Below are 110,281 nucleotides of genomic sequence, written 5' to 3'. Positions count from 1 at the left end.
AATCGTCAAGGTCTACCTGGCAATCCGTCGTCGCATCCAGCCGGGCGACAAGATGGCCGGTCGTCACGGTAACAAAGGTGTGGTCTCCGTGATCATGCCGGTTGAAGACATGCCGCACGATGCCAATGGCACCCCGGTCGACGTCGTCCTCAACCCGTTGGGCGTACCTTCGCGTATGAACGTTGGTCAGATCCTTGAAACCCACCTGGGCCTCGCGGCCAAAGGTCTGGGCGAGAAGATCAACCGTATGATCGAAGAGCAACGCAAGGTCGCTGACCTGCGTAAGTTCCTGCACGAGATCTACAACGAGATCGGCGGTCGCAACGAAGAGCTGGACACCTTCTCCGACCAGGAAATCCTGGACCTGGCGAAGAACCTGCGCGGCGGCGTTCCAATGGCTACCCCGGTGTTCGACGGTGCCAAGGAAAGCGAAATCAAGGCCATGCTGAAACTGGCAGACCTGCCAGAAAGCGGCCAGATGCAGCTGTTCGACGGCCGTACCGGCAACAAGTTCGAGCGCCCGGTTACTGTTGGCTACATGTACATGCTGAAGCTGAACCACTTGGTAGACGACAAGATGCACGCTCGTTCTACCGGTTCGTACAGCCTGGTTACCCAGCAGCCGCTGGGTGGTAAGGCTCAGTTCGGTGGTCAGCGTTTCGGGGAGATGGAGGTCTGGGCACTGGAAGCATACGGTGCTGCTTACACTCTGCAAGAAATGCTCACAGTGAAGTCGGACGATGTGAACGGTCGGACCAAGATGTACAAAAACATCGTGGACGGCGATCACCGTATGGAGCCGGGCATGCCCGAGTCCTTCAACGTGTTGATCAAAGAAATTCGTTCCCTCGGCATCGATATCGATCTGGAAACCGAATAACACGTGACGCGAATCGAGAGCGGGGCCGTTTGGCCCGCTCTCTGCTCCGCCAGGAGGAAAGGCCTTGAAAGACCTACTGAATTTGCTGAAAAACCAGGGTCAAGTCGAAGAGTTCGACGCCATCCGTATTGGATTGGCATCGCCTGAGATGATCCGTTCGTGGTCGTTCGGTGAAGTTAAAAAGCCGGAAACCATCAACTACCGTACGTTCAAACCCGAGCGTGACGGCCTGTTCTGCGCCAAGATCTTTGGCCCGGTAAAGGATTACGAGTGCCTGTGCGGTAAGTACAAGCGCTTGAAGCACCGTGGTGTGATCTGCGAGAAGTGCGGCGTTGAAGTTGCACTGGCCAAGGTTCGTCGTGAGCGCATGGCGCACATCGAACTGGCTTCGCCGGTTGCCCACATCTGGTTCCTGAAATCGCTGCCGTCCCGTATCGGCTTGCTGATGGACATGACCCTGCGTGATATCGAACGCGTTCTCTACTTCGAGAGCTATGTCGTTATCGATCCAGGCATGACCACCCTTGAAAAAGGTCAGCTGCTGAACGACGAGCAGTACTTCGAAGCGCTGGAAGAGTTCGGCGATGATTTCGATGCCCGCATGGGTGCCGAAGCCGTCCGCGAATTGCTGCACGCTATCGACCTGGAGCACGAGATTGGCCGTCTGCGCGAAGAAATTCCGCAAACCAACTCGGAAACCAAGATCAAGAAACTGTCCAAGCGTCTGAAGCTGATGGAAGCCTTCCAGGGTTCCGGCAACTTGCCAGAGTGGATGGTGCTGACCGTTCTGCCGGTTCTGCCGCCAGACCTGCGTCCGCTGGTACCGTTGGACGGTGGTCGTTTCGCGACGTCCGACCTCAACGACCTGTACCGCCGCGTGATCAACCGTAACAACCGCTTGAAGCGCCTGCTCGATCTGTCCGCTCCGGACATCATCGTGCGCAACGAAAAGCGTATGTTGCAAGAAGCGGTCGATGCCTTGCTCGACAACGGTCGTCGTGGCCGCGCTATCACCGGTTCCAACAAGCGTCCTCTGAAATCCCTGGCTGACATGATCAAGGGTAAGCAAGGTCGTTTCCGTCAGAACTTGCTCGGTAAGCGTGTTGACTACTCCGGTCGTTCGGTAATTACCGTAGGCCCGACCCTGCGCCTGCACCAGTGCGGTCTTCCCAAGAAGATGGCACTTGAGCTGTTCAAGCCGTTCATCTTCGGCAAGCTGGAAATGCGCGGTCTCGCGACCACCATCAAAGCGGCCAAGAAAATGGTCGAGCGCGAACTGCCAGAGGTTTGGGACGTTCTCGCTGAAGTGATCCGCGAACACCCGGTTCTCCTCAACCGTGCACCGACCCTTCACCGTCTGGGTATCCAGGCGTTTGAACCGGTACTGATCGAAGGTAAGGCTATCCAGCTGCACCCTCTGGTCTGTGCTGCGTACAACGCCGACTTCGACGGCGACCAAATGGCCGTGCACGTACCGCTGACACTGGAAGCCCAGTTGGAAGCGCGTGCGTTGATGATGTCGACCAACAACATTCTGTCGCCAGCCAACGGTGAGCCAATCATCGTTCCGTCGCAGGACGTTGTATTGGGTCTGTACTACATGACCCGTGAAGCGATCAACGCCAAGGGCGAAGGTCGTGTGTTCGCTGACCTGCAAGAAGTTGACCGTGTGTTCCGTGCCGGCGAAGCCGCACTGCACGCCAAGGTCAAAGTGCGGATCAACGAAACCGTCAACGACCGTGATGGCGGCAGCGTGACCAACACCCGTATCGTCGACACCACTGTCGGCCGTGCGCTGTTGTATCAAGTTGTGCCAAAAGGTCTGTCGTACGACGTCGTCAACCTGCCGATGAAGAAAAAGGCGATCTCCAAGCTGATCAACCAGTGCTACCGCGTGGTTGGTTTGAAAGAGACCGTGATCTTCGCTGACCAGTTGATGTACACCGGTTTTGCCTACTCGACCATTTCCGGCGTTTCCATCGGTGTTAACGACTTCGTTATCCCGGACGAGAAAGCCCGCATCATCGGTGCTGCCACCGACGAAGTGAAAGAGATCGAGAGCCAGTACGCTTCGGGCCTGGTTACCCAGGGCGAGAAGTACAACAAGGTAATCGACCTTTGGTCGAAGGCGAACGACGAAGTTTCCAAGGCGATGATGGCCAACCTCTCGAAAGAGAAAGTCATCGACCGTCACGGCGACGAAGTTGACCAGGAGTCCTTCAACTCGATGTACATGATGGCCGACTCGGGCGCACGGGGTTCTGCTGCGCAGATCCGTCAGCTCGCCGGTATGCGTGGCCTGATGGCCAAGCCGGACGGTTCCATCATCGAAACGCCGATTACTGCGAACTTCCGTGAAGGTTTGAGCGTACTTCAGTACTTCATCTCCACTCACGGTGCGCGTAAAGGTCTGGCGGATACCGCGTTGAAAACCGCTAACTCCGGTTACCTGACGCGTCGTCTGGTAGACGTTGCCCAAGACTTGGTGGTTACCGAGATCGACTGCGGCACCGAGCACGGCCTGCTGATGACTCCGCACATTGAAGGCGGTGACGTTGTAGAGCCGCTGGGTGAGCGCGTGTTGGGTCGTGTTATTGCCCGTGACGTATTCAAGCCAGGTACCGAGGAAGTTATTGTTCCTGCCGGCACTCTGGTAGACGAGAAGTGGGTCGAGTTCATCGAGCTCAACAGCATCGACGAAGTGATCGTTCGCTCGCCGATCAGCTGCGAAACCCGCTACGGCATTTGTGCCAAGTGCTACGGCCGTGACTTGGCTCGTGGTCACCAGGTGAACATCGGTGAAGCGGTCGGCGTTATCGCTGCCCAGTCCATCGGTGAGCCGGGTACCCAGCTGACCATGCGTACGTTCCACATCGGTGGTGCGGCAAGCCGGACCTCCGCAGCTGACAGCGTTCAGGTGAAGAATGGCGGTACTGTCCGTCTGCACAACCTCAAGCACGTTGAGCGAGTGGATGGCCACCTGGTTGCTGTGTCCCGTTCCGGTGAGCTGGCCATCGCTGATGACTTCGGTCGTGAGCGTGAGCGTTACAAGCTGCCATACGGTGCTGTGATCTCGGTTAAAGAAGGTGACAAGGTTGACGCTGGCGCTATCGTGGCCAAGTGGGATCCGCACACTCACCCAATCGTTACCGAAATGAAAGGTACCGTGACCTACGTGGGCATGGAAGAAGGCATCACGATCAAGCGTCAGACTGACGAATTGACCGGTATGACCAACATTGAAGTACTCGACGCGAAAGATCGTCCAGCTGCCGGTAAAGACATCCGTCCTGCCGTGAAGATGGTCGATGACAACGGCAAGGATCTGTTGCTGCCAGGCACTGACGTAATCGCTCAGTACTTCCTGCCAGCCAACGCCCTGGTCGGTGTGGCGGATGGTGCGAAGATCGCGATCGGTGATGTTATCGCGCGTATCCCGCAAGAAACGTCGAAAACTCGAGACATCACCGGTGGTCTGCCGCGTGTTGCCGACTTGTTCGAAGCACGTCGTCCGAAAGAAGCGTCGATTCTGGCTGAAGTCAGCGGCACCATCGCGTTCGGTAAAGAGACCAAGGGCAAGCGCCGTCTGGTCATTACCCCGAACGACGGTAGCGATCCGTACGAAGAGCTGATTCCGAAGTGGCGTCACCTGAACGTGTTCGAAGGCGAACAGGTAAACCGCGGCGAAGTTATCTCCGACGGTCCTAGCGATCCACACGACATCCTGCGTCTGCTGGGTGTGAGTGCGCTGGCCAAGTACATCGTTAACGAGATCCAGGACGTTTACCGTCTGCAAGGCGTGAAGATCAACGATAAGCACATCGAGACCATCCTGCGTCAGATGCTGCGTAAAGTTGAAATCGCTGAATCCGGCGATTCGAGTTTCATCAAGGGCGACCAGATGGAACTGACTCACGTACTGGTAGAGAACGAGCGTCTGGGCGCGGAAGACAAATTTGTTTCCAAGTTCACTCGCGTGCTGCTGGGTATCACCAAGGCATCGTTGTCCACTGAGTCGTTCATCTCGGCGGCCTCCTTCCAGGAGACCACTCGCGTATTGACCGAAGCAGCGGTAACCGGCAAGCGCGATTACCTGCGCGGCCTGAAAGAAAACGTGGTTGTGGGTCGTTTGATCCCGGCTGGTACCGGTTTGGCCTACCACAGCGAGCGCAAGCGCCGCCGTGATGCAGACAAGCCGTTGCGCGTAAGCGCCAGTGAAGTGGAAGCTGCACTGACCGAAGCGCTGAACTCAAGCGGTAACTGAGTTCTGCGATAAGTAAGTCTGGGCCCTGGCAGCCCCATTCGTCGGATCGAGGCAATTTTGCCCCGCTTCGACGAGAGGGGAGGTCGGGGCCTTGCCTTGACTGGGGACAAGATCCTCTTTAGACTCTTGTACCCCTAAATTTGGCGGGAATTCGTTCCTGCCATTTTGCTTTTCTTGCAAGACAATAGCGTCGCAAGACAACAGTGGAGCTAGTAGATGGCAACTATCAACCAGCTGGTACGTCAGCCGCGTAAGCGTATCGTCGAGAAATCCGACGTACCTGCGCTGCAGAACTGCCCGCAACGTCGTGGCGTATGCACCCGTGTGTATACCACCACGCCGAAAAAACCTAACTCGGCACTGCGTAAAGTATGCCGTGTGCGCCTGACCAACGGTTTCGAGGTTTCCTCGTACATCGGCGGTGAAGGCCACAACCTGCAAGAGCACAGCGTGGTACTGATCCGCGGCGGTCGTGTAAAAGACTTGCCAGGTGTTCGTTACCACACCGTACGCGGCTCCTTGGATACTTCCGGCGTTAAAGGTCGTAACCAGGGTCGTTCGAAGTACGGTACCAAGAAGCCTAAGTAGTAGCGGCTTTTTGTAAAACTGAATCATCTTATTTTCTGAGTCGATAAGAGTAAGGTCGGAGGCGTCCCGAAAGGGCACCGATTCCGAGCGAACCTGAAGACCGTTTGAGGGCTTATCCATGCCAAGAAGACGCGTAGCAGCCAAGCGCGAAGTGCTTGACGATCCAAAATACGGAAGCCAAATCCTGGCCAAGTTCATGAACCACGTGATGGAAAGCGGCAAGAAAGCCGTTGCCGAGCGTATCGTTTATGGCGCGCTGGAAAAGGTTAAAGAACGCAAGAACAGCGACCCCCTGGAAATCTTCGAGAAAGCTCTCGACGCCATCGCTCCGCTGGTCGAAGTGAAGTCGCGCCGTGTAGGCGGTGCTACTTACCAGGTTCCGGTTGAAGTTCGTCCGTCCCGTCGTAACGCTCTGGCAATGCGCTGGTTGGTAGACTTCGCCCGTAAGCGCGGCGAGAAGTCTATGGCTCTGCGTTTGGCCGGCGAACTGTTGGACGCTGCCGAAGGTAAAGGTGCTGCTGTTAAGAAGCGTGAAGACGTGCACCGTATGGCTGAAGCCAACAAAGCTTTCTCGCACTACCGCTTCTAATCTTAGCTTCACTAATTTTGCGAGGGCTTTATGGCTCGTACTACTCCGATTAGCCGCTACCGTAACATCGGTATCGTTGCTCACGTGGATGCTGGTAAAACCACCACCACCGAGCGCGTACTGTTTTACACCGGCAAAAGTCACAAAATGGGCGAGGTGCATGATGGCGCCGCGACCACAGACTGGATGGTTCAGGAGCAGGAGCGTGGTATTACCATTACTTCTGCTGCTATTACCGCCTTCTGGAAAGGTTCCGAGAAGCAGTACAAAGACGAGCACCGCTTCAACGTTATCGATACCCCGGGCCACGTAGACTTCACCATTGAAGTTGAACGTTCCCTGCGCGTACTCGACGGCGCTGTCGTTGTGTTCTGCGGTACCTCGGGTGTTGAGCCTCAGTCGGAAACCGTATGGCGTCAAGCCAACAAATACGGCGTTCCACGTCTTGTTTACGTAAACAAGATGGACCGTGCTGGCGCCAACTTCCTGCGCGTGATCGGTCAGATCAAGCAGCGTCTGGGTCACACCCCGGTGCCAATCCAGTTGGCTATCGGTTCCGAAGACAACTTCCAGGGTCAGATCGATCTGATCAACATGGAAGCCGTCTACTGGAACGATTCCGACAAAGGTATGGTTCCTGTTCGCAAGCCTATCCCTGAAGAGCTTCAGGAACTGGCTGACGAGTGGCGCAACAACATGGTTGAGGCTGCTGCCGAAGCCAGCGAAGAGCTGATGAACAAGTACCTCGAAGGTGAAGAACTCACCAACGTGGAAATCAAGGCCGCTCTGCGTCAGCGTACTATCGCTGGCGAAATCGTCCTGGCTGTTTGCGGTTCTTCCTTCAAGAACAAGGGTGTTCCCCTGGTTCTCGACGCCGTTATCGACTACCTGCCTGCCCCAACCGACATTCCTGCTATCAAGGGTTCCAACCCTGATAACGAGGAAGAAGAGATGGAGCGTCATGCAGACGACAACGAGCCGTTCTCGGCTCTGGCGTTCAAGATCGCTACCGACCCATTCGTGGGTACGTTGACCTTCGTCCGCGTTTACTCGGGCGTGTTGGCATCCGGCGACGGCGTGATCAACTCGGTCAAAGGCAAGAAAGAGCGCGTGGGTCGTATGGTGCAAATGCACGCAAACGCCCGTGAAGAGATCAAGGAAGTACGCGCTGGTGACATCGCGGCCCTGATCGGCATGAAGGACGTCACCACCGGTGAAACCTTGTGCGACGCTGCCAAGCCAATCATCCTGGTTCGCATGGACTTCCCGGAGCCGGTTATTTCGGTTGCCGTTGAGCCTAAGACCAAGGATGACCAGGAAAAAATGGGTATCGCTCTGGGCAAGCTTGCTCAGGAAGATCCATCTTTCCGCGTTAAAACTGATGAAGAGACTGGTCAAACGATCATCTCCGGCATGGGCGAGCTGCACCTGGACATCCTGGTTGACCGGATGCGCCGTGAGTTCAACGTCGAAGCCAACATCGGTAAGCCTCAGGTTTCCTATCGTGAGCGCATCACGAAGAACTGTGAAATCGAAGGCAAGTTCGTTCGTCAGTCCGGCGGTCGTGGTCAGTTCGGTCACTGCTGGATCCGTTTTGCTCCTGCTGACGAAGGTCAGGAAGGTCTGCAATTCGTGAACGAAGTAGTAGGTGGTGTGGTTCCTAAGGAATACATCCCTGCTATCCAGAAGGGCATCGAAGAGCAGATGAAGAACGGTGTTGTTGCCGGCTATCCGCTGATCGGCCTGAAAGCAACCGTTTTTGACGGTTCTTACCACGACGTCGACTCCAACGAGATGGCGTTTAAGGTGGCTGCCTCCATGGCAACCAAGCAACTGGCCCAGAAGGGCGGTGGTGAGTTGCTTGAGCCGATCATGGCGGTAGAGGTTGTTACACCTGAAGACTATATGGGTGATGTCATGGGCGACCTTAACCGTCGTCGCGGCATGATCTTGGGTATGGAAGACACGGTCTCCGGCAAAGTGATTCGCGCCGAAGTTCCGCTGGGTGAGATGTTCGGTTATGCGACCGACGTTCGTTCCATGTCCCAGGGTCGCGCAAGCTACTCTATGGAATTCAAAAAATACAACACAGCTCCGGCGCACATCGCTGAAACTGTATCCAAAAAACAAGGCTGATTCAGTCCTTTAGGCAAGGAGTTAATTGTCGTGGCTAAAGAAAAATTTGATCGTTCCCTACCTCACGTAAACGTTGGCACTATCGGCCACGTTGACCACGGTAAAACCACTCTGACCGCAGCTCTGACTCGCGTTTGCTCCGAAGTTTTCGGTTCTGCAATCGTTGATTTCGATAAGATCGACAGCGCTCCAGAAGAAAAAGCTCGTGGTATCACCATCAACACCGCGCACGTTGAGTACAACTCGACTATTCGCCACTACGCTCACGTTGACTGCCCAGGTCACGCTGACTACGTGAAGAACATGATCACCGGTGCTGCCCAGATGGACGGCGCGATCCTGGTTTGCTCGGCCGCTGATGGTCCGATGCCACAAACCCGTGAGCACATCCTGCTGTCCCGTCAGGTAGGCGTTCCGTACATCGTGGTTTTCCTGAACAAGGCTGACCTGGTAGACGACGCTGAGCTGCTGGAACTGGTTGAGATGGAAGTGCGCGATCTGCTGAGCACTTACGACTTCCCAGGCGACGACACTCCGATCATCATCGGTTCTGCTCGTATGGCTCTGGAAGGCAAAGACGACAACGAAATGGGCACCACTGCCGTTCGTAAACTGGTTGAAACTCTGGATACCTACATCCCAGAACCAGTTCGTCTGACCGACAAGCCGTTCCTGATGCCAATCGAAGACGTATTCTCCATCTCCGGTCGTGGTACTGTTGTTACCGGTCGTATCGAGCGCGGTATCGTTCGCGTTCAAGATCCGCTGGAAATCGTTGGTCTGCGTGACACCACCACCACCACCTGCACCGGTGTTGAAATGTTCCGCAAACTGCTCGACGAAGGTCGTGCTGGCGAGAACTGCGGCGTTCTGCTGCGTGGTACCAAGCGTGACGACGTTGAGCGTGGCCAGGTTCTGGTTAAGCCAGGTTCGGTTAAGCCGCACACCAAGTTCACCGCAGAAGTTTACGTTCTGAGCAAAGAAGAAGGCGGTCGTCACACTCCGTTCTTCAAAGGCTACCGTCCTCAGTTCTACTTCCGTACTACTGACGTGACTGGTAACTGCCAGCTGCCAGAAGGCGTTGAAATGGTAATGCCAGGTGATAACATCCAAATGGAAGTTACCCTGATCAAAACCATCGCAATGGAAGACGGTCTGCGCTTCGCTATTCGTGAAGGCGGCCGTACCGTTGGTGCTGGTGTTGTAGCTAAAATCATCGAGTAATCTCTACCCAGAGTTAGCTTGATGCTTTGAGAAAGGCCCCCGCTCAGCGGGGGCCTTTTTTATTGGGTTGACACCTATCTGGGGCGTCTATAGAATTGCGCCTCCTTTTAACGGGCGTATTGCGCTCGCTGGGAATAGCAGCCGGAGTCTGAAATCCAATGCAAAATCAGCAAATCCGTATCAGGTTGAAGGCTTTTGACCATCGCCTGATCGACCAATCCACCCAGGAAATCGTGGAAACCGCGAAACGTACTGGTGCTCAAGTGCGTGGTCCAATTCCACTGCCTACCCGTAAAGAGCGGTTCACCGTTCTGGTCTCCCCGCACGTCAACAAAGACGCGCGTGACCAGTACGAGATCCGTACTCATAAGCGCGTACTGGACATCGTCCAGCCAACGGATAAAACCGTTGATGCACTTATGAAGCTTGATCTGGCGGCCGGTGTGGAAGTACAGATCAGCCTCGGCTAAGACTTGGGTCTTAGTCGTGTAACGCTCTGAAATGGGCGGCCATAGCGGGTGAAAGCCCCGTACACTCATGAGGTTTACAACATGACTATTGGTGTAGTCGGTCGTAAATGCGGTATGACCCGTATTTTCACCGAAGAAGGTGTCTCCATTCCGGTCACGGTCATTGAGATCGAGCCGAATCGCGTCACCCAGTTCAAAACTGAAGAAACCGATGGCTATCGTGCAGTGCAAGTCACTGTCGGCGAGCGTCGTGCTTCGCGTGTGACTGCTGCTCAAGCAGGCCACTTCGCTAAAGCAAACGTTGCAGCTGGTCGCACCGTCATGGAGTTCCGTCTTGAAGACGGCGACTACCAGGCTGGCGATCTGATCAACGCTGAAATCTTCGCCGCTGGTCAACTGGTTGATGTAACCGGTCAGTCCAAGGGTAAAGGCTTCCAGGGTACGATCAAGCGTTGGAATTTCCGTGGTCAAGACAACACTCACGGTAACTCCGTTTCCCACCGCGTCCCGGGCTCTATTGGCCAGTGCCAGACTCCTGGTCGTGTATTCAAGGGCAAAAAAATGTCCGGTCATATGGGCGCTGAGCGCGTGACCGTGCAGTCCCTCGAAGTAGTGCGCGTCGACGCTGAACGCAATCTGTTGTTGGTCAAGGGTGCTGTTCCTGGCGCTACTGGCGGCAACCTGGTTGTACGTCCAGCGGCCAAGGCTCGCGGTTAAGGGGAAGCTGACATGCAATTAAATGTAAATGACGCTCAAGCGATCGAAGTTTCCGAACTGACATTTGGCGGCGAATTCAACGAGACGCTGGTTCACCAAGCAGTCGTGGCCTACATGGCCGGCGGCCGTCAAGGTAGCAAGCAGCAAAAGACCCGTTCCGACGTTCGTGGTGGCGGTAAGCGCCCTTGGCGTCAGAAAGGTACTGGCCGTGCTCGTGCCGGTACTATCCGTAGCCCAATCTGGCGTGGCGGCGGTACCACTTTCGCAGCTCGTCCGCAGGATCACTCGCAGAAGCTCAACAAGAAGATGTACCGCGCAGCTCTGCGCTCCATCCTTGCTGAACTCGTGCGTACTGACCGTCTGGTCGTGGTTCAGGACTTCGCTGTTGAAAGCCCGAAAACCAAAGATCTGCTGGGCAAACTGAACAACATGAGCCTGACCGACGTTTTGATCGTGTCGGAAGCTGTTGATCAGAACCTGTACCTGGCTGCTCGTAACCTGCCACACGTTGATGTACGTGACGTGCAAGGTTCCGATCCAGTTAGTCTGATCGCATACGACAAGGTGTTGATCACCGTGTCGGCCGTGAAGAAATTCGAGGAGCTGCTGGGATGAACCAGGAACGCGTATTTAAAGTTCTGCTTGGCCCGCACGTTTCCGAAAAGGCTACGGTTCTGGCTGACAAGAAAGGCCAGTTCGTTTTCAAGGTTGCAACTGACGCAACCAAGCTGGAAATCAAGAAGGCCGTCGAAAGCCTGTTCAGCGTGAAAGTAGAGCGTGTTACTACCCTGAATGTTCTGGGTAAGAGCAAGCGCACTGCTCGCGGTCTGGGCAAGCGTAATGACTGGAAGAAGGCAGTTATCTCCCTTCAGCCAGGCCAAGATCTCGATTTCAGCAGCAGTGCTGAGTAAGGAAGGGGTGCATCATGGCAATCGTTAAATGCAAACCGACTTCCCCTGGCCGCCGTTTTGTGGTCAAGGTGGTCAACCAGGAGCTGCATAAAGGCGCTCCTCACGCACCGCTGCTCGAGAAAAAATCGAAGTCTGGTGGTCGTAACAACAATGGTCGTATTACCACTCGTCACATCGGTGGTGGCCATAAGCAGCATTATCGTCTGGTCGATTTCCGTCGCAACGACAAAGATGGCATCTCTGCCACTGTCGAGCGTATCGAATACGATCCAAACCGTACTGCTCACATCGCTCTGCTGCTGTACGCAGATGGCGAGCGTCGCTACATCATCGCCCCTAAAGGCGTGAGCGCTGGCGACCAGCTGATCGCAGGTGCCTTGGCACCGATCAAGCCGGGCAACGCTCTGCAACTGCGTAACATTCCAGTTGGTAGCACCGTACACGGCATCGAATTGAAGCCAGGTAAAGGCGCGCAAATCGCTCGTTCCGCTGGTGCTTCGGCTCAGCTGATCGCTCGTGAAGGTGTCTACGTGACCCTGCGTCTGCGTTCTGGTGAGATGCGTAAAGTGCTGGCTGAATGCCGCGCGACCCTGGGCGAAGTCTCGAACTCCGAGCACAGCCTGCGTTCGCTGGGTAAAGCTGGTGCCAAACGCTGGCGTGGCGTTCGCCCAACCGTTCGTGGTGTTGCCATGAACCCGGTTGACCACCCACACGGTGGTGGTGAAGGTCGTACCTCTGGTGGTCGTCATCCGGTATCGCCATGGGGCTTCCCGACTAAGGGCGCGAAGACTCGTGGTAATAAGCGTACCGACAAAATGATCGTCCGTCGTCGCAAGTAAATAGAGGGATACGACAGTGCCACGTTCTCTGAAAAAAGGTCCTTTTATTGATCTTCACCTACTGAAGAAGATCGAAGTGGCGGCGGAAAAGAACGATCGCAAACCAGTTAAGACCTGGTCGCGTCGTTCGATGATCCTGCCACAAATGGTCGGTCTGACCATCGCAGTACACAACGGTCGTCAACACGTCCCAGTTCTCGTTAACGAAGACATGGTCGGCCACAAACTGGGCGAGTTCGCCGGTACCCGCACTTATCGTGGGCACGTGGCTGACAAGAAAGCCAAGCGTTAAGGGGTTAGGAAATGGAAGTAGCCGCTAAGTTGTCGGGCGCTCGAATCTCCGCCCAGAAAGCCCGCTTGGTCGCCGACCAGATCCGCGGGAAGAAGGTGGGCGAAGCGCTCAACCTGTTGGCTTTCAGCAGTAAGAAAGCCGCCGAGATCATGAAGAAAGTGCTGGAGTCGGCCGTAGCCAACGCCGAGCATAACGAAGGCGCAGACGTTGATGACCTGAAGGTCAGCACCGTTTTCGTCAACGAAGGGCGTTCGCTGAAGCGCATCATGCCACGTGCCAAAGGCCGTGCTGATCGCATCGTCAAGCGGTCTTGCCATATCACTGTCAAGGTTGCTGACAAGTAACGGAGTCGAAGAGATGGGTCAGAAAGTACATCCCATTGGCATTCGCCTGGGAATCGTCAAGGAGCACACCTCCGTCTGGTACGCAGACGGTCGGACTTATGCGGACTACTTGTTCGCTGATCTGAAGGTGCGTGAGTATCTCCAAGACAAACTAAAAAGCGCGTCCGTAAGCCGTATCGATATCCATCGTCCGGCCCAAACTGCACGTATCACCATCCACACCGCTCGTCCAGGTATCGTTATCGGGAAGAAAGGTGAAGATGTTGAGAAACTGCGTCAGGACCTGACCAAGCAAATGGGTGTGCCTGTGCACATCAATATCGAAGAGATCCGCAAGCCGGAGCTCGACGGTATGCTGGTTGCGCAGAGCGTAGCTCAGCAGCTGGAGCGTCGTGTAATGTTCCGTCGCGCTATGAAGCGCGCCGTACAGAACGCCATGCGCATTGGTGCCAAAGGCATCAAAATCCAAGTGAGCGGTCGTCTCGGCGGTGCTGAAATCGCACGTACTGAATGGTATCGCGAAGGTCGTGTGCCACTGCACACCCTGCGTGCCGACATCGACTATGCCAACTACGAAGCTCACACCACTTACGGTGTGATCGGTGTAAAGGTTTGGATCTTCAAAGGCGAAGTAATTGGTGGTCGCCAAGAAGAACTGAAACCACAAGCACCAGCGCCTCGTAAAAAAGCTGCTAAGTAAGGGGTACGCCAAATGTTGCAACCTAAGCGTACGAAGTTCCGCAAGCAGATGACAGGCCACAACCGTGGTCTGGCTCAGCGCGGTAGCAAAGTCAGCTTCGGCGAGTTCGCGCTGAAGTCTGTAGCTCGTGGTCGTCTCACCGCTCGTCAGATCGAGTCAGCGCGTCGTGCTCTGACCCGTCACGTAAAACGTGGCGGCAAGATCTGGATCCGTGTATTCCCGGACAAGCCGATCTCCAAGAAGCCTCTCGAGGTGCGGATGGGTAAAGGTAAGGGTAACGTGGAATACTGGGTAGCCCAGATTCAGCCAGGCAAAGTCCTGTATGAAATCGAGGGTGTTTCTGAAGAGCTGGCGCGTGAGGCTTTCGCCCTGGCTGCTGCAAAGCTGCCGCTCGCCACCTCCTTTGTTAAACGGACGGTGATGTGATGAAAGCGAATGAACTTCGTGAAAAATCCGCACAGCAGCTGAACGAGCAACTGCTCGGCTTGCTGCGCGACCAGTTCAATCTGCGCATGCAGAAAGCAACTGGCCAGTTGGGGCAGTCGCATCTGCTCTCGCAAGTTAAGCGTGACATCGCTCGCGTGAAGACTGTGCTCAACCAGCAGGCAGGTAAGTGATCATGGCTGAAGCCGAAAAGACTGTCCGTACGCTGACTGGCCGTGTTGTCAGCGACAAGATGGACAAAACCATCACCGTACTGATCGAGCGTCGCGTTAAGCACCCGATCTACGGTAAATATGTTAAGCGTTCGACTAAGCTGCACGCGCACGACGAAACCAATCAGTGCCACATCGGCGACAAGGTCACTATTCGTGAAACTCGTCCGCTGGCCAAGACCAAGTCTTGGGCACTGGTTGATGTTCTCGAACGCGCTGTGGAAGTCTAAGGACTAGGGGTCGGAGAAATTATATGATTCAGACTCAATCCATGCTCGATGTGGCCGATAACAGCGGCGCTCGCCGTGTTATGTGCATCAAGGTGCTGGGTGGCTCCCATCGTCGTTACGCTGGTATCGGTGACATCATCAAAGTTACCGTCAAGGAAGCAATTCCCCGCGGTAAAGTGAAAAAAGGCCAAGTGATGACTGCTGTTGTAGTCCGCACTCGTCACGGCGTACGTCGTGCTGATGGCTCCATTATCCGCTTTGATGGCAACGCTGCTGTTCTTCTGAACAACAAGCAAGAGCCGATCGGCACCCGTATCTTTGGGCCAGTGACCCGTGAACTTCGTACTGAGAAGTTCATGAAGATCGTCTCGCTCGCCCCAGAAGTGCTGTAAGGAGATCCGACATGCAAAAGATTCGTCGTGACGACGAGATCATCGTGATCGCCGGCAAAGACAAAGGTAAGCGCGGTAAGGTGCTGAAGGTTCTCGCTGATGACCGTCTGGTCGTTGGTGGTCTGAACCTGGTCAAGCGTCATACCAAGCCTAACCCGATGTCGGGCGTACAGGGCGGTATCGTCGAGAAAGAAGCGCCACTGCACGCTTCTAACGTCGCCATCTTCAACGGCGAAACCAACAAGGCTGACCGCGTTGGTTTCAAAGTAGAAGACGGTAAGAAAATTCGTGTCTTCAAGTCGACCCAAAAAGCGGTTGATGCTTGAACACTGCTAGGTAGATAAGACCATGGCACGACTACAAGAGATTTACCGGAAGGAAATCGCCCCCAAGCTTAAGGAAGAACTTAAGCTCGGGAACGTGATGGAAGTTCCGCGCGTCACCAAAATCACCCTGAACATGGGTCTGGGCGAAGCGATCGGCGACAAAAAAGTCATCGAGCACGCTGTTGCTGACCTGGAAAAGATCACCGGCCAGAAAGTCGTTGTGACCTACGCTCGCAAATCCATCGCTGGCTTTAAAGTCCGTGAAGGTTGGCCGATCGGCGTCAAAGTGACCCTGCGCCGTGAGCGTATGTATGAATTCCTGGATCGTCTGCTGTCGATCTCCCTGCCTCGGGTTCGCGACTTCCGCGGCCTGAATGCCAAGTCCTTCGATGGTCGTGGTAACTACAGCATGGGCGTGAAAGAGCAGATCATCTTCCCGGAAATCGACTACGACAAGATCGATGCTCTCCGCGGTCTGGACATCACCCTGACCACCACTGCCAAGAACGATGATGAAGGTCGCGCCCTGTTGCGTGCTTTCAAATTCCCGTTCCGCAACTGATTGGAGTAGGACCATGGCCAAGATGAGCATGAAAAACCGCGAGCTGAAGCGTCAGCTCACGGTTGCCAAGTACGCCAAGAAGCGTGCAGCACTGAAAGCAATCATCGTTGATCTGAACGCAAGTCCAGAAGCGCGTTGGGAAGCTACAGTAGCTCTGCAGAAGCAGCCACGTGACGCAAGCGCTTCGCGCATGCGTAACCGCTGCCGCCTGACCGGTCGTCCACACGGCGTTTACCGCAAGTTCGGCCTCGGCCGTAACAAACTGCGTGAAGCGGCAATGCGTGGTGACGTACCAGGTCTGGTTAAAGCCAGCTGGTAAGTACTTTCAGCGTCCAGGTGGTTGTCATCGCAAGATAACGACCACCGGTGACCTTGAATCTGGAACAAGCCCCTTTTGGGGCTTGTTTCATTTCCGGAGTGTGTCTAAAATACGCGGCTCGCCTGAGCCCGTGTTTTTTACCCGGAGATTCTCGGCGACATGTGTAGCCGAAAGGCTAATTTTTTTGTATTAGGAGCGTCTAGCCCATGAGTATGCAGGACCCGTTAGCGGACATGCTAACTCGTATCCGTAATGCCCAGATGGCTGAAAAGTCCGTCGTAAGCATGCCATCTTCCAAGTTGAAGGTAGCTGTTGCCAAAGTCCTGAAAGACGAAGGCTACATTGCGGGTTATCAGATCAGCAGCGATGTTAAAGCACTGCTGTCCATCGAGCTGAAGTACTTCGAAGGCCGTTCGGTCATCGAGGAAGTGAAGCGCGTTAGCCGTCCAGGCCTGCGTCAGTACAAGTCCGCTGAAGATCTGCCGAAAGTTCGTGGCGGTCTGGGCGTGTCTATCGTCTCCACCAACAAAGGTGTGATGACGGATCGTGCTGCGCGCGCTGCCGGTGTCGGCGGCGAAGTTCTTTGCACTGTGTTCTAAGGGGGGATAAGCATGTCTCGCGTCGCTAAGAACCCCGTTAAGCTGCCAGCCGGTGTCGAAGTCAAATTCGCAGGCCAACAGCTTTCGGTGAAGGGTGCCAAGGGTACTCTTGAACTGAACATCCATTCGTCCGTTGAGATCGTTGAAGAAGCTGGTGAGCTGCGTTTCGCTGCTCGCAATGGCGATCAACAAACTCGCGCAATGGCCGGTACCACGCGTGCGTTGGTAAACAACATGGTCCAAGGCGTAAGCCAAGGCTTCGAGCGTAAGCTCCAGCTGGTCGGTGTTGGTTACAAAGCGCAAGCAAAAGGCACGGTTTTGAACCTGGCCCTTGGCTTCTCGCACCCTGTGGATTACGAACTGCCAGCGGGCATCACTGCTGAGACCCCTAGCCAGACCGATATCCTGATCAAGGGCATCGACAAGCAGCTGGTAGGTCAAGTGGCCGCTGAGATCCGCGACTTCCGTCCACCAGAGCCGTACAAAGGCAAAGGTGTGCGCTACGCGGACGAAGTCGTCCGTCGTAAAGAAGCCAAGAAGAAGTAGGGCATAGCAAATGACCGACAAAAAAGTTACTCGACTGCGTCGCGCTCGCAAAGCACGCCTGAAAATGCACGAACTCGAAGTCGTGCGTCTCTGCGTGTTCCGCTCGTCGCAGCACATCTACGCCCAGGTCATCTCGGCCGACGGCAACAAAGTCCTGGCAAGCGCCTCGACTTTGGATAAAGAACTGCGTGATGGTGCCACTGGCAACATCGACGCGGCCACAAAGGTTGGCCAGCTGGTCGCTACGCGTGCTAAGGCCGCTGGCGTCTCGCAAGTGGCTTTCGACCGCTCTGGCTTCAAGTACCACGGTCGCGTGAAAGCGCTGGCTGATGCTGCTCGTGAAGCTGGGCTGGAGTTCTAAGTTATGTCAAATAACGACCAAAAGCGCGACGAAGGCTACATTGAGAAGCTGGTTCAAGTTAACCGCGTAGCCAAAACCGTTAAAGGCGGCCGTATCTTCACTTTCACCGCGTTGACCGTGGTAGGTGATGGTAAAGGGCGTGTTGGCTTCGGCCGTGGCAAGTCGCGTGAAGTGCCTGCTGCGATCCAGAAGGCAATGGAAGCTGCTCGTCGCAACATGATCCAAGTTGATCTGAACGGCACCACTCTGCAGTACGCAATGAAGTCCGCCCATGGCGCTTCGAAGGTGTACATGCAGCCTGCTTCTGAAGGTACCGGTATCATCGCTGGCGGCGCTATGCGTGCTGTCCTCGAAGTTGCTGGCGTTCAGAACGTTCTGGCCAAGTGCTACGGCTCGACTAACCCGGTAAACGTGGTTCACGCCACTTTCAAAGGTTTGAAAGCTATGCAATCTCCTGAGTCCATCGCTGCGAAGCGTGGTCTGACTGTCAAGGAGATCTTCTGATCATGGCTACCGTTAAAGTAACGCTGATCAAAAGCATGACCGGCCGCATCCCTAACCACAAACTGTGTGTTAAAGGTTTGGGTCTGCGTCGCATCGGTCACACTGTAGAAGTCCAGGATACTCCCGAGAATCGCGGGATGATCAACAAGGCTTACTACATGCTGCGTGTAGAGGGTTAATCGATGAAACTCAATGATCTGAGTCCAGCGCCGGGTTCCCGTCGCGAAAAGCATCGTCCGGGCCGTGGTATCGGTAGCGGTTTGGGTAAGACTGGTGGCCGTGGCCACAAAGGTCAAACCTCCCGTTCCGGTGGCACCATTGCTCCAGGCTTTGAAGGCGGTCAACAGCCGCTGCATCGTCGCCTGCCTAAGTTCGGTTTCGTATCCCTGAAAGCCATGGACCGCGCAGAAGTGCGTCTGTCCGAGCTGGCCAAAGTGGAAGGCGACATCGTTACTGTGCAGACCCTGAAAGATGCCAACGTGATCAACGTCAACGTACAGCGTGTGAAAATCATGCTGTCCGGTGAAGTGACTCGCGCTGTCACTATCGGCAAGGGAATCGGCGCCACCAAAGGTGCGCGTTCGGCTATCGAAGCAGCTGGCGGCAAGTTCGAGGAATAAATGGCTAAGCAAGGTGCTCTCTCAGCGCTCGGCAAAGGCGGTATGTCTGAACTTTGGGCTCGTCTGCGTTTTCTGTTCCTGGCGATTATCGTCTACCGAATAGGCGCACACATCCCGGTTCCAGGTATCAACCCGGACCGACTCGCAGACCTGTTTCGACAGAATGAGGGGACCATTCTTAGCTTGTTCAACATGTTTTCCGGCGGCGCGCTGGAACGGATGAGCATTTTTGCACTGGGGATCATGCCGTACATCTCGGCATCGATCATCATGCAACTGATGACCGCCGTCAGCCCGCAGCTGGAGCAGTTGAAGAAGGAAGGTGAAGCTGGCCGTCGCAAGATTAGCCAGTACACCCGCTACGGCACTGTCGTCCTCGCCCTGGTTCAAGCTATCGGCATGTCCGTTGGCCTGGCAGGGCAGGGCGTTGCGTTCACTGGTGACTTTGGCTTCCATTTCGTCGCGGTATCCACTTTTGTGGCTGGTGCGATGTTCATGATGTGGCTGGGTGAGCAGATTACTGAGCGTGGTGTTGGCAACGGTATCTCGATGTTGATTTTCGCGGGTATCGTTGCCGGTCTTCCGAGAGCAATCGGGCAGTCTTTCGAGTCTGCGCGTCAGGGTGATATCAATATCTTCGCCCTGGTTGCTATCGGTTTGCTGGCAGTAGCGATTATCGGTTTTGTGGTGTTCATTGAGCGTGGCCAGCGTCGTATTGCTGTTCACTACGCCAAGCGTCAGCAGGGCCGCAAGGTTTTTGCTGCGCAGACCAGCCACTTGCCGCTGAAAGTGAATATGGCCGGTGTTATTCCGGCAATTTTCGCGAGCAGCATTTTGCTGTTCCCGGCTTCGTTGGGTACCTGGTTTGGTCAGTCTGAAAATATGGGCTGGCTGCAGGACCTCTCTCAGTCGATCGCTCCTGGTCAGCCGTTGAATATTCTGCTGTTTAGTGCAGGGATTATTTTCTTCTGCTTCTTCTATACGGCGTTGATGTTCAATCCGAAAGACGTAGCGGAAAACCTGAAGAAGTCCGGTGCCTTTATTCCGGGCATCCGTCCAGGTGAGCAGTCTGCGCGCTACATTGATGGCGTTCTGACTCGTTTGACCCTGTTCGGTGCTCTATATATGACGGCCGTGTGCTTGCTGCCCCAGTTCCTGGTGGTTGCAGCAAACGTTCCGTTCTACCTTGGCGGGACCTCGTTGCTGATCGTCGTCGTGGTTGTGATGGACTTCATGTCCCAAGTACAATCGCACCTCGTTTCGCACCAGTACGAATCCCTGATGAAGAAAGCCAACCTGAAGGGCTACGGCAGCGGCATGTTGCGCTGAGTACCCCATAAGGTTCGAGGAGTTGGTGATGAAAGTTCGTGCATCGGTGAAAAAGCTGTGCCGTAACTGCAAGATTATTCGCCGCGAAGGTGTTGTTCGAGTAATTTGCAGCGCGGAACCGCGTCACAAACAGCGCCAAGGCTGAGTGTGATCCGCTTGAAGCCCGGCAGCTAGTGCGCTGCCGGGTTGATTATTTGTTATTACAGCGATATTATCTCGCGCCCTATTTCTTGGCTTCCGGGGCGTAGGTAGCTGTCAATTGGAGTCCCACTGAATGGCCCGTATTGCAGGCGTTAACATTCCAGATAACAAGCACACTGTTATCTCGCTGACCTACATCTATGGTGTTGGTCGCACTACTGCGCAGAAAATTTGCGCAGTTGCTGGGGTAAACCCAGCTGCTAAGATCAAGGATCTGAGCGACGAGCAGATTGAACAGCTGCGTGGCGAAGTGGCGAAGTTCACCACTGAAGGTGACCTGCGTCGCGAAATCAACATGAAAATCAAGCGTTTGATGGACCTCGGTTGCTATCGCGGTCTGCGTCATCGTCGTGGTCTTCCAGTACGCGGTCAGCGTACCAAGACTAACGCGCGTACCCGTAAAGGTCCGCGTAAGCCGATCCGCAAGTAATCGCCCCAGCGAATCGACAGGAAAATTATCATGGCAAAACCTGCTGCTCGTCCTCGTAAAAAAGTTAAAAAGACAGTGGTTGATGGCATCGCCCACATCCATGCTTCTTTTAACAACACCATCGTGACCATCACCGACCGTCAAGGTAACGCGCTGTCTTGGGCTACCTCTGGTGGTTCGGGTTTCCGCGGTTCCCGCAAGTCCACCCCGTTTGCTGCTCAAGTAGCTGCTGAACGTGCTGGTCAAGCTGCGCTGGAATATGGCCTGAAAAACCTCGACGTTAACGTCAAAGGTCCAGGTCCAGGTCGTGAGTCTGCTGTCCGTGCTTTGAACGGCTGTGGCTATAAGATCGCCAGCATCACCGACGTGACGCCAATCCCGCACAACGGGTGCCGTCCGCCGAAGAAGCGCCGCGTGTAATCCAGGAGATTGTAAAGAATGGCTCGTTACATTGGTCCAAAATGCAAACTCGCTCGTCGCGAAGGCACCGATCTCTTCCTGAAGAGCGGCGTGCGCGCGATCGAATCGAAGTGCAACATTGAAGCAGCACCTGGTATCCACGGCCAACGCCGCGGTCGCCAGTCCGATTACGGCACCCAACTGCGTGAAAAGCAGAAGGTCCGTCGTATCTACGGCGTTCTCGAGCGTCAGTTCAGCGGCTACTACAAAGAAGCTGCTGGCAAGAAAGGTGCAACCGGTGAAAACCTGCTGCAACTGCTCGAATGCCGTCTGGACAACGTTGTATACCGTATGGGCTTTGGTTCGACTCGTGCCGAATCCCGTCAGCTGGTATCGCACAAGTCGATCAGCGTTAACGGTCAGACCGTAAACGTTCCGTCCTACCAGGTTCGTGCTGGTGACGTGGTCGCAGTTCGCGAGAAAGCTAAAAACCAACTTCGCATTGTCCAAGCTCTCGATCTGTGTGCCCAACGTGGCCGCGTAGAATGGGTAGAAGTAGACACTGAGAAGAAGTCGGGCGTTTTCAAGAACGTTCCAGCTCGCAGTGATCTGTCCGCCGACATCAACGAAAGCCTGATTGTCGAGCTCTACTCCAAGTAAGGGCTAGAAAATAGGTGCATCCATGCAGATTTCGGTAAATGAGTTCCTGACACCCCGCCACATTGATGTGCAGGTTGTCAGTCCAACCCGCGCCAAGATCACTCTCGAGCCTCTCGAGCGTGGTTTTGGCCACACCCTGGGCAACGCGCTGCGCCGCATCCTGTTGTCCTCAATGCCCGGCTGTGCAGTAGTCGAGGCCGAGATTGACGGTGTGCTCCACGAGTACAGCGCCATCGAAGGTGTACAGGAAGACGTAATTGAAATCCTGTTGAACCTTAAAGGTCTGGCTATCAAGCTGCACGGCCGTGACGAAGTTACGCTGACCTTGTCGAAGAAGGGTTCGGGGGTGGTTACCGCTGCCGATATTCAGCTGGATCATGATGTCGAGATCGTTAACCCCGATCACGTAATCGCTAACCTGGCGTCTAACGGCGCCCTGAACATGAAGCTCACCGTAGCTCGTGGTCGTGGTTATGAACCGGCCGACTCGCGTCAGAGCGATGAAGACGAAAGCCGCAGCATTGGTCGCTTGCAGCTTGACTCTTCGTTCAGCCCGGTTCGCCGTATCGCATACGTGGTGGAAAACGCCCGTGTCGAGCAGCGTACTAACCTGGACAAGCTGGTTATTGATCTGGAAACCAACGGTACTCTGGATCCTGAAGAGGCTATTCGCCGCGCTGCAACCATCCTGCAACAGCAGTTGGCTGCGTTCGTCGACCTCAAAGGTGACAGCGAACCAGTGGTAATCGAGCAGGAAGACGAGATCGATCCGATCCTGCTTCGCCCGGTTGACGATCTGGAACTGACTGTACGTTCGGCTAACTGCCTTAAGGCGGAAAACATTTACTACATCGGCGACCTGATTCAGCGTACCGAAGTAGAACTGTTGAAGACTCCGAACCTGGGCAAGAAATCCTTGACTGAAATCAAGGACGTTCTGGCCTCCCGCGGTCTGTCCCTCGGCATGCGCCTCGACAACTGGCCGCCTGCAAGTCTTAAGAAGGACGACAAGGCGACTGCCTGATCGTCGTAATCACCGAACGTGAGTTTGGTAAGGAATGAACCATGCGTCATCGTAAAAGTGGTCGTCACCTGAGCCGTACCAGCTCGCACCGCAAGGCCATGTTCCAGAACATGGCGGTGTCGCTGTTCGAGCACGAGCTGATCAAAACTACACTGCCGAAAGCTAAAGAACTGCGTCGCGTTGCTGAGCCGCTGATCACTTTGGCCAAGACAGACAGCCTGGCTAACCGCCGTCTGGCTTTCGACCGTACTCGTTCGAAAGCTATCGTTGGTAAGCTCTTCAACGACCTGGGCAAGCGTTACGCTACCCGTGAGGGTGGCTACCTGCGCATCCTCAAGTGCGGTTTCCGCGCTGGCGACAACGCGCCTATGGCGTACGTCGAGTTGGTTGATCGTGCTACTGCCGGCGAAGCTGTAAGCGCCGAGTAAGACGTCAAGCTGCAACGAAGAACCGGGCCTAGTGCCCGGTTTTTTGTGCGCGTGTGAAAAAGCGGTTTTTGTACAAGCTTCTCTCAGAATCAAATCGCACTATGGGTGCGGGCGTCTCGTTAGTAATTTTCTATTGACCCTTACGATTTAATGAATTTGTAGGCGTCACATTGATGATCGATACTCCCCCCAAGCCGATTAGCCGGCAGTTCCAAGCCCGACCTGAGGAATATGCACATGAGCCAAAACAAAATTCTGACCACCGCCAGTGGCGCGCCTGTGGCCGACAATCAGAACTCCCGATCCGCCGGTCCACGCGGCCCGCTGTTACTCGATGATTTCCATTTGATCGAGAAGCTTGCTCACTTCAACCGTGAAAACATTCCGGAACGTCGTGTGCACGCCAAGGGCTCAGGCGCTTACGGCACCTTCACGGTCACGCAAGACATTACGCAATACACCAGTGCCAAGTTGTTCGACGCCATCGGTAAGCAAACCCCAACCTTCCTGCGCTTCTCCACCGTAGGCGGTGAGCGTGGTTCGGCGGACACCGAGCGTGATCCACGCGGTTTTGCCCTGAAGTTTTATACGGAAGAAGGCAACTGGGACATCGTAGGTAATAACACGCCGGTGTTCTTCATTCGCGACCCGTTGAAATTCCCAGACTTCATCCATACCCAGAAGCGCCTGCCGCAAAGCAATTTGAAAAGCGCGCAGATGATGTGGGATTTCTGGTCGCACTCCCCAGAGGCGTTGCACCAGGTCACCATTCTGTTTTCGGACCGAGGCATTCCAGATGGCTATCGCCACATGCACGGCTTTGGCAGCCACACTTACAGCCTGATCAATGCTCAGGGCGAGCGTCATTGGGTCAAGTGGCACTACAAAACCAACCAGGGCATCAAGAACCTCGCACCGGCTGAAGCGGCGCGGCTGGCCGGTACCGACCCTGACTACGCTCAGCGTGACCTGTTTGGTGCCATCGAGCGCGGTGATTTTCCGAAATGGCGCGTGTGCATCCAGATCATGACCGAAGCCCAGGCTAATGCTCATTATGAAAATCCTTTCGACGTCACCAAAACCTGGTCGCAGAAAGAGTTTCCGTTGATCGAAGTCGGCGAGTTGGAACTCAACCGTAATCCACAGAACTACTTCGCTGAAGTTGAGCAAGCCGCGTTCGGCCCGAGCAATATGGTTCCTGGTGTTGGATTGTCTCCTGACCGCATGCTGCAAGGCCGTGTATTCGCGTACGCAGATGCTCACCGCTACCGTGTGGGTACCAACCACCAGCAATTGCCAGTAAACGCCCCACGCAGTCCGGTAAAAAGCTACCAGCGTGACGGTTCGATGGCATTCGGCAGCAACGGTGGTGCAACGCCTAACTACGAGCCTAACAGCTACAGTGATGCACCGAAGCAAGCGCCGCAATACGCCGAACCCGCACTGGCCCTGAGCGGCGCGGCTGATCGTTACGATCACCGCGAAGACACCGACTACTACAGCCACGCCGGTGCACTGTTCCGTCTGATGAGCGACGAGCAAAGAGCGCTGCTCGTCAGCAACATTGCCGGTGCAATGGCCGGTGTCAGCAGCGATGTTGTGCAGCGCCAACTCGGCCACTTCTACAAGGCAGACGCTGCGTATGGAGAAGCAATTGCAAAGGCACTGGGTGTATCGCTTAACTGACTCTAAACGATAAGCAGAACCGCCCTCATTTGGGCGGTTTTTGCGTTATTTCAGCCACTTTTCTCAGGAAATCTTCACTATTCTGCCGTTGATCCCGTGACCTCCGAGTCATCATGGTTCAAACTACAGACTTTCAAGCAGGGAGATGTAGGGCGATGCAAGGTCACCCCGACGTAATCGATTACCTCAACACGTTGCTGACGGGCGAACTGGCAGCTCGTGACCAATATTTCATCCATTCGCGCATGTACGAAGATTGGGGCTTCACTGAGCTCTACGAACGTATCAATCACGAGATGGAAGAAGAGGCACAGCACGCCGACGCACTGATGCGCCGTATCCTGATGCTCGAAGGCACGCCGCGCATGCGTCCCGACGACCTGGATGTGGGCGCGACAGTCCCTGACATGCTCGCTGCCGACCTGCGCCTCGAGTACAAGGTCCGCGCCGCACTCTGCAAGGGCATTGAGCTCTGCGAGCAGCACAGTGACTATGTCACTCGCGAGATCCTGCGCGTGCAGTTGAACGACACCGAAGAAGATCACACCTACTGGCTGGAAAAGCAGTTGGGCCTGATCAAGCTGATCGGCCTGGAGAATTACCTGCAATCGCAGTTCTGATTTCCGGCTACGAAAAAGCCCCTGTCACCGTAAAGTGACAGGGGCTTTTCATTGGGCCGGAAAAAGTCAGGCCCGGTCGCGCTCCAGCAATGGTTTCAAGTAGTAACCGGTATGGGACTGCGACATTTCCGAGACCTGCTCCGGCGTTCCCACCGCAATGATCTGGCCACCCTTGGAGCCGCCTTCCGGCCCCAGGTCCACCAGCCAGTCGGCGGTCTTGATCACGTCCAGGTTGTGCTCGATCACCACGACGGTGTTGCCGTGGTCGCGCAGACGGTGCAGCACGTCCAGCAACTGCTGGATATCCGCGAAGTGCAGGCCGGTGGTCGGCTCATCAAGGATATACAGGGTCTTGCCGGTATCGCGCTTGGACAGCTCGCGCGACAGCTTGACCCGCTGCGCTTCACCACCGGACAGGGTGGTCGCCGATTGTCCCAGCTTGATATACGACAGGCCCACGTCCATCAGCGTTTGCAGCTTGCGCGCCAGTGCCGGCACCGCATCGAAGAACACCCGGGCTTCCTCGATGGTCATCTCGAGGGTTTCGTGGATGCTCTTGCCCTTGTATTTGATCTCAAGGGTTTCGCGGTTGTAACGCTTGCTCTTGCACACGTCGCACGGCACATAGATGTCCGGCAGGAAGTGCATCTCCACCTTGATCAAGCCGTCGCCCTGGCACGCCTCGCAGCGTCCGCCCTTGACGTTGAACGAGAACCGACCCGGCCCGTAGCCCCGTGAGCGAGACTCTGGCACGCCGGCAAACAACTCGCGAATCGGCGTGAACAGCCCGGTGTAGGTTGCCGGGTTGGAGCGCGGTGTGCGGCCAATCGGACTCTGGTCGATATCGACGACCTTATCCAGATGCTCAAGGCCCTTGATGCTGTCGTGGGCCGCCGCTTCCAGGGTGGTCGCGCCGTTCAAGGCCGTGGCACTCAAGGGGAACAGTGTGTTGTTGATCAGCGTCGACTTGCCCGAACCGGAAACACCGGTCACGCAGGTCAGCAAGCCAATCGGAATCTCCAGGTCGACGTTGCGCAAGTTGTTGCCGCGAGCGCCCTTGAGGTGCAATGCCAGCTTTTTGTTGCGCGGCGTGCGCTTGGCCGGAACCTCGATCTTCACGCGGCCGGACAAGTACTTGCCGGTCAATGAGTCGGGATGGGCCATGACTTCCGCCGGCGTGCCCTCGGCAACAATATGGCCACCGTGGACGCCTGCGCCCGGGCCGATGTCGACTACATAATCCGCCAGGCGAATTGCGTCTTCATCGTGCTCGACCACAATCACCGTGTTGCCGATATCGCGCAGGTGCTTCAACGTCCCCAGGAGGCGGTCGTTGTCACGCTGGTGCAAGCCAATCGATGGTTCATCGAGGATGTACAACACGCCGACAAGCCCTGCGCCAATCTGGCTGGCCAGGCGAATGCGCTGCGCCTCGCCACCGGAGAGGGTGTCTGCGCTGCGATCCAGCGACAGATAGTCCAGGCCAACGTTGACCAGGAACTGCAGCCGCTCGCGAATTTCCTTGAGGATCTTGTCGGCGATTTCGCCACGACGCCCTGTCAGCTTGAGCACACCGAAGTACTCACAGGCGTCGCCAATCGGCAGGTTGGTCACGGCCGGCAATGTTTTCTCGCCCACCCACACATGCCGCGCCTCGCGACGCAGGCGCGTGCCACGGCAATCCGGGCAGGGTTGGGTGCTGAGGAATTTTGCCAGTTCTTCGCGCACGCTGGCCGATTCGGTCTCGCGGTAGCGACGTTCCAGGTTCGGCACAATGCCTTCGAACGGGTGGGAGCGTTTGACGATATCGCCACGGTCGTTCAAATACTTGAAGTCGACATTCTGCGAGCCGCTGCCATGCAGGATGACCTTCTGCTGCTCGGCCGGCAGCTGGTTGAAGGGCACCTCCAGGCTGAACTTGTAGTGCGAGGCCAACGACCCGAGCATCTGGAAGTAATAGACGTTACGCCTGTCCCAGCCGCGTATCGCGCCCTCGGCCAGCGTCAGTTCGCCGTTGACCAGGCGCTTGATGTCGAAGAACTGCTTGACCCCTAGGCCATCGCAGGTCGGGCAGGCACCGGCCGGGTTGTTGAAGGAGAAAAGCTTGGGTTCCAGCTCGCTGATGGCGTGGCCACAGATCGGGCAGGCAAAGCGCGCAGAGAAGATAATCTCCTCGCCCGGCTCATCGTCCATCGGCGCGACCAGGGCAATACCGTCCGCCAGTTTCAGCGCGGTCTCGAACGATTCGGCCAGGCGTTGCTGGAGATCGGCGCGCACTTTGAAACGGTCGACGACCACGTCAATCGAATGCTTCTTCTGCTTGTCGAGTTTCGGCGCTTCATCCAGCTCATAGAGCTTGCCGTTGATGCGTGCGCGCACAAAACCTTGCGCACGCAGCTCCTCGAAGACGGAGAGATGTTCACCCTTGCGCTCGCGAATCACCGGCGCCAGCAACATCAGCTTGGCGCCCTCCGGCTGGGCCAGCACCAGGTCGACCATCTGGCTGACGGTCTGGGCTTCCAGGGGGATATCGTGGTCGGGGCAGCGGGGAATACCGACACGCGCATACAGCAGGCGCAGGTAGTCGTAGATTTCGGTAATGGTGCCCACGGTGGAGCGCGGATTGTGGGAGGTGGACTTCTGCTCGATGGAAATAGCTGGCGACAGGCCTTCAATGGTGTCGACGTCTGGTTTTTCCATCATCGACAGGAATTGGCGGGCATAGGCCGACAGCGATTCCACATAACGGCGCTGGCCTTCGGCGTACAACGTATCGAACGCCAGGGACGATTTGCCGGAGCCGGACAGGCCGGTGATGACGATCAGTTTGTCCCGGGGCAGGGTCAGGTCGATGTTCTTCAGGTTGTGGGTTCTAGCCCCACGAATCAGGATCTTGTCCAAGATGGCCTCGCACGGCGGGCGTAAATAATGCCGGAGTATACGGCTTAAGACTGGATGAATATACACTGTCAAAAGGCCGCTTGCAGCCTTACATGAAAGCTGCGCGGCAAAGCGCCGCATATACCCTCTCAATCGATGGGACTGGTAGAATCGCCGCCGGTTCAGACGAGGTTTTTCCATGCACGATCCCCACAGCGAACGCATGAGTAGCGGCGAGACCCGAGCAGCAAGCGGTCTGGCCCTGGTGTTCGCCTTCCGTATGCTTGGCATGTTTATGGTGTTGCCGGTCCTGGCGACCTATGGAATGGATCTCGCAGGCGCGACCCCCGCCCTGATCGGCCTGGCGATTGGCGCCTATGGCCTGACCCAGGCATTGTTTCAGATTCCATTCGGGATCATTTCCGACCGCATCGGCCGTCGCCCGGTGATTTACCTGGGATTGATCGTGTTCGCCCTCGGCAGCGTGCTCGCCGCTCAATCAGATTCGATCTGGGGCGTGATCGCCGGACGAATCCTGCAAGGCGCCGGTGCGATTTCCGCTGCTGTCATGGCGCTGCTGTCGGACCTGACCCGCGAACAACACCGCACCAAGGCCATGGCCATGATCGGCATGACCATCGGTCTGTCGTTTGCCGTGGCCATGGTGGTCGGTCCCTTGCTCACCCGCGCGTTCGGCCTGCACGGCTTGTTCCTGGCGACTGGTGGCATGGCACTGTTCGGGATCGTGATCGTGGCGTTCATGGTGCCGCGCTCCACCGGTACGCTGCAGCACCGCGAATCGGGCGTCGCGCGCAAAGCGTTGTTGCCGACGCTCAAGCACCCGGACCTGCTGCGCCTGGATTTGGGTATCTTCGTATTACACGCGATGCTGATGTGCAGCTTCGTCGCCTTGCCCCTGGCGCTGGTGGAAAAAGCCGGCCTGCCCAAGGAGCAGCACTGGTGGGTGTACCTCACCGCGCTGCTGATTTCGTTCTTCGCCATGATCCCGTTCATCATCTACGGCGAGAAGAAACGCAAAATGAAACGAGTTTTGCTCGGCGCCGTCGCGACGCTGATGCTCACTGAGCTATTCTTCTGGCAGTTCGGCGACAGCCTGCGGGGCTTGGTTATCGGCACGGTGGTGTTCTTCACCGCCTTCAACCTGCTGGAAGCTTCGTTGCCTTCGCTGATCAGTAAAGTTTCACCGGCCGGCGGCAAGGGCACTGCGATGGGGGTGTATTCCACCAGCCAGTTCCTGGGTTCTGCACTGGGCGGCATCATGGGTGGCTGGATGTTCCAGCATGGCGGTTTGTCGGTTGTGTTCCTGGGATGCGCAGGTCTGGCTGCCCTCTGGCTAGCCTTTGCTGTTACCATGCGCGAACCTCCCTATGTAACGAGCCTGCGTTTGCCGTTATCGCCAGAAGCGATCCGCGAAGCCGGTCTGGTTGAGCGCCTTAAGGCCGTTGCAGGGGTTACCGATGCCGTGGTTGTTGCTGAAGAAGCCGCCATCTACATCAAATTGGACACCGAATTATTGGACCGCGCGACGCTCGAGCAACTGGTCAACCCAGTGCCGACAGCGCGCCCAGCCTAGGAGAACGTTATGGCCCGTGGGGTTAACAAAGTCATATTGGTCGGTACGTGCGGCCAGGATCCCGAAGTTCGCTACTTGCCTAACGGTAACGCCGTGACCAACCTGAGTCTGGCGACCAGCGAGCAGTGGACCGACAAGCAAACCGGCCAGAAGGTCGAGAAAACCGAATGGCACCGTGTGTCGATGTTCGGCAAGGTGGCCGAGATCGCTGGCGAATACCTGCGTAAAGGTTCGCAGGTCTACATCGAAGGCAAGCTGCAGACCCGTGAGTGGGAAAAAGACGGTATCAAGCGTTACACCACCGAAATCGTGGTCGACATGCAAGGTACGATGCAACTGCTGGGCGGCCGTCCACAGGGCGACCAACAAGGCCAGGGCGGCATGTCCAACTCGGCACCGCGCCCACAGCAGTCGCGTCCACAGCCAAGCCAGCAGCCACAGCGTGAGTCGCGTCCAGCGCCACAGCAGGCCGCTCCGCAACCGGCTCCGGATTTCGACAGCTTTGATGACGATATCCCGTTCTGACGGACGACGTTCGTCAGCTTCGATCAAGCCCCTGGGTCTATGACCCAGGGGCTTTTTTAATGCATCACGCCCAGGCTAAGACCTTATCGAATCCAGTCATCCACGGAGCGTCGCTTGGCTTTCTTGCCTGTCAGCAAGACGGGTTTTCCCCAGTCGAACAGGGAGGTGGATATCCGATGTTTCTTGCCCTTGAATACGGTGCTGAGCATCGCCTTGATGTTGTCGAGCAAGGGCGGTTCAAGGTCGGCGTAAAGGGGGTAGCCCTCCGGGTAGTTTCGGCGTTCGACCCAATACACGACGCGAGAAATGACGAACAGGGAAAGCATCATCGCCCCCATCGTGAACGGAAGCGTCAAGTAGGTCGGCAGGCTTTCCGGCTTGTTCCAGATAACGTCCAACCCGTAGTCCCGTAGCAGAAACGCGCCAGCGATGAAAAATCCCGGCAGCATGTTGATGATGAGCAGCAAGCAGACCAGCATCGATAAGCGTTCGAGAAACGGCGCCCTGACTTCCTCCGCGGTGTGGTCAATCGGACTGTCCTGCCCGATGATTCGCCCTGTGACCTTGACTTCGGTCATGGCATTGCCCGTCACGAACAGGGGCACAATCAGGTATTCACCGGGGTTAATGCAGTCAAAATCGATGCGTATTGTCGTTGGGCTTGTGATCGTTGCCGCGCAGTCTGTCTGGTCTTCGAAAGGTACGGTCTTGGCGCTGACCAAGGTGCAGTCGTCGCCGACCTGAACCTGGAGCGGCGCCGATGGGGTCAGGTCGGATTGCACGACAGGCTGATTGCCTTTATTCCAGATCAACATGCCGATGACATACACGCCCCTGTGGCGATTACCCTCTTCATCACATATTCGGAACGGCAGGTCTTCCGGTATCTCAGCGACGATGCCCCGCAGCAGCAGGCGTGCTTCCAGGCGTTTGTGGGGGAGGCTGGGCTTTCGGCCGAACAGCGCCGCGATCAATCGAACAAGCGCAGTAACAGGGGAGAGTAATTCTCCGAGTGTCATAGAGGCGTTCCATTCCTGGGCAAAAACGGGGTATGTCATTCTCAACGAGGCCATGACTATAAACGCTTTGAACCGGGGAGGCGGATTTCGCGATGCCGGATCAAGTGGCACGGCGAATAGCGTATTTGTTCTCTGGGCTCACACGATTTAGGCTGACGCCAACGTCAGCAAGAAGGAAAGTCGCGATGACCTGGTCTGCCAAGCAATACACGATGTTCGAACAACAGCGCACGCGTCCTGTCCGGGACCTGGTCGCGGCGATACCGAACACCGACGTGCGCACCGCCGTCGACCTGGGCTGCGGCCCCGGCAATTCCACCGAAGTTCTGGCCGAGCGCTTTGCGCACGCCCAGGTCACTGGCATGGACAGCTCGGACGACATGCTGGCGGACGCCCGCAAGCGTCTGCCGGCGCTGAGCTTCGAACGGGCAGACATCGGCGCCTGGAAGCCTGCGCAATCCTTTGATGTGATCCTGGCCAACGCGTCCCTGCAATGGCTGCCCGACCACGCCAGGCTCTATCCGCACCTGGTCGACCAGCTCACACCTGGCGGAACGCTGGCGGTGCAGACCCCGGACAACCTTGACGAGCCCGCCCACCGGCTCGCCCGTGAAGTCGCGGCAGATGGCCCGTGGGCGGCGAAGATCGGCGCGGTCAAACACAATGAGCGCCACACCGCGAGCTATTACTACGAGTTGCTGAGCAGCCATTGCAGCACGGTCGATGTATGGCGCACCACCTACCTGCATCCGCTGGCAGACCATGGCGCCGTGGTGGAATGGTTCAAGGCGTCGGCGCTGAGGCCGTTCCTTGCGCCTTTGACCGACGCTGAAAAAATCGCCTTCCTGAAGGAATACCAGGTGCGCATCACCCAGGCTTACCCGGCCCTGGCCGATGGCACGGTGTTGCTGCCATTTCCACGGCTGTTCATCATCGCGACGCGCTGAAACCAGGCGAGCAAGGGGCGGTCAGGCCGCCGCCGCTTGCGCCTTCAGGTACTCGTCGGTCGACACCACACCGGCATACCCGAACGCGAGCGACGCCATATAGGCCCCGTGCACCTGCGCCGCTGGAATCACCTGCCCGTTGAATTCCAAATCTCGGGTGGCGCAGGCGTCATGAAGCACCGTGACCTTATAACCCAGGTCCGCCGCCGCCCGTACCACCGCGTCGACACACATATGGCTCATGCTGCCGACCACCACCAGCTCGGTAATGCTGCGGCGCTCCAGCAGTTCACGCAGCGGGGTTTCGCGAAACGAATTCACGAAATGCTTGAGCACCACCGGTTCATTGCCTTCATTCAACACCTTGGCATGCAAATGCGCGCCCTCGGAGCCGGGCGTGAAGAAGGGCGCCTCCTCGGACGTGAACTCGTGACGCACATGAATCACCGCGTCGCCCGCTTGGCGAAATGCCTGCAGCACGCGGGCGGCCTTGTCGGCTGCGGCCTCCACGCCATCAAGCGGCCACTTGCCCTGGGGGAAGTAGTCGTTCTGGATATCGATTAGGATGAGCGCTTGCTTGGCCATGGGGAGTGCCTCGTGATGGGTTGATGGGCCCAGTATCTTAGCTGGCGCCTGCGCCTGGGATTGGCTGCACCGACAATAACAGGGGGAAAACTGACAATGAACGTAGTCGAGTTGGGCGTGTTGATCTACCCCGGCGCGCAACTGGCCGCCGTGCATGGTTTGACTGACTTGTTCGGCGTGGCCAACCGGATCGCCGCCGAACATCAGTCTGCGCAACTGCCGCTGCTGCGGATCAGCCATTGGCACGTCGACGCCACTGGCCAGCCGGTACGCACCTTCGACAGCCACCCCGGGCCGGATCATCCGATGATGGCCGTGCTGGTGCCGCCCTCGATAGGTGAGTTCAGCGAAGAACAGGCACCGCCTGCGCTGCTGCAATGGCTTCGCCAGCAACATGCGGCGGGCACCGTGCTGGGTGGCGTGTGCATCGGTTCGATCATGCTGGCGCGCAGCGGCCTGTTGGACGGGCGCACCGCTACCACGCATTGGTCTTCGGCCCCAACCTTCGCCGCCCGTTACCCGGGCGTACGCCTGGAGGCGGACAAGCCGATTGTCGACGATGGCGACCTGATCACCACGGCGGGGCTGATGGCCTGGTCCGAACTCGGCCTGCGCCTCGTGGACCGACTCATGGGGCCGAGTATCGCCGCCGATACCGCGCGCTTCCTGGTGATCGAACACAGCGACAGTGCCAGCCAGTGCGGCAGCAACTTCGCGCCGATCCTGAGTCACGGCGACGGCGCCATCCTCAAGGTTCAGCATTGGCTGCAAGCCAGCGGCGCGGTGGATGTGTCCGTCGCCGCGATGGCTCAGGAGGCGGGCCTGGAAGAGCGCACCTTCCTGCGGCGTTTTCGCAGCGCCACCGGCCTTAAACCCACCGAATACTGCCAGCACCTGCGCGTGGGCAAGGCCCGGCAGATGCTCGAATTCACCAACGGCACCATCGACCATATTGCCTGGACGGTGGGTTACCAGGACCCCAGTGCCTTTCGCGCGACGTTCAAGAAAATCACCGGGCTGGCCCCCAGTGATTACCGCAGCCGATTTGGCGTCTGATCGTGCAGAACGCCATCCATCCACACGGCGCTCGTGCAGAATAAGACAGGCTTTCTGCCATCGTTCAGTGCGTAACGGCTTGATTTCAAAACGTTCAATGCCTGCCTGGCCTTGGCCTGATCCCTGCAACCTTCCCCCTACACACATGGCTGCACAGCCGAGGGGGACGCATGACCCCAACACCACGCAAGAAAATCGTCGTCGCCCATTCCACCCGCGAGGGCGCGCCGCAGCACGAGGTCGAGACCAATCTCGCCCTGGCGCGCTGGCTGGCGCAGATTCTCGGCCTCAAGTTCGGCGGGAGTTACGACGCGCAACAGCATGCCGGCCGAGATTTGTACCTGCTGCCGACCCAAACGCTGGTCGGCGCCGCCCAAGCGCGTGCGCTCGGGGTCAAAGGCCCGGAAGACCTGTGGGGCGGTTATGTCGACCATGATTTCATCTGCACCAAAGCCATCAGCCATGGCCTGTTCAATCCACAGGCCAACGCTCCGGAAGGCTGGTCAGCCTTGTTCGGCGAACGTGTACGAAAAGTCGTTCTGGACGGTATGAGCGTTTTCTCACGACAAGACGCTCTGCTCGCCGCAGCGCACTTGCTCGAGCGCGGCCCGATCCGGACAAAACCCGTGCACGCGTGCGCGGGTCGGGGCCAGGAAGTTATCCACAGCCTGGATGAATTCGAGGCTGTGTTGGCTCGACCCGAAGCCGGTCAACTGCTCGAAGAGGGCCTGGTGCTGGAGCAAGACCTGAGAGAAGTGATGACGCACAGCGTTGGCCAGAGTTTTATCGGCGATCACGTGTTCAGCTACTGCGGCGAGCAGTACCTGACCCAGGACGGTCATGGCGAGGACGTCTACGGCGGCTCAGACCTGCTGGTGGTCCCCGGCTATTATGAAAACTTGCTCGAGCTTGATCTGCCTGACGCCGTGCGCCTGGCCATCGAGCAAGCCCAGGTCTTCGACAACGCTGCCGATGAGGCCTACCCGGGTTTCTACGCATCCCGGCGCAATTACGACATCGCGCAGGGGCTGGACAGCAAGGGCCAGCGCTGCAGCGGCGTGCTCGAACAGTCCTGGCGCATGGGCGGGGCCAGCAGTGCAGAGGTGGCCGCCCTGCAGAGTTTCATCAACCACCCCGGCCTGCGCGCCATACGCGTGTCCTCGGTAGAAACCTACGTGGACCAGGCGCTGCCAGCGGACGCTATCGAGGTGTACCGAGGGCCGGCGGAAAACAGTGACTTTCTTCTCAAGTATGTGACGGTCAAATCCTATGACGGCTAGAAGCGAAAGCATTGCAATCGATATCGACGACGAACAAATGAGCGGCACCTTCCTGAGCCCCAAATCCAAAGTACCGGGCGTGCTGTTCGTGCATGGCTGGGGCGGTAGCCAGGAGCGTGACCTCGAGCGCGCCAAAGGCATCGCCGGGCTGGGCTGCGTGTGTCTCACCTTCGACCTGCGCGGCCACGCCGGTACAGGCATTCCGCTGTCGCGCGTGACCCGTGAAGACAATTTGCGCGACCTGCTGGCAGCCTACGACCGGCTACTCGCCCACCCGGCCATCGATACTTCGGCGGTGGCGGTGGTGGGTACCAGTTACGGTGGCTACCTGGCGGCCATCCTGACGTCATTGCGACCGGTACGCTGGCTGGCGCTGCGTGTACCGGCGCTGTACCGCGACCAGGAGTGGCTGAAGCCCAAGCGCGATCTGGATAAGATTGACCTGATGGACTACCGCAGTACCTTGGTCAACGCCGAGACCAATCGGGCCTTGCATGCCTGTGCCCAATTTACCGGTGACGTGTTGATTGTCGAATCAGAGACCGACGATCACGTGCCCCACGCCACCATCATGAGCTACCGCGCGGCGTGCCAGCAGACGCACTCACTGACCCACCGCATCATTGACGGTGCCGATCATTCGTTGAGCGATCCGGTGTCCCAACAGGCCTATACCTCGATCCTGGTGGACTGGATTACCGAGATGGTGGTGGGTGAGCGATTGAGCATCATCCAGTCTCAATGAGTGGGGTGTCATTGCAGCCGCTTTCGCGGGCTTGCCCGCGAAAGCAATGGAGCGCAACCCTCAAGCCGGCGCCTTCTTTACCCGCAACGCCTTGGCCTTCGCTTCCACCCCCAGGTACATCACCAGCGCAATCAACAACGGCAGAATAAAATAGATCGCCCGGTAGGCAATCAGCCCTGCCAGCAAACTGCCCCGTGACGCCTCATGCTGCAACAGCGCGATAAATACTGCCTCCAGTACCCCAAGGCCCGCCGGGATATGGGTGAGCACCCCGGCGATCGCGCTGATCAGCAGCACGCCCAGCACCAGTGGATAATCCAGCTTGGCCGGCAGCAGGGTGAAGATCACCGCCGCCATCAGTGACCAGTTCAGCGCGCCGAGGGCCAGTTGCAGGCACGCCATGCGCACCGACGGCAGGTTGATCTCCATGCCCCGGATCGTCCAGGCGCGTTTCTTCGAAAACTGGCACGCCGCCAGATACCCCAGGCTCGCCAGCACCAACACGACACCAATGGCCTGCAACGCGCTGGTGCTGACTTTCCAGCCCGGCGGCATGGTCACCAGGCCGCTGCTGAAAATCACCCCGGCCAGCGCCATGTAGCCAAACCAATTGGTTGCCAGGCTCAGGCCGAGGATCTTGGCGATATTGCCGTTGCTCACCCCCAGCCGCGAATACAACCGGTAGCGCATGGCAATGCCGCCGACCCACGCGCTGAGGTTGAGGTTGAACGCGTAACTGATGATCCCCACCGGCAAAATCTGCTTCCAGGTCAGGTTTTGGCGAATGTAGGTGCGGCCGATCAAATCAAAGCTGGCGTACACTAAAAAGCTGCACAGCGTCACCGCGCCCGCGATCAACAAGGTGCGCAGTTTGAACTCACTCAGGGTCTGCAGCACTTCACTCCAGTCGATGCGACGGGCAAGGAGGGTAAACAGCACGATCAATGCCAGGAAGAACAGGATGGTCAGCGGTTTCTTCCACTTGGCGAAGCGCGATCCAGAGGTTTCAGAGGTCATGGGCCTGGCTCTCGATGGGTTTCAACCGCGGCTTGTGCGCCGGTAACCAGCCCGTCAGCGCAGGAAAATGACGCATCACATGAAACACCAGGAAGCCCACGGTCAACCGCCAGAGCCACAAGCGCGGCTTGCGGTTTTCCGGCATGGTCTGGCAATGCTCCTTCGCGAGGATTTGCAGGCGCTCATACAGCTGTTGATTGAAGGCGCGATCACGAATCAACACATTGGCCTCCAGGTTCAACGACAGGCTCAAGGGGTCCAGGTTGCTTGAACCCACGGTGCTCCACTCGTCATCCACCAGCGCAACTTTGCCGTGCAGTGGGCGCTGGCAATATTCGTGAATCACCACGCCGTCCTTGAGCAGATAGTCGTAAAGCATGCGCGCCGCCAGCTTGGCCAACAGCACATCGGGCTGGCCCTGCATGATCAACTGCACCTGCACGCCCCGGCGCGCCGCATTGCGGATTTCCCGCAGCAGCCGGTAGCCCGGGAAGAAGTAGGCGTTGGCGATCACCACCCGCTGTTGCGCCTTGCTCAAGGCATGGATGTAGGCTTCCTCGATGTCATCGCGGTGCTGCAGGTTGTCCCGGTAGATCAGGCGCACCAGCCCGTCACCCTTGTCAGTGGGCCAGGGCGAAGGTCGTTGCTGGCGCCGCCGCCAGCCGCGCCGTGTGCGCACCTGGCGACCGCTCTGCGCCAGGGCGAAGTGATGCAAGTCCGCCACCGCCGGGCCCGTCACCTGCACGGCATAATCCTGCTTGGCCTCGGGGCCGAAATCCCCCAGGTGATCGGCGGAAAAATTGATCCCGCCAATGAACGCCACGCTGGCATCCACCACCACAATCTTGCGATGCAAACGACGAAACCAGTTGGTACGAATACCCAATGTCTTGGACGCCGGGTCGAACATCTGCACCGTCACGCCCGCGTCAGCCAGTTCGGCGAGAAACGCAGGGCGTAACTCGCCGCAACCGAACCCGTCCAGGCTGACCACCACCTTCACCCCACGTTGCGCGGCCTCGATCAGGATGCCGTGCAGCTCAAGGCCGACCTTGTCCTCGAACAGGATAAAGGTCTCCAGCAGGATTTCCCGCCGCGCCTCGCGCAATGCGTCGAACACCTTGGGGAAGTACGCTTCGCCGTTCTCCAGCAGTTCCACCTGGTTACCGCTCTGCCAGCCGTAATCCAGGTCGCGAGCCTTGGCTTCATCCGGCGGTTGGTCGGTGGAGATGTGTTCCACAGCAACGTTCATAGCTCGATCTCCACCGACAGGGGCACATGGTCAGACAAATGCGACCAAGGCCGCGTGGTCAGCACTCGGGGGTTATGCACCTTGAGGTTGCGCACATAGATGCGGTCCAGGGGCAGCAACGGCAGGCGCGCCGGGAAGGTGCGCGCCGGTTTGCCATGGGCCTGCACGAACACTTCGGTAAGGCCGCTCTGGCTCAAGTCGGCCTTCTGTCGCCAATCGTTGAAATCGCCTGCGACCACCAGCGGCGCTTCGGCGGGAATCTCGCGGATACGCTGTTCCAGCAAGCGCAACTGCTGCTGGCGATGCACCTCGCGCAGGCCTAGGTGAATGCAGATCGCATGCACCTCCTGACCAGTGCCGGGCAGGCGCAGCACGCAATGCAGCAGCCCGCGATTTTCGTGGCCACTCTGTGAAATATCGAGGTTGTCATGCCGCACGATCTGGAATTTCGACAGCAGCGCGTTGCCGTGGTCGCCGTGGGGGTACACCGCATTGCGCCCGTACGCGAACTGCGGCCAGATGCTGTCGGCGAGGAACTCATACTGCGGCATATCCGGCCATTCGCTGTACCGCTGAGGGTGGCGCTCATGGGTGCCGTGGATTTCCTGCAGAAACACCATGTCTGCGCCCACACTGCGCACCGCTTCGCGCAGTTCCGGCAAGATAAAGCGCCGGTTCAAGGCGGTAAAACCCTTGTGGATATTGACCGTCAGCACCGTGAACCGGGTAATAGCGACGCTGGGGGTGATGGGCACCCAGTCGGGGATCGCAGCCATGGTTACTCCTACAAAAGCGGGTGTTTAGGGCTGACTGTGATTTTTGGCTGAAAGTTTCCGGTTTCCTACAGACGGTGGTAGTCCCTGAAAGGCGCACGCCAGAGCAACAAAGAGTTACAAGTGGTATTGAAATGCCATTAGTGACGTGATCAAATTCCCACGAACGATTCAATTCAATGATTTAGCAGGGCCTGTTCATGGATGATGCCGCTGGCGCTCTTAAGCGTTGGCAGTGGGGTCGGCGGCTCTTTTTTTATGAAGGCCGGAACCCATCACGTGACTACCTCTCTGACTCGAAAAATCAGCCTGCTGGCCGGCGCCATTGCGCTCAGTGGCTGCGCGACCCTCAATGAAGCAGGCAAAAACTACGGCACGGCCATCGGCTGCGCAGGCGGCGCAATACTGGGTGCCGGCTTGACCTATGCAATCACTGGTGACGCTAAGAAAGCCGTCGTGGGCGGTGGAGTCGGTGCGGCCGCCGGTTGTGTAGCGGGTAACCTCTGGCAGAACCGCTTGCAGGAGCTGGAGCGCATTGCTAAGGAAGAGAACCTTAATATCCAGGTACAGACCCTGCAGAGCCAGGAAGTCGCCACGGGCAACGCAGGTTCACCGGCGCCGACTGAGGCGGGCATCGTTGCTCAAGTTCAGGACCAAGGCATGTTCGCTACCGGTAGCGCACAGCTGAGCGTCGATGGTCAGCGCCAGGTCCGCAAGCTGGCTGCCGCCTTCGCGCCCAAACCGGGGCAAAACTCCCAGGCCGCGATTCTGGTGGTGGGCCACACCGATGCCACCGGCAGCGCCACCACCAACCAGCGCCTGTCCGAGCAGCGCGCCCGTGCCGTGGCGGCGATCCTGGCTGAACAGGGCATCGCCCCGCAACGCATGTTCTTCCAGGGCGCAGGTGCGTCGCGGCCAATTGCAGACAACAGCGACAGCTTTCAGCGCGGCAAGAACCGCCGGGTCGAAATCGTTGAAGTGACCGACCGCAACATGCTCGTCAAACGTGTCAACGCCGAACAGAACAACACCAAGTATTTGGCCCACGGCACCGCGACCGAGCCGGTACGCAGCGTGCCGAGCACGTCGAAAAGCAAGCCTGCCGCCAAGCCCGCTGCCGAGAACAAACCTGTCGATGCGGGCACCGCTGTGGTGGATTTTGGCGGCCAGCCGGCCAGCGAAACCCGTTGGGCCCTTGGCGAGGCGATTACCCCGAAAAAAGCCGGGTTTGCGCTGGTCTCCAGTGCGCACGCGGGCGACCTGCCGTCGAGCAGCTGTGAAGCTGACCGCCCGCGCGAAAGCGGCAAGGTATTCAACCTCGCCAGCGGCAAGGCGCTGGACACCCAAACCACCACCGAATACCTGCCAGGCTACAACAACCGTGTGTGGGCCAACCTGGTCAACGGCCACTTGGTGACGTTATCCCCGGTCTCCATCCTGCGTGATGGCGCCAGCGTCGACCGTCAACCGTTTATCGAAGTGGTCAAGGGCTACGACCAGGGCAATCGCAAGTCCATCAAAAGCACGGCTGTGGCCAATACCTATGAAGGTGAGGACCTGGTGCTGTACAGGGTATTCACTCAAGACCCCAAGGCGCCGGTGTCGTGTATCGACGTGGTGTTCAGCAAGAAAAACTCTGAGGCCACCGATGGTGCGTTGTTCTACTCGCGCCCCCGCGAAGCCTTCACTACCCGTTTCGTGCCGATTCGCGCGTAAGACTCAAGGAACTACACCATGGAAGAGTTCAGCTTCAATGCGCTGACTGCCCTGCTCTGGGCAAATAAATTGATCACCGGGCTGGTGATTTCCACGCTGCTGGCCGCCATCCTGATCCAAGCGTACTGGGATAAGGTGGGTTACTTCGTGATGCGCGTGTGGCACGGCGTACCTTTTATCGGCAAGGTGGCGCGACTGTCCAAGCAAAGCCTGATGCTCGACTCCCACGGCTGGCCTAAGTCGGAAAGCGAATTGTGCGACGCGTACTACTCGCGTTATGAAAAGATCGGCGCCAAGAACGTTGATTTCTTCAACAAGAGCGAATCCTACCTGCGCACCATCGGCGAGCGTGGGCGTCGCGAGCGGCCGTTTTGGGTCTTTGCACTGATCTTCATGCTGATCATGTTCGAAGCTGTAGGTTTTGCTTATGTGCTGGTGCCGTTCATCAACCAGAATCTGTCGGCCAACGATCAGAGCTGGATGGGCTGGTTGTTCGCTTTCCTGCTGGCCGTTGCGTCGGCGATCCTGGCAGAAGTGACAGGCCGTGCAGTGCATAAAAATGCGTTGATCAGCAAGGCTCGCCACTGGTGGGAAAACGATGGCGCGAGTGATCGCCCGTCGCAGCTCAAGGAACTGCCGGGCATCGGCATCAAGGATACCGACAGCGATAAGGACGGCAAGGACTACAACCGTATCCTGGCGCGGATCAACACCAATCACACGGTTACCCCCAGCCGAGGCTGGATGATCACCACCGGTATCTGGATTGCGATTATCGCGGTGGCGGCATTTGGTATCCGCACCATGCAGCTCAAAAGCATCGAGACCGAAATGGTCGGCAGCCCCCACGCTTTCGCCCAGCAGAATTACGAGTCTGCCAGTCCGTTTGAACTGCCCGCCGACTCAGCGGCGATCAACGACCAGGCCGACAAACAAACCCTCACCGACAAGATGGACGCGATCCGCAAGGCGTCGCTCATCACCTTCATTGTTCTGTCGGTAATCTACATCGCCATTCAAATCACCAGCATTTGGCTGGCCTCGATCTTCGGTTTTGCTGGGGTGGAATCCAAGACGGCCTGGGAGCATACCCACAAGTTTTCCAGCGGCGAGGCTTTGGAAAACTGGATGCAAAGCCAGCGCGTGGAAATCGCCTCCCATGCCGACCACAAGTTGAGCAAGCTGCAACTCAAGCTGGCGGGGCGCTCCACGACCAACGCCCAGCAGCAAGCGGCATTGACCAGTGCGCACAACCGCAACTTCGAGACCTACCTGGCGCGCAAACAAGCGTTGCCGGGTACGCCTGAGGTCTCGGTCAAGCCAGTCAGTGTGCCGGTTGCTCCGGTTGTTGCTGACGTCGTGGCGCCTGTGGCTGCGGCAGTTGAAGTTCCTCCGTCCGCGCCAGTCGCATCGCCGTCAAGCCTGGACGCCCTGCGTAGCAAGGACCTTACGGCCTTCAGCGAAGAGCAACTGGCGACCATCAGCCGGGCCAAGGGCCATTCCCTGGAAGACGTGCTGGCGCTACGTGCCGAGCAGCAGTTGCTCAAAGACTTTGACGCTGCAGGTGCCTGAATGAAGATCTCGCGGTTTTTTCCGGCACTGCTGTTAGCGCCCCTCTTGGCCGTGGCCAGTGAGCGCAACGACATTCCGGACTGCTATTCGTATGCCAAAGTAGGGGAGTTTCGGCCCGCGCATAGCGGTCGGGAGCTCACGGTGATCATCGACCAGACGATCCCCATGCCCGAGGTGATCCAGAAGGCAAGCTGGGCCCAGGTGCAACGCTTCGTGCAGCCGGGAGACAAGGTGCGGTTGTACAGTTTCTCGGCGTTTGTGCCAGGCCAGTTCATGCAACTGCGTTTTGCCGGTGAACTCAACCTGGGTCTCGATGAGAAGGTGCGCAGCAACGTCGGCATGCAGTCGCTGCGCACCCTCGATACGTGCCTGACGGAGCAGCGCAGCTTTTTCAACAAGACGCTGGGCAAGGTGTTTGTGACCACGCTGCGCGAGGCGTCGGAGGACATCGCCCGCAGCGAGATATTCCATTCGCTGCGCGAGATCGGTAAAGACCTGGGCCAGCAACCGGCCCAGGAACGTGTGGTGCTATTGATCTCCGATATGCTTGAAAACAGTGACTTCGGCAGTTTTTACGCCAATAACCGGATTCGTGACCTGCAACCCGAGGCGGAGCTCAAGCGGGTGGCCGACAAGCAGTTGTTTGCCGACCTGCAAGGCGCACGGGTGTACGTCGCGGGAGCTGCGCTCGTCACCAAGGACATCAAGCAGGCTTATCGCTCGGGCAAGACCATCCAAGCGCTGGAAGACTTCTGGAAAGGCTGGTTTGCCGCATCCAACGCCCAATTGATGGCGTTTGGGGCCCCCAGCCTGAATGTCGACCTGAAATAATCCCTCCTGCCGGCGTGGGCAGGGAACGATCAAGGCTCAAACCCGTCAGTTCCTTACAGACCCATCTGCAAGGAGCCCGGTGTTTTGCTGAATCTCAAGACTGCATTCCTGCTCGGCGCGCTGCTGTTGTGTGGCAGCGGCGCCCTGCACGCCGCGGACACCGCGCCCGAAGCCGAAACGCCGGCCACGCCTGAGTTGCTGGTGGAGGGCGGGCTGTTGGGGGCCATCAGTTCCAGTATCGATGATGTGCAACAGAAGCTCGACCTCAACCAGAACCTGGTTGACGCCTGGCGCCTGCGGGCCGACCGCGCGGCGGATGAAGTAGGGCGGTTGGTCGATCGGACGTCAGCACGCTCACCGTGGAGCGTGGCCGGGGATTTCCTGTTGCTGTCCGGCGTCTGGATCGGTGCGTTTACTCTGCTGACCCTGCTCGGTCGCTTCCTCGTGCAGCGCATGACCCGTCGAACCTTCGTTGAACAACGTCGGCGTCTGCAAGGGGTGTTGGGTTATGTGCTGCCTTATACACTCCCTGCGTTGATCTGCCTGCCGTTGACGCTGTATGTCAGCCACTACCTGGCCACGTCGATCGGTCGCGCCCTGGCGCTGTGTTTTGCCTATGCCACCAGCAGCGGCATTTTTTCCACCTCGATGCTGCTCTGCGTCATCGTCATGTTCAATGTGGGCCACAAGCGCCCGGCGGTGCGGATCATTCGCAACTATTGCCCCAAGCCGCTGTTCCTGATCGGCTTTCTCGCGGCCCTCAGCGACGCGCTCACCAGCCCGCAGATCGCCCGCCAATTGGGCGGAAACATCACCAGCAGCGTAGCGGTGTTCACCGGGCTGTTTGCCGCGGTGATCTTCGGCGTGCTGGTGGTGCGCCTGCGCCGTCCGGTGGCGCATTTGATCCGCAATCGGCCACTGGCCCAACGGCTCAAGCACCCGGCGTTGCAGCAATCGCTGCGGGTGTTCTCGGGGCTGTGGTACTGGCCGATCCTGCTGATGGTGCTGGTCTCGGCCATCAACCTGATCGGCGCCGGTGACGACAATCAAAAGGCCCTGCGTTGCGCCTTGTTCACCACGATTTTGCTGATCAGCACGGTGTTCCTGAGCACGGTGCTGCAACACCTGTTCAAGTCTCGCAGCCAGGTGACGATCCAGCGCAGCAGTGCCTACAAGGAGCGCTTCCTGAGTCTGTTGCACGCGATCTTGCGCATTGCCATGGCTATCGCCTTTATCGAGATCCTCGGGCGGATCTGGGGCGTGTCCCTGTTCGAGTTTGCCCAGCGCAACTCGGTAGGCCGGGCGATCAGCGATTCTCTCAGCAGCATCGGCCTGATCCTGCTGATGACCTGGCTGTTCTGGGTGGTGCTCGACACGGCGATCCAGGAAGCCTTGAAACCGCCGGTGAACAAACGCTCCAACCGCCAGCCGAGTACACGGGTAAAAACCATCCTGCCGCTGGTGCGCAATGCCGTGAAGATCATCCTTGTGGTGATTTGCGCGATCACCACCATGGCCAACCTGGGCATCAACGTCGCGCCACTGCTGGCGGGCGCCGGCGTGGTCGGCCTGGCCATCGGTTTCGGTTCGCAGCAACTGGTGCAGGATGTGATCACCGGCTTGTTCATCATCATCGAAGACACCCTGTCCATCGGCGACTGGGTAGTGCTCGACTCCGGCCATGCCGGCACGGTCGAGGGCCTGACCATCCGCACCCTGCGCCTGCGGGACGGCAAGGGCTTTGTGCATTCGGTGCCGTTCGGGCAGATCAAGGCCGTCACCAACCAGTCGCGGCAGTTTGCCTATGCGTTCTTCTCGGTGCAGTTCACCTACGACACGGACGTGGACAAGGCTGTGGAACTGATCCGCGAGGCGGGGCAGTCGATTCGCGACGATGTGTTCCTCAAATACAACCTGCAAGGCCCGCTGGAAGTGTTCGGCGTGGACAAGATGGACCTCAACGGCGTGGTGCTCACGGCGCAGTTCCGCACGGTGTCGGGCGGGCAGTATGCGGTGAGCCGCGCGTTCAACCAGCGCTTGAAAAAGCTTGTGGATAACTGTGCCGAGGTGCAGTTCGCGCAAACTTATCCACAGCAGGTCGTAATGCCCCAGCGTGGCGCCCTTGAACATCAGCCGGCCGAGCCCGACGGGAAGACAGTTAATCCGTGACGGTTGCGCTACAAACCCGCAAAATGCAACGATTCTGGCTCAGACCAGCGGCAAGGCTTACTCGCCTGCCGACCCTAGCCATCGTTCCAAACAGACCGGGCCTGCTCAATCTATGCGAATGCGCCTTATGTTACTGGGCGGCGGGAATGCCCTCGGGCAGGCGCTGATTCGCCTCGGTGCAGAGGAAGACATCGGCTTCCTCGCACCCAAACCGCCCCAAGACGGCTGGGATGCCGCGAGCCTTACCCAGTTGCTCGACGACACCCGTCCCGACGCGTTGATCAACCTCGCCTATTATTTCGACTGGTTCCAGTCTGAGGCCGTCAGCGAAACCCGCCTGGCTGCCCAGGAATACGCGATCGAACGCCTGGCCGAACTGTGCCAGCACCACAACATTACCTTGCTGCAACCGTCCAGCTACCGTGTGTTCGATGGCTCTCGCGCCACCGCCTACAGCGAAAAGGACGAACCAGTGCCCCTGGGCCTGCGCGGCCAGGCATTGTGGCGTATCGAGCAAAGTGTGCGCGCCACCTGCCCGCAGCATGTGTTGCTGCGTTTTGGCTGGCTGCTGGATGACAGTGTCGACGGCACCCTCGGACGCTTCCTGGCCCGGGCCGAAAAACCCGACGAACTGCTGATGGCCGATGACCGTCGCGGCAACCCGACGCCCGTGGATGATGCCGCGCGGGTGATCATTTCGGTGCTCAAGCAGCTCGATTGCGCAGCGCCGTTGTGGGGCACTTATCACTACGCTGGCCAGGAGGCGACCACACCGCTGGCGCTGGGCCAGGCGATCCTCACCGAGGCGCGCAATTATCATCCACTGGCGATTGAGTCACCGACAGCCCAGGCCCACGCGGCCCGGCCGGATGCCAGCGATGAGCCGCAACATGCGGTACTGGCCTGCAAGAAAATCCTTCACACCTTCGGCATCAAGCCACGGGCGTGGCGGGCGGGGTTGCCGGCGTTGCTGGACCGTTTCTACCGCCATAGCTGAAGAAGCGAAAAACTCAATGTGGGAGGAGGTTTGCCCCCTCCCACATTGAGTTGTGGTGTTGGTTAGTGTTGTGTCAGAACTTGTAACCGATGCCTACCATGTACACCATCGGGTCCACGTCCACATTGACCTTGGCGCGAGTGCCGGCGGCCAGCGCGTTGTTGTCCACGGTAGCCTTGGTGCTGATGTCGATGTAGCGCGCCTGGGCGTTGATCATCCATTTGTCGTTGATCATGTAGTCGGCACCGATCTGCGCGGCCCAGCCCCAGGAGTTCTCGGCCTTGAAGTTGCTGAAGCCTGCGCTCTCTGCACGGCTGCCGACGTGTTCGTCGTAGATCCAGGTGTAGTTGATACCGGCGCCCACGTAGGGTTGGAACGCGGACTTGTTGTCCAGCGGGTAGTACACGATGCTCAGGGTCGGCGGCAGGTGTTTCAGGGTGCCGAGCTTGCCGTTGGCGGCGCCGAGGGCGGTGTTCTTGATCTTCACGTCGTGCTCGAACGGCGTAGCGGCCAGCAGCTCGATCCCCACGTGGTTGGTCAGCATGTAGGCGAAGTTCAGGCCCAGTTGGGTGTCGCTGCTCATGGTCGCCTTGCCGCCCAGGTTGGTGCCGGCCAGCGGGCCCTGGTCGACCGATACATGGCCGCTGTCGGCTTTCGGGTTAACGGTGATTGCACCGGCACGAACCAGAATGTCGCCCGCTTCGTGGGCATGGGCAGCAGGGGCGACGAGGGCTAGCGCGAAGAGGGACGCGCCGAGCAGAGACATGTTCATGGGAGCTCCAAAGGACGTTTAAAAGTTGTAGGTCCAATGGTAAAGATCGTTCCGCCCGGTCTTTTGACTCAGCTCAATGAAAGGTCGATCAGCGCTACTCCGGCAGTTCGTAGACGAAAATCTTGTCGGCATCCATCTGGTAGCTGGCATCCGCCAGTTCGCTGCTGGACGGCTTGACCTGCATCGCCCCTTCGATCCAGTACGGCTGGTACAACTCATCGAGCTTCACGCCGACTTCGCTTTTGACATGCACGATCTGGTTCGACGGCGGCGGCGGCACGTGGATGCACGCGCCGAAATACGGCACCAGCAAGAACTCGGTGGTGCGGCCGTTCTCCGCCACTTCCAGCGGCACGATATACCCCGGCAGGCGAATGTGCTGGCCATCGAGGGCCTTGACCGCCGGCGCGTGGGGCATTTCCTGCTTGGCCGCTGGCGCCGACTCCAAGGCATCGGCCATGCCGGACAAGTTGTGCAGCGGCTGCATGTTTGGCACCACAGGCTCGGCATCCGGTGGGATCAACTCCGACCAGGTCAGCTCCTTGGGCTCGGCGGCCCAGGCGGGCAGGGCCACCAGCAAAAACAGTGCAACGAGTGCGCGGCGCATCAGGGCCTTCCTCATAAACGTATGGACAGGCCATCGGCCAGGGATTGTCGGTAGGCGCGCCATGCGGGCACGCTGCCCATCAACAGCGCCGCCGCCAGGATACCGGCCAGCAATGTCCATTCATATTCGCTCGGCCAGGCCATCGGCAGGTCCAGGCCGTAGTTGGCCTGCAAGTACCCGCGCGAGGCCGCGATGCAGATGTACAGCAGGCCCAGCCCCGCCACGACGCCGGACAAGGCCAGGGCGAAGGCTTCGAAGATCAGCAGCGTCGCGATATGCCAGGGGCGCGCGCCCACCGACCGGAGGATCGCCATCTCGCGCCGACGTTCGTTGAGGCTGGTGAGGATTGCCGTGAGCATGCCGATCAACCCGGTCAGCACCACGAACAGCGAAATCACGAACAGCGCTTTTTCGGCGGTGCCCATCATGCTCCACAGCTCTTGCAACGCCACCCCCGGCAGGATTGCCAGCATCGGTTCGCCGCGGAATTCATTGATCTCCCGCTGCAAGGCAAAGGTGGAAATCTTGTTGTTGAGGCCGAGCATGAACGCGGTGATCGCTTGCGGGGTGAGGTCCATGTTGCGCGCTTGATCGGCGCTGATGCGGCCTTTGCCCTGGGCCGGCACGCCGTTGTGCCAGTCGATATGGATCGCTTCCATGCCGCCCAGGCTGATATGGAGCGTGCGGTCCACCGGCGTGCCGGTGCGCTTGAGGATGCCAACCACGGTGAACGGCTTGTCGTCGTGCTTGACCAGGCTGACCACCGCCACGCCGTGAGCCAGCACCAGTTTGTCGCCGAGCTTGTAGTGCAGCGCGTCGGCGACTTCGGCGCCGAGCACCACTTCGAAGGGGTCGGTGGCGAAGGCGCGACCGCTGGCCAGTTCGAGGTGTTGCTTGCGGCCGTACTGGTAGTGCTCGAAGTAGGATTCGTTGGTACCCATCACGCGGTAGCCACGGTGGGAGTCGCCGAGGGAAATCGGGATCGCCCATTTCACCTGGGGGCTGGCGGCAAAGTGTTCGTAGCTGTCCCAGCGGATATTGTTGGTGGCGTTGCCGATGCGAAACACCGAGTACAGCAGCAGGTTCACCGAGCCCGAGCGCGCGCCGACGATCAGGTCGGTGCCACTGATGGTGCTGGCGAAACTGTTGCGCGCTTCGACACGCACGCGCTCCACCGCCAGCAGCAGGCAGACGGAGAGCGCGATGGCGAACGCGGTAAGGATCGCGGTAAAGCGGCGGTTAGCCAGGCTGGCCATGGCTAGACGGAACAGATACATCTCAAACCTCTGCAGGCGTGGCGGCGCGATTGAGTTCGGCCAGCGACAGGTTGCGGTCGAACAGCGGCGCCAGGCTCTGGTCATGGCTGACAAACAACAGGCTGGCGCCGGCTTCGCGGCATTCGGCGAACAGCAGTTGCAGGAACGCTTCGCGAGCGTCGTAGTCCAGGGCCGAGGTGGGTTCGTCGGCGATCACCAGTTCAGGTTGGCCAATCAGCGCGCGCGCGGCGGCGACCCGTTGTTGTTGGCCGATGGAGAGAGAGTCGGCGCGACGTTCCAGCAAGTCCTTGTCTTTCAAACCCAGGTGGGCCAATAACGTTGCAGCAGCATTATCGACACTGCCATGGCGCTGTTTGGCCCTTTGCGCGCGCAGTTTGGAAAAGTGACACGGCAACTCGACGTTCTCGCGCACCGACAGGAACGGCAACAGGTTGAACTGTTGGAAGATATAGCCGGTATGGTCGACACGAAACCGGTCGCGGGCGCCGGCCGAGAGTTCGGTGAGTTCCTGGCCGAGCAGGCGAATACTGCCCCCGGTAGGTTTCTGCACGCCGCCCAGCAGCCCCAGCAGCGTGGTTTTGCCACTGCCACTCGGGCCTTTGAGAAACAGGGTTTCCCCCGCTTCCAGGCGGAATGCGGGGATGTCCAGCAACTGCGGATGACCGGGCCAGTTAAAGCCCAGGTCAGACAGTTCGATCAATGCTTGGGTCATGTGAACTCAGAACTTCAGGGTGGCTGCTGTGGCCGTCGCGTCAACGCCTTGCTGGCCGCTCGGGCCGATCAGTTGTACCTGAATTTTCTGGGTGGCGGGGAAGGTCTTGAACACCTGGGTCAGGTCGAGGTTGCTCAGGGCCGTTGGTGTGGCGCAGGTGAACTGGTAGTGGGCGTGGATTTCGCTGTGGTCGTGATGGTGTTCGTGGGCGCCGTCTTTGGCGTCGTGGTCATCATCGTCGTCGTGGTCGGCCTCGGGCTTGTCCCCGAACAGCGGGCTGTTGAGTTCCAGGGAACTGACCACGCAGCCGGCAGCCTTCGGCAGGTTGAACAGGGCCAGCGGGTTCTCAAGTTGCTTGCGCGCCGCTGCGACCTTGGCTTTGTCGGCGTCGGTGGTGGCGGTGTGTTCAAACCCCACCAGGTTCATCGCCGGGCTGTCCAACTCAAGCTCCAGGGCCTTGCCGTCGAGCACCGCGTTGAGGCGGCCGACGCCATGCTCGTGGGCGCCGAGGCTACCGTGTTCGTGCTCATGTGCTTCATGCGCATGGGCGACGGCCAGTGGCAGCAGGGCAAAGGGCAAAGCAAGCAACAGACGACGCATGAGGACGCTCCGGAAGATGAAGGTTTTGTTATGTGATCTTATAACAATATGCGCGGAGTTTGACCTCACCCTTGGCGTTGCGCAAGCCACATGGGAGCATGCCTGTCAGAAAAAAGTGCAGGAGTAGGGACGATGTTGCGAATTCGTGGAACCGTCGGTGACCTGCCGGTGGACTTGACCCTGGAGCTGGATGACGGCGATTGGGCTCGCCTGGGGGCGCAGTTGCAGGCTGCCCCTGTGGCGAGCGCGCCCGCAGCGGCGCCGGCTCAACACAACCCAGACCTGTGGGAGAACGCCCAGGCGCTGTTGCGCAAGGCCGGTCAACTCAATGGCCTGGAATTGCTCGACCAGTTGGAAGGTCTGGCAGGTGACGCCTCGGCGGGCAAGCGCCTGTTGGTGCGACTGCGCCATAGCGCCAAGGTGAAGGTGGCCAGCGGCGGGGATACGCCGCTGTACAGTTGGGTCGGCGATTAATACAACGCGGCGAACAACTTGCGGCGGTACACCGTGACCAGCGGGTGTTCGTTGCCCAGCAACTCGAACACCTGCAGCAAGGTCTTGTGCGGCAGACCTTCGCTGTAGCTGCGGTTGCGGATAAACAACTTGAGCAAGCCGTCCAGCGCCGCGTCGTATTGCTGGCGCGCCAGCTGCTGGATGGCCAGTTGATAGGCGGCTTCGTCATCCTGCGGGTTTTGCGCCAGGCGGCTTTTCAGCTCGGCAGCGTCAGGCAGGTCGGCGGCCTGGCGCAGGAAGGTGATCTGCGCCTTGGCACCGGCGAGGGCGGCTTTGTGGTCGTCGCTTTTTACCGCGTCCAGTACCGTCTGGGCCTCACCCAGCTCACCGCGCTCGGCCAGGCAGCGGGCGTACAGGATCAGCGCGGCGGCGTTGGTGTTGTCTTCGCCGAGCAAGGCGACGAGCACCGCTTGCGCTTCGCTGATACGACCGTCGGCGAACAACGCCTGGGCCTGCTCCAGCGGGTCCGCCGCAGCCGGCGGCGGCATCTGCACGTGCGGCGCCAGCATCGCCCGCACCGCCGACTCCGGCTGCGCCCCGGCAAACCCGTCCACAGGCTGGCCGTCCTTGAACAGCACCACCGTCGGCAAGCTTTGAATGCCAAAGCGCGCGACAATATCCTGCTCGGCCTCGCAATCGACCTTGGCCAGCAGCAACTCACCCTGATAACTCTCGGCAATCTGCGCCAGCAACGGCATCAGCGCCTTGCACGGCGCACACCACTCGGCCCAAAAGTCCACCAGCACGGGTTTTTCAAAAGAGTTCTGAATCACCGCCTGGTCGAAATTGGCGGTGGTGACATCGAAGATGTACGGGGTGGGCTCACTCATGGCGCGTCTCGAATAAAGCGGGAATGGGGGAACTATAAGGGCTGGGACGATTGGCTGAAAGCTCTCCGGGGGAATACGGTCAAGTGTGGGAGTGAGCTTGCCCGCGATGGCCTCAAGGCCGCCGCGAATGGTACAGGCTCACCTTGCGAAACTCCCAGGGCTCCGCCAAGTCCGGCAACGTCAATGCCTCCAGGACCTCCAGCCGTTGATAATGCGCATGCTGAAAATCCCGCACCCGGGAGTCTGCTACCAGCGCTTCACGGCCACGGCTGAGAAACTGATCCAGCAACGGCAGGTTCGCCCGGTCGTAGAGTACGTCGGCCACCAGGATCAGGTCGAAGCGGTCGGCTTCGGCGAAAAAATCAGCTGAGTAACCCAGCTCCACACCATTGAGTTCTGCATTCGCCCGACATGATGCCAGCGCCAGCGGGTCCAGGTCGCAGGCCACCACTTCCAGCGCGCCCGCCTTGATGGCAGCGATCCCGGCCACGCCGGAGCCGGCGCCGAAATCCAGCACACGCTTGCCGGCGACCCACGCTGGGTTCGCCGCCAGGTAGCGCGCCAGTGCCAGACCGCTGGCCCAGCAAAAGCTCCAGTAGGGCGGTTCGTGCAGGATGCGCCGGGTTTCTTCGGGGCTGAAGGCGCGGTCCATGTTGTCGGCGTCCAGCAGCCACAGCGACAACTCGGTGCCTGGGAGCGGGCAGGGCACCAGGCGGGCGTCGCCGATCAAGTCGCTCAGCGCCGCGTGCAGGTCCAGCGGTGGTGTCATGGTGCCTTGACGAGTTGCAGGGGGCCGGTGGTCTGGGTGATCGCCTGGGTCACGCGCACGGCGGGCAGGTGCAAGATCAACTGGCCGGACTGGCTGGCGCGACCGCGCAATTCCACCCGCGCATCGGCTGGGAACGCGTCGGGATTGAAGCGCAGTCGAAAGGCCAGGGGCTTGCCGTTGCCGGTCAGCACGCTGCTGGCGAGTAATTGTTGCGGGCGCGAGCGTTCGTCGATCACCAGCAAGGCCATCTCGACCTCGGCACCGGCCGGCACGTTGGTCAGGGTGCCATTGATTTCGCGTTGGTAGGCCGGCAGTGGGCCCAACTCTTCGGCGCCAGGGAGTTTTTTCTCCTGGGCGGGGGTGGGTTGTGGCGCGGCGGGTTTAGGGGTTTCGCTGCTGCAGGCGACCAGAAAAAGACTGAACACACTGAGTAATACAAGTGGTCGTAGCTGCATGTACGGCTCCAGAAAGGACAAAATCCGTGGCTTTAAAAACAAGAAACATATTACTCAGCCTATATACCGTAAAGGCTATGGCTTGTCTTGCCACAGGGATGCGCTACCATGGCCCTCCCTTTTTTTGTTGCCTGCCACCATGCACTGTCCCTTCTGCGGTGCCAACGACACCAAGGTCATTGACTCACGTTTGGTCGCCGAGGGCGATCAAGTGCGTCGCCGGCGCGAATGCCTGGCCTGCGGTGAACGTTTCACCACCTTCGAAACCGCCGAACTGGTGTTGCCGCGCCTGATCAAATCCGACGGCAGCCGCCAGCCTTTCGACGAAGACAAACTGCGCGCCGGTATGCAGCGCGCGTTGGAAAAACGCCCGGTGAGCGTCGAGCGCCTGGAAGCGGCGCTGGTGCATATCAAGCACAAGCTGCGGGCCACCGGCGAGCGCGAGGTCAAGAGCCTGGTGGTGGGTGAACTGGTGATGGGCGAGCTGCAAAAGCTCGATGAAGTCGCCTATATCCGTTTCGCCTCGGTGTACCGACGCTTCCAGGACCTCAATGAGTTCCGCGAAGAGATCGACCGCCTGGCCCGTGAGCCTGCCAAAGAATGAACCCACCGTCTGCCGAACAAGCCGTCCTCGACGCCCATTACATGGCGCGCGCCCTCGAATTGGCGCGCAAGGGCCTGTACACCACCCACCCCAACCCCCGGGTTGGCTGCGTGATCGTGCGTGATGGGCAGATTGTCGGCGAGGGCTGGCACGAACGCACCGGCGAGCCGCATGCCGAGCCGAACGCGTTGCGTGCAGCGGGCGACAAGGCCCGTGGCGCCACGGTGTACGTCACCCTCGAACCGTGCAGCCACCACGGCCGCACGCCGCCCTGCGCCGATGCGCTGGTGAGTGCCGGCGTAGCCCGCGTGGTGGCCGGGATGCAGGATCCCAACCCGGACGTGGCGGGGCGCGGCATGCAGCGCCTGGCCCAGGCCGGCATCGAGGTGCGCAGTGGCGTGCTGGAAAGCGAAGCGCGTGCGCTGAACCCCGGTTTCCTCAAGCGCATGGAACACGGCCTGCCGTTTGTGCGGGTCAAGCTGGCGATGAGCCTGGACGGCCGCACCGCGATGGCCAGCGGCGAAAGCCAATGGATCACCGGCCCGGCCGCCCGCGCCGCGGTGCAGCGCCTGCGCGCCGAGGCCAGCGTGGTGCTGACCGGCGCCGACACGGTGCTGGCCGACGGCGCGCGCCTCACCGTCCGTGCGGCCGAACTGGGCCTGGACGAGGCCACTACCGCCCTGGCCATGTCGCGCCCGCCGCTGCGGGTGTTGATCGACGGCCGCCTGCGGGTGCCGCTCAATGCGCCGTTCTTCAAGGCCGGGCCGGCATTGGTGATCACCTGCGTCACGCCGGAAAACCAGTTTCCCCGTGGCCCCGAGTGCCTCGTAGTGCCGGGTGTCGAGGGCCAGGTCGACCTGCGCTCGGCGCTGGTGGCGCTGGCGGCCCGTGGCGTCAACGAAGTATTGGTGGAGGCGGGCCCAAGTCTCGCCGGTGCCTTTGCCCAGCAAGGCCTGGTGGATGAGTACGTGATTTTCATCGCCGGCAAGTTCCTTGGCTCGGCGGCGCGGCCCTTGCTCGACTGGCCGCTTGAGAAACTGGCGGACGCACCCCAACTCAAGATCACTGAAATGCGCGCTGTGGGCGACGACTGGCGAGTCACTGCCATCCCTGTGCCAGCAGCGAGCGTATAATTTTCTACCGACGCCCAGCGCGGTAACGTTTTCCAGGAGAAGGCCATGTTCACCGGCATCATCGAATCCATCGGCAGCATCCGCGCCATGACCCCAAAAGGCGGCGATGTACGCCTGTCGGTTGAAACCGGCAAGCTCGACCTCGGCGACGTCAAGCTGGGCGACAGCATTGCCATCAACGGCGTGTGCCTGACCGTCATCGAATTGCCGGGCAACGGTTTTGCCGCCGACGTCAGCCGGGAAACCCTGGACTGCACCGCGATGAACGACCTCAAGGCCGGCAGCCCGGTGAACCTGGAAAAAGCCCTGACCCCGACCACCCGCCTCGGCGGCCACCTGGTCAGCGGCCACGTCGACGGCGTCGGCGAAGTGGTGGCGCGCAGCGAAAACGCGCGCGCCGTGGAATTCCGCATCCGTGCGCCGAAAGAGCTGGCCAAGTACATCGCCCATAAAGGCTCGATCACCGTGGATGGCACCAGCCTCACCGTGAACGCCGTGAATGGCGCCGAATTCGAGCTGACCATCATTCCCCACACCCTCAGCGAAACCATCATGGCGTCGTACCAGCCAGGTCGCCGGGTGAACCTGGAAGTCGACTTGCTTGCCCGTTACCTGGAGCGCCTGCTGTTGGGCGATAAGGCCGCAGAGCCCACCGGAAGTAACATCACCGAAAGCTTTCTGGCCGCTAACGGCTACCTGAAATCCTGACCAAGGGGGTGCTTTGTGGCGCTCAATAGCATCGAAGAACTGGTTGAAGACATCCGCCAAGGCAAGATGGTCATCCTCATGGATGACGAAGACCGCGAGAACGAAGGCGACATCATCATGGCCGCCGAGGCCTGCAAACCTGAGCACATCAACTTCATGGCCAAGCACGCCCGGGGGTTGATCTGCATGCCCATGAGCCGCGAGCGCTGCGAGTTGCTCAAGCTGCCGCTGATGGCGCCGCGCAATGGTTCGGGGTTTGGCACCAAGTTCACGGTTTCTATCGAAGCGACCACAGGCGTCACCACCGGCATCTCCGCCGCCGACCGCGCACGCACCGTGCAGGCCGCTGCCGCCAAGGACGCCAAGGCTGAAGACATCGTCAGCCCCGGCCACATCTTCCCGCTGATGGCCCAGCCGGGCGGCACCCTGGCCCGTGCCGGCCACACTGAAGCCGCTTGCGACCTCGCGCGCATGGCCGGTTTCGAGCCCAGCGGCGTGATCTGCGAAGTGATGAACGACGACGGCACCATGGCCCGTCGCGCTGAACTCGAAGCCTTTGCCGCCGAACACGACATCAAGATCGGCACCATTGCCGACCTGATCCACTACCGCATGATCCACGAACGTACCGTTCAGCGGATTGCCGAGCAGCCACTGGACAGCGAACTGGGCCAATTCAATTTGGTGACCTACCGTGATTCAGTGGAGGGCGACGTGCACATGGCCCTGACCCTGGGCACCGTTTGCGCCGACGAACCGACCCTGGTGCGTGTGCACAACATGGACCCGTTGCGCGACCTGCTGATGGTCAAGCAACCGGGCCGCTGGAGCCTGCGCGCCGCCATGGCCGCGGTTTCCGAGGCGGGCAGCGGTGTGGTGCTGTTGCTGGGCAACCCGGTGGATGGCGATGTATTGCTCGCGCATATCCGCGAAACCGCCGAGCACACCCAGGTCAAGACGCCGACCACCTACAGCATTGTCGGTGCCGGTTCGCAGATTCTGCGTGACCTGGGCGTGCGCAAAATGCGCCTGATGAGCGCACCGATGAAATTTAATGCGATATCCGGTTTCGACCTGGAAGTAGTAGAATACGTGCCCTCCGAATAAAGGCCGGCGTTTTTGCCCCTTGTTCGCGGTTCAAATATCACTAAGGGGCGCGTCATAGACGCGTCCCGGCTCTTTAAGAGATTTGTCGAATGACCCTGAAGACCATCGAAGGTACCTTCATCGCCCCCAAAGGCCGCTGTGCCCTGGTGGTTGGCCGCTTCAACAGCTTCGTGGTTGAAAGCCTGGTAAGCGGTGCCGTGGACGCCCTGGTTCGCCACGGTGTGAGCGAGAGCGACATCACCATCATCCGTGCCCCTGGCGCCTTCGAAATTCCACTGGTTGCGCAAAAAGTTGCTCAGCAGGGTGAATACGCGGCAATCATCGCCCTGGGCGCGGTCATTCGTGGCGGTACGCCGCACTTCGAATACGTGGCGGGCGAATGCACCAAGGGCCTGGCCCAGGTGTCCATGGAGTTCGGCGTGCCGGTCGCTTTTGGCGTACTGACCGTTGATTCCATCGAGCAAGCCATCGAGCGTTCCGGCACCAAGGCCGGTAACAAAGGCGCTGAAGCTGCGCTGTCCGCCCTGGAAATGGTTAGCCTGCTGTCGCAGTTGGAGGCCAAGTGATTTCCGACGAGAGCGACAACTTCAACCCGCGCGAACCACGCCCAGCAGACGCCGGCAAGCCGTCCAAGAACGAGAAGCGCCGCGCTGCTCGTCAATTGGCGACCCAGGCGCTGTACCAGCGTCACCTGGCCGGTGCCTCGCTGAACGAAATCGAAGCGCAGTTCCGCGTCGACAACGATTTCACCTTCGCCGACCTGCCGTACTTCCACGACATCCTGCACGGTGTGCACGCGCACCTGACCGAGATCGACACGGCCCTGGCACCTTGCCTGGACCTGACCATCGAGGAGCTGGACCCGGTTGAATTGTGCGTCATGCGCCTGTCGACCTGGGAGCTGATGTACCGCGTGGACGTGCCGTACCGTGTTGTGATCAACGAAGGCATCGAATTGGCGAAAGTCTATGGCTCGACCGACGGTCACAAGTTCGTCAACGGCGTGCTCGACAAGCTGGCCCCAAGCCTGCGCGAAGCCGAAGTGAAGGCGTACAAGCGCTGAACCGCGCTTGAATCCGGAATGGGTGAGTTTGAGCTGATCCGCAATTACTTCGCCGCCGCGCCTTGTGCGCAAGGCGGCGAGGGCATTGCCCTTGGGATCGGCGACGATTGCGCCTTGCTGGCGCTCCCCGCTGGGGAGCAGCTGGCTGTCTCCACCGATACACTGGTGGCCGGGGTGCATTTCGCCGACCCCTGCGACCCCTTCCTGCTTGGTCAGCGCTCGTTGGCTGTGGCCGTAAGCGACCTGGCCGCCATGGGCGCCCACCCCCTCGCCTTTACCCTTGCCCTCACCACCCCGACGGTCGATGCCGATTGGCTGCAACGCTATGCCCAGGGTTTGAACGCCATGGCACAACGCTGCGGCGTGGGCCTGGTGGGCGGCGATACCACGCGCGGCCCGTTGAGCCTGACGCTGACAGTGTTCGGTCGCGTGCCGGCCGGGCAAGCGTTGACCCGCAGCGGCGCGCAGCCAGGTGACCTGCTGTGCGTCGGCGGTGAACTGGGCAATGCCGCTGGCGCCTTGCCGCTGGTGTTGGGGCAGCGCAGCGCTGATGCCGCTATCGCCGAGCCGCTGCTGGCCCATTACTGGTCGCCACAACCGCAACTGGCCCTCGGGCAAGCGCTGCGGGGCAAGGCTACGTCTGCGATGGATATTTCCGACGGGCTCCTGGCCGATTGTGGGCATATCGCCAGGGCGTCGGCGGTCAGCCTGGTGGTTGAGCGCCAGCGGTTGCCGTTGTCCAGGGCGTTGTTGGCGTTTGCCGGTGATGACGCGGCGCGAGTGGCCGCCCTGAGCGGTGGCGATGACTACGTGCTGGCGTTCACCCTGCCGCCCGCCGAGCTGGCGCCGTTGCTGGCCGCTGGCTGGCCGGTCCATGTGATCGGACGGGTCGAGGCGGGGCAGGGCGTGACGTTGCTCGACGCCAGTGGGCAGGACATCACACCCGCCGTACGTGGCTATCAACATTTTCACGAGGCCCCTTGAATCGGTGACCTGCGCTACCCTCTAGGGGGGTTATCACCGATGCAAGGCTTTGTAGGAGGTCGTCACCATGGATGTGCGTCGCTGGCTGCTGATACTGCTGTGTGCCGTAGCGCCTGTGGTGGGGGCGCAGGAGGCGCCCGTGGTGTCCGGCAAGGTCCTGCTGGCCAGTGAGGCGTGGGATGACTACACCAATGCTGACGGGAGTGGCCTGGCCTGGGATCTGTTGCGCAAGGTGTTCGAACCCGCCGGGGTCAAGTTGCAGACCCGCACGGTGCCCTATACCCGCTCGGTCGGGCTGGCCCAGCGCGGCGAAGTGGATGGCTGGGTAGGGTCCTACCGCGATGAGGCCAAGGGCGTGCTGTTCCCTCGCTGGAACTACGATTCCGACCATATCTATGCCCTTGGGCTGGCCAGCCTGCCAACGCCCACCCCGCAGACCCTGGGCAATTACCGGCTGGCGTGGGTGCGCGGCTACAAGTACGAGGACTACCTGCCCAACGTGCAGCGCTACAACCAGATCGAGCGCCGCGATGGCATTTTGCCGATGCTGCAACACGCTCGCGCCGACTTCTACATCGACGCCCTCACAGAAGCCACGTTCGTACTGAGTCAAGCCAAGGACCCTTCCCAGTTCAGGCTGACCCACATCGCCGAACTGCCGCTGTTCCTGGGTTTCGCCGACAACGAGCGGGGTCGCAGCCTTGTGGTGCTGTTCGACGAACGCATGGCGGCGTTGGTGAAAAGTGGCGAGCTCAAGCCGATTTTCGAACACTGGAAACAGCCCTATCCGTTCTGACCGCATAGAACCAGGCAGAAGGCCAATCGAACCTATTGATCTTTATCAGCGATAATTCAGCTTAAGCGTCTGTAGGAACCTGCTGTTACAATGGCCGCCTTTGTAAAAATTGAAATCAGGAGCACCCGGTGCCCGTCGTTTTCGTCGCCGCTTCCAAGCTGCCTACCCCTTTTGCCACGTTCACCATGAACGGCTTCCTTGAAGAAGCCACCGGTCGCGAGCACGTTGTGCTCAGCCTCGGCGATATCGCTGATGGTGCCCCGGTGCTTGGCCGCGTGCATTCCGAATGCCTGACCGGCGATGCCCTGTTCAGCCAGCGCTGCGACTGCGGTTCGCAATTGGAGGCCGCCCTGCAGGCCATCGCCCGTGAAGGCCGTGGCGTGTTGCTGTATTTGCGTCAGGAAGGCCGTGGCATTGGCCTGATGAACAAGATCCGCGCCTACGAACTGCAAGACGGCGGTGCCGACACGGTCGAGGCCAACGAGCGCCTGGGCTTCGCGGCCGACCAGCGTGACTACGCGATCTGCCTGCCGATGCTCGAGCACCTGGGCGTGAAATCCCTGCGCCTGATGACCAACAACCCGCGCAAGGTCAAGGCGTTGACCGAGATGGGCATCACCGTCGCCGAGCGCGTGCCGCTGCACACCGGGCACAACCCGCATAACAAGCTCTACCTGGCCACCAAGGCCAGCAAGCTCGACCACATGATGGGTAACGAGCATCAGGGCGAGGTTGACCGCGCGTGACCCGTGGCCAGGTGAAACGGCGACTGTCCTTCAATTGGTGGCAGTACCTGGCCCAGGCGCTGCTTCCCCTGTTTGTGATCAACCTGGTGTTCGGTCAGGCGCAGTCGCTGTTGCCGGTGCTGGCCATGCCGTTCTTCATCGCGGGCGTGGCCTCGATGTTCCTCAGCCTGCGGTATTTCAATGGCTATAAACACGCGTTGATCGCCACTTCCAAAGCCCTCGATACCCCGGAAGAACCGGCTGCGTGGATCACCCTCGCGGCCCGTCGACGCGCGGCCTTGCTGGTCGCGGCGCTGCCTGCGTGGATTGGTGCATTGGCGGTGTTCGTCGGGTTGGAGGCGGTGCCGCTGTTTTTGCTGGCGCTGTCGACGGCGGTGCTGTTCTACCTCTACCGCATCCCTCGTCAACTGGGATGATCCGCCGCGGGTTGCTCGTTCTGCTGTTGGCGCTGAGTGCTCAGGTGCTGGCGGCCGAGCGTGTCGTCAGCCTGGCGCCGTCACTGTCTGAAATCGTGGTTGAGCTGGGCGCTGCCGAACTGCTGGTGGGTGTGCTCGACGGTGGCGAGCGGCCTGAGGCGTTGGCGAAAGTGTCGTCAGTCGGGCATTACGGCCAACTGGATATGGAGCGCCTGCTCAGCCTCGAGCCCGACCTGATCCTGCTTTGGCCCGGTAGCGTCGGCCCGGCCCAGCGCGAGCAGCTGCAGCGTTTGAACATCCCCGTCTACGTCGCCGAACCCCACAGCCTTGAACAACTCACCACCCAGGTCCAGGCCATCGCCGAGCAATTGGGCCGCGCCGATGCCGGGCGGCAATTGGCCGCGCAATTGCGTCAGCGCCTGGCCGAGCTGCGTCAGCGCTATCAGCGGGCGCAACCGCTGCGGGTGTTCTACCAGGTGTGGAACCAGCCGCTGTACACGGTAGGCGGTGGGCAGATCATCAGTGACGCCTTGAGTGTCTGCGGTGCGCGCAATGTGTTTGATGACCTTAAGTTGCCTGCGCCGCAGGTGAGTATCGAGTCGGTATTGCAGCGTGATCCCGAGATGATTCTGGTGGGGGATCAGGCGCAGCTGGATGCCTGGAGCATCTGGCCCAGCATGGCGCCGCGGGCTCGCCTGGTGCCGGACAAGGGGTTGGAGCGGCCCAGTGGGCAGATGCTGGAGGCGGTGGGGCGGTTGTGTCAGGTGATATCGCCGAACCTGTGAGGCCGCTCACAGATCAAGGTGGGAGGGGGCTTGCGCCCGATGAGGCCGGTACAGGCAGCGATCAAATGCCCGGTGTCCACGTCACCCCGAACATCCAAACCCGCCCTTGCTCGCGATACCGCTGATTCACCTCAAACCCCGGATCTTGATAGCTATACATCGCCCGTGCATACGCCTTGTCCAAAAGGTTATCCACCTTCACCGAAAGCGCCACTTCCCGATTCAACGCCCAACTGCTGCGCAACCCCAGCAAGCCATAGCCCGCCAGGCGATGAGTATTCGCTTCGTCGTCGTAACTCGTGCTGACGGCCTGCCAAGTAGCGCCGACCCCCAACTGGTCGAACTGCCGATCCACATCCAGGCTCAAGGTGCGCCGCGCCCGTCGGGCCAGGGTGTGGCCGCTGTCGCGGTCGCGCGGGTCGATAATCGAGAGCCCCAGGTTGCCTTGCCAGCCGAACAGTTGCTGCTTGAGGGCGGCCTCGAAACCGCTGATACGGGCAGAGGCCACGTTATAGGGGATAAACAAGTTCTCTGACTGCGCGACGATGGCATCCCTGAGATCGGTGCGGTACAGCGAGGTTTCCAGGCGCGTGGTGTCGGTCAACTGGCTGCGCCATTGCAGCTCGTAGCTTTTTGAATGCTCGGGCTTGAGGTTGGAGTTGCTGCTGTCGGGGTAGTACAAATCGTTGAAGCTCGGCGCACGGAAGCCTTCGCTGTAGGACAGCAGCACGTCGTTGTTCGGGTTGAGCGGTACGGTCAGGGTGCCGCTCCAGGTGTTCTGGCTGCCGAACTGCTGGTTGGTGTCGTGGCGCAGGCCCAGCTCGGTGGCAAAGCTGTCGGCTGCAAAGCGATGTTGGATAAACACCGCGCGGTTCCAGCGGCTGTCCTGATCGAAATCGGTGCTGGCATGCACGCGGTCCTCGTACCCATCGGCGCCCAGTATCAGGCTGTTGCGTTCATCCAGGCTCAGGTCGTTTTGCCAATTCACCGAGTCGCGGTAGGTGTTGAAGGCGCTGCTGCTGTCGCTCAGGTCATCGCGTTTTTTATCGCGGTTTTCGCTGTGGCCAAGCTCCAGCCGGGTTTGCCAGCGTTCGTTGAGTTTGGCATCGACATAACCGCTGGCGCTGCTGACGGCGTAGTCGGTGTAGGGCTTCTGGCTGACGAAGGGGTTGTCGTACTCGGACGTGCCCCGGCCATCGAGCAGGTTGAAGCCGACTTCGACGTCATCGCTCAGTGAGTGACTGAGGTTCAGGCTCACGGACTTGTTGCGATACGCATCGTGGTCGCCATCACTGGCAAACGACTCATGGGTCCAGTTGATGCCCTGGGTTTCATCCAGGCTCGCGCCGAGGTTGAAGCGGGTGTGCTCATCGCCGCCCGACAGGCCCAGGCTGCGCTCCCAGGTGTGGTTGCTACCAAAACCCAGGTGCAAGCGCGGGTGAACGCCGGCTTGGGCGTTGCGTCGGGTGGAAATCTGGATAACCCCGCCAATGGCGTCGCTGCCGTAGATCACCGAGCGTGAACCGCGCAGCACTTCCACCCGCTCGATCTGGTCGACACTCAAAAATTGCAGGCCGCTGTCACCGGAGGTGGCATTGGCAATGCGCTGGCCATCCACCAGTACCAGGCTTTGGGCGGCCTTGGTGCCGCGAATGAAAATACCCGGCAGGCTGCCACGGCCACCGGTTTGAGCCACTTGTACGCCGGGAACGCGGCTGAGCAGGTCGGTGACGCTGGTGGGTTGCAGGCGGTCGATGTCGTCGCGGATGAAGACGCTATTGGCAGCGCTGCTGTCATTGCGTGCCTGCACCTGGCGGTTGGCGCTGATGACCACATCCGAAAGGTTCAGGGCCTGGTCGCGGGTGTCGGCGAACAATTCGGGGGCCGGTACAAACAGCAGGGCGAGGTACAGGCGTTTCATGGGCTGTCCATATTATTTCAAATGTACGCAAACCAAATGTGGGAGGGGGCTTATCCCCGATGGCGGTGTGTCAGTCTCAGTATCTTTCACTGATCCACCGCTATCGGGGGCAAGCCCCCTCCCACATTTCAAAGCCGGTTTACAGGCCCAATAGCGCCATGCGTTCACGCACCGAAGCCTCGATCCCGGCTTCATCCAAGCCACATTCCGCCAGCATCTGCGCCGGCTTGGCATGTTCGACGTACACATCCGGCAAGCCCAGGTGCAGCACCGACTTGAGAATGTTTTCCCGCGCCAGGAACTCGCTGACGGCCGCTCCCGCGCCGCCCATGATGGCGTTTTCTTCGACGGTCACCAGCAGCGTGTGGCTACCGGCAATCTCGCGCAGCAAGGCTTCATCCAGCGGTTTGACGAAACGCATGTCGATCACGGTGGCGTCGATCTTCTCGGCGACTTTGAGCGCTTCGGCCATTTGCACGCCAAACACCAGGAACGCGACCTGGCTGCCCGGGCGACGCACGATGCCCTTGCCGATTTCGATAGGCTCCAGGTCCTTCTCGATCACCGCATTCGGGCCGTTGCCGCGCGGGTAGCGCACGGCGGCGGGGCCGTTGTACAGGTGGCCGGTGCTGAGCATCTTGCGCAGTTCGTTCTCGTCGCTCGGGGTCATCACCAGCATGCCGGGGATGCAGCGCAGGTAGGACAAGTCGAAGCTGCCGGCGTGAGTCGGCCCGTCTTCGCCCACCAGGCCGGCGCGGTCGATGGCGAACAGCACGTCGAGGTTTTGCACCGCCACGTCATGCACCAACTGGTCGTAGCCGCGCTGCAGGAAGGTGGAGTAGATCGCCACCACCGGCTTGGCGCCTTCGCAGGCCATGCCGGCGGCGAAGGTCACCGCGTGCTGCTCGGCAATCGCCACGTCAAAATAGCGCAGCGGGAAGCGCTCGCTGAACGCCACCAGGTCGGAGCCTTCCTTCATCGCGGGGGTTACCCCTACCAGGCGCGGGTCGGCGGCGGCCATGTCGCACAGCCACTCGCCGAACACACCGGAATACTTTGGCCCGCTGGCTTTTTTCGGCGCAGCGGCGGGAGCGTCCACGGGTTCGAGCTTGGTGATGGCGTGGTAGCCAATCGGGTCGATTTCCGCCGGGGCGAAGCCTTTGCCTTTTTTGGTGACGATGTGCAGGAACTGCGGGCCCTTGAGGTCACGCATGTTGCGCAGCGTGGCGATCAGGGTGGGCAGGTCGTGGCCGTCGATCGGGCCGATGTAGTTCCAGCCCAGCTCTTCGAACAGGGTGCCGGGGACCAGCATGCCCTTGGCGTATTCTTCGGTGCGCCGGGCAATTTCCCACGCGCCAGGCAGACGCGAGAGCACCTTCTTGCTGCCTTCGCGCATGCTGGCATAGGTGCGACTGGAGAGGATTTTTGCCAGGTAATTGGACAGGCCACCGACGTTGCGCGAGATCGACATGTCGTTGTCGTTGAGGATCACCAACATGTTGGCGTTCACTTCCGGCGCATGGTTGAGCGCCTCGAAGGCCATGCCCGCAGTGAGCGCGCCATCACCAATCACCGCAATCGCCTTGCGATCACTGTTTTGCAGGCGGGCGGCAATCGCCATGCCCAGCGCTGCACTGATGGAGGTGCTGGAGTGACCGACGCCAAAGGTGTCGTACTCGCTCTCGGAGCGGCGCGGGAACGCGGCAATGCCGTCCTTCTGGCGCAGGGTGCCCATCTGCTCGCGGCGCCCGGTGAGGATCTTGTGTGGATACGCCTGATGGCCCACGTCCCACACGAGCCGGTCGTCCGGGGTGTCGAACACGTAATGCAGGGCGATGGTCAGCTCGATGACGCCCAGGCCGGCACCGAAATGCCCACCGGTCTGGCCGACCGTATAGAGCAATTCCAGGCGCAGTTCATCGGCCAGGGTTTCCAGCTCGGCTTCACCCAGACGGCGCAGGCCGGCCGGCGTGACAGCACGGTCGAGCAGGGGCGTGGACGGGCGCTTGCGGGGAATCTCTTGGAACGTCGTGGGCATCAGGCGAATCGTTATAGGTATAGAAGAGGCGGCAGTTTACCTCAAGCATCGCAAACTGCCCACGCAGAGCGCCGAACTTGGCCGATATGCGGCTGCAATGGCCGCCGATATCAGTGTCGGCGTTCGACGATATACCGCGCCAGGTCCCGCAATGGCTCGGCCGCCGCGTCGAAAGGTCGCAGGGCGTCCAGGGCCTGGTCGCGCAGTTCCAGGGCGTAGGCCTTGGCCGCATCCAGCCCGAGCAGGGCCGGATACGTCGGCTTGTCCCGTGCGATATCCGCACCCTGGCGCTTGCCCAGGGTGGCGGTATCACTTTCGACGTCGAGGATGTCGTCCTGCACCTGGAAGGCCAGGCCGATGGCGCGGGCATAGGTATTCAGCGCGGCCAACTGCGCAGCGTCGGCGCGGCCGCTGGCCAGGGCACCCAACTGCACGGCGGCCTCGATCAGCGCACCGGTCTTGTGGCGGTGCATGAATTCCAGCGCTTGCTGGTCCAGCTTCTGGCCGACCGAACCGAGGTCGATGGCCTGGCCACCAACCATGCCCGCCGGGCCCGCCGCCTCGGCGAGCGCAGTGACCATGCGCAAGCGGATTTCGGCGTTGACGCTGCTCAGCGTCGGGTCCAGCAGAGCGCTGAACGCCAGGCTTTGCAGGCCATCACCGGCCAGGATCGCACAGGCTTCGTCGAAGGCTTTGTGGGTTGTGGGCTGGCCGCGACGCAGGTCGTCGTCGTCCATCGCGGGCAAATCGTCGTGAACCAGGGAGTAGGCGTGGATCAACTCCACCGCACAGGCCGCGCCGTTGGCCTGCTCGGCGGCTGCGCCTAAGGCCTCGCACGCCGCGTACGCCAGCAACGGACGCACACGCTTGCCACCATTCATCACGCTGTAGCGCATCGCTTCGTAGAGGCGATTCAGTCCAGGGCTTGGCGCGACAAACAACGGTTCCAGCGCCGCATTGACGCGGGCTTGGCTACTGGCCTGATACGCGTCGATCATTCCGGCTGTTCCGCATCGAAAGGTTCTTCGGCCAACTCGCCGTCACGTTCCAGCAACACCTGGACCTTCTGCTCCGCCTGCGCCAGGGCGCTCTGGCAGTCGCGGGTCAGGCCAATGCCTTGCTCAAACGCGGTCAACGAGTCTTCCAGCGACAACTCGCCATTCTCCAGACGCTCGACCAGGGTTTGCAGGTCGGCAAGGGATTGTTCGAAATCGAGTGCAACTTTTTTGCGGGCCATGGCGGCTATTCCGGTAGACGGTAAACCGGCGGGACACTAGCAGACATGGGGATTCTGGGCAAATGAGCGGGGGGCTGGGTCGAGAGCATGAGCCGATTAACCACTTTATTCGGCTCATGGGCCGTCAATCTCTTTTCGCTGATGATGAGCACCGCCCGTGTGCGTTTTTCAACTGTGACTCAAATTCCGACAACCCCCTGTACATGCTCTGTAACACGTCAATTTGAACGGCCAGTTCCCGCTTTTTGTCAGTAATGGCCATATCTGCCCGTGCCCAAGGCAACTCATTGCCCTGATGCTCTCGAAGAATGCCCTGCAATTCCTTGAGCTTGAACCCCAACTGCTGCGCGCACTTGATAAACATCAGCCGCTCAACACATTGCTCCGTATAAACCCGGTATTGCCCCCGACGCTGCGGCGCCGGCAGCAGCCCGATCGCCTCATAGTGACGAATGGTTTTGATGGTCGTGCCCGACAACTGCGCGGCTTTGCCGATGTACATGAACATTCCCTTTTCCCGCGAGTAGGCCCGCTTGCTGCAGCCACTTGGCCCGTTGCGTCGCAGTAGAGCCCAACACCGGCCCGAGCAGCAACGTCTTGACGGGCTTGATCCCGCAAAACGCCAGCGTGGTCTTGCGCATTTGATGGATGCCCGGCATGCGGTAGAACCAGCGGTAATACCATGTCGGTGTGTCCAGGGTCACCAGCAAGTGCGCGGTTCTACCGGCTAGCAGCTTGTCGGGGAAAGCCTTGCCCGGCCGATATTTGAAAGCAAAGCCGGGTAGGAAGATTCGGTCGAAAAAGCCCTTCATCAAGGCAGGAATGCCGCCCCACCAGATGGGGAACACGAACGCCAGGTGAGTCGCCCACAGAATGTCGGATTGGGCGCTGAGCAAGTCCGGCTCCAGCGGCTGGATGTGCGTGTAGCCATGGTGCAAGACGGGGTCGAACGTGAGCGCGCCCAAGTGGAGGACCCGGACGTCATGCCCGGCGGTTTTGGCTCTGAGGCTGTAGGTGTCGGCCAGGGCGGAGCAGAAGCTGGTTGCAGAGGGATGTCCGAGGATGACGAGGATGCGTTGTGGCATGAGCGTGGTCCTGAAATGGGGGGCTCAGGGTAGGGGGTGCTGTATAGGGGAGAGTCAAGCTTACGCAAATTGGAACAGCCTGCTTTTTAGGGCAGGCTTTTTATGTGGCGTGGTTAATCAGTCCTTACGCGCCGTCAGCGCCGCATAACCATTCATCAAGTTGCGATAGTTGGGAATCCGCTGGGACAACAGATTGCCCAGGCCTTCGATGTCGTTGCGCCAGTCGCGGTGCAGCTCACAGGCCACCGAGAACCAGTTCATCATCTGCGCACCGGCCTGGGTCATGCGGTTCCACGCTGCCTGCTGCACCGTGGTATTGAAGGTGCCCGACGCATCGGTCACCACAAACACATCAAACCCTTCCGCCAGCGCCGACAGGGTCGGGAACGCCACGCACACATCTGTTACCACACCGGCAATGATGATCTGCTTACGGCCGGTGGCCTTGATCGCCTTGACGAAATCTTCGTTGTCCCACGCATTGATCTGGCCAGGGCGGGCGATGTACGGCGCATCCGGGAACATCTCTTTCAGCTCGGGAACCAGCGGGCCGTTGGGGCCTTGTTCGAAGCTGGTGGTGAGGATAGTCGGCAGTTCGAAGAACTTGGCCAGGTCTGCCAGGGCGAGCACGTTGTTCTTGAACTCGTTGGGAGAAAAGTCCTGCACCAGGGAGATCAGGCCAGTCTGGTGGTCGACCAGCAGAACCACGGCGTCGTCTTTGTTAAGGCGGTTATAGGTTGGCGTGCTCATGGTTGAATCCTTTTTGTTCAAGTTGGGGTAGGAGGCGTTGCGTTCAACATGGGCACAGATTAATGGGTGGGCTGGAGGGGATAAATCGGCTGGAACGTGTAATACCGTCAACCTGGATGAGACAGTTGAGGTGCGGGAGGCGGGGGGCGGGGCGTGTTTACAAAGGATTCAGGCATTAAAAAGCCGGCTTGTGGCCGGCTTCTCGGGGACTGCTTCAGCTTGTTTTTGACAAGCCTCACCAGCCTTCAAATCGCTCAGCCCACGTTGCGTCAGGCTGAATAGTAGGGGCATCCGCGGGAACTCCTCCGCTTCGCCGAGCAGGGCGGATAGCGTGAAGCCACCCCCTGCCAAATGTGGGCCGCATGATACCGGCATTCACCTCAAATGCCCACCTCCGGATCCGTTTTAGAGCCTTCCCAGCCCAGTAGGTGCTCATCCAGCGGCACCGGTGGGCGGCGGTTGTTCAAGGTGGACCACCAGAACACCCATCCCACAATCTGAAAGTTCTGCTCGAACCGTTGCTCGTACGTAAGGTATTCGTCCGGATGCTCCCCGGCATTGTGGCTGCGCATTCGCAAACCACCGCCGGGGCGGTTGTAGAGGTATTTGATCCGCAGCATTCCGTCATGCTCTACCGCGTAGATCTCGCCATCGATGATCTGGGTGCGGCCTCGGTCGATGGCCAGAGTGGCGCCTTGTTGGATGATGTCGATCATGCTGTTGTCGACCATGTAGGCGCCTACCGCACGGTCGGGATTTACGGTGAGGGTTTGCAGGGTGTGCAGGGAGACGCGGATGCGCTCGGTGGAGGTGAATGAGGGGTGGAGTTCTATCTCCACGTCGGTTTTTTCCGGGGGGCAGGCCGGGCCTGTGAGGTATTTTCCGCTTCCTTCGCGGGTGGTGGGCAGTCCTTTTTTCGTTTCCGGGCCTTCCAGCAGGAAGTTGGCCGGTGGGTGCTTGGGGCCTTCGCCGGTGCGTAACCAACGGCTGGAGATGCACAGCAATTCTGCAATCTCGTTGAGTCGGCCCATGGGCACGCCGCGTTTGAACCAGTTGTTCACGTGTTGGGGCGTGACACCTCGGTTCTTGGCGAAGTCGGAGGCGGAAAGATGAACTTCCCGCAGTAGCGCTTTTAAACGATCACCTGATGTATTCATAAACGCAGAGTTTACTGGCGGGGAAAACAAATCAAATAAACCATGCGTTCAATTACGCCTGTAGGTTTTTACTTAGTTGTGGCCTGATTTTTCAATTTTAATAGGTGATTAAACAGGGTGGGTTGTTAGTTGAACTTGGTGTTTAATCGCGCCCATAAAAAAGCCCCGAATCATCGGGGCTTTTTATATTGCCGCAGCAATGAGGCGCGAGTCTTAGCCTTTGTAGGCAGCGACCGACTTCAGGATCTCGGCGCGGGCGGCGTCTGCGTTGCCCCAACCGTCGATCTTCACCCATTTGCCTTTCTCGAGGTCTTTGTAGTTCTCGAAGAAGTGCTTGATCTGTTCCAACAGCAGTGGCGGCAGGTCGGTGTATTCCTTCACGTCCACGTACAACTGGGACAGCTTGTCGTGTGGAACCGCGATAACTTTGGCATCGCCGCCGCCGTCGTCGGTCATGTTCAGGATGCCGACTGGACGGGCACGGATAACCGAACCTGGGGTAACCGGGTAAGGGGTTACAACCAGCACGTCGAGGGGGTCACCGTCGTCAGCCAGGGTGTTGGGGATGAAGCCGTAGTTGGCCGGGTAGAACATCGGGGTGGCCATGAAACGGTCAACGAACAGGCAGTCGCTGTCTTTGTCGATTTCGTATTTGATCGGCGCGTGGTTGGCCGGAATCTCGATGGCGACGTAGATGTCGTTCGGCAGGTCTTTGCCAGCCGGAATCTTGCTGTAGCTCATTGGGCGTTGCCCCCGTTAGTTGGCCAAGAAACTTGGCCGGATTGGCCTAAAAGTGGCGGCGATTATAGGCATATTCTGGCGCCGATGCCATGCGCCAGACGTCGCAAGGTCATTCGCCTTGCGGCTGATAACGCGGGTCGCTGGCTTGCAGTTGGACCAGGCGGGCCAGAGGGTCCTGGCGATAAAAGCGGCTGAGTTGGGCGTACACCTGTGGATAACTGTTGATCAGCAAGTCCGGCGCGCTGAAGAAATATTCGCTGGTGACGGCGAAGAACTCCGCCGGGTTTTCCGCGGCATAGGGGTCGATTTCGGTCTCAACGTCCGGGTTGGCGTCGAGCTGGCGAATGAGGTCGTCGTAGGCGCCCTGCATCACGCTGGCCCATTCCTGCACGCGCATGTCGCTGTGCAGCGGCGGCAGGCCATTGGCGTCGCCGTTGAGCATGTCGAGCTTGTGAGCCAGCTCGTGGATGACCAGGTTGTAGCCTTCCCAATTGCCGCTGGCCAGCACGCCAGGCCAAGCCAGGATCACCGGGCCCTGTTGCCAGGCCTCGCCGCTGTGTTCACCGTCCCATTCGTGCTCCACGCCGCTGGCGTCGCGATGGCGCTGGGGGCTGAGGAAGTCGTCGGGGTACAGCACGATTTCGTGAAAGCCCTGGTACCAGTCGAGGTCGCCCAGGTTCATCAACGGCAGTTGGGCCTGGGCGGCGAGCAGCAGGCGCTGCTCCTGATGCAGTTCGACACCGGGCAGGGCGGTCAGGTGCTTTTCGGCCAGAAACACCACGCAGGCTTCGCGCAGCCATTGGTCCTGCTCGGCGCTAATGCCGTCGAGGAAGGTCAGGTGGTGGCGCACCCGCTGCCATGTGTCATCGGCAATCGGGTGCTTGGCCAGCAGGCGCCGGCGACGCCAGGCGCTGAGGGACCACATCGCCGGTCAGTGCGGTTTGGCTTCGGAGGACGTGCGACCAAAGCGGCCGCGGAACACGCCAATGATCATCGGCACCAGGGACAGCAGGATGATGAACACCACCAGCAGCGACAGGTTCTTCTTGATGAACGGCACGTTGCCGAAGAAGTAGCCCAGGGTGACCAAGCCGCCGACCCAGAGGATGGTGCCCAGCACACTGAAGCCGAAGAAGCGGGGGTAGGGCATCTTGGCGATACCGGCGACGAACGGTGCGAAGGTTCGCAGGATCGGCAGGAAACGCGCCAGGGTCACGGTTTTGCCGCCGTGCTTGTCGTAAAAGTCGTGGGTTTTTTGCAGGTAATCGCGACGGAAGATTTTCGAGTTGGGGTTGTTGAACAAGCGTTCGCCGACTGTTCGCCCGATCACATAATTGGTGCTGTCGCCCAGGATGGCCGCGAGCATCAGCAGGCCGCCCAGTAGGACCGGGTCCATGCCGCCGCCGGCTGCAACGGCGCCGGCGATAAACAGCAGTGAATCACCTGGCAAAAACGGCATGACCACCAGGCCGGTTTCGCAAAAAATAACCAGGAACAGAATGGCGTAGATCCATGGCCCGTAGTTGGTTACCAGCAGGTCGAGGTAAACATCGAGATGCAGGATAAGGTCGAGCGGGTTGAAATCCATGGATGGCACCTGTGTGAATGGCCCGGCTCAGCAGGCCTGTGCGGAGGCTCGGGTAATAAGGCTACAAGCGTATGTCGCGATTCTTACAAGCCTGAAAGGTCCGCATTATACGGATTGGGCGTTGAAAAGCCTGTTGGTTTTGTAGCGGGGGATGTCGCAGGTCGCCAAGGCATACATCGATCAAGATGTGGTGGCGAGCACGCCCGCCCCCACAGGGGATTTTTTAGCGTTCGGGCGACTGAGATCAATCTTCGCTGATCGGCAGGGTGTAGTTCTTGAACTCGGTGTCTTCGCGAAAGCCGATCGACTCATAGGTCTTTTGCGCCACCGCGTTGTCACTGCTGGTGGACACCCGCAGCCGCACTGCGTGGGTCTCCTTGGCCATTTTCTTGGCCGTGCGCATCAGGTTGTCTGCCACCAGTTGCCGGCGGGCATCCTCGGCAACGTAGATGTCGTTGAGGATCCAGACCCGTTTCAGCGACAGCGACGAAAAGCTCGGATACAGCTGGCAAAACCCGAGCAGTTTCTTGTCGTCATCGTCCGCTAGTGCCAGGTAGATCACCGATTCCTTGCGGCGCAGGCGTTTTTCCAGAAAGGCCCGCGACGAGTCCGGGAAGGGCAGCGCCCCATAAAACTCGCGGTATTTGACGAACAGCGGGGTCAACAGGTCCAGGTGTTCCAGGGTCGCTTGAGTAATCCGCATGCCAGGCCTCAACTTCCAAATGGGGTATGACCACACAAGCGGCCGTGACTCGATGCTGCCTAACGGCGCGAAAAAGCGCAATCATGCAGCGATCAGTCATCCGGTGAACTGAGCAGGAAATTGCCTTTCATCAGGTCCGGATCATCCGACTCAAGGGTCTGGATCTGCGCCTCATCCTTGAGATTGACTCCCGACAGCTGCCGGCGGCACGCTTCACGCATCAAGTACAGCAAACGATGGGCGGCCATGCCATAACTCAGGCCTTCCAGGCGCACGTTGGAGATGCAGTTACGGTAGGCATCGGTGAGCCCGACCTTGGGGTTGTAGGTAAAGTACAGGCCCAGGCTGTCTGGCGAGCTGAGCCCAGGCCGTTCGCCGATCAGGATCACTACCATCTTGGCGCCCAGCAGTTGCCCGATCTCATCGGCCACCGCCACGCGGCCCTGTTCCACCAGAATCACGGGGGAAAGTGACCAGCCTTCGGCGTGGGTCTGTTCCTCCATGCGTGTCAGAAACGGCAACGTGTGTTTATGCACTGCCAGCGCCGACAGGCCGTCAGCCACGACCACGGCCAGGTCCACACCGCCGGGATTGGCAGCCGCATGTTCGCGCAACGACTGGGCTGATTCATCACTCAGGCGCCGTCCCAGGTCAGGGCGTTGCAGGTAACTGTGGCGGTCGGCGGCGGCGCTGCGCAGCAACAGCGTGTCGCGTCCGCGTTCGGCCAGTTGGCTGCTGAGCCCTTCGTGGTCGAACGGCAGATGCACCGCATCACGCGCCTGGGCGTGGGCGAACTGGAAGTCCAATTGGGCGCTGGTGGGGATGCTGGTGCCGGTACGGCCCAGGGCAATGCGCGCCGGAGTCAGGCGACGCAATTCCAGCCACGGGTTGTCGGGTAGGTCGAGTTGCACAGGCGGCTCCTTCATCCCAATTGCGCCAAGGCTTGGCGAAACGCCGGTGGCAGGCTGTTGCCAAACTGCACTTTGCCATCGGCTTGCGTGAAGATGCCCATTTTCGCCAGCCACTGTTCGAACTCCGGCGCCGGTTTCAAGCCCAGGGTCTGGCGGGCATACAGGGCGTCGTGGAACGAGGTGGTCTGGTAATTGAGCATGATGTCGTCGGAGCCGGGGATGCCCATGATGAAGTTGATCCCGGCCACGCCGAGCAGGGTCAGCAAGGTGTCCATGTCGTCCTGGTCGGCTTCGGCGTGGTTGGTGTAGCAGATGTCGCAACCCATCGGCACGCCCAGCAACTTGCCGCAGAAGTGGTCTTCAAGGCCGGCGCGGATGATCTGTTTGCCGTTGTACAAATATTCGGGGCCGATAAAACCGACCACGGTGTTCACCAGGAACGGCTTGAAGTGCCGGGCCACCGCGTAGGCGCGGGTTTCGCAGGTTTGCTGGTCGACGCCAAAGTGCGCGTTGGCCGACAAGGCGCTGCCCTGGCCAGTCTCGAAATACATCAGGTTATGGCCCAGGGTGCCGCGGTTCAGGCTCAAACCGGCGTCATAACCTTCCTGCAAGACGTTCAGGTTGATGCCGAAACTGGCGTTGGCCGCCTCGGTACCGGCAATCGACTGGAACACCAGGTCCAGCGGCACGCCACGGTTGATGGCTTCGATGGAGGTGGTGACGTGGGTAAGCACGCACGCCTGGGTAGGGATCTCGTAGCGCTGGATGATTGCGTCGAGCATCTCCAGCATCGCGCAGATCGAGGCGATGCTGTCGGTGGCCGGGTTGATGCCGATCATGGCGTCGCCGTTGCCGTACAGCAGGCCGTCGAGAATACTCGCCGCGATGCCTGCCGGCTCGTCGGTAGGATGATTGGGTTGCAGGCGTGTGGATAAACGCCCGCGCAGCCCCAAGGTGCCGCGAAACTGGGTGACCACGCGAATCTTCTGCGCCACCAGCACCAGGTCCTGCACGCGCATGATCTTGGACACGGCGGCGGCCATCTCTGGTGTAAGACCTGGGGCCAAGGCACGCAGGGCGTGTTCATCGGCCGCGTCGCTGAGCAGCCAGTCGCGCAGGCCGCCCACCGTCAGATGGCTGACCACGGCAAACGCCTGTTTATCGTGGGTGTCGATGATCAGCCGGGTGACTTCGTCATTTTCGTAGGGGATCAGCGCTTCTTGCAGGAAATGCTTCAACGGAATGTTGGCCAACGCCATCTGCGCCGCCACTCGTTCGCCATCGTTCTGCGCCGCCACGCCGGCGAGGAAGTCGCCAGAGCGTGCCGGGCTGGCCTTGGCCATCACGTCCTTGAGGCTGTCGAAGCGGTAGGTGTGCGTACCCACCGCGTGAGAAAAGCTTGCCATACAGTGTCTCCTTGACGACGCGGGCAGCCGCCCGCGTCGAGGTTTACGGCGTTTAGTGCAAGGCGGCCTCTGCGGCCTGGATCGCCGCGAATTCCTCTTCGGGCGTGCCTGCTACCAAGTGATGCCGGCTGTAGAAAGCAAAGTAAGCAATTAATACTCCATAGATGATCGCGGCGCCAATCACCACGCGTGGATCCACCAGGAAGCCCGCCACCACGGCCACGCAGGCCAGTACCAGCGCGACGCCAGAGGTAAAGATGCCGCCCGGCGTGCGGTAAGGGCGTTCCATTTTGGGGCGTCGAATCCGCAAGGTGATGTGTGCAGCCATCATCAGCACGTAGGAAATGGTTGCGCCAAACACCGCCACCAGGATCAGCAAGTCACCTTGGCCGGTCAGCGACAAGCCGAAACCGATGATGCCGGGGATCACCAGCGCGAGCACCGGCGCCTTGCTCTTGTTGGTCTGTGACAGTTTGCGCGGCAAGTAGCCCGCACGGGACAGCGCAAAGATCTGCCGCGAATAGGCGTAGATGATCGAGAAAAAGCTGGCGATCAGGCCGGCCAGCCCGACCAGGTTCACAAAGCTGCCCATCCAGGTCGAACCGCCGTAGGACAGCGCCAGCGCTTCAACCAACGGGTTACCGGATTTGATTAGCGCGTAAGTGCCTGCGCCACCCGGGGCAATCACCAGGATCAGCAGGGCGAAACTGGTCAGCACCACAATGGCGCCAATCAGGCCGCGCGGCAGGTCGCGCTTGGGGTTCTTGGTTTCTTCGGCAGCCAGCGGCACGCCTTCGACCGCCAGGAAAAACCAGATGGCATACGGAATCGCCGCCCATACGCCGACATAGCCAAACGGCAGGAAGCTGCTCGCTCCCTTGGCTTCGGTGACTGGAATGTCGAGCAGGTTGGCGACGTTGAAGTGCGGCACCATCGCGACCAGGAAAACACCCAGGGCAATCGCCGCGACGGCGGTGATGATAAACATCAGCTTCAAGGCTTCCCCGACGCCAAAAATGTGGATGCCGATAAAGATGATGTAGAACGCCAGGTAGATCATCCAGCCGCCAATGCCGAACAGCGACTCGCAATACGCGCCGATGAACACTGCGATGGCGGCGGGGGCGATGGCGTATTCGATCAGGATCGCGGTGCCGGTGAGGAACCCGCCCCAAGGGCCGAACGCGCTGCGGGCAAAGCCGTAGCCGCCGCCGGCGGTAGGAATCATCGAAGACAGTTCAGCCAGGGAAAAGCACATGCACAGGTACATGGTGGCCATCAGCAACGTGGCCAGGAACATCCCGCCCCAGCCGCCCTGGGCCAGGCCGAAGTTCCAGCCGGCGTAGTCGCCGGAGATCACGTAGGCAACGCCCAGGCCGACCAGCAGCACCCAGCCGGCGGCGCCTTTTTTCAGTTCGCGTTGTTGGAAGTATTCGGTGTCGACCTTTTCGAAGTCGACGGAGGATCCAGTGGGTTCGCTAGGCATGGGAAAGTACCTTCCATTCTTATTGTTTTAGCTCGGCCTGCTTGTGCCGGTTGAGGTAGCAGCTACTTGCGACGTTCAAGTGTGGGAGCAGGCAAGCCAGCCCCCACACTTGATTGCATTTCACGTTGAAAACGGGTCGCCAGCTAAACGGCTAAGTTAGAAGAACCCCAACGGGTTGATGTCGTAGCTCACCAGCAGGTTCTTGGTTTGCTGGTAGTGGTCCAACATCATCTTGTGAGTCTCACGCCCTACGCCGGACTTCTTGTAGCCGCCGAACGCGGCATGCGCCGGGTACAGGTGGTAGCAGTTGGTCCACACGCGGCCCGCCTTGATCGCGCGGCCCATGCGGTAAGCGCGGTTGATGTCGCGGGTCCACACACCGGCGCCGAGGCCGAACTCGGTGTCGTTGGCGATGGCCAGGGCCTCGGCTTCGTCCTTGAAAGTGGTGATGCTCACCACCGGGCCGAAGATTTCTTCCTGGAACACGCGCATTTCGTTGGTGCCCTTGAGCAGGGTTGGCTGGATGTAATAGCCGCCCGCCATGTCGCCCGTGAGCTTCTCGACCTTGCCGCCGGTGAGCAGTTGCGCGCCTTCGCCTTTGGCGATTTCCAGGTAGGACAGGATCTTGTCGAACTGCTGCTCGGACGCCTGGGCGCCGACCATGGTGTCGGTGTCCAGTGGGTCGCCGCGCTTGATCTGCTCGATCTTTTTCATGACCACTTTCATGAAGTCGTCGTAGATCGACTCTTCCACCAGTGCACGGGATGGGCAGGTGCACACCTCGCCCTGGTTGAAGAACGCCAGCACCAGGCCTTCGGCGGCTTTTTCGATGAAGGTCGGTTCGGCCTTCATGATGTCGGCGAAGAAGATGTTCGGCGACTTGCCGCCCAACTCCACGGTGGACGGAATGATGTTCTCGGCCGCCGCATGCATGATGTGCGAGCCCACCGGGGTGGAGCCGGTGAACGCGATCTTGGCAATGCGCTTGCTGGTGGCCAGGGCCTCGCCGGCTTCTTTACCGAACCCGTGCACCACGTTCAGCACGCCGGGCGGCAGCAGGTCGCCGATCACTTCCAGCAGTACGGTGATGCCCAGCGGAGTTTGCTCGGCCGGCTTGAGTACCACGCAGTTCCCCGCGGCCAGGGCCGGGGCGAGCTTCCAGGCAGCCATCAGGATCGGGAAGTTCCACGGGATGATCTGGCCAACCACGCCCAGGGGCTCGTGGAAGTGATAGGACGCGGTGTGCTCGTTGATCTCCGCGCTGGTGCCTTCCTGGGCGCGGATGCAGCCGGCGAAGTAGCGGAAGTGGTCGGCGGCCAGCGGGATGTCGGCGTTGAGGGTTTCACGCACGGCCTTGCCGTTGTCCCAGGTTTCGGTAATGGCCAGGAGTTCGAGGTTCTGTTCGATGCGGTCGGCGATTTTCAGCAGCGCCAGCGAGCGGTCCTGTGCCGAGGTCTTGCCCCAGGCATCAGCGGCGGCGTGTGCGGCGTCGAGGGCCTTGTCGATGTCTTTGGCCGTGGAGCGCGGGAAGTCGGCGATGGGCTTGCCGTTGACGGGCGAGGTCGTGGTGAAGTAATTGCCGTCGACCGGCGCAACGAATTCGCCACCGATGTAGTTGCCGTACTTGGCCTTGAACGAAACGATGGCGCCTTCAGTACCGGGGTGTGCGTAACGCATGGTGGGTATCTCCTGGCTCTTGTGTTTATTGGAGTGCAGCGCTGCGAGCGCTTGTTAAGCGTAGAGCAAAGGTTGGGCCACTGCGTTGCGGGCCCGTGAAATCAGGGGGTTGGGGTTTATTGCAAGGCGTTACTGTGACGAGGGTGGTACAGGCGGTGTGACAGTTTGTGCCATGACCGGTACAGCCCGTGACCGACGAGTCGGCGCGGGATTGCAATGGGGGGGAGCCTGGGGGATGCTGGGCGTTCTCACGCAGGGAGAATAATAAGAAATGCACAACGATCATTTCAGTCGCCATGCCCAGCAGGTCCTCACCGTGGCGCATGGCCGCGACCCGTCCAGCGACCCCTCCATCGCCCGCTCCTGGCTGCGATGCCTGGAGGACTATCACCTCGACCCTGCGCAGACCATCGCCCCGACTGTGCTGGAACACGGCCGTCTGCTGGAAAGCCGGGAGCGTTTGCAACAGGTCCTGCACATCGCCGGCGGCGAAATGAACAGCCTGCATCAGCAGTTATCCGGTGCCGGTCATGCGGTGCTGCTCACGGATGCGCGCGGGGTGATCCTCAACTGTGTCACGGCGCCGTCCGAGCGCAAGATCTTCGAGCGCGCCGGGTTGTGGCTGGGCGCGGACTGGAGCGAGGCGTGCGAAGGCACCAACGGTATCGGCACCTGCCTGGTGGAGCGTCAATCCCTGACCATTCATCGCGATGAACATTTTCGTGGCCGGCATACCGGGCTGACCTGCTCGGCGAGCCCGGTGTTCGATCCCCACGGCGACCTGTTGGCCGTGCTTGATGTGTCGTCGGCGCGGGAAGACGTCTCGCGCCAGAGCCAATTTCACACCATGGCGTTGGTGAACCTGTCGGCGAAGATGATCGAGAGTTGCTACTTCCTGCGACATTTCGAACAGCATTGGCTGCTGCGCTTTCATCTGCAAGCCGAATCAGTCGGTCTGTTCAGCGAAGGGCTGTTGGCGTTTGACGCCGAAGGGCGTATTTGTGCGGTCAACCAGAGTGCACTGAACCTGCTGGGCCAGAGGCGCGATGCCTTGGTCGGGCGTTCGGTGGACGCTTTTTTCGACTGCGCCCTGGACCAGCTGTTCGGTCGCGCCAGCGCCCATGCCACGGCGAGTTGGCCCTTGCGCACACGTGATGGTCGGCCGTTGTTCGCGGCCTTGCGCGGGCAGCCACGCAAGGTCGCCGTTCCCGTTTTCAAACCCGAAGCGCCCCGTTTGCCCAGTATATGCTTGGGGGACCCGGCATTGCAGAACGAGTTGCGCCGCGCGTTACGGGTCTTTGAACGCGACGTGCCGTTGCTGATCAATGGCGAGACCGGCAGCGGTAAAGAAGCCTTCGCCAAGGCCGTGCATCAAGCCAGTCGCCGTGTCGACAAGGCTTTTGTCCCCCTCAACTGCGCGGCCATCCCGGAAAACCTGATCGAGAGCGAGCTGTTTGGCTATCGCGGTGGCAGTTTCACTGGGGCGCTCAAGGACGGCATGCGCGGCAAGCTTCAGCAAGCCGATGGCGGTACGTTGTTCCTCGACGAAATCGGCGACATGCCCCTGGCCCTGCAAACCCGCCTGCTAAGGGTGTTGGAGGATCGCCTGGTAGTGCCTATCGGCGGCGAACCCCAGGCCGTGAATGTACGAATTATCAGCGCCACGCATCGTAATTTACTCGAGCGTGTGCAGGATGGCAGTTTCCGCGAAGACCTGTACTACCGGCTCAACGGCCTTGAAATCGCACTCCCGGCCCTGCGCGACCGCAGTGACAAGTCCGATCTGCTGGACTTCCTGCTGGCTCAGGAGGCGGGTGATCAAACGGTGCATATCGAGCCCGCGGCACGCCAGGCATTACTGGCATTCGCGTGGCCAGGAAATGTGCGCCAATTGCGCACGGTTTTACGCACGGTGGTGGCGCTGTGTGATGACGGGCGCGTGACGCTCTCGGACTTGCCTGCCCTGTTTCATCACCCGGCTTCGCCTAAAGTCTGCGCGCTACCGTTGGATGATGCCGAGCGCCAGACCCTACTGGCGACACTGGAGCAGCATCGCTGGCACATGACGCTGACTGCCGAACAACTGGGAGTAAGTCGCAATACCCTGTATCGCAAGTTGCGTAAACATGGCATTGCGAGGGTTTCCATGGTGTAAGGCGAATAACTTAATGGCGCAAAGGCTAGAAACTTCCTGCTTGTCAAGTCGGCAGTTCTGAAAGGAACGTATATGAAAACTTTGCTCACTCAATAGTTGCAACTGTTAAGCCTGTCTTCACAGAACAACAACTAACTGGGTGAACATCATGAGAATTACAACGCCAGCTATTCCGTTTGTTCCACCACTTGCCGAGTCCTTTGTGGAAGCACCTGTTATTGACGAGCCAGCCTCGGTCGAGCCGCGTGCGGAGCGAACCAAGCGCGGTATCAAAGGCTTATTTCGTCGCACTTCCCATTCGGTGGATTTGCCCCCGCCGACACCGCCATTCATTACGCCAAAATCTCTCAAGCCGCTGCCATCCAAATTCGGAACATCGTCCAGTCCGGGACTACCGCCTCATCATTCGCCACCCGGTTCGCCGACCGACAAATTCAAAAGCCTGGGGCAAACGGTGATCCAGGCGAAAAAGATCCAGGCCAACGATGAGGTGCTGTTGGCCAACCTGCGCAAGCATTCGACCATCACAGTCGCCGATGCCACCAAGCGTTTGATCGACGCTGAAAGCCTGGTGAAGGCCGGGGTGATCAGTACGGGCCCCAACGCCAGCCGCGTGGCGCGTGACGCGTTCATCAGCGCGGGTATCACGGGGCTGATCAGCGCGCCGATCAACGTTGCGGCCTACGCCGGGTCGGCGGCGACCGGGGAAGCGATCAAGGCCCAGTACGCGCCGGGGGTGTTGCCGCCCCCGTTTCTGCCTGGTGCAACGCGCCAGGCGAAAGGTGCCGGACCAGCCTCTACGCCAAGCGCCGACACCCCCGGCAATGCGCAGTTGGACGATATGGAGACCCGGCTGCTGGGCTTTGCCACGTCGGTCATGTTTCTGTTCGGCGACACCCGCACGGCTTTCACCAAGGACGCAAGCTGGCCGGCGGACGAGGCGGGCCGCCTGGTCAATCTGGAAAAACTGTTGAACACCACCGAGCAGCAGTTGAAGAAAGCCTCGCGCCAGAATGGCCTGATTTTCCGGCCTTTTCACGCCAAGGGGCCGGTTCCGAGAGACACGGCCGGTCGCCTGGCGGTGATGGAGCAAAAGTACACGCGCATGAATGAAACGTCCCGGAAACTGCTGAACCTCAAGGCTCTTGAGCTAAGTGAGCGGTCCGCTGAGCAGGGCGTGAGCCTGTAGTCACCAACTCTGCCGGGCGAGGCGTTGGATAACCTGCCGCCCGGCAGTTCCACGGCATCCTCTTGCCGCATAAAGAGTGCGATTTCCCCCTCCCTGCGCTAACCTGCCTCGATGTTTTACGAGGTCGACTATGCACATTCATATTCTCGGTATTTGCGGCACTTTCATGGGTTCGATGGCGGTACTGGCCAAGGAACTCGGCCACCATGTGACCGGCTCCGACGCCAACGTCTATCCGCCCATGAGTACGCAACTCGAGGCCCAAGGCATTGAGCTGACCCAAGGTTATGACCCGGCGCAATTCGACCCGGTCCCGGACCTGGTGGTGATCGGCAACGCCATGTCCCGTGGCAACCCCGCGGTGGAGTACGTACTCAATAAAGGTTTGCCGTATGTGTCCGGCCCGCAATGGCTCGCCGACCATGTGCTGCAAGGTCGCTGGGTATTGGCCGTGGCCGGTACTCACGGCAAGACCACCACCAGCAGCATGCTGGCCTGGGTGCTGGAACACGCGGGGATGAGCCCGGGGTTCCTGATCGGCGGCGTACCGCAGAATTTCTCGGTGTCGGCGCGCCTGGGCGATACACCGTTCTTCGTGATCGAGGCCGATGAGTACGACAGCGCCTTTTTCGACAAGCGCTCGAAGTTCGTTCACTACCGCCCACGCACCGCGATTTTGAACAACCTGGAATTCGATCACGCCGACATTTTCCCGGACCTGCCGGCCATCGAGCGGCAATTTCATCACTTGGTGCGCACCATTCCGAGCGAAGGCCTGGTGATCCACCCGACCACCGAGCCCGCGCTGCAGCGTGTCATCGAGATGGGCTGCTGGACCCCGGTGCAGACCACCGGTGCGGGCGGGCAGTGGCAGGTCAAGCTGCTCAGCGAAGACGGTTCCCGGTTCGAAGTCCTGTTCGAGGGCGAAGCCCAGGGCGTGGTCGATTGGGGTATGACGGGCCAGCATAACGTCGCCAATGCCCTGGTTACCCTGGCCGCCGCTCGGCATGTAGGCGTGGTGCCGGCCATGGGCATTGCCGCACTGAGCGCGTTCAAGAGCGTGAAGCGGCGCATGGAAAAATTCGCCGATGTGAATGGGATTACCATTTACGACGACTTTGCCCACCACCCGACGGCGATTGCCACCACGCTGGATGGCCTGCGCAAGCAGGTGGGTGATGCTCCGATCATTGCGATCATCGAACCGCGCTCCAACTCAATGAAACTGGGCGCCCACCGTGACGGCTTGCCGGAGAGCGTCAACGATGCCGACGAAGCCGTCTGGTATGCGCCCGCCAACCTCGGCTGGGATTTGCCCGGCATTGCTGCCCTGTGCACGGTGCCGTCGACGGTGTGTGATTCCATCGAAGGCATCATCGAACACGTCAAACGCCAGGCCAAACCCGGCACCCACGTGGTGGTGATGAGCAACGGCGGCTTCGGCGGCCTGCACGGCAAACTGGCCGAGGCTTTGAAATGAGCGGCCCGGAGCGTGTCACCCTGGCGATGACCGGTGCTTCGGGTGCGCCTTATGGCCTGCGCCTGCTGGACTGCCTGGTGCGTGAGGACCGTGAGGTGCACTTCCTCATCTCCAAGGCTGCGCAACTGGTGATGGCCACCGAGACCGACGTCGCGCTGCCGCCCAAAGTGCAGACGATGCAGGCGTTCCTGACCGAATACACCGGTGCGGCGGCGGGGCAGATCAAGGTTTATGGCAAGGAAGACTGGATGTCACCGGTAGCCTCGGGCTCCGGTGCGCCGGCGGCGATGGTGGTGGTGCCGTGTTCCACCGGCACCTTGTCGGCGATTGCCACCGGGGCCTGCAACAACCTGATCGAACGCGCCGCGGACGTGACGTTGAAGGAGCGTCGCCAGTTGATCCTGGTACCGCGTGAAGCGCCGTACTCGAGCATTCACCTGGAGCACATGCTCAAGCTGTCGAACATGGGCGTGACCATTCTGCCCGCGTCGCCGGGGTTCTATCACCAGCCCCAGACCATCGATGACTTGGTGGACTTCGTGGTGGCGCGCATTCTCAACTTGCTGAACATTCCCCAGGACATGTTGCCGCGTTGGGGCGAGCATCATTTGAGCAGCGATGAATAAGCTCTTGATGGTCCTGCTGGCGCTGCAGCTCACCGGCTGCGCGACCGCACGCACGCTGGATGCCGCGCAACCCGGCGCGCCCGTGGTGTATGCCGGTACGCGGCTGGATTTGTATGCGATAAATGGCGGTTGCTGCGCCAAGGATCGTTTTGGTGCCGAGGCGCCGGCTTATCCCCATGTAGACCTGCCGGCCAGTGCGCTGCTCGATACCTTGTTGTTGCCGTTGTCGGTGTTGACGGTACTTGGCGTGGGCTTCAACGCCACAGGCGGCCTATAGCAGTGTGTTGCCTGGGCTGGCCCGCGATGAGGCCAGCCCAGTCACCGCAACATTATTTGCCTAGCTTGCGCAGTTCATCAGACTCCACCACCCGCACCCCATCCTGTTCTTCCAGCGCCAGGCGCCACATGGCTCGGGCCAGTTCGCATACTTCGATGCCGTGGTATTTGCCCGGAATCAGTCGCGACAGCGGTCCGGCCAGTTGCTCGGCCAGTCGCGGTTCCAAACGCTCACCCAGCAGCAACGACGGACGCGCGATGGTCAGTTGCGGCCAGCCCTGGGCCTTTAATGCCTGCTCCATTTCGCCTTTGACGCGGTTGTAGAAAATCGAGGATTTCGGATCGGCACCAATCGCACTGATCACGATCAGGTGGCGCGCGCCCATCTCCCGTGCGCGCTTGGCGAAGGCCACCACCATGTCGAGGTCCACGGCGCGAAACGCCGCTTCCGAGCCGGCCTGTTTGATGGTGGTGCCCAGGCAGCAGAAGGCCAGGTCTACCCGGCCACTCAATTGCGGCAGGAACACCGCAGGGTCACCCACCGGGTTTTCCAGGTGTGGGTGTTCGGCCAGTGGTTTGCGGCTCGGTGCGAGCACGCGGGTGACGGTGGGTTCATTGAGCAGGCGATCAAGCAGATGTTCGCCTGTGAGGCCGGAGGCTCCGGCGAGCAGGATATGCGAAGGCGTCAGGTACATGGTGTTTCCCCCCTGTTACACATTACAGCTTAGTTGCCTTTGGCTTCCTTGCTATTCATTGAGACGCTTTCGAGCGCCTTTCGTGCCTGCTGTTTGCGTAATAATTGCCAATGGGCGATCACGCCCTTCGGGGCCCAGATCTGCGGCTCGGATGCTTCGAAATTGTCCGCCTGTTCACGTTCGCTCACGTGCAGTTGCGCGAGCTTGAAGGCCTGCTGCAAATCGTCGGTCTGGTTGAAGGCTTGGGCGAAGAGGGCGTCGCCGAAGTAAGTGAAGTCCGCTTCTTCCGAGCAACCGAACGACACACGGTCGGCGCGTGAGGCGGTCATGATCAGAGTACGTTCGTCTTTGAGCGCGGGGATGAAACCCCCGGAGTAGCAGGCGGAAATTACGATGATCTTGTCGCGGCTTTTGAGCGGCGTGAGCACAGCGGCCAATTCGTCGGCGGGCAGGTCGGCCAGCTCCATGCGCGGCTGGTCGAGCACCAGTTCGTGTTCGTGGGTGCCATGGCTGGTCAGGTAGATGAACACCAGGTCTTCCGGGCCGGTGCGCTCGGCCAGGGTCTGCACGGCGCGGCGCAGGCTTTCACGGGTGGCCAGCGGGCGGTCGGCGATGTGGTCGCGGTGATTGACCAGGCGAATCTGCCCGCGGGCGCCGAAGCGCGTGGCGAGCAGGTTGCTGACGTAATCGGCCTCACGCAGGAACACGCTCTGTTTACCATCGCCAGCCAGTGCCAGGGTGTACAGCTCGACGGCGGGGGTGGAGGCGGGGACCGCAGCGAGTGCGGCATCGAGCAAGCGGCCTTGGGCCAGCACGCCGATTTCCAGCGGGTCGGGCAGCAGCTTGCCGTCGGCGTCACGCACGCGCATGCCATTGACCCAGGTGCCGGCCTGCACGGTGCCGTCGGTGAGCACCAAGGTGCCCTTGCCTTGATAGTTGTCACTGTCGAAGCCGCCGATATAGAAGCTGCCATCGGTGAGGTTCAAGCGGCCCTGGCCGCTGAAGCGCCAATCGCTGAACTGGCCGACATAATGGCTGCCATCCACGCCGATCAACTCGCCCTTGCCGCTCAGCGCGCCTTCCTTGAACTGGCCGATCCATACGTCGCCGTCAGCGTTTTCGTAGCGGCCCTTGCCGTTGAGCTGGTTCTGCTTGAACTGGCCGACATAGATGTCGCCATCGGCGCTGTTGAAGGTGCCGTTGCCTTCCAGTTGCCCATCGACGAAACGGCCGCTGAACTGGTTGCCACTGTCGTCGTTGCGCTGCCCTTCGCCATTGGGCTTGCCGTGGGCGAACTGGCCCTGGTATTGGCTGCCGTCGGCCAGTTCGAGGCGGCCAAGGCCAGAGTACTGGTCATCCTTGAACTCGCCGCGGTAGGTCATCTGCCCCTCTTTGAGGGTGCCTTCGCCGTTGCGTCGGCCACGCTTGAAACCGCCGACATAGCTGCTGCCCGGCGTCGTCAGGCTGCCCTGGCCGTCGAACAGGCCTAGCTGGAATTCACCTTTATAGACTTCGCCATTGCTGCCATGCCATTCGCCCTGGCCGTGCCATTGGCCATTATCGAAATGGCCGGCGTACCAACTGCCATTGGGGTAGTCGACGCGGCCCTGGCCTTGCAGCAAGCCATTGACCACATCGCCCCGGTAACGACCGCCATCGGGCAGGCGCGCATCGGGCGGCAACAGCGATTCGCCGTCTCCGCAAGCGGTGAGCAACAGGGCAAGGGCAAGGGGAGCGAGTGGGCGCATAGCGGGATCCGGGTAATTGAGCGCCGAGTATGCCGCAGCCGCAAGATTCATACATAAATTTACATACCCTGTGGTGAGTTTCAGTGCCTCACCACAGGGCCGGGCTTAGACGAAGTAGAGTGACAGGGACTCGGCAATGTAAGCGGGCTTTTCCTGGCCTTCGATTTCCAGGGTGGCGGTGGCTTTGAGCAGCCACTGGCCGGGCTTTTTCTCGGTGACGTCTGTCAGCGTCACGTTCAGGCGCACCTTGGAGTTGACCTTTACCGGCTGGATGAAACGCACGCTGTCCAGGCCATAGTTGACCGCCATCTTCAGCCCTTCGGGCACGATCAGGATGTCTTCCATCAGCTTGGGCATCAGCGACAGCGACAGGAAACCATGGGCGATGGTGGTGCCGAACGGGGTCTGCGCGGCCTTGACCGGGTCGATGTGGATGAACTGATGATCGCCGGTGGCTTCCGCGAACAGGTTGATGCGCGCCTGGTCGATGGTGAGCCATTCGGAACGTCCCAGTTCCTTGCCGACATAATCTTTGAGCTGCGCTACAGGTACATAGGGCATTGCGTCTCTCCTGGGTTCATCGATTTTTATAATGTGCGAGATCCAATGTAGATCATCATGAGCAATGAGGTCGGTCAAGCCACCATGCTTTTGGCGAATGCCGGTGCATAGAGCGGGCGTGCTTATAATGCGGGCATGTTGAAAGGGGGATAGGACGGATGTTGTTACGTGGGCTGACATGGCTGGTGCTGTTCCAATTGATCGGCACGGCACTCAATCACTTGCTGCTGCCGGTACTGCCGGGGCCGATTATTGGCTTGCTGCTGATGCTCGGTTACCTGGTGTGGCGTGGCGAAGTCGGCGAGCCCTTGAGTTTGGCGGCCAGTAGCCTTTTGCGTTACTTGCCATTGCTGTTGGTGCCACCTGCGGTGGGCGTGATGGTGTACGCCAAGGACATTGCCGCTGATTTCTGGGCGATTGTCGGCGCACTGGTGCTGTCGCTGTTGATTGCCATGGCGTTCGTCGGCGTGCTGATGCAGCAGATGGTCAAGCGCAAGGAGAAGGATCAATGATCGTTGACGGGCATGGCGCGTGGACCGCGGTGATTCATCACCCATTGTTCGGCATCGGCATCACCCTCGGCGCCTATCAACTGGTGTTGGCCGCGTTTGAGAAAACCCGCTGGATCTTCCTGCAACCGGTACTTGTCTCGATGCTGCTGGTGATCGGTGTGTTGCTCACCTGCGGGCTGAGTTACACCGAGTACCGCAAGAGCACCGAGATCATGGGCATCCTGCTGGGGCCGGCCACCGTCGCGCTGGCGGTGCCGCTTTATCTGAACCTGCGGCGCATTCGCCAATTGTTCTGGCCGATTTTTACTACGCTGGTGATAGGCGGCGTGTTGGCCACTGGCCTGTGTGTGTTGCTGGGCGGGTGGTTCGGTGCCGAGCACATGATGCTGATGACCATGGCGCCCAAGTCGGTGACCTCGCCGATCGCCATGCTGGTGGCCGAGCAGATCGGCGGCGTGGCGGCGCTGGCGGCGGTGTTCGTACTGATTACCGGGGTGGTGGGCGCGATGGTGGGGCCGGCACTGCTGTCGCGTCTGGGCGTGCACAGCCCCGAGGCACGCGGCATGGCGCTGGGCATGACCGCTCACGCCGTCGGCACCTCGGTGGCGTTGCAGGAAAGCGAGGAGTGCGGCGCCTTTGCGGCGCTGGCCATGAGTCTGATGGGCGTGGCCACGGCGGTGTTCTTGCCGCTGGCCGTGTCGGTGATCGTTTAAATCGGGGTTAAGGAAACGTTTATGAGTCTGGCGCTGTTCCCCCTCAATACCGTGCTGTTCCCGGGCTGTACCCTCGATTTGCAACTGTTCGAGGCGCGCTACCTGGACATGATCAGCCGCTGCATGAAAAAGGGCGAAAGCTTTGGCGTGGTGTGCATCCTCGACGGCCAGGAAGTTGGCCAGGCGCCGGACGGCTACGCGTTGATCGGCTGTGAAGCGTTGATCCGCGACTTCAAGCAGCAGGACAACGGCCTGCTGGGGATTCGCGTCGAAGGCGGGCGCAGGTTCCGTGTGCGTGATGCCGGCGTGCAGAAAGACCAACTGCTGGTGGCTGAGGTGCAATGGCTCGAAGAGCAGGCGGATCAGCCGCTGGAAGAAGAGGACGCTGACCTGTTGGCGCTGCTCCAGGCGCTGGCCGAGCACCCCATGGTCGCGTCACTGGATATGGACGCCCGCGCCGAGGGGCAGCAGGCCTTGGGCAATCAACTGGCGTATCTGCTGCCCTTCACGGAGGCCGACAAGATCGACTTGCTGCAGCTGGACGACCCGCAGCAACGCCTGGATGCGATCCAGATGTTGCTCGATGAGTTGCAGGGTGAGCTGTTCACCTGATTTCGGATCTTTCTGGCGTAGTTGTCAGACGTTGCTTCGTTGTTTTGCCTGCACTGCCTGCAATAGTTCCCGGCCACACAATCAGGGTTAGGGGATGAAGATGATTCGGCTGACGCAATCGGAGCAGGTGGTCTGGGACGGGTTTTTTGTCAGCGTTACCGTGCAGTTGATCCAGCAGGAAGTAAAACGCGGCCCGGAATATATCGCCGAGCGCGCGGCGCAGATCGCGGATGAGATGTTACTGGAGCGGCGTGAGCGGTGTGTTGAGCGCCGAGCCGCACCCGTTGACTGGGTCGGCCCGGCCGTGGGTCAGTAGGCGTACCGCAGCAGTGCGTGAGGCGTGCCGGTGAGCGCGATGAAACTCAGCACTGCGACCAGGGCGGGCAGCAGCAGCCACCAGGTTTTTTGCGACATGGCTGGCAGCGGGCGTCGATATTCACAGACGACCAGGCTGAACGCACACACCGTCATCGCCAGCAGGGTACCGGCCAGGATGTCGGTGGGCCAATGAGCGCCCAGGTACACCCTCGACAATGCGATGAAGGCGGCGGGAATACAGCCCAGCAGCATCCAGGTCAGGCGTAAACGCACAGGTTGTCCGCGACCGGCCAGGATAGCCAAGGCCAGGAAAAACGCGAACGCGCCGGACGCGTGGCCGCTGGGCATGCTGAAGCTGGTCAGCGGGTCTGTAAGGATTTCTGGCCTGCCACGGGCGAAGAACAGCTTGGTCCCGGTATTGATGACAGCGGCCCCGGCCAGTGTCACACCAACAAACACCGCATGACGCCATTGCCGCGCCAGTAGCAGCAAACCGGTGAATACGGCGCTGGCGAAGAACATCTTCTTGAACTCACCCAGCTGGGTGATGCGCACCATCACTTCGTCCAGCCATCCACTGCGGTGTTCCTGCACGAGGGCGCTGAGGCCCTGGTCAAAGTTGTCCAGCGAGTGGTAGCCAATGAACAACGCAATCAACAGCGTCAGGCTGGCGCAACCGATCCACACCGTGGTACGGCGATGGCCGCGCAGGCTGCTGTTCAGGCTCAGCCCGATCACGACGGCCAGGCATCCCGCAACCACGGCTGCCTCGGGCCAGAACCCTTCCGGCAGAGGCAGGCGGAACGCAGCACCGGTGGCCCAGCCCGGCAACAGGTACGCCACCGACCAACCGGCCGCCGCAACAATGCTCACCACGGCAAAACGCGGGAAAGGCATGTCGCACATGCCAGCGACCATCGGCAGCATTGGCCGCAGTGGGCCAATGAAACGTCCTACCAACAGGCTGGCAATGCCGTACTTGTGGAAATAGGTTTCGGCGCCGTTCATCCACTCGGGGTGATGACGCAGGCCAGGCAGGCGCCGGATGTTCTGGTGGAAATGTCGGCCAAGGAAGTAGGAAACCCCGTCACCCAGCAGCCCGCCGAGAAAGCCCAGCAACAGGGTTTCACTCAGGGGCAGCGCGCCACTGCCGGCCAGCGCGGCAATGGCAAACAGCAATACCGTGCCGGGCACGATCAGCCCGGCAATGGCCAGGCACTCCACGCAGGCGACGATAAATACCGCTACCGCCAGCCATTGCGGGTTCAGGGTCAGCCAGCCGGTGATGCTATCGAGCCATTGGCCCATAAAACGTCTCCATGTATGCAATACAAAATCTGATAGGGCGATGATCAAGGGTGGGATCGGCTGCGTTGCGGATGTCGATTTCCAGCAACTGCAGCCGCTTCAATTCAAATCAAAAAATAATCCCGGCCTTCGACCTGGCCGCGGCGCAGCGGGTTCCGTGTGCAATAAGGCGCGTAGCCAGCATCGACGAAGCGGTACATCAGGTGTTCATCGCGCCCGCTGGGAATGCCCAGGCGGGTGGCCTGGATAATCTGGGTCGGTACCTGTCCAACATCCTCAACGTAGAGCAATTCCTGATCGAAGCGCTTGGCGTCCCACATCGGCACCTTCAACCCCAGGGCTTTGCACAGCAATGTCTGGCCGGCGCAGAGTTTTTGCGCGGCGCGTGGGCTGCCGTCAGGATTCGGGTTGTTCAGCAGCATCTGCGCCAGGCTCGCCGGGCCGGAGAATTCATCGACCCACGGATACGCCGATTTGATCAGCACGGCATTGCCCGGTCCTTGTGCGCTGAAGTTCAGCGAATCACCGCCCCGGGCGTAGTACATGTAGATGTGACCACCATCCAGAAACAAAGCCTTACGCTTTTCTGTGTAGCCCAGTGACGCGTGGCTGCCTTTTTCGGCCACGTAATAGGCTTCGGTTTCGATAATTCGCGCCGAAAGCCAGAATTCACCGACGCGATGGCGTATGACTTTTCCGAGCAATGCCTGCGCAAGAAGTTGCGCGTCCCGGTCGAAGAAGCTGTCGGGCAGGGCGCTTGCGGGGAGTTGGGATGGTGAGCTGGGCATGGCGGTCGGGGTTAATACGGCTAAAAGTGTTCGAATAATAACAACTCCCACCTTAATTACCGCTGAACCCCGGGTTTTTGCAGTTCATTTCGACCATCCGCCCCTCACCGCTGTCAGTCGAGCGGCGTCGCAGCTATAATCTGCCGCTTTCCTCCCTGCCAAGATTCCCTGACCATGACTGAGTCCGTTCTTGACTACATGACCCGCCTGGGTCGCGCTGCCCGTCAGGCCTCGCGGTTGATCGCCCGTGCGAGCACTGCGCAGAAGAATCGCGCCCTGCTGGCGGCCGCCGACGCTCTGGATGCTTCGCGCTCCGAGCTCACCGCCGCCAACGAGCAAGACCTGGCCAATGGCCGCGCCAATGGCCTGGAGCCGGCACTGCTGGACCGCCTGGCGCTGACCCCGGCCCGTATCGACGACATGATCGAAGGCCTGCGTCAGGTGGCCAAGCTGCCTGACCCCATCGGTGAAATCCGCGACATGCGCTACCTGCCGTCCGGCATCCAGGTGGGCAAGATGCGCGTGCCCCTGGGCGTGATCGGCATCATCTATGAGTCGCGTCCGAATGTGACCATCGACGCCGCGAGCCTGTGCCTCAAGTCTGGCAATGCCACCATCCTGCGTGGCGGCTCCGAAGCGATCAATTCCAATCGCGCCATCGCCGCCTGCATCCAGCAGGGCCTCGCGGTAGCCGAGTTGCCCGCTGAAGTGGTGCAAGTGGTGGAAACCACCGACCGTGCGGCCGTGGGCGCGCTGATCACGATGCCGGAATTCGTCGATGTGATCGTGCCGCGCGGTGGCAAGAGCCTGATCGAACGCGTCAGCCGTGATGCCAAGGTGCCAGTGATCAAGCACCTGGACGGCGTGTGCCACGTGTTTATCGACGTTGCCGCCGACATCGATAAGGCCATCCGCATCGCCGACAACGCCAAGACCCACCGCTACGCCCCGTGCAACACCATGGAAACCCTGCTGGTGCACGTCGGCATTGCCGAACGCGTGCTGCCGCCGCTGGCTGCCATCTACCGGGACAAAGGTGTGGAATTGCGGGGTTGCGAGCGTACTCGCGCACTGTTGGGCGCGGACGTGATCGAAGCGACCGAGCAGGACTGGTACACCGAGTACACGGCGCCGATCCTGTCGATCAAGATCGTTGACGACCTCGACGCCGCCATCGAACATATCAACACCTACGGTTCCAAGCATACCGACGCCATTGTTTCCGAGCATTTCAGCGATGCGCGGCGTTTCCTCAACGAAGTGGATTCCGCTTCGGTGATGATCAACGCCTCGACGCGTTTTGCCGACGGCTTCGAGTATGGCCTGGGCGCGGAGATCGGCATTTCCACCGATAAGCTCCACGCACGCGGCCCGGTTGGCCTGGAAGGGCTGACCAGCGAGAAGTACGTGGTGTTCGGCGACGGTCATGTGCGCACTTGATGGGTAAACGCATCGGGCTGCTCGGCGGTACTTTCGACCCCGTGCACATCGGCCATTTGCGCAGCGCCCTGGAAGTCGCGGATGCTCTCGCGTTGGACGAGTTGCGCGTGATGCCCAACGCCAGGCCGCCGCATCGCGATACGCCGCAGGTGTCACCGCAGCAACGTCTGGAAATGGTGCGCCTGGCCGTAGAGGGCATTGCGCCACTGGTGGTGGACGACCGCGAACTCAAGCGCAATAAACCGTCCTACACTGTTGACACCCTGGAACTGATGCGCGCCGAACTGGCCGCGGATGACCAACTGTTTCTGCTTTTGGGCTGGGACGCATTTTGCGGCCTGCCCTCTTGGCATCGTTGGGAGGAACTCCTCCAGCATTGCCACATCCTGGTTCTGCAACGCCCGGATGCCGACAGCGAACCGCCGGATGCCTTGCGCAACCTGCTGGCCGCGCGGTCGGTAAGTGACCCCTTGGCCCTGACCGGGCCGAACGGGAATATTGCATTCGTCTGGCAGACCCCGCTTGCGGTGTCCGCCACCCAGATCCGTCAACTGCTGGCCAGCGGTAAGTCGGTACGTTTCCTGGTGCCTGACGCGGTCCTGGCCTACATCGATGCGCACGGGCTTTACCGTGCGTCGAACTGAAAAGGCGCGCTTGAGCGTACGCACAGTCGTACAGCGAGCGCCCGAACATACGAGCAAAACGAGTTTTATATGACGAACAAAGACGTAAGCAAAGTTAAGCGCAAAGGCACCTTCAAAAGCGCTCCGCTGCCGGTTGAAGCCCACACCGGCCCTGAGCTGGCTGGCGAAGAGCTGGTGAAAGTCGCCGTGGCGGCCCTGGAAGACGTCAAGGCCCAGGACATCCAGGTGCTGGACGTGCGCGACAAGCAGAGCATCACCGACTACATGATCATCGCCACCGGTACCTCCAACCGCCAGATCGGCGCGATGCTGGACAAGGTCCGCGAAGCCGTCAAAGCCCAGGGCGTGAAGCCATTGGGTGAAGAAGGCAAGGGCGACAGTGACTGGGTCCTGCTGGACATGGACGACGTGATCGTTCACATGATGACTTCCAACGCTCGCCAGTTCTACGACCTGGAACGTCTGTGGAAAGGCGCCGAGCAGAGCCGTGCCGCCGATGGCAAGCACCACAGCCCGGAAGTGGGCCATGCGCACTTCGACAAGCTGAACAAAGACCAGGAATAAGGAACGGCTGTGCGCCTGCGTCTGATTGCTGTCGGTTCACGCATGCCCAAGTGGGTGGAAGAAGGCTGGCACGAGTATGCCAAGCGTCTGCCCGCTGAGCTGTCGCTGGAATTGGTAGAGATACCGCTCAACACCCGGGGCAAGAATGCCGACGTGGCGCGCTTTATCCGTCAGGAAGGCGAAGCCATGCTGGCCAAGGTCGGCCCCAACGAGCGCATTGTCACGCTTGAAGTGCACGGCAAACCCTGGAGCACCGAGCAACTGGCGGTGGAACTGGATCGCTGGCGCCTGGATTCGCGCACGGTCAACTTCATGGTCGGCGGCCCCGAAGGGCTGGCGCCGGAAGTCTGTGCGCGGGCCGACCAGCGTTGGTCGCTGTCGGCGCTGACGTTGCCGCACCCGTTGGTAAGGATCCTGATCGGTGAACAGCTGTATCGCGCCTGGACAGTCCTGTCCGGGCACCCTTACCACAAATAGTCTGCGCCTCTTTCGATGACCCAGCCGATCCGCATCAAGGACCACGAGAAAGACGCACGTCTGGTACGCGCGCGGGTCGTGTTCGGCGCGTTTTTGGTCGTGGGCCTGATCGGGGTGTTGATTGCGCGCCTGTATTTCCTGCAGGTGATCCAGTACGACTATCACTCCACACTGTCGGAAAACAACCGGGTGCATGTGCAGCCGATTCCGCCAACCCGTGGCTTGATCTTCGACCGCAATGGCGTGGTGGTGGCGGATAACCGGCCTAGCTTCAGCCTGAGCATGACCCGCGAACGCTCCGGCGACTGGCAGCAGGTCCTCGATGTGATCGTCGATGTGCTGCAACTGACGCCGGAAGACCGGGTGATCTTCGAGAAACGCATGAAACAGGGGCGCCGGCCATTCGAGCCGGTGCCGATCCTGTTCGAGCTGAACGAAGAGCAGATCGCCCGGATCGCGGTGAACCAATTCCGTTTGCCCGGTGTGGAAGTGGTGGCGCAGTTGGTGCGGCATTACCCGCAAGGGCCGCACTTTGCCCACTCCGTCGGCTACATGGGACGGATCAACGAGAAAGAGCTGAAAAGCCTCGATCCCGTCAATTACAGCGGCACCCACCATATCGGCAAGACCGGCATCGAGCGCTTCTACGAGCCCGAGCTGCACGGCCAGGTGGGTTACGAAGAGGTCGAGACCAACGCCCGTGGCCGCGTGCTGCGGGTGCTCAAGCGCACCGACCCGGTACCCGGCAAGGACATCGTGCTGAGCCTGGACATCAAGTTGCAGGAAGCCGCGGAAATGGCCCTCGGCGGGCGTCGTGGCGCGGTCGTGGCGCTGGACCCGAAAACCGGCGAAGTACTGGCGATGGTCAGTCAGCCGAGTTTCGACCCGAACCTGTTCGTCACCGGCATCAGCTTCAAGGCCTATGCCGAGCTGCGCGATTCCATCGACCGGCCGCTGTTCAACCGCGTGTTGCGCGGTTTGTACCCGCCGGGTTCGACCATCAAGCCCGCCGTGGCGATTGCTGGCCTGGATGCGGGTGTTGTGACGGCTTCGAGCCGGGTCTACGACCCCGGTTACTACATGCTGCCCAATTACGATCACAAATACCGGAACTGGAACCGCACCGGCGACGGCTATGTCGATTTGGACACTGCGATCATGCGTTCCAACGACACCTATTTCTACGACCTGGCCCATAAGCTGGGGATCGACCGCTTGTCCACTTACATGGGCAAGTTCGGCCTGGGTCAGAAGGTCTCCCTGGACATGTTCGAAGAGTCTCCTGGCCTGATGCCATCGCGGGAGTGGAAGCGCGCGACCCGCCGTCAGGCGTGGTTCCCGGGTGAGACCCTGATCCTCGGTATCGGCCAGGGCTACATGCAGGCCACGCCGCTGCAACTGGCCCAGGCCACGGCGCTGGTGGCCAACAAAGGTATCTGGAACCGTCCGCACCTGGCCAAGACCATCGAAGGCGAAAAGCCCGTGGATGACAACCCGATTCCGGACATCGTGCTGCGTGACGCGTCGGACTGGACCAAGGTCAATCACGGCATGCAACAGGTAATGCACGGCGCCCGCGGTACCGCGCGCAAGGCGGCAATCGGCGCGCAATACCGGATTGCCGGCAAGAGCGGTACCGCTCAGGTGGTAGCGATCAAGCAGGGCGAGAAATACGACCGTTCCAAGGTCCAGGAACGCCACCGCGACCACGCCTTGTTTGTCGGCTTCGCGCCGGCGGACGACCCGAAGATCGTCGTGGCAGTGATGGTCGAGAACGGCGAATCCGGCTCCGGCGTCGCAGCCCCTGTGGTGCGCCAAGTGATGGACGCCTGGCTGTTGGCCGACGACGGCAGGCTCAAGCCCGAATATGGCGGCCCCCCTTCAAGCACCGAGGTTACGGCCAGTGAAGAGTAATTTTGACCGCATCCTCTCCAGCGAGGATGTGATGCGTCGCCGCGCGACGTTGTTGCAGCGCATGCACATTGACGGCCCGCTGCTGATCCTGCTGCTGACCCTGGCCGCCGGCAGCCTGTTCGTGCTGTATTCGGCCAGCGGCAAGAACTGGGACCTGCTGATCAAGCAGGCGTCGTCGTTCGGCCTGGGCCTGTTGTCGATGGTGGTGATCGCCCAGCTCGAGCCGCGTTTCATGGCGCGCTGGGTGCCGCTCGGTTATGTGGCCGGCGTGTTGCTGCTGGTGGTGGTGGACGTGATGGGCCACAACGCCATGGGCGCGACACGCTGGATCAACATTCCGGGGGTGATTCGCTTCCAACCGTCGGAATTCATGAAGATCCTCATGCCCGCCACCATCGCCTGGTACCTGTCCAAGCGCACCTTGCCGCCACAGCTCAAGCACGTGGGGATCAGCCTGATGCTGATCGGCGTGCCGTTTATCCTGATCGTGCGCCAGCCTGACCTCGGCACATCGTTGCTGATCCTGGCGGGCGGGGCCTTCGTGCTGTTCATGGGTGGCCTGCGCTGGCGCTGGATCCTCAGCGTGCTGGCGGCTGCCGTGCCTGTGGCCATCGCCATGTGGTTCTTCTTTATGCACGATTACCAGAAGCAGCGGATTCTCACGTTCCTCGATCCGGAAAGCGACCCGTTGGGTACCGGCTGGAACATCATCCAGTCGAAGGCGGCCATTGGCTCCGGCGGCGTATTTGGTAAAGGTTGGTTGCTGGGCACTCAGTCGCACCTGGACTTCCTGCCCGAAAGCCACACCGACTTCATCATCGCGGTATTGGGCGAAGAGTTCGGCCTGGTGGGCATTTGCGCGCTGTTGCTGATCTACCTGCTGTTGATTGGTCGTGGCCTGGTGATTACCGCCCAGGCGCAGACGCTGTTCGGCAAACTGCTGGCCGGCGCGTTGACCATGACGTTTTTTGTTTATGTTTTCGTCAACATCGGTATGGTCAGTGGCCTGCTGCCGGTGGTGGGGGTGCCGTTGCCATTCATTAGCTACGGCGGAACTTCGCTGGTGACATTGCTGTCAGCGTTTGGGGTTTTGATGTCGATTCATACGCATCGCAAATGGATCGCACAGGTTTGAATAAGGTGAAGATGTCAATGCAAGTAATGCGCGGCTGGGCGACTCGGCATGCGTCCTGGATGGGCCTGATTGGCCTGCTGGGCGCGACGCAGGAGGCGCAGGCCGGTGACTACGATGGTTCACCCCAGGTCGCCGAATTTGTCGGTGAGTTGACCCGCGACTACGGGTTTGCAGGCGAACAACTGATGGGCGTGTTCCGCGAGGCGCAAAAGAAGCAGGCGATCCTCGACGCCATCTCTCGCCCGGCCGAACGGGTGAAGCAGTGGAAGGAATATCGACCGATGTTCCTCACCGACGCCCGCGTCGCCCGTGGTGTGGACTTCTGGCGCCAGCATGAAGCCGTGTTGGCCCGCGCCGAGCAGGAATACGGCGTGCCGGCCCAGGTGATTGTCTCGATTATCGGCATTGAAACCTTTTACGGCCGTAATACCGGTAATTACCGGGTGATCGACGCCTTGTCGACCCTGGGCTTCGATTACCCGCCGCGCGCCGAATTCTTCCGCAAGGAACTGCGTGAATTCCTGCTGCTGGCCCGCGAAGAGCAGGTCGACCCGCTGACCCTCAAGGGTTCCTATGCCGGTGCGATGGGCTTGCCGCAGTTCATGCCGAGCAGCTTTCGCGCCTACGCGGTGGACTTTGACGGCGACGGCCATATCAACATCTGGAGCAACCCGGACGATGCCATCGGCAGCGTGGCCAGCTACTTCAAACGCCATGGCTGGGTGGGGGGCGAAGACGTGGTGATCCGCGCCGATGTGACCGGGGAGCGTGCCGATGAAGGCCTGACCCAGGGCATCGAGCCGGTGAAGACGGTCGGGGAGTTGCGGGCGCTGGGTTGGTCGAGTCAGAATGCGCTGCCTGACGACTTGCCGGTCACGGCGTTCCGTCTTGAAGGCGAAAACGGCCCGGAATACTGGATGGGCCTGAAGAATTTCTACGCAATCACGCGTTATAACCGCAGTGTGATGTACGCCATGGCCGTGCATCAGCTGTCAGACATGCTGGTCCAAGCACGGGGCACTAAGTAATGCGGGCATCGCCGTTCAATCAACCGCTCAAGCTGGTGGCGTTCGTCGCGTTGTCCCTGCTGGTCGCCAGTTGCTCCACCAGCCGCGCGCCGACGCAAAAAACCGGGGGCGCGGTGGTCCGTTCCCAGCCGGGCCTGGACATCAACCGCGCGCACAAAGACGGCGCGCCGTGGTGGGACGTCGACGTCTCGAAGATCCCGGATGCCACACCGACCCTGCACACCGGCCCGTACAAGGCCAACCCCTATACCGTGCTGGGCAAGAGCTATTTCCCGCTGCAGGAATCCAAGACCTACGTGCAGTCGGGCACGGCGTCCTGGTACGGCACCAAGTTCCATGGCCAGAACACCGCCAACGGCGAAGTGTATGACCTGTACGGCATGAGCGCGGCCCACAAGACCCTGCCGCTGCCCAGCTATGTGCGCGTGACCAACCTGGACAACAATCGCACGGTGATCCTGCGGGTCAACGACCGCGGGCCGTTCTATTCCGATCGCATCATCGACTTGTCCTACGCGGCCGCGAAGAAACTCGGCTACGCCGAAACCGGCACCGCACGGGTAAAAGTCGAAGGCATCGACCCGGCGCAGTACTGGGCCCAGCGTGGTAAACCGGCGCCGCTGATGCTCAACGAGCCGCAGACACCACAACCGCAAATCACCGCATCGACCGGCAAGGTCGAGCAGTGGACCCCGCCGCCACAGCAGCACGCGCCGGACACCGTGGCCGTGCCTCAGGCCGCCCAGGGCAGTTCGCTGGCCGGGGGGCAATACCTGCAGGTCGGCGCTTTCGCCAACCCGGATGCGGCAGAACTGTTAAGGTCCAAGCTCAGCAGCATGGTCAACGCGCCCGTCTTCATCAGTTCCATCGTGCGTAACCAGCAGACTCTGCACCGCGTGCGTATGGGCCCGATCGGTTCGCCAAGCGAAGTCGCACAAGTGCAGAACAGCGTGCGTCTGGCCAACCTGGGGCAACCCAGCGTGGTCACCGCCGAATAACAAGGATTGACGGTACGGGCCTGCGGGCCTGGCCCTGGTTGTCGGCTCGATGAATAACAAGAACCCCGGGGAAAGGGGTGGGCGCGCAACCGAACACGTGACAGCCTGGCAGCGGGCTGTCTGAATACGTTTTGCCCGCGAGGGCAAGTTTCCATAAGCAATTTCGAGAGACGGATGAACATCACCACCTTAGCCAAACGCACGTGCCTGCTTCTTTCGCTGATCATCACCCCGGCCGCCTGGGCGGTTGAAATGGTGCCGGCTTCCCCGCAACTGGCTGCCAAGGCCTGGGTCCTCATGGACGCCGCCAGCGGCAACGTGCTGGTAGAGAGCAACGGTGACCAGCGCCTGCCGCCGGCCAGCCTGACCAAGCTGATGACCGCCTACATCGCGACCCTGGAAATCCGTCGCGGCCAGATCGGCGAGAACGACCCGGTGACCGTCAGCGAAAACGCCTGGCGTACCGGCGGTTCGCGCATGTTCATCAAGGTGGGTTCGCAGGTAACCGTGAGCGACCTGCTGCACGGCATCATCATCCAGTCCGGCAACGACGCCAGCGTGGCGCTCGCCGAGCACATCGCCGGCAGCGAAGACGCATTCGCCGACATGATGAACAAGACTGTGGCTGACCTGGGCATGACCAACAGCCACTTCATGAACCCGACCGGCCTGCCGAACCCTGAGCACTACTCCTCGGCTCACGACATGGCGATCCTGGCCCGCGCGATCATCCGCGTCGATCCGGTTCACTACGCGATCTACTCCCAGAAAGAGTTCTTCTGGAACAACATCAAGCAGCCTAACCGCAACCTGCTGCTGTGGCGCGACAAGACCGTCGACGGTCTGAAAACCGGCCACACCGAAGAGGCCGGCTACTGCATGGTTTCGTCCGCTGTCCGTGATGGCCAGCGCCTGATTGCCGTGGTTTTCGGCACCAATAGCGAGCAGGCCCGTGCGGCCGAGACGCAAAAGCTGCTGACCTACGGTTTCCGTTTCTTCGAAACCCAGACCTTCTATCAGAAGGGTGCCGAGCTGGCGACCGCGCCAGTGTGGAAAGGCGCTACCGCCCAAGTCAAAGCCGGCCTGGCTGAAGACCTGACCCTGACCATGCCTAAAGGCCAGCTGAAAAAGCTCGCTGCCAGCATGACCATGAACCCGCAACTGGTTGCCCCCATCGCCAAGGGCGACGTGATCGGTAAAGTCGAAGTGAAGCTGGACGACAAGGTGGTGCACAGCGCCGACCTGATCGCGCTGGACGCTGTCGACGAAGGTGGTATCTTCCGTCGCGTGTGGGATAGCATCCGTCTATTCTTCTACGGCTTGTTCAACTGATTCAGTGCATCTGCAAGGCCCCGCGTTGAACCGACGCGGGGTTTTGTCGTCGCCAAGGCATACGCTTACGAGGCCGTTACGCCATGACCGATACCGAAGTAAAGGCGCCGAAAATCGAATTCCCGGTGGTGGACTATCCCATCAAGGTGATCAGCGATACCGGCGTAGGCCGCAAAGACCTGATCCTCGAAATCGTGCGCAAGCACGCGACGATCAACGACCAACGCGTGGATGAGCGCTCCAGCTCGACCGGCAAATACACCACGATCCAATTGCACATCGTAGCGATTGATCAAGACCAGCTCTACAACATCAACAGCGAACTGCGGGCCACTGGCTTCGTGCACATGGTGCTCTGATGCCAGGCGTCCTGGGCTTTCGCGAGCTCGGCCAGATGGCCTATGAGCCCGTCTGGCACGCCATGCAGCGGTTCACCAATGAGCGTGGCAGCACGGCGCCGGATGAAATCTGGCTGGTGGAACACCCGCCGGTGTTCACCCAGGGCCAGGCTGGCAAGGCCGAGCATTTGCTGTTGCCGGGTGATATTCCGGTGGTGCAGGTCGACCGAGGTGGCCAAGTGACTTACCATGGCCCGGGACAACTTGTCGCATACCTGTTGCTGGACGTGCGCAAGCTGGGTTTTGGCGTGCGCGACCTGGTCAGCCGTATGGAGGCTTGCCTCATCGAGCTGCTGGCGAGCTACGGCGTGAGCGCCGCGGCCAAGCCCGATGCACCCGGTGTGTATGTGGACGGCGCGAAAATCGCGTCCCTGGGGCTGCGCATTCGTCACGGTTGTTCGTTTCACGGCCTGGCCCTGAATGTGGACATGGACCTGGCGCCGTTCCGGCGGATCAACCCGTGCGGGTACGCCGGGCTGCCGATGACCCAACTGAGCGACCACGCCACACCGATTAAATTTGCCGAGGTAAGTGCCCGGCTGCGCGCGCAGCTCGTCAAACACCTCGACTATGCTGAGCAGACGACCCTTACGGGCGGAATCGACTGATTATGACTACTGATGCAGTGCAAACCATGATCCCGACGGTGGACGTTACTGACCGTCCGGCCCCGGCCCCGCGTGCCAAGGTGGAAGCCGGCGTCAAGCTGCGCGGCGCCGAGAAGGTTGCACGCATCCCGGTGAAGATCATTCCGACCACCGAACTGCCGAAGAAACCCGACTGGATTCGGGTGCGCATCCCGGTTTCGCCGGAAGTCGACCGTATCAAGGCCCTGCTGCGCAAACACAAGCTGCACAGTGTGTGCGAAGAAGCCTCCTGCCCGAACCTGGGCGAGTGCTTCTCCGGCGGCACCGCCACCTTCATGATCATGGGTGACATCTGCACCCGTCGTTGCCCGTTCTGCGACGTTGGCCACGGCCGGCCGAAGCCGCTGGACGTCAACGAGCCGGAAAGCCTGGCCATCGCCATCGCCGACCTGCGCCTCAAGTACGTGGTGATCACCTCGGTTGACCGCGACGACCTGCGTGACGGCGGTGCCCAGCACTTTGCCGACTGCATCCGCGAGATCCGCAAGCTGTCGCCAAACGTCATGCTCGAAACCCTGGTCCCGGACTACCGTGGCCGCATGGACGTGGCGCTGGAAATCACCGCCGCCGAGCCGCCGGATGTGTTCAACCACAACCTGGAAACCGTGCCGCGCCTGTACAAGGCCGCGCGTCCGGGTTCGGACTATCAGTGGTCGCTGACCCTGCTGCAGAAATTCAAGCAGATGATGCCGCACATCCCGACCAAATCCGGCCTGATGCTGGGCCTGGGCGAGACCGACGAAGAAGTCATCGAAGTCATGAAGCGCATGCGCGAACACGACATCGACATGCTGACCCTGGGCCAGTACCTGCAACCGTCCCGCAGTCACTTGCCGGTGCAGCGTTTCGTGCACCCGGACACCTTCGCCTGGTTCGCCGAGGAAGGTTACAAGATGGGCTTCAAGAACGTTGCATCGGGCCCGCTGGTACGTTCGTCGTACCACGCCGATGAGCAGGCCAAGCTGGTCAAGGCGAGCCTGGTTTCGTAACACCGATTTGAGCAGCACCGCAGGTCCAATGTGGGAGGGGGCTTGCCTCTGATAGCGGTGTGTCAGATCAGTAGATCTGGTGCTGATACACCGCCATCGGGGGCAAGCCCTCTCCCACATTTCGTTTCGCATCAGTGAGGGAGATTCGTGGATGACCGCTGCCGTACCCGCATTGCGTGCCGAGGGCACTATCGCCCTGATCGCCCCCGCCGGCCCTGCTGCGCTGGACGTCGAAAAAGCCGGCCATTGGATGCGCGCCCGTGGTTACGACCTGCGTATTTTCCCCGGTGTCTACGAGCGCGACGGCTATCTCGCCGGCAGCGATAAAACCCGCCTCACCGACCTTCACGAAGCCTTCTCCGACCCCGACATTGATGCGATCTTCTGCCTGCGCGGCGGCTACGGCACGCCACGCCTGCTGGACAGCATCGATTTCGACCTGCTGCGCGCCCATCCCAAGCCGTTTGTCGGCTACAGCGACATCACGGCCGTGCACCTGGCCATCAGCCGCTACGCCGGTTTTGTGACCTTCCACGGTCCGATGCTCAATGCCGACCTGCTGGGGGACAAGCAGCCGCCGACCGAGTCTTCACTGCTCAGTATGCTGCGCGGCGATCTCGTCGCCGGTAGCCTGCTGGCGCACCCGGTGGCCTACCCACTGACGACGATTGCCCCTGGCATCGCCTGTGGGCGCTTGCTGGGGGGTAACCTGTCGATGATCGCGGCGGTCATGGGCACGCCTTACGAGATTGACGCCGAAGGCATCATCCTGTTGATCGAAGACGTCAACGAGCCCCTCTACCGCATCGACCGCCTGCTGACGCATTTGCGCCTGGCAGGCAAGTTGGCGCAGGTCGCCGGTGTGTTGGTGGGGGATGTGGCGGGGGTGGATACGTTGGCGTTGGAGCGCCTGCTCAAGCAAACCTTCGAGCCACTCTGCGTTCCGGTGCTGTCCGGGTGGCGCAGCGGGCATTGCGACCCGAACCTGACACTGCCGATGGGCGCGTTGGTGCGGCTGGATGCGGGGGAGCAGCGGTTGGTGTTGGAGCAGGATGTGGTGTTCAAACCCTGAAAAACTGTTGTTTGTGATGCCGTCATCGGGGGCAAGCCCCCTCCCGCACTTTGATTTTTGAATACAGTCAAATGTGGGAGGGGGCTTGCCCCCGATAGCGACAGTCGCCATAAGCCGATCTAACGGTTCTGCAATGACTCCAGCAGCTTCACCGTTGGAAAACCATCCGCCGGCCAGCCCTGCGCTTGCTGCGCCGCACGAATCGCCTTGCGCGTATTGGCGCCGATAATCCCATCCGGGTTGCCCGCGTCATAGCCGTTGGCGTTCAGCGCGGTTTGCAGGTCGATACGCTGGGAACGGCTCAGCGGCAGCTCATCTGTTGGCCACGCGCCACGAATCACGCCACCACCGCCAAAGCGTTCAGAGAGCAAGCCAACGGCCAGCGCATAGGACGAGGAGTTGTTGTATTTGAGGATTGCGCGGAAGTTATCCAGCACCAGGAACGCCGGGCCACGGTAGCCGGCAGGCAGCAGCAGGGCGGCGGACAGTTGCTCGACGTTGGGTGGCAGGCTCGCGCCGGGTGGCAATTGGATGCCCAGTTGCAGCCATTCAGCGACCGGCTTGCGCACGCTGCCATCGGCCAGGGCGAAGTCGAAGTTCGTGGGCAGTGGACTCACTTCAAAGCCCCACGGCTGGCCTTTCTGCCAGCCGGAGCTTTGCAGGTAGTGGGCGGTGGAGGCGAGGGCATCGGCCGGGCTGTTCCAGATGTCGCGACGGCCATCGCCATCGAAATCTACGGCGTGGGTGTTGTAAGTGGTCGGGATGAATTGGGTCTGGCCCATGGCACCGGCCCAGGAGCCTTTCATCTGGTCAGCCGGGATATCGCCGTGCTGGATGATCTGCAGCGCCGCCAGCAATTGCGCCTGGGCAAACGCCGGGCGGCGGCCTTCGTAGGCCAGCGTTGCCAGGGAGCGGATCACCGAATTGTTGCCCTGGAACTGGCCGAAGTTGCTTTCCATGCCCCATACCGACACCAGCGCCTGGCGGTCGACGCCATAACGTTGTTCGATACTCTGCAGGATATCGGCGTGCTTGATCAGCAACGCCTGGCCATTGCGTACCCGCAGTGGCGACAGGGCGCCGTTGAGGTATTCCCACACCGGGCGGGAAAACTCCGGCTGGCTGCGGTCGGCGCGAATCACCGCCATGTCGGGGCTGACGTTGGCGAATGCAGTATCAAAGACTGCGGGAGTGATCCCGGCGCTCAACGCTTGTTCGCGGAAGCCCGCCTGCCATTCGGCAAAGGTCTGGGTGGGCTGGATGTCCAGGTTGTCCACCGCCAGGGGTGCCACGACAGCAGGGGCCGCGACCGGTGCGGTCTGGAGCTTGGGCAGCGGCTGGGCGTCGGCAGCGGTAGGCTTCTCCGCGCAGGCGACGAGCAGAATGAGGCTGGAGGCAGCGATCAATTGGCGAAGGTGCCAACGATGGGAAAGACTAGAGGGCATGCACAGGTCCAGGGATTACCAATCAGGTGCAGACCTTATCATGCCGGAGGGGCGCTTGCCTTCAGGCAGCCAGAAAGTAAGAAGCCTCCCAGCTATTAGACTGGAAGGCTTCGCGGCGGTAGCTGCCTTTGCCCTTGCCGGCGCGTTCCTGACGGCTGCGGAACAGTGGCTGGGCAATGATGGATTTGGCCTTGTTGGGGCCATGCTTGGATGGCTTTTTGCTCATGGTTTTTACTCGCGTGGGTGGGAACGGTGCAAATAATCTGCCGAAATTGAATGGCTGTAAAGGCCGTCAAATTTCAGGCAATGTAAATGCGATCCACTGTGTTTGAGAGAGGCGTTATTCAGCAGGAAGGGTCAGGCGCTGCCCGGCCATCAATAACGACAAGCGGCTCAAGCTCATCCATGGTGAACCCGCTGCCTGGCCCTTGATTTGCGCGTCAATACGCTGCGCCTCAAGCAACAGCTGCGCCCAGCGTTGCGCCGAGTGCCGTTGCAGGGCTTTGCTCATCAGTGGTTTGCGCTTGTCCCACACGGGCGGGCGGGCCTGGCTGAAGCACTTGTCCAGCGGCGTGCCCTGGCTGTACTGCAAGGCAATATTGGCCAGCACTCGCAACTCGCGGGCCAGCGCCCAGAGAATCACCGGCGGCTCCACACCCTCGCCGCGCAGGCCTTCAAGCATGCGCAGGGCGTGGGCAGGTTCGCCGTTGAGGATCGCATCCACCAGCCCGAACACATCAAAGCGCGCGCTATCGGCCACCGCGCCTTGCACGGTTTCGACGGTGATCTGCCCGTCTTCGGCCATCAGCTTGAGCTTTTCGATCTCCTGGGCGGCAGCCAGCAGGTTGCCTTCGACCCGGGCGGCGATCAGTTCCACCGCATCCTGCGTGGCAGACAACCCCGATTGGGACAGGCGCTGGCGAATCCACTGCGGCAGTTGATTGCTGTCCACCGGCCAGATCTGGATGAACTGGGTCTGCGTGCCTTCCACCAGCGCCTTGCCCCACTTGGTCTTCTGCGCGCTGCCGTCGAGCTTGGGCAAGCTGATCAGCAATACCGTGTCTTCGGCGGGCCGCGAGCAGTATTCCATCAGGGCTGCCGCGCCTTTGTCCCCAGGCTTGCCCGAAGGCAGGCGCAGTTCCAGCAGACGTTTTTCGGCAAACAGCGACATGCTCGCACCGGCCTGCAGCAGCGTGCCCCAGTCAAAACTGGCGTCGGCGGCGAACACCTGGCGTTCATCGAAACCTTGTTGGCGGGCGGCGCTGCGGATGGCGTCGGCGGCTTCCTGGCACAACAGCGGGTCGTCACCGCTGACGATATAGACAGGCGCGAGGCCACCTTGCAGGTGTTTGGCGAGTTGGGCGGGGGCGAGTTTCATAGGCGGGGCGAACGGGGCGCCTGGGGCGCCCCGTCTGGCTTACTCGGCAGGGACTTCAACAGGCGATTGTTTCGGCGTGTTGTCTTCGTACTCTTGCGCGGCTTTCAGCGCTTCGGCGTCAGCCCTGGCCTTTTCGTCGGCACGTTGCTGCAGGGTTTCCAGTTGCTGAGGGGTCAGCATCGACAGGCGCAGCACCATGCGTTGTACCAGTTCACGGCGCATTTCCTTACGCACTTGCAGGGACTCGGAGTCCGAACCCACCAGGTTGTTGCCGTCGTGGCTCACGACTTTCTGCACCTGGATGGTGTCGGTCAGCAGCGGCAGATGATCGCGGCCCTGGATTTCGAAAAAGAGCTCGTTGCTCAGTTCGATATCGGACGCACGCCCGGCGCTGGCGTAGCTCAGGTTGCGCTGGGTTTGTTTTTCGTCGGCCAGGTACAGCTTGTAGGTCGCGCCGGTGTAGACGTGAACGCCGCTGTTTTCCAGGACCTGACGCAGCTGTTTCACGGTTTCGCTGTAGGCGTCGCGGGCACTGACGTCCATTTCCTTGATCGTCATTTCGTTGGTGCCGGTACCGCGCAGCTGAAAGCCGCAGGCGCTCAGCATTACGGCAAGGCCTATCACCAGCAGATTGCGTTTGATCATTGTGTTGCTCCCCTTGAAACCATGTGGGCCTTATCGAGGCCCTGAAGGCTTTGTTCGGCGCGGAGCGTGAGCCCCGCGCCCGATCCGATTAGCTAGCGACGATATTGACCAGTTTGCCGGGCACCACGATCACTTTGCGGATCGTCAGGCCTTCGGTAAAGCGCAGCACATTCTCGTTGACCCGGGCAGCCGCCTCGACCTCTTCACGGCTGGCGGTGGCCGGCATGTCGATCTGGCCGCGCAGCTTGCCGTTGACCTGGATCACCAGTTGCAGCGTGTCCTGCACCAGGGCGCTGTCATCCTGTTTTGGCCAGGCGGCGTCGATGACGGCGCCGCTGTGACCCAGGCGGGCCCACAGGTCGTGGCTGATGTGCGGCGTGATCGGTGCCAGCAGCAGGGTGACCGTTTCCAGGCCTTCCTGTATCAGTGCGCGGTCCTGCTCGGTGGCTTGCGGCGCTTTTTCCAGCACGTTCATCAGCGTCATCACCTGAGCGATGGCGGTGTTGAACTTGTGGTTCTGGCCCACGTCCTGGCTGGCTTGCTTGATGGCCAGGTGGGTGCTGCGGCGAATCAGTTTCTGCTCGTCGCTCAGCGCGGCCACGTCCAGCGTGCCCGGCAGGCCTTGGCTCACATGGGCGTGTGCCAGGCGCCAGACGCGCTTGAGGAAACGGTGCGACCCTTCGACGCCGGAGTCGGACCATTCGGCGCTCATGTCCGGCGGCGAGGCGAACATCATGAACAGGCGGCAAGTGTCGGCGCCGAACTGGTCGATCATCGACTGAGGGTCGACGCCGTTGTTCTTCGACTTGGCCATCTTCTCGGTGCCGCCGATTTCCACCGGCAGGCCGTCGGCGATCAGCTTGGCGCTGATGACCTTGGCCTTGCTGTCGCGCTCAAGCTCGACATCGGCCGGGTTGAACCAGGTAAAGGCGCCGTTGGCTTCGCGGCGATAGTAGGTCTCGGCGACCACCATGCCCTGGGTCAGCAGGTTCTTGAACGGTTCGTCGGAACTCACCAGGCCTTCGTCGCGCATCAGCTTGTGGAAGAAGCGCGCGTACAGCAGGTGAAGAATGGCGTGTTCGATGCCGCCAATGTACTGATCCACCGGCAACCAATGGTCGGCTGCAGATTTTTCCACCAGGCCACCCTCGTAGTGCGGCGAGGCGTAGCGGGCGTAGTACCACGAGGACTCGACGAAGGTGTCCATGGTGTCGGTTTCACGCTTGGCAGGCTGGCCGCATTTCGGGCAGCTGCACTCATAGAACTCGGGCATGCGCGCCAGCGGCGAACCGGCGCCGTCCGGCACAACGTCTTCCGGCAGGACGACCGGCAGTTGGTCTTCCGGTACTGGCACGTCGCCACAACTTTCGCAGTGAATGATCGGGATCGGGCAGCCCCAGTAGCGCTGGCGGCTGATGCCCCAGTCGCGCAGGCGGAACTGAGTGCGCGAAGCGCCCAGGTTCTTCTTGACCAGTGCAACTTCGATCGCATCGAAAGCGCCCTGGAAGTCCAGGCCGTCGAACTCGCCGGAGTTGATCAGGGTGCCGTGCTCGCCGTAGGCGTCTTGCCATGGGGCCGGGTTGGTGTCGCCCGAGCTGGTGCGTACCACGGATTTGATCGGCAGGCTGTACTTGGTGGCGAATTCGAAATCGCGCTCGTCGTGAGCCGGCACAGCCATTACTGCGCCATCGCCGTAGTGCATGAGCACGTAGTTGGCGACCCAGACGGGCAGCTTTTCGCCAGTCAATGGGTGTTCAACGAACAGGCCGGTCGGCAGGCCTTTTTTCTCCTGGGTGGCTACGTCGGCTTCGGCCACGCTGCCGCCTTTGCATTCGGCGATGAACGCCTGCAGTTCAGGATTGTTCTGTGCAGCCTGGGTGGCCAGCGGGTGCTCGGCGGCCACGGCGACGTAGGTCGCGCCCATCAGGGTGTCCGGACGGGTGGTAAAGACTTTGAGTGCGCCCGCTTCGCCGATCGAATCGACGTTGTAGGGGAACTGCACTTCCATGCCCTTGGACTTGCCGATCCAGTTGCGCTGCATGGTCTTGACCTGTTCAGGCCAGCCCGGCAGGTCGTCGAGGCTCGACAGCAGCTCATCCGCGTAGGCGGTGATCTTGAAGTAATACATCGGGATTTCGCGCTTTTCGATCAGCGCGCCGGAACGCCAGCCGCGACCGTCGATCACCTGCTCGTTGGCCAGGACGGTCTGGTCGATCGGGTCCCAGTTCACGGTGCCGCTTTTCTTGTAGATCACACCTTTTTCGAACAGGCGAGTGAACAGCCATTGTTCCCAGCGGTAGTAGTCCGGCTTGCAGGTGGTGACTTCGCGGGACCAGTCCACCGCCAGGCCGAGGCTGCGCAGCTGGTTTTTCATGTAGGCGATGTTTTCGTAGGTCCACTTGGCGGGCGCTACGTTGTTTTTCATCGCGGCGTTTTCCGCCGGCATGCCGAAGGCGTCCCAACCCATGGGTTGCAGGACGTTCTTGCCTTGCATGCGCTGGTAGCGGGAAATCACGTCGCCGATGGTGTAGTTGCGCACGTGCCCCATGTGTAGCTTGCCGCTGGGGTAAGGGAACATCGATAGGCAGTAGTAAGTCTCCTTGCCTGGCTGTTCACTGACTTCAAAGGACTTTTGCTCGTCCCAGAAGGTTTGGGCGGCATTTTCTATTTCACGGGGCTGATATTGTTCGTGCATGGCTACTTTTGAACTGAATAGGGGTGGCCTAATCCTCTTCGGTGCAGGCTTGGCTTGATCGACACCGGAAAGCGGCGCGTCCGTGCCCAGACCCTGCGGGAAGTGGAGTTACAGGAAG

121 protein-coding genes (1 of these 121 running past the window's edge) are annotated in these 110,281 nt (G+C 60.2%); 81 read left to right on the top strand and 40 right to left on the bottom strand.

Features of this window, described 5'->3' with window-relative positions; genetic code table 11:
• The 36 genes from rpoB to bfr form a co-directional block, all read left to right on the top strand.
• On the top strand, positions 1-880 hold the 3' end of the coding sequence (gene rpoB, locus CQ041_RS16710; protein WP_105523499.1) for a DNA-directed RNA polymerase subunit beta. The gene continues 3,194 nt to the left of window position 1, outside the view; the window shows 880 of its 4,074 coding nt (coding positions 3,195-4,074); the start codon falls outside the window, past its left edge; its stop codon occupies positions 878-880.
• Positions 881-944: 64 nt separating this feature from the next.
• Positions 945-5,144, top strand: coding sequence for a DNA-directed RNA polymerase subunit beta' (rpoC, locus tag CQ041_RS16705; protein WP_105523498.1), 4,200 nt, complete (start codon positions 945-947; stop codon positions 5,142-5,144).
• A 216-nt stretch (positions 5,145-5,360) separates the two neighbouring features.
• On the top strand, positions 5,361-5,732 hold the full coding sequence (gene rpsL / locus CQ041_RS16700) for a 30S ribosomal protein S12 (RefSeq protein WP_002555494.1): 372 nt from the start codon (positions 5,361-5,363) through the stop codon (positions 5,730-5,732).
• A 118-nt stretch (positions 5,733-5,850) separates the two neighbouring features.
• Positions 5,851-6,321: a 30S ribosomal protein S7 gene (rpsG, locus tag CQ041_RS16695; RefSeq protein ID WP_002555493.1), complete on the top strand. Its 471-nt coding sequence runs from the start codon at positions 5,851-5,853 to the stop codon at positions 6,319-6,321.
• A 30-nt stretch (positions 6,322-6,351) separates the two neighbouring features.
• A complete protein-coding gene (gene fusA / locus CQ041_RS16690; protein ID WP_003194651.1) occupies positions 6,352-8,457 on the top strand; it encodes an elongation factor G in 2,106 nt (701 codons plus the stop codon).
• A gap of 30 nt (positions 8,458-8,487) precedes the next feature.
• On the top strand, positions 8,488-9,681 hold the full coding sequence (gene tuf / locus CQ041_RS16685; protein ID WP_105523497.1) for an elongation factor Tu: 1,194 nt from the start codon (positions 8,488-8,490) through the stop codon (positions 9,679-9,681).
• A 158-nt stretch (positions 9,682-9,839) separates the two neighbouring features.
• Positions 9,840-10,151 (top strand): 30S ribosomal protein S10, encoded by a 312-nt coding sequence (rpsJ, locus tag CQ041_RS16680; RefSeq protein ID WP_003186070.1) that lies wholly within the window; start codon positions 9,840-9,842, stop codon positions 10,149-10,151.
• An 81-nt stretch (positions 10,152-10,232) separates the two neighbouring features.
• Positions 10,233-10,868 carry a 50S ribosomal protein L3 gene (gene rplC, locus CQ041_RS16675; RefSeq protein WP_003194649.1) on the top strand — a complete coding sequence of 212 codons (636 nt, stop codon included), beginning with the start codon at positions 10,233-10,235 and terminating at the stop codon, positions 10,866-10,868.
• Positions 10,869-10,880: 12 nt separating this feature from the next.
• Positions 10,881-11,483 carry a 50S ribosomal protein L4 gene (rplD, locus tag CQ041_RS16670; RefSeq protein ID WP_003176424.1) on the top strand — a complete coding sequence of 201 codons (603 nt, stop codon included), beginning with the start codon at positions 10,881-10,883 and terminating at the stop codon, positions 11,481-11,483.
• Complete coding sequence (gene rplW / locus CQ041_RS16665; protein ID WP_002555488.1) at positions 11,480-11,779, top strand: 50S ribosomal protein L23; 300 nt, start codon at positions 11,480-11,482, stop codon at positions 11,777-11,779. The genes rplD and rplW overlap by 4 nt, the downstream gene beginning before the upstream one ends.
• 14 nt (positions 11,780-11,793) lie before the next feature.
• The gene (rplB, locus tag CQ041_RS16660) at positions 11,794-12,618 is read left to right on the top strand and encodes a 50S ribosomal protein L2 (RefSeq protein WP_008053874.1); all 825 of its coding nucleotides are present in this window, start codon (positions 11,794-11,796) and stop codon (positions 12,616-12,618) included.
• 16 nt (positions 12,619-12,634) lie between these two features.
• On the top strand, positions 12,635-12,910 hold the full coding sequence (rpsS, locus tag CQ041_RS16655; protein ID WP_002555486.1) for a 30S ribosomal protein S19: 276 nt from the start codon (positions 12,635-12,637) through the stop codon (positions 12,908-12,910).
• An 11-nt stretch (positions 12,911-12,921) separates the two neighbouring features.
• Positions 12,922-13,254, top strand: coding sequence for a 50S ribosomal protein L22 (rplV, locus tag CQ041_RS16650; protein WP_003103908.1), 333 nt, complete (start codon positions 12,922-12,924; stop codon positions 13,252-13,254).
• Positions 13,255-13,267: 13 nt separating this feature from the next.
• Entirely contained in the window at positions 13,268-13,954 is a 687-nt protein-coding gene (gene rpsC / locus CQ041_RS16645; protein WP_003176422.1) for a 30S ribosomal protein S3, read from the top strand.
• A gap of 12 nt (positions 13,955-13,966) precedes the next feature.
• The gene (gene rplP / locus CQ041_RS16640) at positions 13,967-14,380 is read left to right on the top strand and encodes a 50S ribosomal protein L16 (RefSeq protein ID WP_003176421.1); all 414 of its coding nucleotides are present in this window, start codon (positions 13,967-13,969) and stop codon (positions 14,378-14,380) included.
• Complete coding sequence (rpmC, locus tag CQ041_RS16635) at positions 14,380-14,571, top strand: 50S ribosomal protein L29 (RefSeq protein ID WP_002555481.1); 192 nt, start codon at positions 14,380-14,382, stop codon at positions 14,569-14,571. The genes rplP and rpmC overlap by 1 nt, the downstream gene beginning before the upstream one ends.
• A gap of 2 nt (positions 14,572-14,573) precedes the next feature.
• Complete coding sequence (rpsQ, locus tag CQ041_RS16630) at positions 14,574-14,840, top strand: 30S ribosomal protein S17 (RefSeq protein WP_003176419.1); 267 nt, start codon at positions 14,574-14,576, stop codon at positions 14,838-14,840.
• A 23-nt stretch (positions 14,841-14,863) separates the two neighbouring features.
• Entirely contained in the window at positions 14,864-15,232 is a 369-nt protein-coding gene (gene rplN / locus CQ041_RS16625; RefSeq protein ID WP_002555479.1) for a 50S ribosomal protein L14, read from the top strand.
• Positions 15,233-15,243: 11 nt separating this feature from the next.
• Positions 15,244-15,558: a 50S ribosomal protein L24 gene (gene rplX, locus CQ041_RS16620; RefSeq protein WP_007896770.1), complete on the top strand. Its 315-nt coding sequence runs from the start codon at positions 15,244-15,246 to the stop codon at positions 15,556-15,558.
• A 22-nt stretch (positions 15,559-15,580) separates the two neighbouring features.
• Positions 15,581-16,120, top strand: coding sequence for a 50S ribosomal protein L5 (gene rplE / locus CQ041_RS16615; RefSeq protein WP_003194642.1), 540 nt, complete (start codon positions 15,581-15,583; stop codon positions 16,118-16,120).
• A gap of 13 nt (positions 16,121-16,133) precedes the next feature.
• Positions 16,134-16,439 (top strand): 30S ribosomal protein S14, encoded by a 306-nt coding sequence (gene rpsN / locus CQ041_RS16610; protein WP_003176414.1) that lies wholly within the window; start codon positions 16,134-16,136, stop codon positions 16,437-16,439.
• A 206-nt stretch (positions 16,440-16,645) separates the two neighbouring features.
• Entirely contained in the window at positions 16,646-17,038 is a 393-nt protein-coding gene (gene rpsH / locus CQ041_RS16605) for a 30S ribosomal protein S8 (RefSeq protein WP_010206883.1), read from the top strand.
• A 12-nt stretch (positions 17,039-17,050) separates the two neighbouring features.
• Complete coding sequence (gene rplF / locus CQ041_RS16600; RefSeq protein WP_003194640.1) at positions 17,051-17,584, top strand: 50S ribosomal protein L6; 534 nt, start codon at positions 17,051-17,053, stop codon at positions 17,582-17,584.
• Between the two features lie 10 nt (positions 17,585-17,594).
• Entirely contained in the window at positions 17,595-17,945 is a 351-nt protein-coding gene (gene rplR / locus CQ041_RS16595; RefSeq protein ID WP_003186037.1) for a 50S ribosomal protein L18, read from the top strand.
• A gap of 3 nt (positions 17,946-17,948) precedes the next feature.
• Positions 17,949-18,449, top strand: coding sequence for a 30S ribosomal protein S5 (gene rpsE / locus CQ041_RS16590; protein ID WP_003176409.1), 501 nt, complete (start codon positions 17,949-17,951; stop codon positions 18,447-18,449).
• 2 nt (positions 18,450-18,451) lie between these two features.
• Positions 18,452-18,628 (top strand): 50S ribosomal protein L30, encoded by a 177-nt coding sequence (gene rpmD / locus CQ041_RS16585; protein ID WP_003176408.1) that lies wholly within the window; start codon positions 18,452-18,454, stop codon positions 18,626-18,628.
• 3 nt (positions 18,629-18,631) lie between these two features.
• Positions 18,632-19,069 (top strand): 50S ribosomal protein L15, encoded by a 438-nt coding sequence (rplO, locus tag CQ041_RS16580; RefSeq protein ID WP_003176407.1) that lies wholly within the window; start codon positions 18,632-18,634, stop codon positions 19,067-19,069.
• On the top strand, positions 19,070-20,398 hold the full coding sequence (secY, locus tag CQ041_RS16575) for a preprotein translocase subunit SecY (protein WP_003194637.1): 1,329 nt from the start codon (positions 19,070-19,072) through the stop codon (positions 20,396-20,398).
• A 28-nt stretch (positions 20,399-20,426) separates the two neighbouring features.
• Entirely contained in the window at positions 20,427-20,543 is a 117-nt protein-coding gene (gene rpmJ, locus CQ041_RS16570) for a 50S ribosomal protein L36 (RefSeq protein WP_002555468.1), read from the top strand.
• Between the two features lie 129 nt (positions 20,544-20,672).
• Positions 20,673-21,029, top strand: coding sequence for a 30S ribosomal protein S13 (rpsM, locus tag CQ041_RS16565; protein WP_003194635.1), 357 nt, complete (start codon positions 20,673-20,675; stop codon positions 21,027-21,029).
• 30 nt (positions 21,030-21,059) lie between these two features.
• Positions 21,060-21,449 carry a 30S ribosomal protein S11 gene (gene rpsK / locus CQ041_RS16560; protein ID WP_002555466.1) on the top strand — a complete coding sequence of 130 codons (390 nt, stop codon included), beginning with the start codon at positions 21,060-21,062 and terminating at the stop codon, positions 21,447-21,449.
• Positions 21,450-21,467: 18 nt separating this feature from the next.
• Positions 21,468-22,088 carry a 30S ribosomal protein S4 gene (rpsD, locus tag CQ041_RS16555; RefSeq protein ID WP_003176404.1) on the top strand — a complete coding sequence of 207 codons (621 nt, stop codon included), beginning with the start codon at positions 21,468-21,470 and terminating at the stop codon, positions 22,086-22,088.
• A gap of 22 nt (positions 22,089-22,110) precedes the next feature.
• Entirely contained in the window at positions 22,111-23,112 is a 1,002-nt protein-coding gene (gene rpoA / locus CQ041_RS16550; protein WP_003176403.1) for a DNA-directed RNA polymerase subunit alpha, read from the top strand.
• A gap of 41 nt (positions 23,113-23,153) precedes the next feature.
• Positions 23,154-23,540 carry a 50S ribosomal protein L17 gene (gene rplQ / locus CQ041_RS16545; protein ID WP_003176402.1) on the top strand — a complete coding sequence of 129 codons (387 nt, stop codon included), beginning with the start codon at positions 23,154-23,156 and terminating at the stop codon, positions 23,538-23,540.
• A gap of 237 nt (positions 23,541-23,777) precedes the next feature.
• Positions 23,778-25,226, top strand: coding sequence for a catalase (locus CQ041_RS16540; RefSeq protein WP_105523496.1), 1,449 nt, complete (start codon positions 23,778-23,780; stop codon positions 25,224-25,226).
• Between the two features lie 155 nt (positions 25,227-25,381).
• Positions 25,382-25,846: a bacterioferritin gene (gene bfr / locus CQ041_RS16535; protein WP_105523495.1), complete on the top strand. Its 465-nt coding sequence runs from the start codon at positions 25,382-25,384 to the stop codon at positions 25,844-25,846.
• Positions 25,847-25,912: 66 nt separating this feature from the next.
• On the opposite strand, the gene uvrA is transcribed toward bfr, so the two are convergent.
• Positions 25,913-28,747, bottom strand: coding sequence for an excinuclease ABC subunit UvrA (gene uvrA / locus CQ041_RS16530; RefSeq protein ID WP_105523494.1), 2,835 nt, complete (start codon positions 28,745-28,747; stop codon positions 25,913-25,915).
• 178 nt (positions 28,748-28,925) lie between these two features.
• Here uvrA and CQ041_RS16525 point away from each other — a divergent pair, with 178 nt between their 5' ends.
• Entirely contained in the window at positions 28,926-30,320 is a 1,395-nt protein-coding gene (locus CQ041_RS16525; protein WP_105523493.1) for an MFS transporter, read from the top strand.
• A gap of 9 nt (positions 30,321-30,329) precedes the next feature.
• Positions 30,330-30,845 (top strand): single-stranded DNA-binding protein, encoded by a 516-nt coding sequence (locus CQ041_RS16520; protein ID WP_003232445.1) that lies wholly within the window; start codon positions 30,330-30,332, stop codon positions 30,843-30,845.
• An 83-nt stretch (positions 30,846-30,928) separates the two neighbouring features.
• Here the strand turns inward: CQ041_RS16520 and CQ041_RS16515 are convergent, their stop codons facing one another.
• The gene (locus CQ041_RS16515; protein WP_105523492.1) at positions 30,929-31,864 is read right to left on the bottom strand and encodes a hypothetical protein; all 936 of its coding nucleotides are present in this window, start codon (positions 31,862-31,864) and stop codon (positions 30,929-30,931) included.
• 185 nt (positions 31,865-32,049) lie between these two features.
• Here CQ041_RS16515 and tam point away from each other — a divergent pair, with 185 nt between their 5' ends.
• The gene (tam, locus tag CQ041_RS16510) at positions 32,050-32,811 is read left to right on the top strand and encodes a trans-aconitate 2-methyltransferase (RefSeq protein ID WP_105523491.1); all 762 of its coding nucleotides are present in this window, start codon (positions 32,050-32,052) and stop codon (positions 32,809-32,811) included.
• A gap of 21 nt (positions 32,812-32,832) precedes the next feature.
• Here the strand turns inward: tam and CQ041_RS16505 are convergent, their stop codons facing one another.
• Entirely contained in the window at positions 32,833-33,396 is a 564-nt protein-coding gene (locus CQ041_RS16505; protein WP_105523490.1) for a cysteine hydrolase family protein, read from the bottom strand.
• A gap of 96 nt (positions 33,397-33,492) precedes the next feature.
• Here CQ041_RS16505 and CQ041_RS16500 point away from each other — a divergent pair, with 96 nt between their 5' ends.
• The 3 genes from CQ041_RS16500 to CQ041_RS16490 all read left to right on the top strand — a co-directional run bounded on the left by CQ041_RS16500 (position 33,493) and on the right by CQ041_RS16490 (position 36,477).
• Positions 33,493-34,452, top strand: coding sequence for a GlxA family transcriptional regulator (locus tag CQ041_RS16500; RefSeq protein WP_105523489.1), 960 nt, complete (start codon positions 33,493-33,495; stop codon positions 34,450-34,452).
• Between the two features lie 170 nt (positions 34,453-34,622).
• A complete protein-coding gene (locus CQ041_RS16495; protein ID WP_105523488.1) occupies positions 34,623-35,732 on the top strand; it encodes a DUF3182 family protein in 1,110 nt (369 codons plus the stop codon).
• Positions 35,722-36,477, top strand: coding sequence for a S9 family peptidase (locus CQ041_RS16490; RefSeq protein ID WP_105523487.1), 756 nt, complete (start codon positions 35,722-35,724; stop codon positions 36,475-36,477). The genes CQ041_RS16495 and CQ041_RS16490 overlap by 11 nt, the downstream gene beginning before the upstream one ends.
• A gap of 60 nt (positions 36,478-36,537) precedes the next feature.
• On the opposite strand, the gene CQ041_RS16485 is transcribed toward CQ041_RS16490, so the two are convergent.
• The 3 genes from CQ041_RS16485 to CQ041_RS16475 are packed head-to-tail and all read right to left on the bottom strand — an operon-like array spanning position 36,538 to position 39,522.
• Positions 36,538-37,494 carry a lysylphosphatidylglycerol synthase domain-containing protein gene (locus CQ041_RS16485; RefSeq protein ID WP_105523486.1) on the bottom strand — a complete coding sequence of 319 codons (957 nt, stop codon included), beginning with the start codon at positions 37,492-37,494 and terminating at the stop codon, positions 36,538-36,540.
• The gene (gene clsB / locus CQ041_RS16480) at positions 37,484-38,746 is read right to left on the bottom strand and encodes a cardiolipin synthase ClsB (RefSeq protein WP_105523485.1); all 1,263 of its coding nucleotides are present in this window, start codon (positions 38,744-38,746) and stop codon (positions 37,484-37,486) included. Before clsB ends, CQ041_RS16485 begins: the two co-directional genes overlap by 11 nt.
• Entirely contained in the window at positions 38,743-39,522 is a 780-nt protein-coding gene (locus tag CQ041_RS16475) for an endonuclease/exonuclease/phosphatase family protein (protein ID WP_105523484.1), read from the bottom strand. Before CQ041_RS16475 ends, clsB begins: the two co-directional genes overlap by 4 nt.
• Positions 39,523-39,798: 276 nt before the next feature.
• Between CQ041_RS16475 and CQ041_RS16470 the strand changes: the two genes are divergently transcribed.
• From CQ041_RS16470 to CQ041_RS16450, 5 genes are all read left to right on the top strand, one after another.
• Positions 39,799-41,235 carry an OmpA family protein gene (locus tag CQ041_RS16470; protein ID WP_205899746.1) on the top strand — a complete coding sequence of 479 codons (1,437 nt, stop codon included), beginning with the start codon at positions 39,799-39,801 and terminating at the stop codon, positions 41,233-41,235.
• An 18-nt stretch (positions 41,236-41,253) separates the two neighbouring features.
• The gene (locus CQ041_RS16465; protein ID WP_105523483.1) at positions 41,254-42,807 is read left to right on the top strand and encodes a hypothetical protein; all 1,554 of its coding nucleotides are present in this window, start codon (positions 41,254-41,256) and stop codon (positions 42,805-42,807) included.
• A complete protein-coding gene (locus CQ041_RS16460; protein ID WP_105523482.1) occupies positions 42,808-43,638 on the top strand; it encodes a hypothetical protein in 831 nt (276 codons plus the stop codon). It abuts the gene before it with no gap.
• Between the two features lie 84 nt (positions 43,639-43,722).
• Positions 43,723-45,807: a mechanosensitive ion channel family protein gene (locus CQ041_RS16455; protein ID WP_105523481.1), complete on the top strand. Its 2,085-nt coding sequence runs from the start codon at positions 43,723-43,725 to the stop codon at positions 45,805-45,807.
• A gap of 112 nt (positions 45,808-45,919) precedes the next feature.
• Positions 45,920-46,804 carry a sugar nucleotide-binding protein gene (locus tag CQ041_RS16450; protein ID WP_105523480.1) on the top strand — a complete coding sequence of 295 codons (885 nt, stop codon included), beginning with the start codon at positions 45,920-45,922 and terminating at the stop codon, positions 46,802-46,804.
• 73 nt (positions 46,805-46,877) lie between these two features.
• Here CQ041_RS16450 and CQ041_RS16445 read toward each other — a convergent pair whose 3' ends face one another.
• From CQ041_RS16445 to CQ041_RS16425, 5 genes are all read right to left on the bottom strand, one after another.
• On the bottom strand, positions 46,878-47,576 hold the full coding sequence (locus tag CQ041_RS16445; RefSeq protein ID WP_105523479.1) for an OmpW family protein: 699 nt from the start codon (positions 47,574-47,576) through the stop codon (positions 46,878-46,880).
• Positions 47,577-47,670: 94 nt separating this feature from the next.
• A complete protein-coding gene (locus tag CQ041_RS16440) occupies positions 47,671-48,183 on the bottom strand; it encodes a DUF3299 domain-containing protein (protein WP_105523478.1) in 513 nt (170 codons plus the stop codon).
• Between the two features lie 11 nt (positions 48,184-48,194).
• Entirely contained in the window at positions 48,195-49,460 is a 1,266-nt protein-coding gene (locus CQ041_RS16435) for an ABC transporter permease (protein WP_105523477.1), read from the bottom strand.
• Between the two features lies 1 nt (position 49,461).
• On the bottom strand, positions 49,462-50,172 hold the full coding sequence (locus tag CQ041_RS16430) for an ABC transporter ATP-binding protein (protein ID WP_105523476.1): 711 nt from the start codon (positions 50,170-50,172) through the stop codon (positions 49,462-49,464).
• A 6-nt stretch (positions 50,173-50,178) separates the two neighbouring features.
• Positions 50,179-50,772: a DUF2796 domain-containing protein gene (locus CQ041_RS16425; RefSeq protein ID WP_105523475.1), complete on the bottom strand. Its 594-nt coding sequence runs from the start codon at positions 50,770-50,772 to the stop codon at positions 50,179-50,181.
• 132 nt (positions 50,773-50,904) lie between these two features.
• Between CQ041_RS16425 and CQ041_RS16420 the strand changes: the two genes are divergently transcribed.
• The gene (locus CQ041_RS16420) at positions 50,905-51,246 is read left to right on the top strand and encodes a hypothetical protein (protein WP_105523474.1); all 342 of its coding nucleotides are present in this window, start codon (positions 50,905-50,907) and stop codon (positions 51,244-51,246) included.
• On the opposite strand, the gene trxA is transcribed toward CQ041_RS16420, so the two are convergent.
• From trxA to CQ041_RS16405, 3 genes are all read right to left on the bottom strand, one after another.
• Positions 51,243-52,115 (bottom strand): thioredoxin, encoded by an 873-nt coding sequence (trxA, locus tag CQ041_RS16415; RefSeq protein WP_105523473.1) that lies wholly within the window; start codon positions 52,113-52,115, stop codon positions 51,243-51,245. The two genes, CQ041_RS16420 and trxA, sit on opposite strands and share 4 nt — an antisense overlap.
• A 112-nt stretch (positions 52,116-52,227) precedes the next feature.
• Positions 52,228-52,884 (bottom strand): methyltransferase, encoded by a 657-nt coding sequence (locus CQ041_RS16410; protein ID WP_105523472.1) that lies wholly within the window; start codon positions 52,882-52,884, stop codon positions 52,228-52,230.
• Complete coding sequence (locus CQ041_RS16405) at positions 52,881-53,339, bottom strand: YbaY family lipoprotein (RefSeq protein ID WP_105523471.1); 459 nt, start codon at positions 53,337-53,339, stop codon at positions 52,881-52,883. The genes CQ041_RS16410 and CQ041_RS16405 overlap by 4 nt, the downstream gene beginning before the upstream one ends.
• 139 nt (positions 53,340-53,478) lie before the next feature.
• Between CQ041_RS16405 and nrdR the strand changes: the two genes are divergently transcribed.
• The 11 genes from nrdR (at position 53,479) to CQ041_RS16350 (ending at position 61,681) form a co-directional block, all read left to right on the top strand.
• Positions 53,479-53,943, top strand: a complete 465-nt coding sequence (nrdR, locus tag CQ041_RS16400; protein ID WP_071485595.1) for a transcriptional regulator NrdR — start codon at positions 53,479-53,481, stop codon at positions 53,941-53,943.
• Positions 53,940-55,076: a bifunctional diaminohydroxyphosphoribosylaminopyrimidine deaminase/5-amino-6-(5-phosphoribosylamino)uracil reductase RibD gene (gene ribD / locus CQ041_RS16395; RefSeq protein ID WP_105523469.1), complete on the top strand. Its 1,137-nt coding sequence runs from the start codon at positions 53,940-53,942 to the stop codon at positions 55,074-55,076. Before nrdR ends, ribD begins: the two co-directional genes overlap by 4 nt.
• A gap of 45 nt (positions 55,077-55,121) precedes the next feature.
• Positions 55,122-55,784 carry a riboflavin synthase gene (locus CQ041_RS16390; RefSeq protein WP_017736638.1) on the top strand — a complete coding sequence of 221 codons (663 nt, stop codon included), beginning with the start codon at positions 55,122-55,124 and terminating at the stop codon, positions 55,782-55,784.
• A 15-nt stretch (positions 55,785-55,799) separates the two neighbouring features.
• Positions 55,800-56,891 (top strand): bifunctional 3,4-dihydroxy-2-butanone-4-phosphate synthase/GTP cyclohydrolase II, encoded by a 1,092-nt coding sequence (ribBA, locus tag CQ041_RS16385; RefSeq protein ID WP_105523468.1) that lies wholly within the window; start codon positions 55,800-55,802, stop codon positions 56,889-56,891.
• Between the two features lie 89 nt (positions 56,892-56,980).
• On the top strand, positions 56,981-57,457 hold the full coding sequence (gene ribE / locus CQ041_RS16380) for a 6,7-dimethyl-8-ribityllumazine synthase (RefSeq protein WP_105523467.1): 477 nt from the start codon (positions 56,981-56,983) through the stop codon (positions 57,455-57,457).
• Entirely contained in the window at positions 57,454-57,954 is a 501-nt protein-coding gene (gene nusB, locus CQ041_RS16375) for a transcription antitermination factor NusB (RefSeq protein WP_105523466.1), read from the top strand. Before ribE ends, nusB begins: the two co-directional genes overlap by 4 nt.
• Positions 57,955-57,972: 18 nt before the next feature.
• Positions 57,973-58,938 carry a thiamine-phosphate kinase gene (gene thiL, locus CQ041_RS16370; RefSeq protein ID WP_105523465.1) on the top strand — a complete coding sequence of 322 codons (966 nt, stop codon included), beginning with the start codon at positions 57,973-57,975 and terminating at the stop codon, positions 58,936-58,938.
• A gap of 67 nt (positions 58,939-59,005) precedes the next feature.
• Positions 59,006-59,734: an ABC transporter substrate-binding protein gene (locus tag CQ041_RS16365; RefSeq protein WP_105523464.1), complete on the top strand. Its 729-nt coding sequence runs from the start codon at positions 59,006-59,008 to the stop codon at positions 59,732-59,734.
• A gap of 128 nt (positions 59,735-59,862) precedes the next feature.
• A complete protein-coding gene (gene ribA / locus CQ041_RS16360) occupies positions 59,863-60,480 on the top strand; it encodes a GTP cyclohydrolase II (RefSeq protein ID WP_105523463.1) in 618 nt (205 codons plus the stop codon).
• Positions 60,477-60,896, top strand: coding sequence for an MFS transporter (locus CQ041_RS16355; protein WP_105523462.1), 420 nt, complete (start codon positions 60,477-60,479; stop codon positions 60,894-60,896). Before ribA ends, CQ041_RS16355 begins: the two co-directional genes overlap by 4 nt.
• Positions 60,893-61,681, top strand: a complete 789-nt coding sequence (locus CQ041_RS16350; RefSeq protein ID WP_105523461.1) for a cobalamin-binding protein — start codon at positions 60,893-60,895, stop codon at positions 61,679-61,681. Before CQ041_RS16355 ends, CQ041_RS16350 begins: the two co-directional genes overlap by 4 nt.
• Before the next feature lie 61 nt (positions 61,682-61,742).
• On the opposite strand, the gene CQ041_RS16345 is transcribed toward CQ041_RS16350, so the two are convergent.
• The 16 genes from CQ041_RS16345 to CQ041_RS16265 all read right to left on the bottom strand — a co-directional run bounded on the left by CQ041_RS16345 (position 61,743) and on the right by CQ041_RS16265 (position 78,381).
• Positions 61,743-63,602 (bottom strand): TonB-dependent receptor domain-containing protein, encoded by a 1,860-nt coding sequence (locus tag CQ041_RS16345; RefSeq protein ID WP_105523460.1) that lies wholly within the window; start codon positions 63,600-63,602, stop codon positions 61,743-61,745.
• Between the two features lie 139 nt (positions 63,603-63,741).
• Positions 63,742-65,640 (bottom strand): 1-deoxy-D-xylulose-5-phosphate synthase, encoded by a 1,899-nt coding sequence (dxs, locus tag CQ041_RS16340; RefSeq protein WP_105523459.1) that lies wholly within the window; start codon positions 65,638-65,640, stop codon positions 63,742-63,744.
• Positions 65,641-65,750: 110 nt separating this feature from the next.
• Entirely contained in the window at positions 65,751-66,638 is an 888-nt protein-coding gene (gene ispA / locus CQ041_RS16335; RefSeq protein WP_105523458.1) for a (2E,6E)-farnesyl diphosphate synthase, read from the bottom strand.
• On the bottom strand, positions 66,635-66,877 hold the full coding sequence (locus CQ041_RS16330; RefSeq protein WP_003176346.1) for an exodeoxyribonuclease VII small subunit: 243 nt from the start codon (positions 66,875-66,877) through the stop codon (positions 66,635-66,637). The genes ispA and CQ041_RS16330 overlap by 4 nt, the downstream gene beginning before the upstream one ends.
• A gap of 124 nt (positions 66,878-67,001) precedes the next feature.
• Positions 67,002-67,379 (bottom strand): MerR family transcriptional regulator, encoded by a 378-nt coding sequence (locus tag CQ041_RS16325; protein ID WP_105523457.1) that lies wholly within the window; start codon positions 67,377-67,379, stop codon positions 67,002-67,004.
• Positions 67,318-67,962 carry an NAD(P)H-dependent oxidoreductase gene (locus CQ041_RS16320; protein WP_105523456.1) on the bottom strand — a complete coding sequence of 215 codons (645 nt, stop codon included), beginning with the start codon at positions 67,960-67,962 and terminating at the stop codon, positions 67,318-67,320. The genes CQ041_RS16325 and CQ041_RS16320 overlap by 62 nt, the downstream gene beginning before the upstream one ends.
• A 117-nt stretch (positions 67,963-68,079) precedes the next feature.
• On the bottom strand, positions 68,080-68,712 hold the full coding sequence (gene ycaC, locus CQ041_RS16315) for an isochorismate family cysteine hydrolase YcaC (protein ID WP_105523455.1): 633 nt from the start codon (positions 68,710-68,712) through the stop codon (positions 68,080-68,082).
• A gap of 380 nt (positions 68,713-69,092) precedes the next feature.
• Entirely contained in the window at positions 69,093-69,869 is a 777-nt protein-coding gene (locus CQ041_RS16305; protein WP_105523453.1) for a S24 family peptidase, read from the bottom strand.
• Positions 69,870-70,082: 213 nt separating this feature from the next.
• Positions 70,083-70,610: an inorganic diphosphatase gene (gene ppa / locus CQ041_RS16300; RefSeq protein ID WP_003219382.1), complete on the bottom strand. Its 528-nt coding sequence runs from the start codon at positions 70,608-70,610 to the stop codon at positions 70,083-70,085.
• Between the two features lie 109 nt (positions 70,611-70,719).
• Positions 70,720-71,535, bottom strand: coding sequence for a zinc-dependent peptidase (locus CQ041_RS16295; protein WP_105523452.1), 816 nt, complete (start codon positions 71,533-71,535; stop codon positions 70,720-70,722).
• 6 nt (positions 71,536-71,541) lie between these two features.
• On the bottom strand, positions 71,542-72,198 hold the full coding sequence (locus CQ041_RS16290) for a DedA family protein (protein ID WP_105523451.1): 657 nt from the start codon (positions 72,196-72,198) through the stop codon (positions 71,542-71,544).
• A gap of 244 nt (positions 72,199-72,442) precedes the next feature.
• Entirely contained in the window at positions 72,443-72,901 is a 459-nt protein-coding gene (locus CQ041_RS16285; protein WP_105523450.1) for an N-acetyltransferase, read from the bottom strand.
• Positions 72,902-72,993: 92 nt separating this feature from the next.
• Positions 72,994-73,827, bottom strand: coding sequence for an ethanolamine ammonia-lyase subunit EutC (gene eutC / locus CQ041_RS16280; RefSeq protein WP_105523449.1), 834 nt, complete (start codon positions 73,825-73,827; stop codon positions 72,994-72,996).
• Complete coding sequence (locus CQ041_RS16275; protein WP_105523448.1) at positions 73,824-75,218, bottom strand: ethanolamine ammonia-lyase subunit EutB; 1,395 nt, start codon at positions 75,216-75,218, stop codon at positions 73,824-73,826. Before CQ041_RS16275 ends, eutC begins: the two co-directional genes overlap by 4 nt.
• Before the next feature lie 52 nt (positions 75,219-75,270).
• Complete coding sequence (eat, locus tag CQ041_RS16270; protein ID WP_105523447.1) at positions 75,271-76,704, bottom strand: ethanolamine permease; 1,434 nt, start codon at positions 76,702-76,704, stop codon at positions 75,271-75,273.
• Between the two features lie 156 nt (positions 76,705-76,860).
• The gene (locus tag CQ041_RS16265; RefSeq protein ID WP_105523446.1) at positions 76,861-78,381 is read right to left on the bottom strand and encodes an aldehyde dehydrogenase family protein; all 1,521 of its coding nucleotides are present in this window, start codon (positions 78,379-78,381) and stop codon (positions 76,861-76,863) included.
• 271 nt (positions 78,382-78,652) lie between these two features.
• Here CQ041_RS16265 and CQ041_RS16260 point away from each other — a divergent pair, with 271 nt between their 5' ends.
• The 5 genes from CQ041_RS16260 (at position 78,653) to CQ041_RS16240 (ending at position 84,108) form a co-directional block, all read left to right on the top strand.
• Complete coding sequence (locus CQ041_RS16260) at positions 78,653-80,536, top strand: sigma-54-dependent Fis family transcriptional regulator (RefSeq protein ID WP_105523445.1); 1,884 nt, start codon at positions 78,653-78,655, stop codon at positions 80,534-80,536.
• A gap of 454 nt (positions 80,537-80,990) precedes the next feature.
• Entirely contained in the window at positions 80,991-81,725 is a 735-nt protein-coding gene (locus CQ041_RS16255; protein ID WP_240995301.1) for a hypothetical protein, read from the top strand.
• Between the two features lie 130 nt (positions 81,726-81,855).
• Positions 81,856-83,205, top strand: coding sequence for a UDP-N-acetylmuramate:L-alanyl-gamma-D-glutamyl-meso-diaminopimelate ligase (gene mpl / locus CQ041_RS16250; RefSeq protein WP_105523444.1), 1,350 nt, complete (start codon positions 81,856-81,858; stop codon positions 83,203-83,205).
• Complete coding sequence (gene ubiX / locus CQ041_RS16245; RefSeq protein ID WP_028618086.1) at positions 83,202-83,831, top strand: flavin prenyltransferase UbiX; 630 nt, start codon at positions 83,202-83,204, stop codon at positions 83,829-83,831. The genes mpl and ubiX overlap by 4 nt, the downstream gene beginning before the upstream one ends.
• Positions 83,824-84,108, top strand: a complete 285-nt coding sequence (locus CQ041_RS16240) for a YceK/YidQ family lipoprotein (RefSeq protein ID WP_105523443.1) — start codon at positions 83,824-83,826, stop codon at positions 84,106-84,108. The genes ubiX and CQ041_RS16240 overlap by 8 nt, the downstream gene beginning before the upstream one ends.
• A gap of 52 nt (positions 84,109-84,160) precedes the next feature.
• On the opposite strand, the gene CQ041_RS16235 is transcribed toward CQ041_RS16240, so the two are convergent.
• The 3 genes from CQ041_RS16235 to CQ041_RS16225 form a co-directional block, all read right to left on the bottom strand.
• A complete protein-coding gene (locus CQ041_RS16235) occupies positions 84,161-84,802 on the bottom strand; it encodes an oxidoreductase (protein ID WP_105523442.1) in 642 nt (213 codons plus the stop codon).
• Positions 84,803-84,831: 29 nt separating this feature from the next.
• Positions 84,832-86,550 carry a C13 family peptidase gene (locus CQ041_RS16230; protein ID WP_105523441.1) on the bottom strand — a complete coding sequence of 573 codons (1,719 nt, stop codon included), beginning with the start codon at positions 86,548-86,550 and terminating at the stop codon, positions 84,832-84,834.
• Positions 86,551-86,655: 105 nt separating this feature from the next.
• Positions 86,656-87,111 carry a MaoC family dehydratase gene (locus CQ041_RS16225; RefSeq protein ID WP_105523440.1) on the bottom strand — a complete coding sequence of 152 codons (456 nt, stop codon included), beginning with the start codon at positions 87,109-87,111 and terminating at the stop codon, positions 86,656-86,658.
• A 158-nt stretch (positions 87,112-87,269) separates the two neighbouring features.
• Between CQ041_RS16225 and CQ041_RS16220 the strand changes: the two genes are divergently transcribed.
• The 4 genes from CQ041_RS16220 (at position 87,270) to CQ041_RS16205 (ending at position 89,264) form a co-directional block, all read left to right on the top strand.
• Positions 87,270-87,623 (top strand): CidA/LrgA family protein, encoded by a 354-nt coding sequence (locus tag CQ041_RS16220; RefSeq protein ID WP_105523439.1) that lies wholly within the window; start codon positions 87,270-87,272, stop codon positions 87,621-87,623.
• Positions 87,620-88,336, top strand: a complete 717-nt coding sequence (locus CQ041_RS16215) for an LrgB family protein (protein WP_105523438.1) — start codon at positions 87,620-87,622, stop codon at positions 88,334-88,336. The genes CQ041_RS16220 and CQ041_RS16215 overlap by 4 nt, the downstream gene beginning before the upstream one ends.
• A gap of 21 nt (positions 88,337-88,357) precedes the next feature.
• On the top strand, positions 88,358-88,948 hold the full coding sequence (locus tag CQ041_RS16210) for an LON peptidase substrate-binding domain-containing protein (RefSeq protein ID WP_105523437.1): 591 nt from the start codon (positions 88,358-88,360) through the stop codon (positions 88,946-88,948).
• Between the two features lie 100 nt (positions 88,949-89,048).
• On the top strand, positions 89,049-89,264 hold the full coding sequence (locus CQ041_RS16205) for a hypothetical protein (RefSeq protein WP_105523509.1): 216 nt from the start codon (positions 89,049-89,051) through the stop codon (positions 89,262-89,264).
• On the opposite strand, the gene CQ041_RS16200 is transcribed toward CQ041_RS16205, so the two are convergent.
• Both CQ041_RS16200 and CQ041_RS16195 read right to left on the bottom strand, forming a co-directional pair.
• Positions 89,258-90,574 carry a bifunctional DedA family/phosphatase PAP2 family protein gene (locus CQ041_RS16200; RefSeq protein ID WP_105523436.1) on the bottom strand — a complete coding sequence of 439 codons (1,317 nt, stop codon included), beginning with the start codon at positions 90,572-90,574 and terminating at the stop codon, positions 89,258-89,260. The two genes, CQ041_RS16205 and CQ041_RS16200, sit on opposite strands and share 7 nt — an antisense overlap.
• A gap of 104 nt (positions 90,575-90,678) precedes the next feature.
• Entirely contained in the window at positions 90,679-91,362 is a 684-nt protein-coding gene (locus CQ041_RS16195; RefSeq protein WP_105523435.1) for a DNA-3-methyladenine glycosylase, read from the bottom strand.
• 174 nt (positions 91,363-91,536) lie between these two features.
• On the opposite strand from CQ041_RS16195, the gene CQ041_RS16190 reads away from it, so the two are divergent.
• The 13 genes from CQ041_RS16190 to CQ041_RS16130 all read left to right on the top strand — a co-directional run bounded on the left by CQ041_RS16190 (position 91,537) and on the right by CQ041_RS16130 (position 104,000).
• Positions 91,537-92,802, top strand: coding sequence for a glutamate-5-semialdehyde dehydrogenase (locus tag CQ041_RS16190; RefSeq protein WP_105523434.1), 1,266 nt, complete (start codon positions 91,537-91,539; stop codon positions 92,800-92,802).
• A complete protein-coding gene (gene nadD / locus CQ041_RS16185) occupies positions 92,802-93,446 on the top strand; it encodes a nicotinate-nucleotide adenylyltransferase (RefSeq protein ID WP_105523433.1) in 645 nt (214 codons plus the stop codon). Before CQ041_RS16190 ends, nadD begins: the two co-directional genes overlap by 1 nt.
• A gap of 69 nt (positions 93,447-93,515) precedes the next feature.
• Positions 93,516-94,010, top strand: a complete 495-nt coding sequence (rsfS, locus tag CQ041_RS16180; protein WP_010206793.1) for a ribosome silencing factor — start codon at positions 93,516-93,518, stop codon at positions 94,008-94,010.
• 9 nt (positions 94,011-94,019) lie between these two features.
• Entirely contained in the window at positions 94,020-94,487 is a 468-nt protein-coding gene (rlmH, locus tag CQ041_RS16175) for a 23S rRNA (pseudouridine(1915)-N(3))-methyltransferase RlmH (RefSeq protein ID WP_003176297.1), read from the top strand.
• A 15-nt stretch (positions 94,488-94,502) separates the two neighbouring features.
• The gene (gene mrdA, locus CQ041_RS16170; RefSeq protein WP_105523432.1) at positions 94,503-96,401 is read left to right on the top strand and encodes a penicillin-binding protein 2; all 1,899 of its coding nucleotides are present in this window, start codon (positions 94,503-94,505) and stop codon (positions 96,399-96,401) included.
• Between the two features lie 31 nt (positions 96,402-96,432).
• Positions 96,433-97,536: a rod shape-determining protein RodA gene (rodA, locus tag CQ041_RS16165; protein ID WP_163001978.1), complete on the top strand. Its 1,104-nt coding sequence runs from the start codon at positions 96,433-96,435 to the stop codon at positions 97,534-97,536.
• Positions 97,537-97,553: 17 nt separating this feature from the next.
• The gene (mltB, locus tag CQ041_RS16160) at positions 97,554-98,564 is read left to right on the top strand and encodes a lytic murein transglycosylase B (protein ID WP_105523430.1); all 1,011 of its coding nucleotides are present in this window, start codon (positions 97,554-97,556) and stop codon (positions 98,562-98,564) included.
• Positions 98,564-99,562 (top strand): septal ring lytic transglycosylase RlpA family protein, encoded by a 999-nt coding sequence (locus tag CQ041_RS16155; protein ID WP_105523429.1) that lies wholly within the window; start codon positions 98,564-98,566, stop codon positions 99,560-99,562. The genes mltB and CQ041_RS16155 overlap by 1 nt, the downstream gene beginning before the upstream one ends.
• 174 nt (positions 99,563-99,736) lie before the next feature.
• Entirely contained in the window at positions 99,737-100,894 is a 1,158-nt protein-coding gene (locus CQ041_RS16150; RefSeq protein WP_105523428.1) for a D-alanyl-D-alanine carboxypeptidase family protein, read from the top strand.
• Between the two features lie 83 nt (positions 100,895-100,977).
• A complete protein-coding gene (locus CQ041_RS16145; RefSeq protein WP_105523427.1) occupies positions 100,978-101,253 on the top strand; it encodes a DUF493 domain-containing protein in 276 nt (91 codons plus the stop codon).
• The gene (lipB, locus tag CQ041_RS16140) at positions 101,253-101,900 is read left to right on the top strand and encodes a lipoyl(octanoyl) transferase LipB (RefSeq protein ID WP_105523426.1); all 648 of its coding nucleotides are present in this window, start codon (positions 101,253-101,255) and stop codon (positions 101,898-101,900) included. Before CQ041_RS16145 ends, lipB begins: the two co-directional genes overlap by 1 nt.
• A 26-nt stretch (positions 101,901-101,926) precedes the next feature.
• Positions 101,927-102,928: a lipoyl synthase gene (gene lipA / locus CQ041_RS16135; RefSeq protein WP_017735632.1), complete on the top strand. Its 1,002-nt coding sequence runs from the start codon at positions 101,927-101,929 to the stop codon at positions 102,926-102,928.
• A 151-nt stretch (positions 102,929-103,079) separates the two neighbouring features.
• Positions 103,080-104,000, top strand: coding sequence for an LD-carboxypeptidase (locus CQ041_RS16130; protein WP_105523425.1), 921 nt, complete (start codon positions 103,080-103,082; stop codon positions 103,998-104,000).
• A gap of 119 nt (positions 104,001-104,119) precedes the next feature.
• Here CQ041_RS16130 and CQ041_RS16125 read toward each other — a convergent pair whose 3' ends face one another.
• From CQ041_RS16125 to leuS, 5 genes are all read right to left on the bottom strand, one after another.
• On the bottom strand, positions 104,120-105,445 hold the full coding sequence (locus CQ041_RS16125; RefSeq protein WP_105523424.1) for a lytic murein transglycosylase: 1,326 nt from the start codon (positions 105,443-105,445) through the stop codon (positions 104,120-104,122).
• 61 nt (positions 105,446-105,506) lie between these two features.
• The gene (gene arfA, locus CQ041_RS16120) at positions 105,507-105,671 is read right to left on the bottom strand and encodes an alternative ribosome rescue factor ArfA (RefSeq protein ID WP_003176285.1); all 165 of its coding nucleotides are present in this window, start codon (positions 105,669-105,671) and stop codon (positions 105,507-105,509) included.
• Between the two features lie 114 nt (positions 105,672-105,785).
• Positions 105,786-106,823, bottom strand: coding sequence for a DNA polymerase III subunit delta (gene holA, locus CQ041_RS16115; RefSeq protein ID WP_105523423.1), 1,038 nt, complete (start codon positions 106,821-106,823; stop codon positions 105,786-105,788).
• A gap of 39 nt (positions 106,824-106,862) precedes the next feature.
• Positions 106,863-107,468, bottom strand: a complete 606-nt coding sequence (lptE, locus tag CQ041_RS16110; protein WP_105523422.1) for an LPS assembly lipoprotein LptE — start codon at positions 107,466-107,468, stop codon at positions 106,863-106,865.
• Between the two features lie 88 nt (positions 107,469-107,556).
• On the bottom strand, positions 107,557-110,163 hold the full coding sequence (gene leuS, locus CQ041_RS16105; RefSeq protein WP_105523421.1) for a leucine--tRNA ligase: 2,607 nt from the start codon (positions 110,161-110,163) through the stop codon (positions 107,557-107,559).
• Positions 110,164-110,281 lie beyond the last annotated feature (118 nt).

It is taken from the genome of Pseudomonas sp. MYb60 (genome assembly GCF_002979555.1).
Taxonomy (GTDB): Bacteria; Pseudomonadota; Gammaproteobacteria; order Pseudomonadales; family Pseudomonadaceae; genus Aquipseudomonas.
This window is presented reverse-complemented; position numbering and strand designations above follow the sequence as displayed.

What these genes read in the sequence shown, in the direction of transcription:
- rpsL (WP_002555494.1), top strand. Translation starts at nt 5,361, where the DNA reads ATGGCAACTATCAACCAGCTGGTACGTCAGCCGCGTAAGCGTATCGTC.
- rpsG (WP_002555493.1), top strand. Translation starts at nt 5,851, where the DNA reads ATGCCAAGAAGACGCGTAGCAGCCAAGCGCGAAGTGCTTGACGATCCA.
- fusA (WP_003194651.1), top strand. Translation starts at nt 6,352, where the DNA reads ATGGCTCGTACTACTCCGATTAGCCGCTACCGTAACATCGGTATCGTT.
- rpsJ (WP_003186070.1), top strand. Translation starts at nt 9,840, where the DNA reads ATGCAAAATCAGCAAATCCGTATCAGGTTGAAGGCTTTTGACCATCGC.
- rplC (WP_003194649.1), top strand. Translation starts at nt 10,233, where the DNA reads ATGACTATTGGTGTAGTCGGTCGTAAATGCGGTATGACCCGTATTTTC.
- rplD (WP_003176424.1), top strand. Translation starts at nt 10,881, where the DNA reads ATGCAATTAAATGTAAATGACGCTCAAGCGATCGAAGTTTCCGAACTG.
- rplW (WP_002555488.1), top strand. Translation starts at nt 11,480, where the DNA reads ATGAACCAGGAACGCGTATTTAAAGTTCTGCTTGGCCCGCACGTTTCC.
- rplB (WP_008053874.1), top strand. Translation starts at nt 11,794, where the DNA reads ATGGCAATCGTTAAATGCAAACCGACTTCCCCTGGCCGCCGTTTTGTG.
- rplV (WP_003103908.1), top strand. Translation starts at nt 12,922, where the DNA reads ATGGAAGTAGCCGCTAAGTTGTCGGGCGCTCGAATCTCCGCCCAGAAA.
- rpsC (WP_003176422.1), top strand. Translation starts at nt 13,268, where the DNA reads ATGGGTCAGAAAGTACATCCCATTGGCATTCGCCTGGGAATCGTCAAG.
- rplP (WP_003176421.1), top strand. Translation starts at nt 13,967, where the DNA reads ATGTTGCAACCTAAGCGTACGAAGTTCCGCAAGCAGATGACAGGCCAC.
- rpmC (WP_002555481.1), top strand. Translation starts at nt 14,380, where the DNA reads ATGAAAGCGAATGAACTTCGTGAAAAATCCGCACAGCAGCTGAACGAG.
- rpsQ (WP_003176419.1), top strand. Translation starts at nt 14,574, where the DNA reads ATGGCTGAAGCCGAAAAGACTGTCCGTACGCTGACTGGCCGTGTTGTC.
- rplN (WP_002555479.1), top strand. Translation starts at nt 14,864, where the DNA reads ATGATTCAGACTCAATCCATGCTCGATGTGGCCGATAACAGCGGCGCT.
- rplX (WP_007896770.1), top strand. Translation starts at nt 15,244, where the DNA reads ATGCAAAAGATTCGTCGTGACGACGAGATCATCGTGATCGCCGGCAAA.
- rplE (WP_003194642.1), top strand. Translation starts at nt 15,581, where the DNA reads ATGGCACGACTACAAGAGATTTACCGGAAGGAAATCGCCCCCAAGCTT.
- rpsN (WP_003176414.1), top strand. Translation starts at nt 16,134, where the DNA reads ATGGCCAAGATGAGCATGAAAAACCGCGAGCTGAAGCGTCAGCTCACG.
- rpsH (WP_010206883.1), top strand. Translation starts at nt 16,646, where the DNA reads ATGAGTATGCAGGACCCGTTAGCGGACATGCTAACTCGTATCCGTAAT.
- rplF (WP_003194640.1), top strand. Translation starts at nt 17,051, where the DNA reads ATGTCTCGCGTCGCTAAGAACCCCGTTAAGCTGCCAGCCGGTGTCGAA.
- rplR (WP_003186037.1), top strand. Translation starts at nt 17,595, where the DNA reads ATGACCGACAAAAAAGTTACTCGACTGCGTCGCGCTCGCAAAGCACGC.
- rpsE (WP_003176409.1), top strand. Translation starts at nt 17,949, where the DNA reads ATGTCAAATAACGACCAAAAGCGCGACGAAGGCTACATTGAGAAGCTG.
- rpmD (WP_003176408.1), top strand. Translation starts at nt 18,452, where the DNA reads ATGGCTACCGTTAAAGTAACGCTGATCAAAAGCATGACCGGCCGCATC.
- rplO (WP_003176407.1), top strand. Translation starts at nt 18,632, where the DNA reads ATGAAACTCAATGATCTGAGTCCAGCGCCGGGTTCCCGTCGCGAAAAG.
- secY (WP_003194637.1), top strand. Translation starts at nt 19,070, where the DNA reads ATGGCTAAGCAAGGTGCTCTCTCAGCGCTCGGCAAAGGCGGTATGTCT.
- rpmJ (WP_002555468.1), top strand. Translation starts at nt 20,427, where the DNA reads ATGAAAGTTCGTGCATCGGTGAAAAAGCTGTGCCGTAACTGCAAGATT.
- rpsM (WP_003194635.1), top strand. Translation starts at nt 20,673, where the DNA reads ATGGCCCGTATTGCAGGCGTTAACATTCCAGATAACAAGCACACTGTT.
- rpsK (WP_002555466.1), top strand. Translation starts at nt 21,060, where the DNA reads ATGGCAAAACCTGCTGCTCGTCCTCGTAAAAAAGTTAAAAAGACAGTG.
- rpsD (WP_003176404.1), top strand. Translation starts at nt 21,468, where the DNA reads ATGGCTCGTTACATTGGTCCAAAATGCAAACTCGCTCGTCGCGAAGGC.
- rpoA (WP_003176403.1), top strand. Translation starts at nt 22,111, where the DNA reads ATGCAGATTTCGGTAAATGAGTTCCTGACACCCCGCCACATTGATGTG.
- rplQ (WP_003176402.1), top strand. Translation starts at nt 23,154, where the DNA reads ATGCGTCATCGTAAAAGTGGTCGTCACCTGAGCCGTACCAGCTCGCAC.
- CQ041_RS16540 (WP_105523496.1), top strand. Translation starts at nt 23,778, where the DNA reads ATGAGCCAAAACAAAATTCTGACCACCGCCAGTGGCGCGCCTGTGGCC.
- bfr (WP_105523495.1), top strand. Translation starts at nt 25,382, where the DNA reads ATGCAAGGTCACCCCGACGTAATCGATTACCTCAACACGTTGCTGACG.
- CQ041_RS16525 (WP_105523493.1), top strand. Translation starts at nt 28,926, where the DNA reads ATGCACGATCCCCACAGCGAACGCATGAGTAGCGGCGAGACCCGAGCA.
- CQ041_RS16520 (WP_003232445.1), top strand. Translation starts at nt 30,330, where the DNA reads ATGGCCCGTGGGGTTAACAAAGTCATATTGGTCGGTACGTGCGGCCAG.
- CQ041_RS16515 (WP_105523492.1), bottom strand. Translation starts at nt 31,864, where the DNA reads ATGACACTCGGAGAATTACTCTCCCCTGTTACTGCGCTTGTTCGATTG.
- tam (WP_105523491.1), top strand. Translation starts at nt 32,050, where the DNA reads ATGACCTGGTCTGCCAAGCAATACACGATGTTCGAACAACAGCGCACG.
- CQ041_RS16505 (WP_105523490.1), bottom strand. Translation starts at nt 33,396, where the DNA reads ATGGCCAAGCAAGCGCTCATCCTAATCGATATCCAGAACGACTACTTC.
- CQ041_RS16500 (WP_105523489.1), top strand. Translation starts at nt 33,493, where the DNA reads ATGAACGTAGTCGAGTTGGGCGTGTTGATCTACCCCGGCGCGCAACTG.
- CQ041_RS16495 (WP_105523488.1), top strand. Translation starts at nt 34,623, where the DNA reads ATGACCCCAACACCACGCAAGAAAATCGTCGTCGCCCATTCCACCCGC.
- CQ041_RS16490 (WP_105523487.1), top strand. Translation starts at nt 35,722, where the DNA reads ATGACGGCTAGAAGCGAAAGCATTGCAATCGATATCGACGACGAACAA.
- CQ041_RS16485 (WP_105523486.1), bottom strand. Translation starts at nt 37,494, where the DNA reads ATGACCTCTGAAACCTCTGGATCGCGCTTCGCCAAGTGGAAGAAACCG.
- clsB (WP_105523485.1), bottom strand. Translation starts at nt 38,746, where the DNA reads ATGAACGTTGCTGTGGAACACATCTCCACCGACCAACCGCCGGATGAA.
- CQ041_RS16475 (WP_105523484.1), bottom strand. Translation starts at nt 39,522, where the DNA reads ATGGCTGCGATCCCCGACTGGGTGCCCATCACCCCCAGCGTCGCTATT.
- CQ041_RS16465 (WP_105523483.1), top strand. Translation starts at nt 41,254, where the DNA reads ATGGAAGAGTTCAGCTTCAATGCGCTGACTGCCCTGCTCTGGGCAAAT.
- CQ041_RS16460 (WP_105523482.1), top strand. Translation starts at nt 42,808, where the DNA reads ATGAAGATCTCGCGGTTTTTTCCGGCACTGCTGTTAGCGCCCCTCTTG.
- CQ041_RS16450 (WP_105523480.1), top strand. Translation starts at nt 45,920, where the DNA reads ATGCGAATGCGCCTTATGTTACTGGGCGGCGGGAATGCCCTCGGGCAG.
- CQ041_RS16445 (WP_105523479.1), bottom strand. Translation starts at nt 47,576, where the DNA reads ATGAACATGTCTCTGCTCGGCGCGTCCCTCTTCGCGCTAGCCCTCGTC.
- CQ041_RS16440 (WP_105523478.1), bottom strand. Translation starts at nt 48,183, where the DNA reads ATGCGCCGCGCACTCGTTGCACTGTTTTTGCTGGTGGCCCTGCCCGCC.
- CQ041_RS16435 (WP_105523477.1), bottom strand. Translation starts at nt 49,460, where the DNA reads ATGTATCTGTTCCGTCTAGCCATGGCCAGCCTGGCTAACCGCCGCTTT.
- CQ041_RS16430 (WP_105523476.1), bottom strand. Translation starts at nt 50,172, where the DNA reads ATGACCCAAGCATTGATCGAACTGTCTGACCTGGGCTTTAACTGGCCC.
- CQ041_RS16425 (WP_105523475.1), bottom strand. Translation starts at nt 50,772, where the DNA reads ATGCGTCGTCTGTTGCTTGCTTTGCCCTTTGCCCTGCTGCCACTGGCC.
- CQ041_RS16420 (WP_105523474.1), top strand. Translation starts at nt 50,905, where the DNA reads ATGTTGCGAATTCGTGGAACCGTCGGTGACCTGCCGGTGGACTTGACC.
- trxA (WP_105523473.1), bottom strand. Translation starts at nt 52,115, where the DNA reads ATGAGTGAGCCCACCCCGTACATCTTCGATGTCACCACCGCCAATTTC.
- CQ041_RS16410 (WP_105523472.1), bottom strand. Translation starts at nt 52,884, where the DNA reads ATGACACCACCGCTGGACCTGCACGCGGCGCTGAGCGACTTGATCGGC.
- CQ041_RS16405 (WP_105523471.1), bottom strand. Translation starts at nt 53,339, where the DNA reads ATGCAGCTACGACCACTTGTATTACTCAGTGTGTTCAGTCTTTTTCTG.
- nrdR (WP_071485595.1), top strand. Translation starts at nt 53,479, where the DNA reads ATGCACTGTCCCTTCTGCGGTGCCAACGACACCAAGGTCATTGACTCA.
- ribD (WP_105523469.1), top strand. Translation starts at nt 53,940, where the DNA reads ATGAACCCACCGTCTGCCGAACAAGCCGTCCTCGACGCCCATTACATG.
- CQ041_RS16390 (WP_017736638.1), top strand. Translation starts at nt 55,122, where the DNA reads ATGTTCACCGGCATCATCGAATCCATCGGCAGCATCCGCGCCATGACC.
- ribE (WP_105523467.1), top strand. Translation starts at nt 56,981, where the DNA reads ATGACCCTGAAGACCATCGAAGGTACCTTCATCGCCCCCAAAGGCCGC.
- thiL (WP_105523465.1), top strand. Translation starts at nt 57,973, where the DNA reads ATGGGTGAGTTTGAGCTGATCCGCAATTACTTCGCCGCCGCGCCTTGT.
- CQ041_RS16365 (WP_105523464.1), top strand. Translation starts at nt 59,006, where the DNA reads ATGGATGTGCGTCGCTGGCTGCTGATACTGCTGTGTGCCGTAGCGCCT.
- CQ041_RS16350 (WP_105523461.1), top strand. Translation starts at nt 60,893, where the DNA reads ATGATCCGCCGCGGGTTGCTCGTTCTGCTGTTGGCGCTGAGTGCTCAG.
- CQ041_RS16345 (WP_105523460.1), bottom strand. Translation starts at nt 63,602, where the DNA reads ATGAAACGCCTGTACCTCGCCCTGCTGTTTGTACCGGCCCCCGAATTG.
- dxs (WP_105523459.1), bottom strand. Translation starts at nt 65,640, where the DNA reads ATGCCCACGACGTTCCAAGAGATTCCCCGCAAGCGCCCGTCCACGCCC.
- ispA (WP_105523458.1), bottom strand. Translation starts at nt 66,638, where the DNA reads ATGATCGACGCGTATCAGGCCAGTAGCCAAGCCCGCGTCAATGCGGCG.
- CQ041_RS16330 (WP_003176346.1), bottom strand. Translation starts at nt 66,877, where the DNA reads ATGGCCCGCAAAAAAGTTGCACTCGATTTCGAACAATCCCTTGCCGAC.
- CQ041_RS16325 (WP_105523457.1), bottom strand. Translation starts at nt 67,379, where the DNA reads ATGTACATCGGCAAAGCCGCGCAGTTGTCGGGCACGACCATCAAAACC.
- CQ041_RS16320 (WP_105523456.1), bottom strand. Translation starts at nt 67,962, where the DNA reads ATGCCACAACGCATCCTCGTCATCCTCGGACATCCCTCTGCAACCAGC.
- ycaC (WP_105523455.1), bottom strand. Translation starts at nt 68,712, where the DNA reads ATGAGCACGCCAACCTATAACCGCCTTAACAAAGACGACGCCGTGGTT.
- CQ041_RS16305 (WP_105523453.1), bottom strand. Translation starts at nt 69,869, where the DNA reads ATGAATACATCAGGTGATCGTTTAAAAGCGCTACTGCGGGAAGTTCAT.
- ppa (WP_003219382.1), bottom strand. Translation starts at nt 70,610, where the DNA reads ATGAGCTACAGCAAGATTCCGGCTGGCAAAGACCTGCCGAACGACATC.
- CQ041_RS16295 (WP_105523452.1), bottom strand. Translation starts at nt 71,535, where the DNA reads ATGTGGTCCCTCAGCGCCTGGCGTCGCCGGCGCCTGCTGGCCAAGCAC.
- CQ041_RS16290 (WP_105523451.1), bottom strand. Translation starts at nt 72,198, where the DNA reads ATGGATTTCAACCCGCTCGACCTTATCCTGCATCTCGATGTTTACCTC.
- CQ041_RS16285 (WP_105523450.1), bottom strand. Translation starts at nt 72,901, where the DNA reads ATGCGGATTACTCAAGCGACCCTGGAACACCTGGACCTGTTGACCCCG.
- eutC (WP_105523449.1), bottom strand. Translation starts at nt 73,827, where the DNA reads ATGAAGGAGCCGCCTGTGCAACTCGACCTACCCGACAACCCGTGGCTG.
- CQ041_RS16275 (WP_105523448.1), bottom strand. Translation starts at nt 75,218, where the DNA reads ATGGCAAGCTTTTCTCACGCGGTGGGTACGCACACCTACCGCTTCGAC.
- eat (WP_105523447.1), bottom strand. Translation starts at nt 76,704, where the DNA reads ATGCCTAGCGAACCCACTGGATCCTCCGTCGACTTCGAAAAGGTCGAC.
- CQ041_RS16265 (WP_105523446.1), bottom strand. Translation starts at nt 78,381, where the DNA reads ATGCGTTACGCACACCCCGGTACTGAAGGCGCCATCGTTTCGTTCAAG.
- CQ041_RS16260 (WP_105523445.1), top strand. Translation starts at nt 78,653, where the DNA reads ATGCACAACGATCATTTCAGTCGCCATGCCCAGCAGGTCCTCACCGTG.
- mpl (WP_105523444.1), top strand. Translation starts at nt 81,856, where the DNA reads ATGCACATTCATATTCTCGGTATTTGCGGCACTTTCATGGGTTCGATG.
- ubiX (WP_028618086.1), top strand. Translation starts at nt 83,202, where the DNA reads ATGAGCGGCCCGGAGCGTGTCACCCTGGCGATGACCGGTGCTTCGGGT.
- CQ041_RS16240 (WP_105523443.1), top strand. Translation starts at nt 83,824, where the DNA reads ATGAATAAGCTCTTGATGGTCCTGCTGGCGCTGCAGCTCACCGGCTGC.
- CQ041_RS16235 (WP_105523442.1), bottom strand. Translation starts at nt 84,802, where the DNA reads ATGTACCTGACGCCTTCGCATATCCTGCTCGCCGGAGCCTCCGGCCTC.
- CQ041_RS16230 (WP_105523441.1), bottom strand. Translation starts at nt 86,550, where the DNA reads ATGCGCCCACTCGCTCCCCTTGCCCTTGCCCTGTTGCTCACCGCTTGC.
- CQ041_RS16225 (WP_105523440.1), bottom strand. Translation starts at nt 87,111, where the DNA reads ATGCCCTATGTACCTGTAGCGCAGCTCAAAGATTATGTCGGCAAGGAA.
- CQ041_RS16220 (WP_105523439.1), top strand. Translation starts at nt 87,270, where the DNA reads ATGTTGTTACGTGGGCTGACATGGCTGGTGCTGTTCCAATTGATCGGC.
- CQ041_RS16215 (WP_105523438.1), top strand. Translation starts at nt 87,620, where the DNA reads ATGATCGTTGACGGGCATGGCGCGTGGACCGCGGTGATTCATCACCCA.
- CQ041_RS16210 (WP_105523437.1), top strand. Translation starts at nt 88,358, where the DNA reads ATGAGTCTGGCGCTGTTCCCCCTCAATACCGTGCTGTTCCCGGGCTGT.
- CQ041_RS16205 (WP_105523509.1), top strand. Translation starts at nt 89,049, where the DNA reads ATGATTCGGCTGACGCAATCGGAGCAGGTGGTCTGGGACGGGTTTTTT.
- CQ041_RS16200 (WP_105523436.1), bottom strand. Translation starts at nt 90,574, where the DNA reads ATGGGCCAATGGCTCGATAGCATCACCGGCTGGCTGACCCTGAACCCG.
- CQ041_RS16195 (WP_105523435.1), bottom strand. Translation starts at nt 91,362, where the DNA reads ATGCCCAGCTCACCATCCCAACTCCCCGCAAGCGCCCTGCCCGACAGC.
- CQ041_RS16190 (WP_105523434.1), top strand. Translation starts at nt 91,537, where the DNA reads ATGACTGAGTCCGTTCTTGACTACATGACCCGCCTGGGTCGCGCTGCC.
- nadD (WP_105523433.1), top strand. Translation starts at nt 92,802, where the DNA reads ATGGGTAAACGCATCGGGCTGCTCGGCGGTACTTTCGACCCCGTGCAC.
- rsfS (WP_010206793.1), top strand. Translation starts at nt 93,516, where the DNA reads ATGACGAACAAAGACGTAAGCAAAGTTAAGCGCAAAGGCACCTTCAAA.
- mrdA (WP_105523432.1), top strand. Translation starts at nt 94,503, where the DNA reads ATGACCCAGCCGATCCGCATCAAGGACCACGAGAAAGACGCACGTCTG.
- rodA (WP_163001978.1), top strand. Translation starts at nt 96,433, where the DNA reads ATGCGTCGCCGCGCGACGTTGTTGCAGCGCATGCACATTGACGGCCCG.
- mltB (WP_105523430.1), top strand. Translation starts at nt 97,554, where the DNA reads ATGCAAGTAATGCGCGGCTGGGCGACTCGGCATGCGTCCTGGATGGGC.
- CQ041_RS16155 (WP_105523429.1), top strand. Translation starts at nt 98,564, where the DNA reads ATGCGGGCATCGCCGTTCAATCAACCGCTCAAGCTGGTGGCGTTCGTC.
- CQ041_RS16150 (WP_105523428.1), top strand. Translation starts at nt 99,737, where the DNA reads ATGAACATCACCACCTTAGCCAAACGCACGTGCCTGCTTCTTTCGCTG.
- CQ041_RS16145 (WP_105523427.1), top strand. Translation starts at nt 100,978, where the DNA reads ATGACCGATACCGAAGTAAAGGCGCCGAAAATCGAATTCCCGGTGGTG.
- lipB (WP_105523426.1), top strand. Translation starts at nt 101,253, where the DNA reads ATGCCAGGCGTCCTGGGCTTTCGCGAGCTCGGCCAGATGGCCTATGAG.
- lipA (WP_017735632.1), top strand. Translation starts at nt 101,927, where the DNA reads ATGATCCCGACGGTGGACGTTACTGACCGTCCGGCCCCGGCCCCGCGT.
- CQ041_RS16130 (WP_105523425.1), top strand. Translation starts at nt 103,080, where the DNA reads ATGACCGCTGCCGTACCCGCATTGCGTGCCGAGGGCACTATCGCCCTG.
- CQ041_RS16125 (WP_105523424.1), bottom strand. Translation starts at nt 105,445, where the DNA reads ATGCCCTCTAGTCTTTCCCATCGTTGGCACCTTCGCCAATTGATCGCT.
- arfA (WP_003176285.1), bottom strand. Translation starts at nt 105,671, where the DNA reads ATGAGCAAAAAGCCATCCAAGCATGGCCCCAACAAGGCCAAATCCATC.
- holA (WP_105523423.1), bottom strand. Translation starts at nt 106,823, where the DNA reads ATGAAACTCGCCCCCGCCCAACTCGCCAAACACCTGCAAGGTGGCCTC.
- lptE (WP_105523422.1), bottom strand. Translation starts at nt 107,468, where the DNA reads ATGATCAAACGCAATCTGCTGGTGATAGGCCTTGCCGTAATGCTGAGC.
- leuS (WP_105523421.1), bottom strand. Translation starts at nt 110,163, where the DNA reads ATGCACGAACAATATCAGCCCCGTGAAATAGAAAATGCCGCCCAAACC.